The 114,875-nt window shown below is 62.1% G+C and carries 98 protein-coding genes and 1 pseudogene (2 of these 99 running past the window's edge); 52 read left to right on the top strand and 47 right to left on the bottom strand.

Features of this window, described 5'->3' with window-relative positions; genetic code table 11:
* On the bottom strand, positions 1-1,103 hold the 5' portion of the coding sequence (gene dibA, locus Q8M42_RS04025) for a phosphodiesterase DibA (RefSeq protein ID WP_304870405.1). 817 nt of this gene lie to the left of the window's left edge; only the first 1,103 of its 1,920 coding nucleotides appear in the window; its start codon is at positions 1,101-1,103; its stop codon lies beyond the left edge, outside the window.
* Between the two features lie 168 nt (positions 1,104-1,271).
* On the opposite strand from dibA, the gene desA reads away from it, so the two are divergent.
* The 10 genes and pseudogenes from desA (at position 1,272) to Q8M42_RS20875 (ending at position 10,733) form a co-directional block, all read left to right on the top strand.
* Positions 1,272-2,459 carry a delta-9 fatty acid desaturase DesA gene (gene desA / locus Q8M42_RS04020; RefSeq protein ID WP_305283448.1) on the top strand — a complete coding sequence of 396 codons (1,188 nt, stop codon included), beginning with the start codon at positions 1,272-1,274 and terminating at the stop codon, positions 2,457-2,459.
* Positions 2,460-2,632: 173 nt separating this feature from the next.
* On the top strand, positions 2,633-3,604 hold the full coding sequence (locus tag Q8M42_RS04015; protein ID WP_304870401.1) for a sensor domain-containing diguanylate cyclase: 972 nt from the start codon (positions 2,633-2,635) through the stop codon (positions 3,602-3,604).
* 473 nt (positions 3,605-4,077) lie between these two features.
* Positions 4,078-5,340 carry an OprD family porin gene (locus tag Q8M42_RS04010; RefSeq protein ID WP_304870399.1) on the top strand — a complete coding sequence of 421 codons (1,263 nt, stop codon included), beginning with the start codon at positions 4,078-4,080 and terminating at the stop codon, positions 5,338-5,340.
* Positions 5,341-5,513: 173 nt separating this feature from the next.
* The gene (locus Q8M42_RS04005; protein WP_304870396.1) at positions 5,514-5,840 is read left to right on the top strand and encodes a helix-turn-helix transcriptional regulator; all 327 of its coding nucleotides are present in this window, start codon (positions 5,514-5,516) and stop codon (positions 5,838-5,840) included.
* Entirely contained in the window at positions 5,837-6,268 is a 432-nt protein-coding gene (locus tag Q8M42_RS04000; RefSeq protein ID WP_304870394.1) for a YeeE/YedE family protein, read from the top strand. The genes Q8M42_RS04005 and Q8M42_RS04000 overlap by 4 nt, the downstream gene beginning before the upstream one ends.
* A gap of 2 nt (positions 6,269-6,270) precedes the next feature.
* On the top strand, positions 6,271-6,705 hold the full coding sequence (locus Q8M42_RS03995) for a DUF6691 family protein (RefSeq protein WP_304870392.1): 435 nt from the start codon (positions 6,271-6,273) through the stop codon (positions 6,703-6,705).
* Positions 6,702-7,598, top strand: a complete 897-nt coding sequence (locus tag Q8M42_RS03990) for an MBL fold metallo-hydrolase (protein ID WP_370870311.1) — start codon at positions 6,702-6,704, stop codon at positions 7,596-7,598. Before Q8M42_RS03995 ends, Q8M42_RS03990 begins: the two co-directional genes overlap by 4 nt.
* Complete coding sequence (locus Q8M42_RS03985) at positions 7,588-9,309, top strand: SulP family inorganic anion transporter (protein ID WP_304870388.1); 1,722 nt, start codon at positions 7,588-7,590, stop codon at positions 9,307-9,309. Before Q8M42_RS03990 ends, Q8M42_RS03985 begins: the two co-directional genes overlap by 11 nt.
* Positions 9,310-9,320: 11 nt before the next feature.
* Positions 9,321-10,193, top strand: a pseudogene (locus Q8M42_RS20880) (PAS domain-containing protein); the annotation flags it as partial.
* A complete protein-coding gene (locus Q8M42_RS20875) occupies positions 10,188-10,733 on the top strand; it encodes a methyl-accepting chemotaxis protein (protein WP_370692755.1) in 546 nt (181 codons plus the stop codon). The pseudogene Q8M42_RS20880 and the gene Q8M42_RS20875, both read left to right, overlap by 6 nt.
* Before the next feature lie 39 nt (positions 10,734-10,772).
* On the opposite strand, the gene aguA is transcribed toward Q8M42_RS20875, so the two are convergent.
* From aguA to Q8M42_RS03955, 5 genes are all read right to left on the bottom strand, one after another.
* Positions 10,773-11,879, bottom strand: a complete 1,107-nt coding sequence (aguA, locus tag Q8M42_RS03975) for an agmatine deiminase (RefSeq protein ID WP_304870384.1) — start codon at positions 11,877-11,879, stop codon at positions 10,773-10,775.
* Positions 11,880-11,953: 74 nt separating this feature from the next.
* Positions 11,954-12,835, bottom strand: a complete 882-nt coding sequence (gene aguB / locus Q8M42_RS03970; protein WP_304870382.1) for an N-carbamoylputrescine amidase — start codon at positions 12,833-12,835, stop codon at positions 11,954-11,956.
* Between the two features lie 302 nt (positions 12,836-13,137).
* Positions 13,138-13,347 carry a ribosome modulation factor gene (gene rmf / locus Q8M42_RS03965; protein ID WP_304870380.1) on the bottom strand — a complete coding sequence of 70 codons (210 nt, stop codon included), beginning with the start codon at positions 13,345-13,347 and terminating at the stop codon, positions 13,138-13,140.
* 157 nt (positions 13,348-13,504) lie between these two features.
* Entirely contained in the window at positions 13,505-15,085 is a 1,581-nt protein-coding gene (gshA, locus tag Q8M42_RS03960) for a glutamate--cysteine ligase (protein WP_304870378.1), read from the bottom strand.
* 232 nt (positions 15,086-15,317) lie between these two features.
* Positions 15,318-17,645 (bottom strand): Tex family protein, encoded by a 2,328-nt coding sequence (locus Q8M42_RS03955; RefSeq protein ID WP_304870376.1) that lies wholly within the window; start codon positions 17,643-17,645, stop codon positions 15,318-15,320.
* Between the two features lie 225 nt (positions 17,646-17,870).
* On the opposite strand from Q8M42_RS03955, the gene ompR reads away from it, so the two are divergent.
* From ompR to Q8M42_RS03940, 3 genes are all read left to right on the top strand, one after another.
* Positions 17,871-18,605 carry a two-component system response regulator OmpR gene (gene ompR, locus Q8M42_RS03950; protein WP_304870374.1) on the top strand — a complete coding sequence of 245 codons (735 nt, stop codon included), beginning with the start codon at positions 17,871-17,873 and terminating at the stop codon, positions 18,603-18,605.
* 96 nt (positions 18,606-18,701) lie between these two features.
* Complete coding sequence (locus Q8M42_RS03945) at positions 18,702-20,015, top strand: ATP-binding protein (RefSeq protein ID WP_304870372.1); 1,314 nt, start codon at positions 18,702-18,704, stop codon at positions 20,013-20,015.
* Between the two features lie 67 nt (positions 20,016-20,082).
* On the top strand, positions 20,083-23,868 hold the full coding sequence (locus tag Q8M42_RS03940) for an EAL domain-containing protein (RefSeq protein ID WP_304870370.1): 3,786 nt from the start codon (positions 20,083-20,085) through the stop codon (positions 23,866-23,868).
* A gap of 3 nt (positions 23,869-23,871) precedes the next feature.
* Here the strand turns inward: Q8M42_RS03940 and rimK are convergent, their stop codons facing one another.
* Together rimK and Q8M42_RS03930 are read right to left on the bottom strand one after the other, a co-directional pair.
* Positions 23,872-24,777, bottom strand: coding sequence for a 30S ribosomal protein S6--L-glutamate ligase (gene rimK, locus Q8M42_RS03935; protein WP_275960268.1), 906 nt, complete (start codon positions 24,775-24,777; stop codon positions 23,872-23,874).
* Positions 24,774-25,241 (bottom strand): ATP-dependent zinc protease, encoded by a 468-nt coding sequence (locus tag Q8M42_RS03930; protein ID WP_304870367.1) that lies wholly within the window; start codon positions 25,239-25,241, stop codon positions 24,774-24,776. Before Q8M42_RS03930 ends, rimK begins: the two co-directional genes overlap by 4 nt.
* A 98-nt stretch (positions 25,242-25,339) precedes the next feature.
* Between Q8M42_RS03930 and Q8M42_RS03925 the strand changes: the two genes are divergently transcribed.
* Positions 25,340-25,735 carry an RNA-binding S4 domain-containing protein gene (locus tag Q8M42_RS03925; RefSeq protein WP_304870365.1) on the top strand — a complete coding sequence of 132 codons (396 nt, stop codon included), beginning with the start codon at positions 25,340-25,342 and terminating at the stop codon, positions 25,733-25,735.
* A gap of 42 nt (positions 25,736-25,777) precedes the next feature.
* On the opposite strand, the gene Q8M42_RS03920 is transcribed toward Q8M42_RS03925, so the two are convergent.
* Positions 25,778-26,572: a phosphatase PAP2 family protein gene (locus tag Q8M42_RS03920; RefSeq protein ID WP_304870363.1), complete on the bottom strand. Its 795-nt coding sequence runs from the start codon at positions 26,570-26,572 to the stop codon at positions 25,778-25,780.
* Positions 26,573-26,788: 216 nt separating this feature from the next.
* On the opposite strand from Q8M42_RS03920, the gene hslO reads away from it, so the two are divergent.
* From hslO to Q8M42_RS03905, 3 genes are all read left to right on the top strand, one after another.
* Positions 26,789-27,676, top strand: coding sequence for an Hsp33 family molecular chaperone HslO (hslO, locus tag Q8M42_RS03915; protein ID WP_304870361.1), 888 nt, complete (start codon positions 26,789-26,791; stop codon positions 27,674-27,676).
* 179 nt (positions 27,677-27,855) lie between these two features.
* A complete protein-coding gene (locus Q8M42_RS03910) occupies positions 27,856-29,397 on the top strand; it encodes a phosphoenolpyruvate carboxykinase (RefSeq protein ID WP_304870359.1) in 1,542 nt (513 codons plus the stop codon).
* A 756-nt stretch (positions 29,398-30,153) separates the two neighbouring features.
* On the top strand, positions 30,154-32,082 hold the full coding sequence (locus tag Q8M42_RS03905) for an ATP-dependent DNA helicase RecQ (protein ID WP_304870358.1): 1,929 nt from the start codon (positions 30,154-30,156) through the stop codon (positions 32,080-32,082).
* Between the two features lie 3 nt (positions 32,083-32,085).
* On the opposite strand, the gene Q8M42_RS03900 is transcribed toward Q8M42_RS03905, so the two are convergent.
* From Q8M42_RS03900 to Q8M42_RS03875, 6 genes are read right to left on the bottom strand one after another with little or no spacing between them, the layout of a single operon-like run.
* Positions 32,086-32,523 (bottom strand): nucleoside deaminase, encoded by a 438-nt coding sequence (locus tag Q8M42_RS03900; protein WP_304870356.1) that lies wholly within the window; start codon positions 32,521-32,523, stop codon positions 32,086-32,088.
* 28 nt (positions 32,524-32,551) lie between these two features.
* A complete protein-coding gene (locus Q8M42_RS03895; protein WP_304870354.1) occupies positions 32,552-33,163 on the bottom strand; it encodes an ABC-type transport auxiliary lipoprotein family protein in 612 nt (203 codons plus the stop codon).
* Complete coding sequence (locus Q8M42_RS03890; RefSeq protein WP_304870352.1) at positions 33,160-34,077, bottom strand: MlaD family protein; 918 nt, start codon at positions 34,075-34,077, stop codon at positions 33,160-33,162. Before Q8M42_RS03890 ends, Q8M42_RS03895 begins: the two co-directional genes overlap by 4 nt.
* Positions 34,078-34,866, bottom strand: a complete 789-nt coding sequence (locus Q8M42_RS03885) for an ABC transporter ATP-binding protein (protein ID WP_304870350.1) — start codon at positions 34,864-34,866, stop codon at positions 34,078-34,080.
* Positions 34,863-36,008 (bottom strand): ABC transporter permease, encoded by a 1,146-nt coding sequence (locus Q8M42_RS03880; RefSeq protein ID WP_304870348.1) that lies wholly within the window; start codon positions 36,006-36,008, stop codon positions 34,863-34,865. The genes Q8M42_RS03885 and Q8M42_RS03880 overlap by 4 nt, the downstream gene beginning before the upstream one ends.
* 51 nt (positions 36,009-36,059) lie before the next feature.
* Positions 36,060-36,986 carry an exopolyphosphatase gene (locus tag Q8M42_RS03875; protein ID WP_304870346.1) on the bottom strand — a complete coding sequence of 309 codons (927 nt, stop codon included), beginning with the start codon at positions 36,984-36,986 and terminating at the stop codon, positions 36,060-36,062.
* A 191-nt stretch (positions 36,987-37,177) separates the two neighbouring features.
* Between Q8M42_RS03875 and Q8M42_RS03870 the strand changes: the two genes are divergently transcribed.
* On the top strand, positions 37,178-37,519 hold the full coding sequence (locus Q8M42_RS03870) for a cupin domain-containing protein (RefSeq protein WP_090250378.1): 342 nt from the start codon (positions 37,178-37,180) through the stop codon (positions 37,517-37,519).
* Between the two features lie 11 nt (positions 37,520-37,530).
* Here the strand turns inward: Q8M42_RS03870 and Q8M42_RS03865 are convergent, their stop codons facing one another.
* Positions 37,531-38,184 (bottom strand): DUF3313 domain-containing protein, encoded by a 654-nt coding sequence (locus Q8M42_RS03865; protein ID WP_304870343.1) that lies wholly within the window; start codon positions 38,182-38,184, stop codon positions 37,531-37,533.
* Positions 38,185-38,261: 77 nt separating this feature from the next.
* Positions 38,262-39,221, bottom strand: a complete 960-nt coding sequence (locus Q8M42_RS03860; protein ID WP_304870340.1) for a class I SAM-dependent methyltransferase — start codon at positions 39,219-39,221, stop codon at positions 38,262-38,264.
* Between the two features lie 149 nt (positions 39,222-39,370).
* On the opposite strand from Q8M42_RS03860, the gene Q8M42_RS03855 reads away from it, so the two are divergent.
* The 3 genes from Q8M42_RS03855 to Q8M42_RS03845 all read left to right on the top strand — a co-directional run bounded on the left by Q8M42_RS03855 (position 39,371) and on the right by Q8M42_RS03845 (position 41,990).
* A complete protein-coding gene (locus Q8M42_RS03855) occupies positions 39,371-39,973 on the top strand; it encodes a nitroreductase family protein (protein WP_304870338.1) in 603 nt (200 codons plus the stop codon).
* Between the two features lie 175 nt (positions 39,974-40,148).
* Complete coding sequence (locus Q8M42_RS03850; protein ID WP_304870336.1) at positions 40,149-41,639, top strand: NAD(P)/FAD-dependent oxidoreductase; 1,491 nt, start codon at positions 40,149-40,151, stop codon at positions 41,637-41,639.
* A 180-nt stretch (positions 41,640-41,819) separates the two neighbouring features.
* A complete protein-coding gene (locus Q8M42_RS03845; protein WP_304870334.1) occupies positions 41,820-41,990 on the top strand; it encodes a hypothetical protein in 171 nt (56 codons plus the stop codon).
* A 70-nt stretch (positions 41,991-42,060) separates the two neighbouring features.
* On the opposite strand, the gene Q8M42_RS03840 is transcribed toward Q8M42_RS03845, so the two are convergent.
* Complete coding sequence (locus Q8M42_RS03840; protein WP_304870332.1) at positions 42,061-44,427, bottom strand: bifunctional diguanylate cyclase/phosphodiesterase; 2,367 nt, start codon at positions 44,425-44,427, stop codon at positions 42,061-42,063.
* Between the two features lie 162 nt (positions 44,428-44,589).
* On the opposite strand from Q8M42_RS03840, the gene Q8M42_RS03835 reads away from it, so the two are divergent.
* The 5 genes from Q8M42_RS03835 to Q8M42_RS03815 are packed head-to-tail and all read left to right on the top strand — an operon-like array spanning position 44,590 to position 50,129.
* Entirely contained in the window at positions 44,590-46,497 is a 1,908-nt protein-coding gene (locus Q8M42_RS03835; RefSeq protein WP_304870330.1) for an adenylate/guanylate cyclase domain-containing protein, read from the top strand.
* A 28-nt stretch (positions 46,498-46,525) separates the two neighbouring features.
* Positions 46,526-47,143, top strand: coding sequence for a hypothetical protein (locus Q8M42_RS03830; protein ID WP_304870328.1), 618 nt, complete (start codon positions 46,526-46,528; stop codon positions 47,141-47,143).
* A 36-nt stretch (positions 47,144-47,179) separates the two neighbouring features.
* Complete coding sequence (locus Q8M42_RS03825) at positions 47,180-48,289, top strand: autotransporter outer membrane beta-barrel domain-containing protein (RefSeq protein ID WP_304870326.1); 1,110 nt, start codon at positions 47,180-47,182, stop codon at positions 48,287-48,289.
* Between the two features lie 50 nt (positions 48,290-48,339).
* Entirely contained in the window at positions 48,340-49,128 is a 789-nt protein-coding gene (locus Q8M42_RS03820) for an alpha/beta hydrolase (RefSeq protein ID WP_304870324.1), read from the top strand.
* Positions 49,125-50,129, top strand: a complete 1,005-nt coding sequence (locus tag Q8M42_RS03815; protein ID WP_304870320.1) for a caspase family protein — start codon at positions 49,125-49,127, stop codon at positions 50,127-50,129. Before Q8M42_RS03820 ends, Q8M42_RS03815 begins: the two co-directional genes overlap by 4 nt.
* A gap of 47 nt (positions 50,130-50,176) precedes the next feature.
* On the opposite strand, the gene Q8M42_RS03810 is transcribed toward Q8M42_RS03815, so the two are convergent.
* Positions 50,177-50,821 (bottom strand): methylamine utilization protein, encoded by a 645-nt coding sequence (locus Q8M42_RS03810; protein WP_304870318.1) that lies wholly within the window; start codon positions 50,819-50,821, stop codon positions 50,177-50,179.
* Between the two features lie 68 nt (positions 50,822-50,889).
* A complete protein-coding gene (locus Q8M42_RS03805; RefSeq protein WP_304870316.1) occupies positions 50,890-51,789 on the bottom strand; it encodes a LysR family transcriptional regulator in 900 nt (299 codons plus the stop codon).
* A gap of 221 nt (positions 51,790-52,010) precedes the next feature.
* Between Q8M42_RS03805 and Q8M42_RS03800 the strand changes: the two genes are divergently transcribed.
* From Q8M42_RS03800 to Q8M42_RS03785, 4 genes are all read left to right on the top strand, one after another.
* The gene (locus Q8M42_RS03800) at positions 52,011-53,267 is read left to right on the top strand and encodes a 3-hydroxyacyl-CoA dehydrogenase (protein WP_304870314.1); all 1,257 of its coding nucleotides are present in this window, start codon (positions 52,011-52,013) and stop codon (positions 53,265-53,267) included.
* Positions 53,264-55,054 (top strand): acyl-CoA dehydrogenase C-terminal domain-containing protein, encoded by a 1,791-nt coding sequence (locus Q8M42_RS03795; protein ID WP_304870312.1) that lies wholly within the window; start codon positions 53,264-53,266, stop codon positions 55,052-55,054. Before Q8M42_RS03800 ends, Q8M42_RS03795 begins: the two co-directional genes overlap by 4 nt.
* Before the next feature lie 108 nt (positions 55,055-55,162).
* Complete coding sequence (locus Q8M42_RS03790) at positions 55,163-56,326, top strand: iron-containing alcohol dehydrogenase (protein WP_304870310.1); 1,164 nt, start codon at positions 55,163-55,165, stop codon at positions 56,324-56,326.
* 102 nt (positions 56,327-56,428) lie between these two features.
* Entirely contained in the window at positions 56,429-56,872 is a 444-nt protein-coding gene (locus Q8M42_RS03785; protein WP_304870307.1) for a thioesterase family protein, read from the top strand.
* Between the two features lie 128 nt (positions 56,873-57,000).
* Here Q8M42_RS03785 and Q8M42_RS03780 read toward each other — a convergent pair whose 3' ends face one another.
* From Q8M42_RS03780 to Q8M42_RS03755, 6 genes are all read right to left on the bottom strand, one after another.
* Positions 57,001-57,426: a hypothetical protein gene (locus Q8M42_RS03780; RefSeq protein ID WP_304870305.1), complete on the bottom strand. Its 426-nt coding sequence runs from the start codon at positions 57,424-57,426 to the stop codon at positions 57,001-57,003.
* Between the two features lie 144 nt (positions 57,427-57,570).
* Positions 57,571-59,892 (bottom strand): FdhF/YdeP family oxidoreductase, encoded by a 2,322-nt coding sequence (locus Q8M42_RS03775; protein WP_304870303.1) that lies wholly within the window; start codon positions 59,890-59,892, stop codon positions 57,571-57,573.
* The gene (fdhD, locus tag Q8M42_RS03770; RefSeq protein WP_370692754.1) at positions 59,889-60,740 is read right to left on the bottom strand and encodes a formate dehydrogenase accessory sulfurtransferase FdhD; all 852 of its coding nucleotides are present in this window, start codon (positions 60,738-60,740) and stop codon (positions 59,889-59,891) included. The genes Q8M42_RS03775 and fdhD overlap by 4 nt, the downstream gene beginning before the upstream one ends.
* A gap of 322 nt (positions 60,741-61,062) precedes the next feature.
* The gene (locus Q8M42_RS03765) at positions 61,063-61,770 is read right to left on the bottom strand and encodes a hypothetical protein (RefSeq protein ID WP_304870299.1); all 708 of its coding nucleotides are present in this window, start codon (positions 61,768-61,770) and stop codon (positions 61,063-61,065) included.
* A 16-nt stretch (positions 61,771-61,786) separates the two neighbouring features.
* Positions 61,787-62,593 carry an autotransporter outer membrane beta-barrel domain-containing protein gene (locus tag Q8M42_RS03760; protein ID WP_304870297.1) on the bottom strand — a complete coding sequence of 269 codons (807 nt, stop codon included), beginning with the start codon at positions 62,591-62,593 and terminating at the stop codon, positions 61,787-61,789.
* Between the two features lie 258 nt (positions 62,594-62,851).
* Entirely contained in the window at positions 62,852-63,739 is an 888-nt protein-coding gene (locus Q8M42_RS03755) for a LysR family transcriptional regulator (RefSeq protein ID WP_304870295.1), read from the bottom strand.
* 193 nt (positions 63,740-63,932) lie between these two features.
* Here Q8M42_RS03755 and lysM point away from each other — a divergent pair, with 193 nt between their 5' ends.
* Positions 63,933-64,370 (top strand): peptidoglycan-binding protein LysM, encoded by a 438-nt coding sequence (gene lysM / locus Q8M42_RS03750; protein ID WP_304870293.1) that lies wholly within the window; start codon positions 63,933-63,935, stop codon positions 64,368-64,370.
* Positions 64,371-64,432: 62 nt separating this feature from the next.
* On the opposite strand, the gene yrfG is transcribed toward lysM, so the two are convergent.
* Entirely contained in the window at positions 64,433-65,107 is a 675-nt protein-coding gene (gene yrfG / locus Q8M42_RS03745; protein ID WP_304870291.1) for a GMP/IMP nucleotidase, read from the bottom strand.
* A gap of 133 nt (positions 65,108-65,240) precedes the next feature.
* Between yrfG and nudE the strand changes: the two genes are divergently transcribed.
* The gene (gene nudE / locus Q8M42_RS03740) at positions 65,241-65,807 is read left to right on the top strand and encodes an ADP compounds hydrolase NudE (protein WP_304870289.1); all 567 of its coding nucleotides are present in this window, start codon (positions 65,241-65,243) and stop codon (positions 65,805-65,807) included.
* Positions 65,808-65,815: 8 nt separating this feature from the next.
* The gene (cysQ, locus tag Q8M42_RS03735; protein ID WP_304870287.1) at positions 65,816-66,637 is read left to right on the top strand and encodes a 3'(2'),5'-bisphosphate nucleotidase CysQ; all 822 of its coding nucleotides are present in this window, start codon (positions 65,816-65,818) and stop codon (positions 66,635-66,637) included.
* 163 nt (positions 66,638-66,800) lie between these two features.
* Here the strand turns inward: cysQ and Q8M42_RS03730 are convergent, their stop codons facing one another.
* On the bottom strand, positions 66,801-68,711 hold the full coding sequence (locus Q8M42_RS03730) for a beta-ketoacyl synthase (protein WP_304870286.1): 1,911 nt from the start codon (positions 68,709-68,711) through the stop codon (positions 66,801-66,803).
* 243 nt (positions 68,712-68,954) lie between these two features.
* Here Q8M42_RS03730 and Q8M42_RS03725 point away from each other — a divergent pair, with 243 nt between their 5' ends.
* The 5 genes from Q8M42_RS03725 to gcvH all read left to right on the top strand — a co-directional run bounded on the left by Q8M42_RS03725 (position 68,955) and on the right by gcvH (position 75,309).
* Positions 68,955-70,604 (top strand): acyl-CoA synthetase, encoded by a 1,650-nt coding sequence (locus Q8M42_RS03725; protein WP_304870284.1) that lies wholly within the window; start codon positions 68,955-68,957, stop codon positions 70,602-70,604.
* Between the two features lie 110 nt (positions 70,605-70,714).
* On the top strand, positions 70,715-71,716 hold the full coding sequence (locus tag Q8M42_RS03720; RefSeq protein ID WP_304870282.1) for an extracellular solute-binding protein: 1,002 nt from the start codon (positions 70,715-70,717) through the stop codon (positions 71,714-71,716).
* A 165-nt stretch (positions 71,717-71,881) separates the two neighbouring features.
* The gene (locus tag Q8M42_RS03715) at positions 71,882-73,498 is read left to right on the top strand and encodes an iron ABC transporter permease (RefSeq protein ID WP_304870280.1); all 1,617 of its coding nucleotides are present in this window, start codon (positions 71,882-71,884) and stop codon (positions 73,496-73,498) included.
* Positions 73,499-73,693: 195 nt separating this feature from the next.
* Positions 73,694-74,776 carry a glycine cleavage system aminomethyltransferase GcvT gene (gene gcvT, locus Q8M42_RS03710; protein ID WP_304870278.1) on the top strand — a complete coding sequence of 361 codons (1,083 nt, stop codon included), beginning with the start codon at positions 73,694-73,696 and terminating at the stop codon, positions 74,774-74,776.
* Positions 74,777-74,919: 143 nt separating this feature from the next.
* Positions 74,920-75,309 carry a glycine cleavage system protein GcvH gene (gcvH, locus tag Q8M42_RS03705; RefSeq protein ID WP_304870276.1) on the top strand — a complete coding sequence of 130 codons (390 nt, stop codon included), beginning with the start codon at positions 74,920-74,922 and terminating at the stop codon, positions 75,307-75,309.
* Positions 75,310-75,370: 61 nt separating this feature from the next.
* Here the strand turns inward: gcvH and Q8M42_RS03700 are convergent, their stop codons facing one another.
* The 3 genes from Q8M42_RS03700 to Q8M42_RS03690 all read right to left on the bottom strand — a co-directional run bounded on the left by Q8M42_RS03700 (position 75,371) and on the right by Q8M42_RS03690 (position 78,437).
* Positions 75,371-75,826, bottom strand: a complete 456-nt coding sequence (locus Q8M42_RS03700; protein WP_304870274.1) for an NfeD family protein — start codon at positions 75,824-75,826, stop codon at positions 75,371-75,373.
* Between the two features lie 3 nt (positions 75,827-75,829).
* Positions 75,830-76,750, bottom strand: coding sequence for an SPFH domain-containing protein (locus Q8M42_RS03695; RefSeq protein WP_304870272.1), 921 nt, complete (start codon positions 76,748-76,750; stop codon positions 75,830-75,832).
* Between the two features lie 124 nt (positions 76,751-76,874).
* On the bottom strand, positions 76,875-78,437 hold the full coding sequence (locus Q8M42_RS03690; RefSeq protein ID WP_304870270.1) for a murein L,D-transpeptidase: 1,563 nt from the start codon (positions 78,435-78,437) through the stop codon (positions 76,875-76,877).
* A gap of 133 nt (positions 78,438-78,570) precedes the next feature.
* Between Q8M42_RS03690 and Q8M42_RS03685 the strand changes: the two genes are divergently transcribed.
* The gene (locus tag Q8M42_RS03685; protein WP_370692753.1) at positions 78,571-79,290 is read left to right on the top strand and encodes a murein L,D-transpeptidase catalytic domain family protein; all 720 of its coding nucleotides are present in this window, start codon (positions 78,571-78,573) and stop codon (positions 79,288-79,290) included.
* 16 nt (positions 79,291-79,306) lie between these two features.
* Here the strand turns inward: Q8M42_RS03685 and Q8M42_RS03680 are convergent, their stop codons facing one another.
* Together Q8M42_RS03680 and rpiA are read right to left on the bottom strand one after the other, a co-directional pair.
* Positions 79,307-81,091, bottom strand: a complete 1,785-nt coding sequence (locus Q8M42_RS03680; protein ID WP_304870266.1) for a GspE/PulE family protein — start codon at positions 81,089-81,091, stop codon at positions 79,307-79,309.
* 132 nt (positions 81,092-81,223) lie between these two features.
* Positions 81,224-81,898 carry a ribose-5-phosphate isomerase RpiA gene (gene rpiA, locus Q8M42_RS03675; protein WP_304870429.1) on the bottom strand — a complete coding sequence of 225 codons (675 nt, stop codon included), beginning with the start codon at positions 81,896-81,898 and terminating at the stop codon, positions 81,224-81,226.
* Between the two features lie 158 nt (positions 81,899-82,056).
* Between rpiA and ilvA the strand changes: the two genes are divergently transcribed.
* Positions 82,057-83,571, top strand: a complete 1,515-nt coding sequence (gene ilvA, locus Q8M42_RS03670; RefSeq protein WP_304870265.1) for a threonine ammonia-lyase, biosynthetic — start codon at positions 82,057-82,059, stop codon at positions 83,569-83,571.
* 18 nt (positions 83,572-83,589) lie between these two features.
* Positions 83,590-84,030 carry a DUF2269 family protein gene (locus tag Q8M42_RS03665; protein ID WP_304870263.1) on the top strand — a complete coding sequence of 147 codons (441 nt, stop codon included), beginning with the start codon at positions 83,590-83,592 and terminating at the stop codon, positions 84,028-84,030.
* Positions 84,031-84,253: 223 nt separating this feature from the next.
* On the opposite strand, the gene Q8M42_RS03660 is transcribed toward Q8M42_RS03665, so the two are convergent.
* On the bottom strand, positions 84,254-84,907 hold the full coding sequence (locus Q8M42_RS03660) for an HAD family phosphatase (RefSeq protein WP_305283415.1): 654 nt from the start codon (positions 84,905-84,907) through the stop codon (positions 84,254-84,256).
* A 154-nt stretch (positions 84,908-85,061) separates the two neighbouring features.
* Here Q8M42_RS03660 and Q8M42_RS03655 point away from each other — a divergent pair, with 154 nt between their 5' ends.
* From Q8M42_RS03655 to Q8M42_RS03645, 3 genes are read left to right on the top strand one after another with little or no spacing between them, the layout of a single operon-like run.
* Positions 85,062-85,541: an RNA pyrophosphohydrolase gene (locus tag Q8M42_RS03655; RefSeq protein WP_090251327.1), complete on the top strand. Its 480-nt coding sequence runs from the start codon at positions 85,062-85,064 to the stop codon at positions 85,539-85,541.
* Positions 85,542-85,559: 18 nt separating this feature from the next.
* Entirely contained in the window at positions 85,560-87,839 is a 2,280-nt protein-coding gene (ptsP, locus tag Q8M42_RS03650; RefSeq protein ID WP_304870258.1) for a phosphoenolpyruvate--protein phosphotransferase, read from the top strand.
* 12 nt (positions 87,840-87,851) lie between these two features.
* Positions 87,852-88,721, top strand: coding sequence for a hypothetical protein (locus tag Q8M42_RS03645; RefSeq protein ID WP_304870256.1), 870 nt, complete (start codon positions 87,852-87,854; stop codon positions 88,719-88,721).
* A 149-nt stretch (positions 88,722-88,870) separates the two neighbouring features.
* Here Q8M42_RS03645 and Q8M42_RS03640 read toward each other — a convergent pair whose 3' ends face one another.
* Positions 88,871-89,617 (bottom strand): NRDE family protein, encoded by a 747-nt coding sequence (locus Q8M42_RS03640; protein WP_304870254.1) that lies wholly within the window; start codon positions 89,615-89,617, stop codon positions 88,871-88,873.
* A 3-nt stretch (positions 89,618-89,620) separates the two neighbouring features.
* Positions 89,621-89,989 (bottom strand): hypothetical protein, encoded by a 369-nt coding sequence (locus Q8M42_RS03635; protein ID WP_304870252.1) that lies wholly within the window; start codon positions 89,987-89,989, stop codon positions 89,621-89,623.
* A gap of 121 nt (positions 89,990-90,110) precedes the next feature.
* Between Q8M42_RS03635 and Q8M42_RS03630 the strand changes: the two genes are divergently transcribed.
* Genes Q8M42_RS03630 through Q8M42_RS03620 form a run of 3 tightly spaced genes read left to right on the top strand, consistent with a single transcriptional unit; the run spans position 90,111 to position 92,498 of the window.
* Complete coding sequence (locus Q8M42_RS03630) at positions 90,111-90,893, top strand: sulfite exporter TauE/SafE family protein (protein WP_304870250.1); 783 nt, start codon at positions 90,111-90,113, stop codon at positions 90,891-90,893.
* 10 nt (positions 90,894-90,903) lie between these two features.
* Complete coding sequence (gene lgt / locus Q8M42_RS03625) at positions 90,904-91,704, top strand: prolipoprotein diacylglyceryl transferase (RefSeq protein WP_304870248.1); 801 nt, start codon at positions 90,904-90,906, stop codon at positions 91,702-91,704.
* Positions 91,704-92,498 carry a thymidylate synthase gene (locus Q8M42_RS03620; RefSeq protein ID WP_304870246.1) on the top strand — a complete coding sequence of 265 codons (795 nt, stop codon included), beginning with the start codon at positions 91,704-91,706 and terminating at the stop codon, positions 92,496-92,498. Before lgt ends, Q8M42_RS03620 begins: the two co-directional genes overlap by 1 nt.
* A gap of 73 nt (positions 92,499-92,571) precedes the next feature.
* Here the strand turns inward: Q8M42_RS03620 and Q8M42_RS03615 are convergent, their stop codons facing one another.
* Both Q8M42_RS03615 and Q8M42_RS03610 read right to left on the bottom strand, forming a co-directional pair.
* Positions 92,572-93,939 carry a DUF3482 domain-containing protein gene (locus tag Q8M42_RS03615; RefSeq protein WP_304870244.1) on the bottom strand — a complete coding sequence of 456 codons (1,368 nt, stop codon included), beginning with the start codon at positions 93,937-93,939 and terminating at the stop codon, positions 92,572-92,574.
* Entirely contained in the window at positions 93,932-95,326 is a 1,395-nt protein-coding gene (locus tag Q8M42_RS03610; protein ID WP_304870242.1) for a DUF2868 domain-containing protein, read from the bottom strand. Before Q8M42_RS03610 ends, Q8M42_RS03615 begins: the two co-directional genes overlap by 8 nt.
* Positions 95,327-95,497: 171 nt before the next feature.
* On the opposite strand from Q8M42_RS03610, the gene Q8M42_RS03605 reads away from it, so the two are divergent.
* The 3 genes from Q8M42_RS03605 (at position 95,498) to Q8M42_RS03595 (ending at position 98,061) form a co-directional block, all read left to right on the top strand.
* Positions 95,498-96,673: a diguanylate cyclase gene (locus Q8M42_RS03605; protein ID WP_304870240.1), complete on the top strand. Its 1,176-nt coding sequence runs from the start codon at positions 95,498-95,500 to the stop codon at positions 96,671-96,673.
* Positions 96,674-96,744: 71 nt separating this feature from the next.
* Positions 96,745-97,257, top strand: coding sequence for a dihydrofolate reductase (locus Q8M42_RS03600; RefSeq protein WP_304870238.1), 513 nt, complete (start codon positions 96,745-96,747; stop codon positions 97,255-97,257).
* 156 nt (positions 97,258-97,413) lie between these two features.
* Positions 97,414-98,061: a YitT family protein gene (locus tag Q8M42_RS03595; RefSeq protein WP_304870236.1), complete on the top strand. Its 648-nt coding sequence runs from the start codon at positions 97,414-97,416 to the stop codon at positions 98,059-98,061.
* A gap of 7 nt (positions 98,062-98,068) precedes the next feature.
* On the opposite strand, the gene Q8M42_RS03590 is transcribed toward Q8M42_RS03595, so the two are convergent.
* The 9 genes from Q8M42_RS03590 to Q8M42_RS03550 form a co-directional block, all read right to left on the bottom strand.
* On the bottom strand, positions 98,069-102,082 hold the full coding sequence (locus Q8M42_RS03590; protein WP_304870234.1) for a hypothetical protein: 4,014 nt from the start codon (positions 102,080-102,082) through the stop codon (positions 98,069-98,071).
* Positions 102,079-103,326 (bottom strand): ATP-binding protein, encoded by a 1,248-nt coding sequence (locus Q8M42_RS03585; protein WP_304870232.1) that lies wholly within the window; start codon positions 103,324-103,326, stop codon positions 102,079-102,081. Before Q8M42_RS03585 ends, Q8M42_RS03590 begins: the two co-directional genes overlap by 4 nt.
* A gap of 237 nt (positions 103,327-103,563) precedes the next feature.
* Positions 103,564-105,411, bottom strand: a complete 1,848-nt coding sequence (ilvD, locus tag Q8M42_RS03580; protein WP_304870230.1) for a dihydroxy-acid dehydratase — start codon at positions 105,409-105,411, stop codon at positions 103,564-103,566.
* Between the two features lie 532 nt (positions 105,412-105,943).
* On the bottom strand, positions 105,944-107,290 hold the full coding sequence (gene mgtE, locus Q8M42_RS03575) for a magnesium transporter (RefSeq protein WP_304870228.1): 1,347 nt from the start codon (positions 107,288-107,290) through the stop codon (positions 105,944-105,946).
* A 277-nt stretch (positions 107,291-107,567) separates the two neighbouring features.
* Positions 107,568-108,422: an ABC transporter permease gene (locus Q8M42_RS03570; protein WP_275960340.1), complete on the bottom strand. Its 855-nt coding sequence runs from the start codon at positions 108,420-108,422 to the stop codon at positions 107,568-107,570.
* Positions 108,423-108,555: 133 nt separating this feature from the next.
* Entirely contained in the window at positions 108,556-109,788 is a 1,233-nt protein-coding gene (locus Q8M42_RS03565; protein ID WP_304870225.1) for an ABC transporter permease, read from the bottom strand.
* A 54-nt stretch (positions 109,789-109,842) separates the two neighbouring features.
* Positions 109,843-110,916, bottom strand: coding sequence for an ABC transporter substrate-binding protein (locus Q8M42_RS03560; RefSeq protein WP_304870222.1), 1,074 nt, complete (start codon positions 110,914-110,916; stop codon positions 109,843-109,845).
* A 26-nt stretch (positions 110,917-110,942) separates the two neighbouring features.
* Entirely contained in the window at positions 110,943-112,055 is a 1,113-nt protein-coding gene (locus tag Q8M42_RS03555) for an ABC transporter ATP-binding protein (protein ID WP_304870220.1), read from the bottom strand.
* A 275-nt stretch (positions 112,056-112,330) separates the two neighbouring features.
* Positions 112,331-113,527, bottom strand: coding sequence for a class I SAM-dependent rRNA methyltransferase (locus Q8M42_RS03550; RefSeq protein WP_304870218.1), 1,197 nt, complete (start codon positions 113,525-113,527; stop codon positions 112,331-112,333).
* Between the two features lie 185 nt (positions 113,528-113,712).
* On the opposite strand from Q8M42_RS03550, the gene Q8M42_RS03545 reads away from it, so the two are divergent.
* Together Q8M42_RS03545 and mutM are read left to right on the top strand one after the other, a co-directional pair.
* A complete protein-coding gene (locus tag Q8M42_RS03545; RefSeq protein WP_304870427.1) occupies positions 113,713-114,525 on the top strand; it encodes an HDOD domain-containing protein in 813 nt (270 codons plus the stop codon).
* Positions 114,526-114,599: 74 nt separating this feature from the next.
* Positions 114,600-114,875: the 5' portion of a bifunctional DNA-formamidopyrimidine glycosylase/DNA-(apurinic or apyrimidinic site) lyase gene (mutM, locus tag Q8M42_RS03540; RefSeq protein WP_304870216.1), read on the top strand. Its footprint extends 537 nt past the window's final position; only the first 276 of its 813 coding nucleotides appear in the window; the start codon lies at positions 114,600-114,602; its stop codon lies beyond the right edge, outside the window.

The raw sequence follows: 114,875 nt of genomic DNA, 5'->3' as shown, positions 1-114,875 counted from the left end.
GCATAGCTCTCGCGGCCGCTGTTCTTGGCCTTGAACAGCGCCGAGTCGGCATTGCGCAGCACCTGGCCAACATCACTGGCCTCGACGGGGTAGAAGCTGATGCCAATGCTGGCGGTGACGAACAGCTCTTGCTGGTTGATGTTGAAGGCCCGGGTCAGGCAGGCCTGCAGGCGCTGCGCCATTACCGCAGCCTGTTCGGCGCTGCTGCAGCGTTCATCGAGCAGGCCGAACTCATCGCCGCCCAGGCGCGCCAGGGTCATGCGTTTGCCGAGTTGCTGGCTGAGGCGCTCGCCGACGTCCTTGAGCAGCAGGTCACCAATGTTGTGGCCGAGGCTTTCGTTGATGTGCTTGAAATGGTCGAGGTCGATCAACAGCACCGCGCCGCCTTGCTCATCAATTTTTGCGCGTTCCAGGGCACGCTCGACGCGCTCGGTAAACAGCAGGCGGTTGGGCAGGTTGCTCAGCGGGTCGTGGTGAGCCAGGTAATCCAGCTCGCGTTGCGAGCGTTTCAGCGCGCTGATGTCGGAGAACACCGCAACGTAATGGCTGATCTCGCCCAGCTCATCGTGAATCACCCGGATGCATTGCCACTGCGGATAGATTTCGCCGCCCTTGCGCCGGTTCCACACCTCGCCGCTCCAGGCGCCGCGTGTGTGCAGGGCATGCCAGAGGCTGTCATAGAAGCTTTTGTCGTGCCGCCCGGATTTCAGCATGCTCGGTGACTGGCCGAGGATTTCCGCCTGGCTGTAGCCGGTGATGCGGCTAAAGGCCGGGTTGCAGTGCACGACATGCTGCTGCGCATCGGTGACCAGTACGCCTTCCTGGGTGGCATCAAATACCGCTGCGGCCTGGCGCAGGCGTTTCTCGTTACGTTGCAGAGCCTGATGGGCGAGGGTGTGCTGCCGGCTGTGAGCGCGCAGCACGACATGCAGCAAACCTGCGCTGAGCAATACAAAGCCCAGCCCCTTGAGCAGTTGCGCACGTTCCAGTTGCGCCAGCGACAGCCCCAAGGCGATCAGCAGGCCGTCGCTGAACAGCACCCACAGGGCGGCGGCGAGCATATAGCTGAGAGTCAGGCGCCAGGCGCCTTGTGGAGCATTCATGGGATAGAAGCCAGTCCTTTGCCTGAGTGCGGCAGTATAGATGTTGATAAGGGCACGGCATTCTTATGCAAAAGACCAACTGGTTTTCTGATCAAGGTCAGGGATAATGTGTACACATGTGCGCTAGAAAGCGGCCATGTCTTTCCTTTTCCATGAGGCACGTGATCCATGTGGTACAACGGTTTTCTTGACTTGTCGGTCTGGCAGTTGATCGCAGTCACCCTGCTGATGACGCATGTGACCATCGTCAGCGTCACGGTTTATCTGCATCGTTACTCGGCGCACCGCGCGCTCGAATTGCACCCGGCGCTGAAGCACTTCTTCCGTTTTTGGCTGTGGCTGACCACGGCGCAAAACACCCGTGAGTGGACCGCGATCCACCGCAAGCACCACGCCAAATGCGAAACCGTCGATGATCCGCACAGCCCGGTGATCAAGGGCCTGAGCACCGTGCTGCGTACCGGTGCCGAGCTGTATCGCGAAGAGGCGAAGAACCCGGAAACCCTGCGTATCTACGGCAAGAACTGCCCGGAAGACTGGATCGAGCGCAACCTCTATTCGCGCTTCCCGGTTGGCGGTGTGGCACTGATGGGTGCCATTGACCTGGCGCTGTTCGGCGCCGCTGGCATTACCATCTGGGCGATCCAGATGATGTGGATTCCGGTCTGGGCTGCGGGCGTGATCAATGGCCTTGGCCATGCCGTTGGCTATCGCAACTTCGAATGCCGCGATGCGGCGACCAACCTGGTGCCTTGGGGCATCCTGATCGGTGGCGAAGAGTTGCATAACAACCACCACACCTACCCCAACAGCGCCAAGCTGTCGGTGAAGAAGTGGGAATTCGACATGGGCTGGTTCTGGATCAAGCTGTTCAGCTTGTTTGGCCTGGCTCAGGTGCAGCGTGTTGCGCCCATCGCCCATCGGGTTGCAGGCAAGCGCAGCCTGGACATGGACACCGCCATGGCCATCCTCAACAACCGTTTTCAGATCATGGCGCAGTACCGCAAGCTGGTGATCGCGCCGCTGGTGCAGCAGGAGTTGGCCAAGGCCGACGCCTCGGTTCGCCATCACTTCCATCGCGCCAAGCGCCTGCTCTCGCGTGAACCGAGCCTGCTCGATGGAACCCACCAGGCGCGTATCCAGCGCATGCTGGAACAGAGCCAGGCACTCAAGGTGATCTACGAAAAGCGCCTTGCCCTGCAGCAAATCTGGGTAAAAACCAGCGCCAATGGCCACGACATGCTTGAAGCCATCAAGCACTGGGTCAGTGATGCCGAGGCCAGCGGTATTCAGTCGCTGCGCGAGTTCGCCGAACAGCTGAAAACCTACTCGCTGCGTCCGGCTGGGGCCGTCTAACGCCGCCGATGTTGCTCAAGCCCGCCGCTCGGCGGGCTCGTTATGGCCTGCCATCCGTGGCGGTGCACCCTCCAGGTCGTCGCTGCGCGACGTTAAAAATGCCTCCCGACCGTTTTTTATTTCTGGCGTATGCTTCAACCATTGCCTAGCAACTGAGTGCAGTGGCGGTCGTTATGGATGAAGTCAGTAGAGAGCAGCTCGAACAGGAAGAGTTGACCCTGGCGCTGTTGCATACCCGCGCCGAGGTGGCGCGCCTGCAGGAACGCGAGCAGCTGTTCAGCACCTTGTTGGGCAGTGTCAACGCGGTGCTCTGGGCATTTGACTGGGGCGCTCAGCGGGTGATCTACGTCAGTCCTGCCTATGAGCGGATCTTCGGTCGCTCAACCGCGCTGCTGCTGGCTGGCTATGATGAGTGGCGCAACAGCATCTACCCGGATGACCTGGAATACGCCGCCGAAAGCCTTGCCCAGGTGCTGGAAACCGGTGCGGTCGAGGCCCGCGAGTACCGCATCATCCGCGCTGACGGCCAGTTGCGCTGGCTCAGCGACAAGTGCTTTGTCAGCCGTGAAAGTTCGCCGGGCAAGCCGCATATCATCGTCGGCATCGCCGAAGACATCACCGAGAAGAAGCAGCTGGAAGGCGAGTTGCACCGCCTGGCCACCACCGATGTGCTGACCCAGAGCAGCAACCGTCGGCACTTCTTCGAGTGCGCCCAGCGTGAGTTTGAGCAGGCTCGCGAATACGGCAGCCCACTGGCCTTTCTGCTGCTCGATCTCGATGACTTCAAGCAGATCAACGACCGCTATGGCCATCAGATGGGCGATCAGGTACTACAGCGTCTGGCCTACAGCGGCGCCACTACATTGCGCCGTGGCGATCTGTTCGGGCGTATCGGGGGTGAGGAGTTTGCCGCGCTGTTTCCACGTTGCGAGCCGGAGCTGGCCGAGCAGATAGCCGAGCGTTTGCAGCGCGAGGTGCGCCGTCTGAGCTTTAACCATGAGGGCGCGACTTTCGGTGTGACCATGAGTCTGGGCCTGACCAGCCTGCGACCTGAAGACACCAGCCTGGATGCCCTGTATGCGCGCGCCGATGCCGCGATGTACCAGGCCAAACGCCAGGGCAAAAATCAGGTTGTGGCTGACTAACCACGCGCGCTGGCATACGGCTGGCTCGGCCTGTTGGCGATAACCCGCCTTTTTACGTTTTGCCATAGGCAAAAAACCGCTTATTGCCTCTTCCTTAGGCCTACAAAAATCCTCCTATAACCCTGGGAAGCCTTGTAATAGAGGCGTTGGCGGGCTGCTTTTGGCCGCTGGCACAGTATCTGCGTAGGGCTCAGCGTATAACGGCCAGGTTTATTGGCCGACAATAAAAATGAAGAGACCTGCGCCATGATGTTCACCTGTCCGCTGCTACGTCCTCATTCCCCAGCTCGCGCTGACTGCCTTCACGCGCTCACCTGATTTCGGTTGTTGCACGGCCCCTGGCTGGGGCAGCTGTTCGCCTGCCCAGCGTCTGGCCCTGCAATAACCCCCGAATTCGGTGCGCGCCTGCCGCTTCATAGGCTGAAGACAGTACCCGCGCCGATGTGCAACCACACACAACTGGAGAACACATAATGAGAAAGACCTCCCTGGCCCTGGCCGTCGCTGCCAGCACCCTGGGCTTGTCCCTGAGCCAAGCCGCCCATGCTGACTTTATTGGCGACAGCACTGCCACCCTCGAGGCACGCAACTTCTACTTCAATCGCGATTTCCGTGAAGACGCTGGGCAGAACAAGCGTGAAGAGTGGGCGCAGGGTTTTATCTTGCGGGCAAACTCCGGCTTCACTGATGGCACCGTCGGTTTCGGCGCCGATGCTATAGGCATGTTCGGCTTCAAGCTGGATTCCGGCGATGGCACCGCCGGCAGTGACCTGCTGGTGCCGGATCGTTCCGGTGGCTCGCAAGATAACTACTCAGGTCTGGCTGTAGCGGCCAAGGCCAAGGTCTCCAACAGCACCCTGCGCGTTGGCCAGATGCAGTTCAAGAACCAGGCGATTGCCTCCAGCGACGGTCGTTTGCTGCCGCAAATCTTCCGCGGCGGTAACCTGGTCTCCCAGGAAATTGACGGCCTGACCCTGGATGCCGGTTACCTCGACGAGGTCAACAACCGCAACTCGCAAGACTATGAAGACATGACCCTGAACACCTATACCCACAGCGGTATCAGCTTCAAGGGTGGCAACAGTGCTAACAATGCCAACGAGTTTGTCTTTGCCGGTGGTAGCTACAAGCTGACCAAGGACCTGACGGCGGGCTATTACTATTCCAATCTGGAAGACCTGTACAAGCAGCACTCCTTCAACCTGGTGCATGTCCTGCCGCTGGGCGACAAGCAGAGCCTGAAGACCGACGTGCGTTATGCCCGTTCCACCGATGATGGTCTGAGCAATGTCGATAACAAGGCCTTCGGCGCGATGGTTACCTACAGCCTGAGTGCGCATAAATTTGGCCTGGGCTACCAGAAAATGAGCGGTGACACCGGTTTCGCCTATGTCGGTGGTACGGACCCGTTCCTGGTCAACTATGTGCAGATCGGCAACTTCGCTGCCAAGGACGAGAAGTCCTACCAAGCACGTTATGACTTCGACTTTGCTTCTGTTGGCGTGCCTGGTTTGACCTTTATGACGCGCTTCCTGACGGGCGACAACATCGACCGTGGTCGCAACGTTTCTGAGGGTAAAGAGCGTGAGCGCAACACTGAACTGATGTATGTATTCCAAGAAGGCGCCCTGAAGAACCTGGGTGTGCGCTGGCGCAATGCGACCGTGCGCAACAACTTCAGCCGCGACATCGACGAAAACCGTCTGATCGTCAGCTACACCCTGCCACTGCTCTGATTGTGGTAGTTGCAGGCTGAGCTGTTGCATCCAGCCCAGCCTGAGCAGCACAGGAAACCCGGACTCTGTTCCGGGTTTTTTTATGTCTGCCGATTATGCGGGTGTCAGTTGCAGGGCTTGCTAATCAATATATAAAAGAATAGATTGTTTTTATCTTAATTGAGCTTGCCACCATGACACCAGAACAACCCTCGTTCGATATCCAGCAGCTGCGCGCTAATGCTGACGCCGCTGGACAGCTGCTTAAGGCCCTGGGCAATCCGGATCGACTGCTATTGCTGTGTCAATTGTCCCAGGGTGAGCGCAATGTCAGTGAGCTCGAGGCGCTCTTGGGCATTCAGCAGCCGACCCTGTCGCAGCAGTTGGCGGTGCTGCGCCGTGAAGGGCTGGTGGCGACCCGCCGCGAGGGCAAGCAGGTCTATTACTGCATCAGCAGCCCGGCTGCGCTGGCGGTGATCAATACCCTGTATCAACTTTTTTGCGCAGGTGATGAATCATGAGCATCGACTGGTACAACTTCACGCCCTGGAGCGCTTTAGTCGGCGGTGCGCTGATCGGCCTGGCCGCCAGCCTGTTCGTCGTGATGAATGGCCGGGTTGCCGGCATCAGCGGCCTGCTCGGCAGTCTGCTGGAGCGTGGTGAGGGCATGGGCGAGAAGGCTCTGTTTCTCCTCGGTGTGTTGCTTGCCCCGCTGCTCTGGCAGCTGTTTGCCCGCCTGCCAGAGATTGAACTTCACAGCAGCTGGCTGGCGTTGACCGTTGCCGGATTGTTGGTCGGTATTGGCACCCGTTATGGCGCGGGTTGCACCAGCGGGCATGGCGTCTGTGGTTTAGCGCGGCTGTCACCGCGCTCACTGGCCGCCACCTTGAGCTTTATGGCCGCCGGTTTCGTCACGGTGTTTGTCCTGCGTCATCTGCTGGGGGCTTGAACATGCGCAAACTGATGGCGTTTCTTGCCGGGCTGATTTTTGGCATCGGCCTGCTTAGCGCAGGCATGGCCAACCCGGCCAAGGTGCTGGCGTTTCTCGACCTGGCAGGCGCCTGGGACCCATCGCTGGCTCTGGTGATGGTGGCGGCGATTGGCGTGGCGTTTCTGCCGTTCAGTTGGGCGCGCGCGCAGCGCAGCAGTCTGCTCGGTGCACCGATGCAGTTGCCGGGTAAGCGTGAGCTGGATCGCCGGTTGATCGGCGGCAGCCTGTTGTTCGGTATCGGCTGGGGGATTGCCGGTATTTGTCCGGGGCCAGCCGTGGCGATTCTGCTTACCGGGCGCTGGCAAGTGCTGCTGTTTGTGGCGGCGATGCTCGTCGGCATGCTGCTATTTGCTCTGCTGGAGCGTCGTACTGCTACGCTGGGGCGGACTTTATGAGCCTTGCATCAACAACTTCTGGTGGGCCTTTGCCCGCGAATATCCAGGCTTTTTTCGACCCCGCCACCTCGACCTACAGCTATGTAGTCAGTGATCCGGCCACCGCGCAGTGCGCCATTATCGATTCGGTGCTGGATTACGACGCGGCTGCCGGGCGCACCGCGACGGCCAGCGCCGACCGGCTGATCGCCTACGTGCGCGAGCAGGGCCTGCGCGTGCAGTGGCTGCTGGAAACCCACGTGCATGCCGATCACCTGTCTGCCGCGCCCTATCTCAAGGCTGCTCTGGGTGGCCAGTTGGCCATTGGCGAGCAGATCCGTGTGGTGCAGAACACCTTCGGCAAGCTGTTCAATGCCGGCGGCGAGTTCGCTGTCGATGGCCGTCAGTTTGATCTGCTGTTTAAGGACGATCAGGTGTTTCAGATCGGTTCGCTAAACGCCCGCGCCTTGCACACGCCAGGGCATACCCCGGCCTGCATGACCTACCTGATCGGCGCTGCGGCGTTTGTTGGCGACACCCTGTTTATGCCGGATTACGGCACCGCGCGCTGCGACTTTCCCGGTGGCGATGCGCGCGCCCTGTATCGCTCGATTGCCCGGCTGTTTGCCCTGCCAGGCAGCACCCAGCTATTCATGTGCCACGATTACCTGGCGCCCGGGCGCGCGCAGCACCGCTACCAGACCACGGTGGCCGAGCAGCGCGCGCATAACGTGCATGTGCACCAGGGCATCGATGAAGAGGCCTTTGTCGCCATGCGTCAGGCCCGCGATGCCAGCCTGGGCATGCCCGCGCTGATGCTGCCTGCGGTACAGGTGAATATGCGTGGCGGCCATCTGCCTCCGGCTGAAGATAATGGCGTGCGTTACCTCAAGGTGCCGTTGAATGTTCTCTAAGTGGCCATTGCTGAATACCTTGCGCGGTTATGACCGCGACCAGGCCGGTCGCGATCTGCTGGCTGCCTGCCTGGTCTGCCTGTTGCTGGTGCCACAAGCGCTGGCCTATGCGCAGCTGGCCGGTTTGCCGGCAGTGGCGGGGTTGTACGCGAGCATTCTGCCGTTGGTTGTGTATGCCTTGATCGGCGCCAGCCCAGGGGTGGCGCTGTCGTTCGGGCCGGTGGCGGTGCTGTCGTTGATGACCGCTGCGGCCTTGGCCCCAGTGGCTGCCGCCGGTAGCGCGGCTTATCTGGTGGCGGCCACCACCCTGACCCTACTGGTCGGCGTGTTGCTGTTGCTGATGGGTCTGCTGCGCATGGGCTTTGTAGCCAACTTCCTCAGTCATCCGGTGATTTCCGGTTTTGTCAGCGGTTCGGCGCTGTTGATTGCGGTCAGCCAGTTCAAGTACTTGCTGGGCATTTCGGTCGATGGCCTGACGCTGTTGCAGGTGCTGCCCGGGCTGTATGCGCAGTTGCCGGCGCTGCACCTGCCGACGCTGCTGCTGGGTTTGGGCAGCCTGGCGTTGCTGGTGCTGCTGCGTAATCTCGGTCTGTTCGGCTTGCCTGAAACCCTGGCGCTGCGCATCAGGCAGCTGAGTGCATTGTTGTTAATGCTGCTGGCGATGGCCCTTGGCGCGCTGCTGCAACTGGAGGCCTCTGGCGTGCGCGTGGTCGGCACGGTGGCGGCGGGTCTACCGCCGCTGGCGCTGCCGAGCCTGGAGTTGGGCTTGCTGCGCGAGTTACTGCCGGCGGCCGTGTTGATTGCCTTGGTGGGCTTTGTCGAGTCGGTGTCCATCGCCCAGAGCCTGGCGATGCGCAAACGTCAGTCGGTCAATCCGGATCTGGAATTGCTTGGCCAGGGCGCGGCGAACGTGGCCGCTGCCTGCAGTGGTGGCATGCCGGTGGCGGCGAGCTTCTCGCGTTCGGCGCTGGCGTTGCAAAGTAACGTGGCCACGCCGTTGGTCGGCGTGTTTGCCGCCGGCCTGATGCTGGCGGCGGTGTTGGGCCTGGCGCCGTTGCTGCAGCACCTGCCGCAGACGGTGTTGGCGGCGAGCATTATCGTCGCGGTGCTGGGGCTGATTGACCTGCCCAGCATCCGCCGCACCTGGCGTTATTCGCGGCAGGAAGGCGCCGCACAACTGGCCACGCTGCTGGGGGTGCTGTTGCACGGCGTCGAGGCGGGCATTGTGCTTGGCGTCGGCTTGTCGCTGCTGCTGTTTCTCTGGCGCACCAGCCGCCCGCATATGGCGGTGGTCGGCCAGGTGCCGGGCAGCGAGCATTTCCGCAATGTTGAGCGCTACAAGGTGGTGGAAAGCCCCAGCGTGCTGTCGCTGCGCGTCGATGAAAGCCTGTACTTCCCCAATGCGCGCTACCTGGAAGAGCGTATCGCTGCACTGATCGCCACGCGCTCTGGCGTGCGTCATCTGGTGCTGATGTGCTCCGGGGTCAACCTGATTGATGCCAGTGCCCTGGATACCCTGGAGGCGATCAGCGAACGCCTGTACAGCGCCGGCGTACAGTTGCACCTGGCAGAGGTGAAGGGGCCAGTGATGGATCGCTTGCGCCGCTCGGACTTTTTTGAGCGCTTTACTGGGCAGGTATTTGTCAGCCAATACCAGGCCCTGCGCACCCTGGATGCGGAAAGTACAGCGCGAGCCATGCGCCCGCAGTGAAACTGGGCTAAATGTTAACCACAGTGTGTCGATACGCTGGTTGGATCAGGGATGAATCACCGTGCCGCGTGCCCTGCGCAAATCTTGCCCATCTTGAGGCGCTTCGCATGTTCGGATCACAGCTTCGCAGTGAGTTGCAGCAATGCCAGTTGCAACTGGCAACCAGTCAGCAGGTTATCGGGGCCATCCGGCAAACCTTCGCCATGATCGAGTTCACCGCCCAGGGCGAGATTCTCGATGCCAACCCGCCGTTTCTCGCCACCATGGGCTACCGCCTGGAAGAACTTCGCGGCCAGCAGCACCGACTGTTCTGCACTAAAGAGCAGGTGGCGAGCCCGGCTTATGCGCAGTTCTGGCGGCGTTTGGCCGATGGCGAGAGCTTCAGTGACCGCTATATGCGCATTGCCAAGGGCGGCCGTGAGATCTGGCTGGAGGCCAGCTACCTGCCGGTGCGCGATGCCCAGGGCAAGGTTATCAAGGTGATCAAGCTGGCCGCCGACATCACTGCGCGCATGCATACCGAGCATCAGCACGAGAGCTATCTGAAGGCGATCAACCGCTCCACCGCGGTGATCGAATTCAATCTGGCTGGCGAGGTGCAGGATGCCAATGAGAATTTCCTCAGCACCATGGGTTATCGGCTGGAGGAGGTGCGCGGCGTGCATCACCGCCAGTTTTGCACCCATGATGAGGCTGCAAGTGATGGTTATCGGCGGTTCTGGCAGCGCCTGAACCAGGGCGAGTTTATTGCCGACCGCTTCAAGCGCGTGGCCAAAAGCGGCCGTGTGGTGTGGTTGCGCGCCACCTATAACCCGCTGTATGACGCCAGCGGCCGTTTGTATGGGGTGGTCAAGTTTGCCAGTGATATTACCAATCAGGTGGAGCGTCGCGAGGCCGAGTCTGCTGCCGCCCAACTGGCCTTTGATATCGCTCGAGAGACGGATGCCAGTGCGGTCAAGGGCGCGCAAACAGTAGAAGAAACCGTACAGGTGGTGCGCGGTATTGCCGATGAACTGGTAAAGGTTGCCAGCAATATCGAGGCTTTGAGTGCGCAGTCAGAGCGCATCAGCAGCATCGTCCAGGTAATCCGCGGGATTGCCGAGCAAACCAACCTGCTGGCCCTTAACGCGGCCATCGAAGCGGCGCGTGCCGGCGAGCAAGGGCGCGGCTTTGCCGTGGTGGCCGATGAGGTGCGCAACCTCGCCGCGCGTACCAGCCAGGCCACGGTGGAAATCAATGAAGTGGTGCGCCTCAACCATGATCTGGCCTTGCAGGCCGTTGGTGGCATGGATGGCAGTAAGCAGAGGGCGGAGCAGGGCGTGCTGCTGGCGAGCAAAGCCGGTGAGGTGATGCTGGAAATTCGTGATGAAGCGCAGCGCGTAGTGGATGCGATAGGGCAGTTCACCCAGGCCATGCAGGACTAAGAACGCCTGACCAGTCTCTAACTGGCCAGGCGTTAGTCATCAGCGCTGTTGCGGCGCGGGCTGCTGCTGGGTGATGCAGTGGATATTGCCACCGCCCAGCAGTATTTCCCGACCCGGCACCATGACCACACGGTGCTCGGGGAACAGGCGACGCAGAATCGCCTCGGCTTCGGCATCCTTGGGGTCGTCGAACTTGGGCGCGATGATGCCGCCGTTGACGATCAGAAAGTTGACGTAGGAACCTGCCAGGCGGATCGACGGATCACGCTCCTGGGTGCCGGCCGCCAGATCGACCCCGGCGCATTCTTCATCTGTCGCATACAGCGGGCCGGGAATTGGCATCTTGTGCACGATCAGTTGACGGCCCTTGGCATCACGGGCGCTTTCCAGCACGCGCATGGCCGCCTGACAGCGCGGGTAGTTGGGGTCGGTGGCGTCGTCGGTCCAGGCCAGCAGCACTTCACCGGGGCGCACGTAGCAGCAGAAGTTGTCGACGTGGCCGTCGGTTTCGTCATTGAACAGGCCGTCCGGCAGCCAGATCACGCGGTCGATGGCCAGGTGCTCGGCCAGGTACTGCTCGATCTGCTCGCGGTTCAGGTGCGGGTTGCGGTTGGGGTTGAGCAGGCATTCTTCGGTGGTGATCAGGGTGCCTTCGCCGTCGACATGGATCGAGCCGCCTTCGAGGATCAGCTCATCGGTGCGGTAACGCGCGCAGCCTTCGATCTGCAGAATCTTGCGGGCTACCTGATTGTCACGTACCCAGTTGGCATAAAGGCCGCCATTCAGGCCGCCCCAGGCGTTGAACGCCCAGTCCACGCCGCGCACTTCGCCGCTGTTGTTGGTGACGAAGGTCGGCCCGGTGTCGCGCACCCAGGCGTCGTCGGTGGTGATTTCCACCACGCGGATATTGGCGTGGGCCAGGCGCTCGCAGGCGTTCTCGTACTGGCCGGCAGACACGCACACGGTCACTGGTTCGAACTCGGCAATCGCCCTGGCCACGGCGGTGAACGCAGCTTGCGCAGGCTTACCGCCCAAGCGCCAGTTGTCCGGGCGCTCGGGCCAGACCATCCAGGTTTGGCTATGGCTTTCCCATTCGGCGGGCATGCGGAAGCCGTCGGCGCGTGGGGTAGTCGTCAGGGTTGTCATAAATTCACCAAAACATTGAGCGGGGACGGATGGGTATCAACGCTGCGCGTCGCAACCCATCCTACGAGGCGTTTTTACTCGGAGGCCAGGTGGCCGTCGAGGGTTTTTAGCGGGCCGTAGAGGTTCGGACGGCGGTCACGGAAGCTGCCCCAGGCGCTGCGGATATGCTCCAGCTGATCCAGATCGAAGCTGTGCATCAGCACCGCCTCGTCGGTTTCGTTGGCTTCCTGCACCTTGGCGCCGAACTGGTCGGCGATAAACGACGAGCCATAGAAATTGATGTGGTAATCGCCCTGGTCTTCACGGCCGATGCGGTTGCTGGCGATCAGCGGCATCAGGTTGGCGCCGGCGTGGCCCTGCTGCACGCGCTGCCAATGGTCGCGCGAGCTGATGCTTGGGTCATGCGGCTCGCTGCCGATGGCGGTCGGGTAGAACAGAATTTCGGCACCGAGCAGCGCCATGCTGCGCGCGCACTCGGGGAACCACTGGTCCCAGCAGATGCCCACTCCGATCTTGGCGTAGCGGGTATTCCACACCTTGAAGCCGGTATCGCCAGGGTTGAAGTAGTACTTCTCGTGGTAGCCCGGGCCGTCCGGGATATGGCTTTTCCGATAAATCCCGAGGTTGCTGCCGTCGGCGTCGATGATTGCGATGCTGTTGAAACGCGCGCGGCCGGCCAGTTCGTAGAAGCTGATCGGCAGGACCACTTGCAGCTCCTTGGCGATTTTCTGGAAGTGCAGGATTGCCGGGTTGCTCTCGGTCGGGGTGGCCAGTTGCAGATAGTCCGGGTTGGGCTTCTGGCAGAAGTACGGCGCCTCGAACAGCTCTTGCAGCAGGATAATCTGCGCGCCCTTGCCGGCGGCCTGACGCACCAAGCGCTCGGCGTTGGCGAGATTCGCGGCGGTGTCCCAGGAACAGGTCATCTGGGTGGCGGCGACGGTAACGATACGGAGCATGGTTTGGCACCTCAAGAGCAGTTGGGGCGGTCATCTGACACTAGCAGAGGCCGGCGACTGTGCCATGCCTCGCGGGTGAGTCATGGCAGTGGATGGCCTATTTATATCCGATAAAAATCGGCTTTAAAAGCAAAATATAAGACAGATAACGAGTTTTTATCGATTTATATCGAATAAAAATCGAATTAAGTCACTGCGACAAAGCGAGCGTCGATCAAAGGCCAGGCGATACGCAGCCGCGCAGGCTGACGTGCTGCGGGCGTGGGCGGTGTGTGCAGGTGAGGAGTGGGTAAAGCGAGGGATCAAGCGCTGTAGCGTTTGTGCAGCTCGAATTGCTCGTGGCCGTCGTCCCAGCCGGCTTCCCAGGCGGCGATCAGCACATCGGCGGCGAGCCCGCGCGGGGTGTTGGTTTGCCCGGTCATGCCTGCCATGTAGCCCTGTTGGTAAGCCTTGTTGAGGCTTTCCAGGCTCCAGTGCTGGTCATCTTCCGTGTTGAGGTCGGCGCAGGCCATGGTGGCAGCTCGCAGTGGATTTACCTGTGCAATGCTAGCCGCATCGCCTGGGCAGGGCTGCGCCGCTGATCCCGCTTTTGCCACCGCTGGCAGTTTATGTGATGCAGTTGGCGAAATGCCGGCCTGCTTCAGGCCGGCGTGCTCCGCGAACCGCGGCTTAGACCGCGAGGGCCAGAATGCTGGCCTGATAGGCGGCGGCAAAGCTGTCGAAGTCGCCATCCTCGTGCACTTCCAGCTCGGCCTGTTGCTGCAGCGATTGAGCGGTGCTGGCTTCGAAGGCTGCTTGCTGTTCAGTGCTCAGTGGCTGGCTGCGGAAGTATTCGGCGTGCAGTTTGCTCTGACGCAGGGCGAATTCGGTAAAGCTCAAACCCTGTTGCAGCTCTGCGAGTACTTGCGCGGACGGCGTCAGGCTCGGATCGGCGACCTTGGCTTGTTGTGCCTGCAAGGCTTGCTTGTGGGCATTGCTGCCCAGATTCTGGTCGAGCAGTTCGGCCAGTGGCAGGATCTGCTCAAGCAGCTCGCTGGCCCAGGATTGCAGCACCACTGGTTGGCCGTTGCGCTGCAAGTGCAGGCCTGGCCGGCGACCTTCCTTGACCACGGCCAGGAAGTTGTCGGTGCAGGCATGGCATTCACCGCTTTCCAGCAGCGGGCTGTCGGCCAGCGCGCAGAACAACAGGAAGGCATCGAGGAAGCGCGATTCGCTCAGATCAATACCCAACGGCAGGAAGGGGTTGATGTCCAGGCAGCGCACTTCAACGTACTGCACGCCACGGGCCATCAGCGCCTGGATCGGCCGCTCACCGCTGTAGGTCACGCGCTTGGGGCGGATATTGGAGTAGTACTCGTTTTCGATCTGCAGGATGTTGGTATTGAGCTGCAGCCACTCACCGTCCTTCTTCGCGCCGATTTCCACGTAGGGCGGATAGGGCGTGCCGACCGCCTGGCGCAAGCTGTCGGTGTAGCTGGTCAGATCGTTGTAGCAAGGCGTCAGGCCGGATTGCGCGGTGCTCTGGTAGCCCAGATCGCTCATGCGCAAGCTGGTGGCGTAGGGTAGATAGAGGGTTTCTGCGTCCAGTTCCTGCAGTTGATGCGGACGACCGCGCATAAAGCCCTTGTGCAACGCCGGTGAGGCGCCGAACAGGTACATCAGCAGCCAGCTGTAGCGGCGGAAGTTACGGATCAGGGCGATATAACGTGCCGACTGATAGTCCCGCGCGCTGCGCGTATCGCCTTCGGCTTGCTGCTGCAGTTGCCACAGCGTTTCTGGTAGCGAGAAGTTGTAATGGATGCCAGCGATGCACTGCATGGTTTTGCCATAACGCAGGGCCAGGCCCTTGCGGTAGACGTACTTGAGTTCGCCGATATGTGAGCTGCCGTAGCGGGCGATCGGGATCGTTTCTTCGTCCGGCAGGGCACAGGGCATCGACGGGCTCCACAGGTATTCGCCATCCAGCTTGCTGTAGGCGAAACGGTGGACCTGCTCCAGATCGGCCAGGGTGGCCGCCGGGTCGGGTAAGGCTGGGGTGATAAATTCCAGCAGCGACTCGGAGTAGTCGGTGGTGATCTGCGCGTGGGTCAGCGCCGAGCCGAGGGCGGCCGGGTGCGGGGTCAGCGCCAGCTGGCCGTCGCCATCGACGCGCAGGCATTCGCGCTCGATACCGTGCAGGCACTGGGAAAGCAGGGAGAGGTTGGCGCGCTCGCCAAGCTGGGCCAGGCGGCGGGGTAACAGGTCGCTCAAGATTGCATTCCTTCACGCATCGGTCGCCTCAATATGGGGACGACAAGCGTGCTCTACAAGGGGGCGAGAAAACCGCGTTCAGCGGCCGATAGCGCTTTATAACCCGAGGCGGGTGAAGAAGGTTATAGCTGGGCGCTGTGCTTTTGCGTCAGGGCGACGCGCAAGGGCGGGCGCGCGGCCCAGCGGGAAACACGGACATACGGCGTATGTCCGTGTACCAGCGGGTGTTGACTTATTTCTTCAACTGCTTGGCATTGGCAAACAGCGCCGCCATGCCGCCGTTGGTCGGTGCTGGTTTTTCCTGGCTGGAATGGCGTTCGCTGCGCGGCGCATTGCCGGCGGGCTTGCCGCCACGGGATTGCCCGCCACGCGTTCCTTCGATTTTCTCACCTGGGGTGTCGCCCATGCGCATCGACAGGGCGATGCGGTTACGCGGAATGTCGACTTCCATGACCTTGACCTTGACCACGTCGCCGGCCTTGACCGCCTCGTGCGGGTCTTTGATGAACTTCTCCGACAGCGCCGAGATATGCACCAAACCGTCCTGGTGCACGCCGATATCGACGAAGGCGCCGAAGTTGGTCACGTTGGTCACCACGCCTTCGAGCATCATCCCCAGCTTGAGGTCGTTTAGGGTTTCCACGCCGTCCTGGAACTCGGCAGTCTTGAACTCCGGGCGCGGGTCGCGGCCGGGTTTTTCCAGCTCGCTGAGGATGTCGCCGATGGTCACCAGGCCGAATTTGTCGTCGGTGAACTGTTTCGGGTCGAGGCGTTTGAGGAAGCCCGAGTCGCCGATCAGCGAGCGGATATCGCGGCCAGTGTCGGCAGCGATGCGCTGCACCAGCGGGTAGGTTTCCGGGTGCACGGCGGAGGCGTCCAGCGGGTTGCTGCCGTTCATTACACGCAGGAAGCCAGCGGCCTGTTCATAGGTCTTGTCGCCCAGGCGCGGCACCTTGAGCAGGTCGGCGCGGCTGTTGAACGCGCCGTTGGCGTCGCGGAAGGCGACGATGTTCTGCGCCAGGGTGGTGTTCAGCCCGGAGATGCGCGCCAGCAGCGCGGCGGAAGCGGTGTTCACATCGACGCCGACGGCGTTTACGCAGTCCTCGACCACCGCATCCAGCGAGCGCGCCAGCTTGAGCTGCGACACGTCGTGCTGGTACTGGCCGACACCAATGGATTTCGGGTCGATTTTCACCAGTTCGGCCAGCGGGTCCTGCAGGCGACGGGCGATGGACACGGCGCCACGCAGCGACACGTCCATGTCCGGGAATTCCTTGGCGGCCAGTTCCGAGGCGGAATACACCGAGGCACCGGCTTCACTGACCATGACTTTGGTCAGATTCAGGCCCGGCAGCTTCTTGATCAGGTCAGCGGCCAGCTTGTCAGTCTCACGGCTGGCGGTGCCGTTGCCGATGGAGATCAGGTCGACTGCGTGCTTGGCGCACAGCTTGGCGAGGATCGCCAGGGTGCCGTCCCAGTCGTTGCGCGGCGCATGCGGGTAAACGGTGGAGGTTTCCAGCACCTTGCCGGTGGCATCGACCACCGCGACTTTGCAGCCGGTACGTAGGCCCGGGTCCAGCGCCAGGGTGGCGCGCGGGCCGGCCGGGGCGGCCAGCAGCAGGTCGTGCAGGTTGCGGGCGAACACGTTAATCGCCTCGTCCTCGGCGGCTTCGCGCAGTTCGCCGAACAGGTCGGTTTCCAGGTGGGTGTAAAGCTTGACCTTCCAGGTCCAGCGCACCACTTCGCCCAGCCATTTATCGGCGGCGCGGCCACGGGCGCTGATGCCGAAACGCTCGCCGATCATGCCTTCGCACGGGTGCATGGCCCCTGGGGTTTCGTCGCCGACTTTCAGGCTGGCGCTGAGGATGCCCTCGTTACGCCCACGGAAAATCGCCAATGCGCGGTGCGACGGTGCGCCCTTGAGCTTTTCGTCGTGCTCGAAGTAATCGCGGAACTTGGCGCCTTCGCTCTCTTTACCGGCGACTACGCGGGCGCTGAGGATGGCGTTGTCCTTGAGGTAGCTGCGCAGGCTGGCCAGCAGGTTGGCGTCTTCGGCGAAGCGCTCCATGAGGATGTACTTGGCGCCTTCGAGCACGGCCTTGATGTCGGCAAAGCCTTTTTCCACATCGATAAAACGCTCGGCTTCGCTCTCGGGATTCAGGGTTGGATCATTGAACAGCGCGTCGGCCAGCTCGCCGAGGCCGGCTTCCAGGGCGATTTGGCCCTTGGTGCGGCGCTTCTGTTTGAACGGCAGGTACAGGTCTTCCAGGCGGGTCTTGGTTTCGGCCAGGTTGATCTCGCGGGTCAGCTCAGGGGTCAGTTTGCCCTGTTCCTCAATACTGGCGAGGATGCTGGCGCGGCGCTCGTCGAGTTCGCGCAGGTAGCGCAGGCGCTCTTCCAGGTTGCGCAGCTGGGTGTCATCCAGGCTGCCGGTGACCTCTTTGCGGTAGCGCGCGATAAACGGCACGGTGGAGCCTTCATCGAGCAGCGCCACGGCGGCGGCGACCTGTTGCGGGCGTACGCCCAGTTCTTCGGCGATGCGGTTGTTGATGCTGAGCATAGAAAAAGCTACCCACACTGAAACGAAAAACCAGCCACGCAGACCACGGGCCAGACACGAAAGCCGCGCATTATAAACACTGCCTGGCAGTGCGCCGGGAACCAGTCGGGGAAAAATCTGCTAACAATGGGCTGCACGTCGGCTGCGACTCCTGAGCCATAATGCCGGTCATTGCACACTGCCAGCGCGTCCGCGCCCGGCGGATGCCCGGACAAGGAGCCCTGAATGAGCAGCACTGCACTTCCCGCTGAAGGCGAAAAAATCCTTATCGTCGATGACGATGCCCGTCTGCGTCGCCTGCTTGAGCGCTTCTTCGAGGAGCAGGGCTACCGCGTGCGCGCGGTGGAAAACGTCGAGCAGATGGACCGCCTGCTGGCCCGCGAGCTGTTCAACCTGGTGGTCCTCGACCTGATGCTGCCGGGCGAGGACGGCCTGTCCGCCTGCCGTCGCCTGCGTGAGGCGAACAATCAGGTGCCGATCATCATGCTCACCGCCAAGGGCGACGAGGCCAGTCGTATTCAGGGCCTGGAGCTGGGCGCCGACGACTACCTGGCCAAGCCATTCAACCCGCGCGAGCTGTTGGCGCGGATCAAGGCTGTGCTGCGTCGCCAGGCCCCGGTAGTACCGGGCGCGCCGGGCAGCGAAGATGAAAGCGTGAGTTTCGGCGAGTACGAACTGTCCCTGGCCACCCGCGAGCTGAAGAAGGGTGACGAGGTGCATATGCTCACCACCGGCGAATTCGCCGTGCTCAAGGCCCTGGTGCAGCACGCCCGCGAGCCACTGACCCGCGACAAGCTGATGAACTTGGCCCGTGGCCGCGAGTGGGACGCCCTGGAGCGCTCCATCGACGTGCAGATTTCCCGCTTGCGCCGGCTGATTGAGCCGGACCCGTCCAAGCCGCGTTATATCCAGACGGTCTGGGGCGTGGGTTATGTGTTTGTGCCAGACGGCAATAAGTGACCCCGGCGCAATGATCCATCGTAGGAGCGGGCCATGCCCGCGATCCGCAATCCATTCGCGGGCATGGCCCGCTCCTACAAAACCCTGTAAGTGCCTATGAAAACCCCTCTCTGGTTTCCGCAAAGTTTTTTCGCCCGCACCTTGTGGCTGGTGCTGATCGTGGTGCTGTTCTCCAAGGCGCTGACCCTGGTTTATCTGATGATGAACGAGGATGTGCTGGTCGATCGCCAGTACAGTCATGGCGCCGCGCTGACCCTGCGCGCCTATTGGGCGGCGGACCCGGAAGACCGCGCCACCATCGCCGAGGCCGCCGGGCTTAAGCGTGTGCCGCACGAGCAGGTGCCTGTCACCGAGCAGCACTGGCCCTACAGCGAGATTTTTGAGCGGCAGATGCGCACCGAACTGGGCCCGGACACCGAAGTGCGGGTGCGCGCCAAGAGCCCGCCGGCGCTCTGGGTACATGCGCCGGCGCTGGGCGATGACTGGCTGCGGGTGCCGCTGTATCCGCATCCGCTGCGCGGCCAGCGGATCTGGAGTGTGCTGGGCTGGTTCCTGGCCATTGGTCTGCTGTCGACCGCGGCGGCGTGGATTTTTGTGCGTCAGCTCAGCGCGCCACTTAAGCGCCTGGTGTTTGCTGCCCGGCAGATCGGTCAGGGGCGCAGCGTGCGTCTGCCGATCAGTGACACGCCCAGTGAAATGACTGAGGTGTACCGCGCTTTCAATCAGATGGCTGAAGACGTCGAGCAGGCGGCCCGCGAGCGTGAGCTGATGCTCGCTGGGGTGTCGCATGACTTGCGTACGCCGTTGACCCGCCTGCGCCTGTCCATGGAATTTCTGCACACCGACTCGGAGCTGACCGAGGACATGGTGCGCGATATTGAAGACATGGACGCGATCCTCGACCAGTTCCTGGCCTTTATCCGCGATGGGCGTGACGAGCCGCTGGAGCAGCTCGACCTGCTGGAGCTGATTCGTGAAGTGGTCGCGCCCTACAATCAGAAGCAGGAAATGGTGCGCCTGTGTCTGGAAGCCGTACCGGCCTTCCCGCTGCGTCGGGTGTCGCTCAAGCGGCTGCTGGTCAACCTGATCGAAAACGCCTTGCGCTACGGCGGCAATGCGGTGGAAGTGGCGGTTTCCCTGTCTGGCGACCACAGCGCGCCTTATGTGGTACTGAGTGTGCTGGATCGCGGTACGGGCATCGATCCGGCCGAGCTGGGTAGTATCTTCAACCCCTTTATCCGCGGCGACCGTGCCCGTGGCGGCCAGGGTGCCGGGTTGGGGCTGGCCATTGTCAAGCGCATTGCCGCCTTGCACGGTGGCAGCGTCGAGTTGCGCAATCGCTCAGGTGGCGGACTGGAAGCGCGGGTGTGTCTGCCGTTGGGGCTGTTGTTACCGCGCGACGCCGTCTAGAACGCACTGGCATACTGTCATCACTGCGCTGAACTATGCTCTATCAGCGCGATGACATGAGGTCAGCATGCCTGCAGTTCCCCACCGCCTCTATCCATGGACCTGGTTGCTGCCGCTGCCATTGCTCCATCTGGCCACCTGGCTGTCCCTGGCGACCCAGTTCACCGACGGGGCGGCGCTCTGGTATCCACCGTTTGCCCTGGCGCTGGTGTTTGCCCTGTGGTGGGGGCCGCGGGTGCTGCTGGCGGTGTTCCTCAATTCCATGTTGTCGATCCCGCTCTGGGGGCTGGAGTGGCAATGGGCCCCGCTCTATGCGCTGCCGGAAACCCTCGGTGTCGCGCTGGCCTGGCTGTTGTTGCGGTTGCGTCCGTTTGATCCGGCGCTACCCGACCTCAGTCATTTGCTGCGCTTTATGCTGCTTGGTGTGCTGTTGCCGATTATTCCCATGGCGCTGGGGGTGCAGGGCAATCTCTGGCTGATCGGCCATGCGCCGCTGGAGGACCTGCTCTCGGGCAGCATGACCCTGTGGCTGGCCGATAGCCTCACCGCCCTGGCCATCGCCATCCCCTTGTTGGCTTACCTGACGCCCTGGCTGCGTCGGCGCGGTTGGCTGGCTGGGCCCGTGCGCAGCGGCTGCGAGCAGGTGCCCGAGGTGTTGCGCCAGTTGCCGCCCTGGCCACTGCTGGTGCTGCTGTTAATTGGCATGCCGTGGCTGCTCGGGGTGTTGCCATTGACCCTGAATTTGCCGCTGATTGGCGTGATGATGCTCGGCCTGGCGCTGGTTTGGGGCTTTGCCGGCGGCCTCTGTGGCGCGGTGCTCAGCGTGTTGATGGTGCTGATCCTGCCGCTGTTGCGCGGCCTGGTGAATAGTGCGGCCTGGCTTGACCCGCAGCGCCTGGAACTGCACTTCAGTGTGCTGCTGTTTATGCTCGCCACCCTGCTGGTGGGGCGCAGCCTGAGTGATCTGCGTCAGGCGCTGGCGCGCAGTGCGCAGATGCAGCAGCAACTGGCACTGGCCAACCTGGCACTGGAGGCCAGCCCGTTAGGCGTGATCATTGCCGATGCCCGCCAGCCGGCGTTGCCGCTGATCTACTGCAACCCGGCGTTCGAGCAGATTACCGGCTACAGCCGTGAGGAAACCCTGGGCAACAACTGGAACTTCCTGCTGCGTGATGATCATCAGCAACAGGGCTTGAGCCGCTTGCAGCAGGCCGTGCGCGAGGGCATGGGCTGTGATGTGGTGCTGCGTAACTACCGCAAGAACGGCCAGCAATTCTGGAACGAATTTACCCTGGCGCCGATGCGCGACGACCAGGGCATCAGCCATTTCGTCGCCCTGCAGAGCGATGTCACCGCCCGCGAGCAATTGGCCAGCCAGGTGCGCTCGCAGAGTGACGAGCTGCTCAAGCAGAGTTACCTGTTTAGCCAGACCGAGCACATCGCCAATCTCGGTGGCTGGGTGCTGAACATGCCAGCGCAGGACATGGACTGGAGCGCCGGCTGCTTTCGCATCTATGAGCTGGACCCGAAGAACGGCACGCCTGACCTTAACCAAGCCCTGAGTTACCTGGATGCCAGCGGGCGGGTGCTGGCCGAGCAGGTGTTGCAGCAGCTGATCGATGGGCTGGAGCAATTCGACATCGAAGTGCGTCTGCTCACTGCCAAGGGTAAGACGCGTTGGCTGCGTATCCGCGGCATTACCGAGCGCGACGGGACCGAGCTGGTGCGCGTGTATGGCGCGCTGCAGGATGTCAGTGCGCGTAAATACGCCGAGCAGCAACTGCGCGAGCGGGATGAGCGCCTGCGCCTGTTCTTCGAGGCGCCGCTGATCGGCATGGCCCTGACCAGCCCGAACTTTGCCTGGGAGGAGGTCAACCACAAGCTCTGCAGCATTCTCGGGCGTTCGCGCGAACAGCTGCTGGCGTCGAGCTGGGAAGAGCTGTCGCTGGAAGACGACCTGCACAACGAGCTGCCGCTGCTCGATCAGGTACTCAGCGGCCGCCGTGAAGGTTTTGAGCTGGAAAAACGCTTTCGCCGCGCCGACGACAGCCTGGTGCATACCCGCGTCAGCCTGCGCGCGGTGCGCCACAGCACCGGCCGGGTGCGCATGTTTCTGCTGCTGGTGGAAGACATCAGCGAGCGTCTGCAGGCCGAGGCGCGCTACCGCACCATCGTCGAGAATGCGCCTGAGGCGATCATGCTGTTCGACCTTCACGGCACGCTGGTCGAGTGCAATGACAACGCCTTGCGCCTGCTGCGTTACAGCCGCGAAGAAATCGCCAGCAAGCGTGTGTTTGATCTAAGCCCGAGCAAGCAGGCGGACGGTCAGTTAACCGCCGAGCTGGGCCAGGTCTACCTGCAACGGGCGATGTCCGGCGAGGCGCCGGTATTCGACTGGCTGCACCGTGACAGCAAGGGCCGGCAGATTCCGTGCGAGGTCCGTCTGGTGCGCATGCCGGGTGAGCCGGTGCTGATTCGCGGCAGCGTCACCGATATTTCCGAGCGCCAGCGTTATCAGCGTGAGATCGAACGCCTGGCCTTCAGCGACGAACTCACCGGCCTGCCCAATCGGCGCCTGCTGCTCGACCGTCTGCAGCACGCGATGGACCGCGAGCAGCGCGAAAACACCTTGGGCGCGCTGCTGTTTATCGACCTCGATCACTTCAAAACGGTCAACGACAGCCTTGGCCATCTGGTCGGCGACGGCCTGCTGCGCGAGGTCACCGCGCGGCTGGCCAGCGGCTTGCGCGCCGAAGATACCCTGGCGCGGATGGGCGGCGACGAGTTTGTGGTGCTGCTTGAGGGGCTCGACAGCAACCCGCAACTGGCGGCGGAAGCGGCGGCTATCACTGCGGAAAAACTGCTGAAAAGTCTGGTCGGCACCTGCTGGATCGATGGCCATGAACTGTCGATCAGCGCCAGTATCGGCATTGCCCTGCACCCCTTCGGCAGCCAGGTGGCCGCCGACGTGCTGAAGCAGGCGGACACCGCCATGTACCGGGCCAAACAGGGTGGCCGCAACGCCTTGCACTTCTTCGCCCCGGAGATGCAGGCGGCCATCGACCAGCGGCTGCAGATGCAGAGCGAGCTGCGCCAGGCGGTGCAGCGCAATCAGCTGTATCTGGTGTTTCAGCCGCAACTGGCGCTGGTCACCGAGCGTATTGCCGGCGCGGAAGTGCTACTGCGCTGGGTGCATCCGGAGCGCGGCGAAGTGATGCCCGGCGACTTTATCCCGCTGGCCGAAGAAACCGGCTTGATCGAGGAGCTCGGTGCTTGGGTGCTGGAGCAGGCGTGCGCGGCGCTGGCGCGCTGGTTGCCGCAGTGGCCGCAACTGGTGCTGGCGGTCAACCTCAGCCCGCGCGAGCTGCGCCAGCGCGGCTGCGTGGCGCGCATCAGCGAGTGCCTGCAACGCCATCAGGTGCCGGCAACGGCGTTGGAACTAGAGATTACCGAAGGCGTGCTGCTGGAGGAGGTCGAGCAGTGCATCAGCAATATGCAGGCACTCAAGGCGCTGGGCGTGCGGTTCGCTATTGATGACTTCGGCACCGGCTACTCCTCACTGACCTACCTCAAGCGTTTACCGCTGGACCGCCTGAAGATCGACCGCAGCTTTACCTGGGACATGGACGGTGAAGACGGCAGCGGCCTGATGCTGGTGCAGACCATTCTGGTGATCGCCCGCAACCTGGGCCTGGAGTGCGTGGCCGAAGGCATTGAAAGCCAGTGGCAGCTCGACTGTTTGCGCCAGCATGGCTGCTCACTGGGGCAGGGCTATCACTTCAGTCGGCCGTTGAAGGAGGCGGATTTTCAGGCCTGGATGCAGCAGCATCGAGGCCCTCCGCCGCTTTTGTGAGGCTTAGCCTTTACCTTTGGTGCGGGTCAGATTTGGTCCGCTGTTCTTCTCCAGATGCTGGATCACCAGGCTGGCGACATCCTTGCCGGTGGTGGTTTCGATGCCTTCCAGACCCGGCGAGGAATTCACCTCCATTACCAGCGGGCCGTGATTGGAGCGCAGGATATCCACGCCGGCCACGCTCAATCCCATGACCTTGGCCGCGCGGATGGCGGTCATGCGTTCTTCCGGGGTGATCTTGATCAGGCTGGCGCTGCCGCCACGGTGCAGGTTGGAGCGGAACTCGCCGGGCTTGGCCTGGCGCTTCATCGCCGCAATCACCTTGTCGCCGACCACAAAGCAGCGGATGTCCGCACCGCCGGCTTCCTTGATGTATTCCTGCACCATGATGTCCTGCTTGAGGCCCATAAAGGCTTCGATCACCGACTCGGCGGCGGTGGCGGTTTCACAGAGCACTACACCGATGCCCTGGGTGCCTTCCAGCACCTTGATCACCAATGGCGCGCCGTTAACCATGTCGATCAGGTCGGCGATGTCATCCGGTGAGTGGGCGAAACCCGTCACTGGCAGGCCGATGCCACGGCGTGAGAGTAATTGCAGCGAGCGCAGCTTGTCCCGCGAACGGGCGATGGCCACCGACTCGTTGAGTGGGAACACGCCCATCATCTCGAACTGGCGCAGCACCGCGCAGCCGTAGAAGGTCACCGACGCACCGATGCGAGGGATCACCGCATCAAAGCCTTCCAGCGGCTTGCCCCGGTAGTGGATCTGCGGCTTGTGGCTGGCGATGTTCATATAGGCACGCAGGGTGTCGATCACCACCATCTCGTGGCCCCGCAGCTGTCCGGCTTCGACCAGACGGCGGGTGGAATACAGGCGCGGGTTGCGCGACAGCACGGCGATCTTCATTGGGCACCAGGGGAGTCAGCGAGGGTGGGTTTATTCTGTACGTAGGTCAGTGCCGGATTGACCAGCAGTTGCCCATCAACCAGCGCCTTGGAGCCAAGCAACACGCGGTAGCGCATGGTTTTGCGGCAGGTCAGGGTGAACTCCACCGGCCATTCGCGCTCGCCCAGGGTCAGGTTGGTGCGGATCACATAACGCGACTGTGTGTGGCCGTTGGAGCTTTTGATGGTTTTCAGCGAAACCAGCTGCGCCTCGCAGCGGTGGCGGCGTTGCACCAGGGTACCGAGGTGCGCGGTAAAGCGTACCCAGGGTTCGCCATCGCGGTCGAACGGCTGGATCTCGCTGGCGTGCAGGCTGGAGGTGCTGGCCCCGGTATCAATCTTGGCGCGCAGGCCGACCATGCCTAGTTCCGGCAGGTTGATCCATTCACGCAGGCCGATTACGCCAAGTTGGTCGAAAGTCTTCAAAGGGCGATCCATGGTATTTGCGGGCATTCTAGTTGGCCCTTATGACAACTGCATCAGGCAAAATGTCCGCCTGCACAGTGGGCATCAGTGGGGATCAGATGAGCGATAAAGACGACGACAAGGTACGCCTGGATAAATGGCTGTGGGCCGCGCGCTTTTATAAAACCCGCGCCCTGGCCAAGGCGGCTATCGAGGGCGGCAAGGTGCACCATCGCGGCGAGCGCTGCAAACCTGGCAAGGAGCCGAGAGTCGGCGATGTCTATGTGATCCGCACTGGCTTCGAGGAGCGTAGCGTGGTGGTGCAGGCGCTTTCAGTGGTGCGCCGTGGCGCGCCGGAGGCGCAGGCCTTGTATGCGGAAACAGCAGAAAGCATCGAGCGCCGCGAGCAGGCTGCCGCGCAGCGCAAAGCCGGGGCGTTGGGCATGCAGACCGATGGCCGGCCAAGCAAGAAGCAGCGCCGGCAGTTTCAGCAGTTTCACGGCAATCAGGAATAAAGCGCGGCGCCTGGCTTAAGGCAAACCGCCGCGCAGATCAGCCTAGCGGCCGCTGATTACACTCAGGCGGCCCAGTAGGGGCAGCTTGGCCAGGCTCTTGAGCAGCGGCTGGGTGACGTATTCCAGCCATTCGCTGGTTTTGTAGGCAAAGGGGGTAAAGCAGGCCCAGGCCAGGGCCAGCAGGGCGAGGAATACGCCGCCTACCAGGGCGTCCGAGCCCCAGTGTGCGCCCGCTACCAGGCGCGGCAGCATAAAAATCACCGCCATCGTCCAGACCAGCAGCAGGCGCCAGTTGCGCGCGAAGAAGCTCATAAACATCGCCCAGATCAGCAGCACCGAGGCGTGATCACCGGGGAAACTGCGGGTGGCACTGTCCTTCATGTCCCAGCGCTCTTCCCAGGTCGGGAACATCTCAGTCAGCCGCGCGGCGCCTTCAACTACCAAGGACGCGCTCGGGCGCTGCCAGCCCATCAGCTTGACCAGCTCGGCGAAGCCGACGCGAAACAGCAGCAACACGATCAGCGCCGCGAGAAAGGCATACAGCGCTTTGCGCACCTGGGCGCCGCTGAACACTAGGTCGGCCTTGAGCATCACCGCCAGCATCAGCACGCCAACACCCATGTCCACCGGGCGCATGCTGCCGATCGCCCAGGTCTGCGCCCACAGGCCGGCGCTATGCACGGGTTCGTTGAGCAGGGCAAACAGTTGCAGATCAAACTGGTCCCACAGCGCGCGGCTGGGCGCCCACAGCCAACTGGCGAGCAGCAGCAGGGCGACGATATGGCAGGCAACCAGCGGGCGGATACGCCATTGGTCGTTAAGAAAAGAAGGGCTCATGCAGTGGCATCCTTGTCATCTGTAAGGGATTAAGGCGGCGGGCATGCTAGATATTCTGTCTTCTGATTGCAAAGATTCGGCCTGCCTTTTGTCGGTAACTGTGACCCGGGTTGGTATCGATAGCTTCCGCCCGCAGCGCTGATAGATAAGAGGCGCTTGGTCGGATGGGCGTTTGCGCCTAAAATCGCGGGCCGAGTCACATTCAGTGAAGTTGGCATGTCTGATTTTTCCCAACGCTTCTTGTTCGACGACAGCGATATCCGTGGTGAGTTGGTCGGCTTGACCGACAGCTACAGCCATGTGCTGGCCAAACACACCTACCCGCAACCGGTCGCCCAATTGCTGGGTGAACTGCTGGCTGCTGCCTCTTTGCTGATCGGCACACTGAAATTCGAAGGCCTGCTGATTCTGCAAGCGCGCTCCTCCGGTGCCGTGCCCTTGCTGATGGTCGAGTGCTCCAGCGAAGGCGAACTGCGCGGTATCGCCCGTTATCACGCCGAGCAGATCACTGCCGATGCCAACCTGCGTGAACTGATGCCCGACGGCGTGCTGGCCATGACCGTCGACCCGAAATCAGGGCAGCGTTATCAGGGCATTGTCGATCTGGAAGGGGATACCCTGGCCGATTGCCTGACCAATTACTTCGCCACCTCCGAGCAGTTGCCGACGCGTTTCTGGCTCAGTGCCGATGGCCAACGTGCCCGCGGCCTGCTGTTGCAGCAGCTGCCGGCCGACCGTTTGAAGGAAGCCGATGAGCGTGAAGCCAGCTGGCAGCACGCCATGGCCCTGGCCGATACGCTGAAGGCCGAGGAGCTGCTGGGTTTGGATAACGAAACCCTGCTGCACCGTCTGTATCACCAGGAAGCGCTGCGCCTGTTTGACCCGCGCGCCCTGCAGTTCCGTTGCAGCTGCTCGCGTGAGCGCTCCAGCCGCGCGCTGATCAGCCTCGGCCAGGCCGATGCCGAAGCGCTGGTGCAGGAGCATGGCGGCAGCGTGGAAATCGATTGCCAGTTCTGCAACGAGCGCTACCTGTTCGATGCAGCGGATGTACTGCAACTGTTTATCGATGGCAGCATCGAAGCTCCATCGGATACGCGCCACTAAATCCTAAGCAGGTTCTGTGGCAAATAGCCGCAAATCGCACCGGCATGATCTGATCAGAGGCTGCACCCGCAGCTGGCTTTTTCTGGCATAATCCGGCGCACTTTTTTCGCTGTAGTAGTGCTTGATTTTCTACTACAAAACGTTCGGAAGACTCGGCCACGTGGCCGACGGGGACCCACATGACGCAAGCCAACAACGCCGTGTACACCGACATCAGCGCTGCCCAACTGGTCGAAGAAGCCCTTCGTCGCGGTGAAGGCGAGCTGGCCGCCAACGGCTCCCTGGTTGTACGCACAGGCCATCGCACGGGTCGTTCGCCGGCTGATCGCTTCATCGTGCAAGAGCCGAGCACCGAGGCGAAAATCGCCTGGGGCGCGATCAACCGTCCGTTCCCGGCTGACAAGTTCGATGCCCTGTGGGACCGCGTGCAGGCGTTCTCCGACGCCCAGGACAGCTTCGTTTCCTACGTTCATGTAGGTTCTGCCGACGCGCACTACCTGCCGGTCAAGATGACCACTGCCACCGCCTGGCAGAACCTGTTCGGCCGTTGCCTGTTTATCAACCCGGAGCAGTACAACCCGGCTGGCAAAGGTGAGTGGCAAGTGCTCAACGTCGCCAACTTCGAGTGCGTACCGGAGCGTGACGGCACCAATTCCGATGGCTGCGTGATCCTCAACTTCGCCGCCAAGAAAGTCCTGATCGCCGGCATGCGTTACGCCGGTGAAATGAAGAAAGCCATGTTCAGCGTGCAGAACTTCCTGCTGCCGGACGCCGACGTGCTGCCAATGCACTGCGCCGCCAACATCGGTGAAGAAGGCGACGTGACCCTGTTCTTCGGCCTGTCCGGTACCGGCAAGACCACCCTGTCGGCCGACGAAAGCCGCTACCTGATCGGCGACGACGAGCACGGCTGGGGCGTGGGCGTGGTGTTCAACATCGAAGGCGGTTGCTATGCCAAGTGCATCGACCTGTCCGAGAAGAACGAGCCGGTGATCTGGAAAGCCATCCAGTTTGGCGCCGTGCTGGAAAACGTGGTGCTCGATGAAAACCGCGTACCGAACTACGCCGACGACAGCCTGACCCAGAACAGCCGTGCGGCCTACCCGCTGGAGCTGGTTGAGAAGCGCAGCGAGAAGAACCTCGGCGGCGAGCCGAACGCGGTGATTTTCCTGACCTGCGACCTGACGGGCGTACTGCCGCCGGTATCGATCCTCAACGAAGAGCAAGCGGCTTACCACTTCCTCTCCGGTTACACCGCGCTGGTGGGTTCCACCGAAATGGGTTCGGGCGGCGGCATCAAGTCGACCTTCTCCACCTGCTTCGGCGCGCCATTCTTCCCGCGTCCGGCTGGCGAATACGCTGAACTGCTGATCAAGCGTATCCGCGGCTTCGGCTCCAAGGTTTACCTGGTCAACACCGGCTGGACTGGTGGCGGCTACGGCGTTGGCAAACGCTTCAATATCCCGACCACCCGTGGCGTGATCGCAGCGATCCAGAGCGGCGCGCTGATCGGTACCGAAACCGAGCTGCTGCCGATCATCAACCTGAGCGTGCCGAAGTCGGTACCGGGCGTTGAAACCAATCTGCTCAACCCGCGCAACACCTGGGAAGACAAAAACGCCTACGACGAAGCCGCCAAAGGCCTGGCCAAGCTGTTTATCGAGAACTTCCAGAAGTTCGATGTCAGCGACGCCATCAAAAACGCCGGCCCGCAGCTCTAAGTTGTAAGCGCCGTACTGAAAAAACCGCCTTAATCGGCGGTTTTTTTATGCACGGGAAATCACAGCGATAACCGGTGGGAGGCGCTTTAGCGGCGAGCTTTTAATAAGTTGTCGCGGCTAAAGCCCCTCCCACAATGCATCTGTGATGCAGTAAGAAACGGAAAAGCCGCCCGGAGGCGGCTTTGGGTGCGTATCTGCTAGCAGATCAGGCACGTTTGCGGGTGTTGCGTGTTGCGCTCTTGCTCAGGTGGCCGCTCTGCACGGCCTCAGGTGTTGCTATATGGCTGTCTCGGGCCACAGCGCTAACGGGGTTGGCAACTCAGGCGATTTCCAGGGCCTTTGTCTGCGGCTGTCGACTTCAGCATGACTGGCTAGTGCCAGGTAGGTGTCGATATGTCGCGGGTGGCCGCTGGCGCTTTCGAGTTGTATGGCGGCGTTAGGTCTATGGTTTGGCATAACTCACGGCGAACCTGAGTTTTCCCGCCAGACTGCGCATCGGCCTGTGGTTCGCATCAGCTACTCCGGTTCCGCCGGGGTCTATGCTGCGCGGCCATCTGGCCTGGGTGGTGAGCGATCTAGTGGGTAACCGGCAAGCTGCCGCTGAAACCAGATACCTGCATACTCATCTCCTTTTTTATTTGCATGGTTTGAATGTACGCCTGTGTGGCCCGTGGTGTTAGTTGGATTGGCAATAGCAGCGCGGCTTGTAGGAATTAATCAGTGTTTGCCGCCAGTGCGGTCAATGGAGTGACAGCTATGAGTACCCTTGAGCGTGTGTTTGGCTTTCAGCAATTGCGGCCCGGTCAGGAACGCGTGGTGACGGCCGTGCTGGCGGGCCGTTCGGCGGCGGCGATCTTCCCCACCGGTTCGGGCAAGTCGCTGTGCTACCAGCTGCCGGCGCTGCATCTGCCGCACCTGACGCTGGTGGTCTCGCCCTTGCTGGCGCTGATGCAGGATCAGTTGGCGTTTCTGCATAGCCGTGGTATCAGCGCCGCGAGTATCGATTCGGCGCAAAGCCGCGAGGATGCTAGTGCGGTGATGACGCGGGCGAAGTCCGGCGAGCTGAAGATTCTGATGATCTCGGTCGAACGCCTGAAGAATGAGCGCTTTCGCAACTTTATCGCCCAGGTACCGATCTCGTTGCTGGTGATCGACGAGGCTCACTGCATCTCCGAGTGGGGGCATAACTTCCGCCCGGATTACCTCAAGCTGCCGGATTACCAGCGCCAGTTAGGCATCCCGCAGGTGCTGCTGCTCACCGCCACGGCTACGCCGCCGGTGATTGCCGATATGCAGCAGAAGTTTGCCATCGCCGCCGATGACGTGGTCACCACCGGTTTCTACCGCGCCAACCTCAATCTGCTGGTCGAGCCGGTCAGTGGTGCTGACAAACAGCGCCGTCTGGAGCAGTGGTTAGGAGCCAAGGCCGGGCAGCCAAGCATCGTCTACGTGACCCAGCAGAAGACCGCCGAGCAGGTGGCTGCGCGCCTGAGCCAGCGCGGCATTGCTGCCAGTGCCTACCACGCCGGTATGCCGCATGAGGCCCGCGAGGCGATTCAGCGCCAGTTTATGGCAGGGCAGATCAACTGCATCGTCGCCACCATCGCCTTCGGCATGGGCATCGACAAGGCTGATATCCGCAATGTGCTGCACTTCGACCTGCCGAAATCCATCGAGAATTACAGCCAGGAAATCGGCCGCGCCGGCCGTGATGGCCAGCCCTCCGACTGCCTGGTGCTGGCCAATCGCGACAGCCTCAACGTGCTGGAAAACTTCGTCTATGGCGATACGCCGGAGCTGGACGGCATTCGCTGTGTGCTCGACGAACTGCTGAATAGCAGCCAGAGCGGCGAATGGGAGCTGATGCTTAACCAGCTCTCCGAGCAGAGCAATATCCGTCAGCTGCCGCTGAAAACCCTGCTGGTGCAGTTGGAGCTACGCGGCATCATCGCCCCGCGTTACGCCTATTTCGCCGAATATCGCTTCAAATTCCTCTTGGGGCCCGAAGCGCTGCTGGAGAAGTTCGAGGGTGAGCGGCGGCAGTTTGTCGAGGCGCTGGTCGCTACCTCGCAGCGCGCACGCACCTGGTGCACGGTGGACTTCGACCAGCTCTACCAGCAGCACCAGGCTGAGCGCGGCCGGGTGATCAAGGCCCTGGATTACTTCCAGGAAAAGGGCTGGATTGAGCTGGAAAGCAAGCAGATGACCGAGGTCTACGCGCTGCTCGACCCAGGCTTCGACCCAGTTGCCCTGAGCGGCGAATTACACGGCTATTTCAGCCAGCAGGAAGCCAGCGAAATCCGCCGGATTCACGCCATGCTCGCGCTGTTTGCCAGCGAACAGTGCCTGAGCCAGCGCTTGGCCGCCTATTTCGGCGACGCCAACGCGCCGCAGCAGTGTGGGCATTGTTCGGTATGCCGTGGGCAAGTGGCTCAGTTACCTGCGCCACCGGCCTTGCCGCCTCTGAGGCAGCAGGATGTGCACAGCTTATGCGACGGCTTTGTGCGCAAACACCAGGAACTCAAAGGCAGCGCACCAAGCGCCGAATGCCTGACGCGCTTTCTCTGCGGTATCAGCGTGCCGCTGTTTACCAAGCTCAAGGCGCGCCAGCTCGGCGGGTTTGCCGCGTTGGAAGATTATCCCTACGCCGAGGTGCGCAGTTGGTTGGCGGGGCAGCAGGGATAGCAGCTACTCGCCGATATCCTCGTTCCACAGCGTCGGCTGGGCGGCGATAAAGGCCTGCATCAGGTGCAGGCATTCGCTGTTGTGCAGCACATCGAGCTGCACGCCACGCTCGCGCAGCAGCGCTTCTTCGCCGAGGAAGGTCTGGTTCTCGCCGATGATCACCTTGGGGATGCCATACAGCAGGATCGCCCCGCTGCACATCGCGCAGGGCGAGAGGGTGGTGTAGAGCAGCGACTCGCGGTAGGTCTGCGCGCTCTGCCGGCCGGCATTTTCCAGGGCGTCCATTTCACCATGACGGATGGCGCTGCCCTGTTGTACGCGGCGGTTGTGGCCGCGACCAATAATCTGGCCGTTGTGCACCAGTACCGAGCCGATCGGGATGCCGCCTTCGGCCAGGCCCTGGCGGGCTTCATCGATGGCCGCTTGCATAAATTTGTCCATGGTTCGCCCCTTGCTGGAACAACTCAGTTTATTTTTGCTGCGCGCTCTGTCCTTGGTTCAGGGTCCATTCCAGCACCTCGCGGGCCAGTTGGTCGCCGGCCTGGCCGAAGGCGTTGACCACCGCGGGCACCGAGGTGTCGCTGGCCGCCTGGCTGACTTCGAAACGCCGGCTGGCGAGGATGCGCAGGCTGCCGCTCTGCACCAGGCGCGCCTCGAACAGGATGCGCGCGGCCGGGCGGCCGTTCTGGTATTCGCTGTGGAAGGCGCGTAGGTCGCCGTCTAGTTCCAGATCGGCCTGCAGGCGGCTTTCATCGCTGCTGACGGCCTTGAGGCGGCCGTCGTCGAGGAAGGCATCGATCAGCCGGTCACGCAGCAGTAGCGGCGCGCGGTCGCTCCAGCGTACGCCCTGGTAGGCGCTGATCTGGTCGCCGGGCGGCAACACGGCAATCCGTGTGCTGTCGAGCAGCTGGCTGCTGTAGGGCTTGTTCACCCGCAGCGCCCAATCGGCGCTGGCGTCATGGCTGGGCAGGCTGCTGGCCGGCAGGCGGTAGATGCTCAGCACCTGGCTTTTCGGCAAGACCGAGCAGGCGGCCAGGCTGCCGATCAGCAGCAGGGCGGTGAGCAGGCGAAGACGACTCATGGTTGAAACTCCTTGATGGTGTCGCTGCGCAGCAGGTAGCCGGCCGGGTCTTCCTCCAGGCGGCGGGCGAAGGAGCGCAGGGCGCTGAGGGTTTCGCGCAGTTCGATAATGGTCGGGCCCAGCTCGCCGATGCCCTGCATGCCGCCGTCGAGGGCGGCGCGGTTGTCGCTGAGCAGGCGCTCGACGTTGTTGCTGCTGCGCTCCAGTGAGGCCATCAGGCGGCTGGCGCTGTCCAGCGCTTCGCGGCCCTGGCCGCTGAGCAGCTGGTTGGCGTTGCGCATCAGGTCAGCGGCTTCCTGGCTGGCGCTGCTCATCTGCTGCAGGGCGGTGCGCAGTTCATCGCGCTGCTCGGCGACGCTGGCGCTGGTCTGTTCGATGTTCTCCAGGGTGCGCGAGATGCGCCCGATATTGTCGCGGGAGAACAGCTGGTTGGCGCGGTTGAGCAGGCGTGTGACGTTGAGTACCAGGTCTTCGCTGTTTGCCATCAGGCGTGACAGCGGTGATGGGTCGGCGATGATTTCCGCACGCTGATCGTCTTTGCTGAGCAGCACCGGGCTTTCCGGCGAGCCGCTGTATAGCTGGATCAGCGCTGCGCCAGTGATCCCGGTGATCGACAGGCGGGCACGGGTGTCTTGCTTGATCGGCGTGTTGGCGTTGACGCGAATGTGCGCACGCACCTTGCGCGGGTCATTGGGGTCGAGGCGTAGGTTGATCACGTCACCGACCGTGATCCCGCTGTATTGCACAGCACTGCCTTTGGACAAACCGCTGACCGCTTCGTTGAAAATCACGTCATAGTCGCGCAGCTCTTGGTCCGAGCTGGCGTTGCTCAGCCACAGGGCAAAGCCCAGTGCGGCGGCGACCATCAGCACGGTAAACAGGCCAATCAATACGTGGTGGGCACGCGGTTCCATTCAGTTGCTCCCTGGCGCGCGGTTGGCGGCCTGTTCGGCTGCGCGTCCACGCGGGCCGTGAAAATACTCATGAATCCAAGGGTTGTCGGTGGCGGCCACAACGTCCAGGCGGTCGGCCACCAGTACGCGTTTTTCTGCGAGCACGGCCACCCGGTCACAGATGGTGTAGAGGGTGTCCAGGTCATGGGTGACCAAAAAAACGCTGAGGCCCAGAGCATCGCGCAGGGTCAGAATCAATTGGTCGAAGGCTGCCGCGCCAATCGGATCGAGGCCGGCGGTGGGTTCGTCGAGAAACAGAATGTCCGGCTCCAGCGCCAGCGCTCGGCCCAGCGCGGCGCGTTTGATCATGCCGCCGGACAGCTCGGTCGGGTATTTGTCGCCGGCTTCGCGCGGCAGACCGACCAGTGCCAGTTTGACTTGCGCCAGGCGCTCGGCGGCAGCGCGCGTGAGGCCGGCATGTTCGATAAGCGGCAGGGCGATGTTTTCGGTCACGGTCAGTGAGGAAAACAGCGCGCCGCGTTGATAGAGCACACCGAAACGTCGCTCCAGCTGCGAGCGACGCTCGGGCGGCAGGCTCAGCAGTTCTTCGCCGAATACTCGCACGGTGCCGGAGTTGGCGCGGCGCAGGCCAAGAATGCTGCGCAGCAGCACCGACTTGCCGGTGCCCGAGCCGCCGACCACGCCGAGCACTTCGCCGCGATACAGATCCAGCGCCAGGTCCTGGTGTACGGTCTGCGCGCCGAAGCGGTTGACCAGGTTGCGTACCTCGATAATCGCTTCGCCCGTCACCAGCCCATCTCCATCAGAAACAGCGCGGCCAGGGCGTCGAGCACGATTACCACGAAAATCGACTGGACCACGCTGGAGGTGGTGCGCTCGCCCACCGACTGCGCGCTGCCAGTGACTTTGAAGCCTTCCAGGCAGCCGATCACGGCGATCAGGAAGGCAAATACCGGCGCCTTGGCCATGCCCACGACAAAGTGTTTGAGTGCGATATTTTCCTGCAGCATGGCCAGGTACATGGCCGGTGAGATGTCCAGGCTCAGGGCGCAGACCACTGCGCCGCCGAGGATGCCGCTGAGCATGGCGATAAAGGTCAGAATCGGCAGGGCAATCAGCAGGGCGAACACCCGTGGCAGCACCAGCAACTCCAGCGGATTGAGGCCGAGGGTGCGAATGGCGTCGATTTCCTCGTTGGCCTTCATCGAGCCAATCTGCGCGGTAAAGGCGCTGGCGGTGCGCCCGGCCATCAGAATGGCGGTCAGCAGCACGCCAAATTCACGCAGGAAGGAGAACGCCACCAGGTCGACCGTGTAGATGCTCGCGCCAAAGTCGGCGAGCACCGTGGCGCCGAGAAAGGCCACCACCGCGCCGACCAGAAAGGTCAGCAGGGCCACAATCGGCACGGCATTCAGGCCGCTCTGCTGCAGATGCGCGACCAGTGAGGTGATGCGCCAGCGGCCGGGGCGCAGGAGGATGGCGAACATCGCTGCCAGGGTCATGCCGATAAAGCCGAGCAGCGCCACACCTTGCTGCCAGAGTTCTTCCACAGCCTGACCAATCTGCCCGAAGAATTCGCGCCAGGCCGGGATACGCTTGGCTGGCAGCGCGTCACCGGCATCGGCGATGGCATTGCCCACTGCCTGCAACAACGCGCGGCGTTCGCTGGCCAGGCCTGGTGCATCGTTGGCCAGTTGCGCCAGGCGCTGGCTGCCAAGCAACTCCACCAATAGCGCCGCGCCGGCGGTGTCCAGCGCGCCAAGGTCTTGCAGGTCGATGCTGGCGGCGCTGTTTAGCGTGCCGCGCAGTGCCAGCACCTCGGCTTCCAGGCTGGCGTAGTGAGGCAGCGTCCAGTCGCCACCGATACGCAAGCCCGAAGGCGCATCCGTGCGACTGGATTCAAGCGGCGTAATAAAGGGCGCTGTACTCATGGGCCACAGCTTAACCTTCTAGCCGAGGCTACGCCCAGCCTGCCGCAGGGCTTAACCGTCAGCAGTGATTTCAGCGATCAGTTTACGCAGCGCCGCTTCGGCATCCTCGTTGGCCACCTGGCAGGTGCCGGCATTGGCGTGGCCGCCGCCGTTGTAGCTCAGGCACAGCTCGCCGACATTGGTGTTGGAGCTGCGATCGAGGATCGATTTACCGATGGCGAATACGGTGTTCTGCTGTTTGACGCCCCACATCACGTGGATCGAGATATTGCACTGCGGATACAGGGCATAGATGACGAAGCGGTTGACCGCGTAGATCGTCTCCTCGTTGCGCAGGTCGAGCACCACCAGGTTGTGGTAGACCGTGGCGCAGCGCTGGATCTGCGCTTTGGCTTCGCGTTGGTGCTCCAGATACAGCGCCACGCGCTCATCGACATCCGGCAGTTCGAGGATTTCCGCAATGCCGTGGGTCTGGCAGAAGTCGATCAGCTGCATCATCAGTTGGTAGTTGGAGATGCGGAAATCGCGGAAGCGCCCGAGGCCGGTGCGTGCATCCATGATAAAGCTCAGCAGTTCCCAGCCCTGCGGGTCGAGGATGTCGTCGCGGCTGAATTGTGCGGCATCGGCCTTGTCCACGGCCTCCATCATTTCGTCCCAGTCCCGTGGGAAGGCGTCGTGGCCACCGTAGTGCTTCCACACCACCCTGGCTGCAGACGGCGCATCGGCATCAATCAGGTGATTGCTCGCAGGCTGGTTGCGGATGGTCTCGCTGAGGTGGTGGTCAAAGGCCAGGTAACAGCCGGGCACGTAGGGCAGGTTGGTGGTGATGTCGTTGCTGGTGATCGCCACTTTGCCGTCCTGCATGTCCTTGGGGTGGACGAAGAGGATGTCGTCGATCAGGTTGAGGTGTTTGAGCAGGGCGGCGCACACCAAGCCGTCAAAATCACTGCGGGTGACCAAGCGGTAAAGACTGGACATAAAGCATCTCCGGATCGGGCAAGCGGCGGGAATAAAGCAACAGGCCCCCTTCAAGGTAGCACGCGGTTTGCGCATCAGCCTGGGCGAAGGGGCAGCGCTTCCAGGCAGTTGCAGGTCGACCTCAGGACAGTCGCGGCAGGATGGCGGCCCTAGGCTGGCGCCTGTTGTTCTACCGACCTCAGGAGCCACCCATGTCACCGATTACCGTACTGCGTGATACCCAGCCGATTCCACTGCTGGATGCCTGCAAATGGACGCGCATCGCCGGCGAGCCGCACACCGTCAACCTGAACGCCTACACCTCGGCGGACGGCAGCAAGATCATGGGCACCTGGATCTGCACACCCGGCAAATGGCAGGTGGCCTATGAGAAATGGGAGTACTGCCACTTTCAGGAGGGCTACTGCATCATCACCCCAGAGGGGCAGGCGCCGATTCATCTGCGTGCCGGCGATATCTTTATCGTCGAACCCGGGATGAAGGGCACCTGGGAGGTGGTCGAGACGGTGCGCAAATACTTTGTCTTTGCCTGAACCGTCAGGCCCTAGGGATTGAAGTTACGCGCATCCTTGGCCCACACATCCAGCGCTGGCTTGATGTCTTTTAGGCTCAGTTGGGTGCTGTCGTTTTCCAGCTGCAGGCCGTGGCCTTTGCGCACGACGCGGGTCATCGGCTGGCTGGTGCGGCCGTCGATGGCTTCCAGTTCGACATAAATACTGCTGTTGAGGTCGCGGGTGCCGGCAGCGGTGCTGGCGGCCGCAGCAACCAGAGCAATCGGTACCACTTCATAGACCTTGAGCCCTTCCGGTGACAGGTTGACCGCCGTGATGGCCGAGCGCAGCACCAGGGTGTCGCGATCGGCATATTCGACAACCTTTAGTCGTCCGGCCAGCTCCAGGCGTATGGCTTGCTGCAGATAGAGGGCGATTTCGTCCAGGGTCTGCTGGCTAACTTGCGCATTCGGGGTGGGTGCGGGGTAAAACACCGGCCTTTCCACCAGCACCGAACGGTAGTTTTCCGGTTTGAAATCCGCTGATACCCAGCGCATTACTGGTGCGCCGCTGGCCGACTGCGCGGGCTGCAGCTGTGAGTAATCGCTGAGGAAGCCCGAATACTGCGATGGGGTGGGGGTTTGGCTGGCGCAGGCGGCCAGTAACAGGGTGGCGGACAAGGCCAGACCAAGGGTTTTCAGCGTCATTGCGGTGATCTCGCGAGGGGTGGTCGGCTAACTGTAGACCAGTTTTCAATAGGCAATGCTCTGCCCTGGCGAGCCCTCTAAGTCGGGGTTTGCGGGCCTTGTTCGCGGCGAAACACCAGCGCCTTGAGGGCGCTGTCCGGCTGGCTGTCGGGGAACTCCGGCGGGTTGGCCAGACGCTGGCTAAAGCGCAGGCTCGGTGCTTCATCGGTCATGGCCTGAATCAGATAATCCGGGCCGATTTCCGGCTCGTTGCTGCAGGCCAGCACCGCTCCGTCCGCGCTTAAGAGTTCGGGCAGGCGGCGCAGCACCTTGGGGTAATCCTTGCTCAGCACAAAGCTGCCGCGCTGGAAGGAGGGTGGGTCGATGATGATCAGGTCATAGGGGCCGTACTTGCCCACCTTGCCCCAGGACTTGAACAGGTCGTGGCCGAGAAACACCACCTGGCTGAGATCGTGCTGGTTCAGCCGATGATTATCGCGACCTCGGCTGAGCGCGGCCCTGGCCATATCCAGATTGACCACCTGGCGCGCACCGCCGGCCAGCGCCGCAACCGAAAAGCCGCAGGTGTAGGCGAACAGGTTGAGCACGCGCTTGCCGGCCGCTTGCGCCTGCACCCATTGGCGGCCATAACGCATATCGAGGAATAGCCCGCTGTTCTGCTTTTTGCCCAGGTCGAGGCGGTAGTGCAGGCCGTGCTCGCAGATATCCCAGTGCTCCACCGGCTCGCCGAGCAGCCATTGCGTGGGACTTTCTGGCAGGTAGCGCTGTTGCAGCAGCAGACTGTGCGCGCCGCTCTGCTGCCAGGCGGCGGATTGCCCGAGGTCGAGCAGCATCTGCTGCAGCGCGGCCAGGTCGGCATCGCTCAGGGGCTTGAACAGCGCCACCAGCAGCACACCTTGCAGCCAATCCACGGTGATCTGCTCCAGCCCCGGCCAGCAGCGGCCACGGCCGTGAAACAGGCGACGGGTTTCACTCGGCGCGCTATTCAGGGCGTCGAGCAGGTGCTGCTGCAGGGTGACAAGGACGGTTGCTTGCATGGTCGGGACCTGTTTGCGGGGTGCGGATTTTAACAGGCGGGCCACTCCCATCGTCTGTTTCGATAGTTTCTATCGTTAATGGCGTTTGGCATTCGCACTGCCGAGTGCCTAGCATTGCTCACTCGTTAACCCACATTTAAGGAACGCCCATGCACATCGACGAAGCCATCCGCAGCCGCCGCGCCGTCAAAGGTTATGACCCGGCATTTACCCTGAGTGATGCTGAGAAGGATGAACTGCTGCAACTGGCGCTGCTCGCACCGTCGGCGTTCAATTTGCAGCATGTGCGTTTGGTCGAAGTCAGCGATCCGGCGCAGCGTCAGCAACTGCGCGAAGTGGCTTGGGGCCAGGCGCAGGTGACCGATGCGTCGATGCTGGTGGTGGTGTGCGCCAAGCTCGACAGCTGGCAGGAGGATGTCGGCCGCGTTTGGGACGGTGCGCCCGCGGAAGTGCAGGCCTATATGGCCGGCGCCATCGACACCTATTACCGCGACAAACCACAGGTGCAGCGCGACGAAACCATGCGCAGCTGCGGCCTGATGGCGCAGACCCTGATGCTCGCCGCGCGCGGCAAGGGCCTGGATTCCTGCCCGATGGATGGTTTTGATTTCGATGCCGTGGCCAAGCTGATCAAGCTGCCAGAAAACCATGTGATTGCCTTGATGGTCGCGGTCGGCAAGAAAACCATCGAACCCAAGCCGCGCATCGGCAAGCTGCCGTTCAACGAAGTGGTGTTGCGCAACAGCTTCTAATCGCTGGGCAGGTTTCTGAGCGTTCTGGTCATTGTTCAGCCATAACTGTGGTCAGTCTGCGGCTGATCACACCACTAAAGGTTGGATGACAAAAGCGCTGTTGGAGGTGAATCTGGCGGGTATTGCGGGTTGATATAGCGACCTGCAGCCATAACAAGAAGCCTGAGGAGCCCCCATGTCTGCCGAACATCTGGATGTCTTGATCATTGGTGCCGGCCTGTCCGGCATCGGTGCGGCTTATCACCTGATGAAGCACTGCCCCAGCAAGCGCTTCGCCATCCTCGAAGGCCGTGCGGCCCTCGGCGGCACCTGGGACCTGTTCCGTTATCCGGGCATCCGCTCCGATTCGGACATGTTCACCCTCGGCTACAACTTCAAACCCTGGACCAACCCGCTGGCGATTGCCGACGGCCCGTCGATCCGCAGCTATATCGAAGAAACCGCGCAGGAAAACGGCATTCAGGAAAACATCCGCTTTCAGCACAAGGTGCTCAAGGCCGACTGGTGCAGTGAGCGCGCCACCTGGACCCTGCAGGTGCAGCGCGGCGATGAGCCTGAGCCGATCAAACTCAGCTGCCAGCACCTGCTGATGTGTACCGGCTATTACCGTTATGAAGCGGGCTACACCCCGGAATTCAAAGGCCGCGAACAGTTCCAGGGCGAATTTATCCACCCGCAACTGTGGCCGGACAACTTCGATTACAGCGGCAAGAATGTGGTGGTGATCGGCAGCGGCGCCACGGCCGTGACCCTGGTGCCGGCGATGACCGACAAGGCCAAGCACGTGACCATGCTGCAACGCTCGCCGACCTATGTGGTGAGCCTGCCGCAGGGCGATCCGATTTCCGCCTTCTTGCGCCGTTTTCTGCCGGAAACCTGGGTCTATCGCCTGGCCCGCACCCGTCAGGTGGCGATACAGCTGGGCTTTTACAAGCTTGCCAAGGCGTTCCCCAACCTGGTGCGCAAGGCGTTGCTCGGGCTGGCCCGGCATCAGTTGGGCAAGGACTTCGACATGCGCCACTTCAGCCCGCGCTACAAACCCTGGGATGAACGGGTGTGCGCGGTGCCCAATGGCGATCTGTTCAAGGTGCTGCGCGAGGGCAAAGCCACGGTGGTCACCGAACATATCGACGGCCTGACTGCCAAGGGCATTCGTTTGAAGTCCGGTGAAGAGCTGCCGGCGGATGTGATCATCAGCGCCACCGGCCTGGAGCTGCAGCTGTTTGGTGGCATGCAGGTGGCGGTGGACGGAGTGCCCTTCGATGCGGCCAAGAGCATGGGCTATCGCGGCATTATGCTGCGTGATCTGCCCAATGCTGCGGTGGTACTGGGTTACACCAATGCCAGCTGGACGCTCAAGGCGGACCTTTCCAGCGAATACTTCTGCCGCTTGATCAACCATATGGATGCCAACGGCATGCGCCAGTGCACCCCGCGCGACACGGCGCGGCAGGTCAAGAATGCGCCGTTCCTCGATTTGGCCAGCGGCTATATCAAACGCGCGGCTGACAAGATCCCCAGCCAGGGGGATCGCGCGCCGTGGAAGCTCTACCAGAACTACCTGCTGGACCTGGCGCTGTTGCGCTACGGCAAGGTTGAGGACGGTTATCTGGAGTTCAGCTCACCGCATGTCGGCGAATCCGCCGCCACAGCCACAGCGGTCTAAACTGAAAAACAATGTAAGCCAAACGCTATAGCTGCTTGGCGCGTTATGCCTACAGAGATGTGGCCATTTGCCGCTTTAGAAGCAGGCACAGGGCCACTATGCTTTTGTGACAGCTTTCACGGATGAACGGCCGGTATACCTGGCTGCTGTCGCAAAGGAGTCCTCTAGAGGATGAGCAGAATGGAATCGCTTCACCAAGAGCAACGCTACCTGCCAGAGCTGCGGGCGCACATCGACAAACTGCTGGCCAAAGGCTGGGTGATTGCCGAGCGCAGCCCGCTGACCCTGCAGTCCGGGCGCAAGACCTATATGGTTGTGCACGGCATGTTGATTGGCGATAACGCGTTTTAACCTTTGCCCCAGCGTTTCCCGGGCCGCTGCTGATCAAAATGATCGGCAGCGGCCTTTTTTCTGGCTTGGATCAGCCTATATGGCGCGGCAGCTGCCAGTGGGTCGCCGCCAGCCAGTCGGCAAAGGCCGGCGGTGGTAGCGGTTTGCTCAACAGGTAACCCTGGGCGATATCGCAGCCGAGCTGATCCAGGCGTTCGAGGATGGCCTCGGTTTCTACACCTTCGGCCACGATCTTCAGGCCCATGTTGTGCCCCAGTTCGATGGTTGAGCGGACGATGATGTCGTCATCGGGATTGCTCAGCAGGTCCAGAACAAAGGACTTGTCGATCTTCAGTTCATGCACCGGCAGGCGTTTGAGCTGGGCCATGCTCGAATAGCCGGTGCCGTAATCGTCGATTGATAGGTGCACGCCCAATTCGCACAGCTGCTGCAATTGCCCCATGGCCAGTTCCGGGTCGGCCATCACTGCGCTTTCGGTGATTTCCACAATCAGGGTGGATGGCGGCACGCCATGCTCGGCCAGCTGCGCGGCGATAAAGCCAGCGAAGCCGGGGTCGGCCAGATCCAGTGCGGAGATATTGATTGCGGTCTTCAGCGCCAACCCCTGTGCCTGCCACGCGCGGCTCTGCGCCACGGCAGTGCGCACCACCCAGCGGGTTAGGGCGCAGACGTTGCCGGTCTGCTCGGCCAGGGGAATAAATTCGTCCGGCGGGATAAAGCCGTGTACCGGGTGAATCCAGCGCACCAGGCATTCCACGCCATACAGGCTGCGCGCGCGGATATTCAGTTTCGGCTGGAAGTACAGGCTGAGCTGGCCGCCTTCCACCGCACCTTTCAGCTCGCTCATCAACGCCAGGCGTAGCAGGCTGTGGCGGTCCAGCTCCGGGCGGTAGAGGGCGTAGGGTGAGCGCTGCTGTTTGCCCAGGTACATCGCTACTTCGGCATGCTGCAGCAGGCTGCCGGCGCTTTCACCGTGATCCGGATACAGAGCGATACCGATTGTGGCGTTGAGCGTCATGCTGATGCCGCGCACGGCGAATGGCTCGTGCAGGGCGGCGCGGTAATGCTCGGCGGCGGGGATCAGCCAGCCGGGTTGGCAGGGGCTGATCAGCAGGGCAAATTCATCACCACCGAGGCGCGCCAGTTGCTCGCCAGGACGCAGCAGCGCCTGCAGGCGTGCGGCAAGCTGGCAGAGCAACTGGTCGCCAGCCTCATGGCCGAGGGTGTCGTTGAGGTCCTTGAAATTGTCCAGGTCCATCAGCAGCACCGCCACACCTTCGCCCGGCGGGCAGTGCGCCAGGGCCTGTTGTAGCTCGGCGACAAAGCGGTTGCGGTTGGCCAGTTCGGTCAGCGGGTCGCGGTAGGCGAGAAAGCTGATGGTGGTTTCGCGTTCGGCAATGCCTTGCTGCATGGCGACGAACTCGCGGGCCAGCAAGCCGATTTCACCGCTGGCCTGAGTGGCCGGCACCTGCATAGCCACCTGATAGTCGCCGCTGGCGATACGCCGCACATTGTCGACCATCTGGCTTAGCGGGCGGCTGACGGTATTGGCGATCCACAGGGCGCCGAGGCCAGCCAGCAGCAGGGCCATGGCGAAGATGGCTGCCAGTTGCCATTGCAGCGGCTGGTAATCGGCCAGTTCGGCGGACAGCGAGCGCATCAGCAGCACTTGTAATTCGCTGCTGGTGCCGATTAGCGGTGCACGCAGGGCCACCTGTTCCAGGCCCTGTAGCTCGAAGCGAAATACCCCAGCGGCATTTGGCAGCAACTGGCTGGCCAGTTCGGCCCGTGGCAGTGCCTGCAGATTGCTGGCCAGCACCCGGTATTGGCCGGGGCTGCCGTCGAGTAGGGCGACATCGGCACCACTGAGACGGGCCAGATGTGCAGTGGCCCGATCGTCCAGCTCGAAGGCCATCAGCAGCCAACCCATCAGGTTGGGCCGTGGCGCGAAGATTGGCGTGGCGTTGATATGCAGCACCCGCCCGCCAAACACCACCAGTCGGTCGGCGCTTCGCGGGTCGTCTTCATCCAGCAGGTCATCCCACGGCAGTGGCGCACCGGGCAGTAGTTCGCCACTGGTGCCGGCCAGAATCAGCCCCTGCGGCGCGCTGACCAGGGCGAAGCTGGCCTGGCTGCGCGAGGCGAAAGACTCCAGCGCGGCGGACAGCGACTGCGCTTCCTGCTGCGGGCTGGCGATCAGGTCGGCGATTTCGCCGAGCAGGGTGAAATCCTTGGCGATTAGGTCGGCCATGGCGCTTTGCGCCTGACGGCGGCTCTGCAGCTCGTTGCTCAGCACCGCATGGGCGAAATTCAACTGCCCGGCCACCTGGCTCAGGGTGTGCTGGTAGGTGGAGCGATAGACCAGCGCCAGCAGTAGCACCATTACCGCCAGCAACAGCAGCAGAAAGAAGCCGAGAATCTTGCCGCGCAGGGTCATGGCATGTGCCTATGCTTGTGGATAATCGGGCTTGTGGATAATCGGTCGTATGGATAGTCGGCTCGCCGATGGCGAAATGCCTTGAGTATAGAAAGACCTCTGGCGGGCGCAGCACCTGGTATGCACAAGGGGGCGTGGATGCGAATAGCGCGGGCATGGCGCATGCCCTTGAAGTTGCTGGCGCTGGTGTTGCTCAGTGTCGTGCTGGTCGAATGGCTGGCGCGCGCCGGCCTGCTCGACGGCAGCGAGCGGCGTTTGCTGGATCTGCAATTCCAGTTGCAGGGCCAGCGTGATGCACCGCAGCAGGTGACCATCGTGGCCATCGATGAAGACAGCCTGGCCCGCTACCCGGATGATCCCATGCTGTTCTGGACCGACCGGCTCGCCGTGGCGGTCGAGCGTTTGCGTCAGGTCGGGGTGCCGCTGGTGGGCCTGGATATGCTCTACAGCATCAGCCCCGAACGCTGGCTGAGCACGCTGGGCGATGGTCAGTTTCCGGGTGCCAGGGACTATGACCGGGCTTTCCGCGAGCAACTGGCCAGCGGTCAATTGCTGCTGGTGGCCAGTCGTTCCGGCAGCGGGGCGGCGGTGAGCGACTACCTGCTGCCGAGCCCTGATTATCTGCTGGCGCTGCCTGATTATGACCTGCAGGCGCATGTTGGCCTGGCTGATCTGCTGGTCGAGGGTGATGGTCTGGTACGGCGTTTTCGCCTGGCGCCAGTGGATGCGGCGGAGCGAGCGCAGTTGCAGGATGAATTGCCGCAGCTGAGTCTGCCTGCGCTGCTGGCTGTACGCGCTGCGGGACAGGATGTGCGCGCTGCCGCTTGGCAATTGGGCGGGCGCGCCGTGCAGCTGGATCAGCCGGCTGCGGTCATCCCATACCTGGGGCCGCCCGGTACCTTCCACAGCCTGCCCCTGCACCGGCTGCTAGCGGACGACGCCTTGAGTGATCCCGAAGTACTGGCCTTGCGCGGCAAGCTGGTGCTGCTCGGCGCCACCGCCGCTGGGCTTAACGATGCCCACTTCACCCCGTTTAATAGCGATTGGCTGGGCGGGCGTAGCCTGCTGATGAGTGGGGTTGAGGTGCATGCCAATGTGCTGCAGGCATTGCTCGACGGTCGTCAGTTGCGTAACCCCGAGGCTATCTGGCGAGCCGGCGGCCTGCTGGCTCTGAGCCTGCTGCTGGTGTGCGTTCTGCTGCGCCTGCCGGTGTGGGCAACGCTACTGGCCTGGTTACTGGGGCTGGCGCTGTTGCTGGTGCTGGGTCAGTGGCTGTTCCGGCTGGGCTGGTTGTTGCCGCAGAGCGCGGCGGGGCTGACCTTGTCGCTGAGCTTTCTGGGTGTGCTGGGGCTGCGTCTGACGGGGGAAGAGCGTGAGCGCAATCGCTTGCGGCAGATGTTCGGCCGCTATGTTTCGGAGCAGGTGGTTGAAGCCCTGCTCAGCTCGGGCGAGCGGCCGGAGCTGGGCGGTCAGGCGCAGCGGGTGACCGTGCTGTTCTCCGATATCCGCAACTTCACCAGTATCAGCGAGCGGCTCACGGCCAAAGAGGTGGTGGAGATGCTCAATGCCTATTTCGCCCGCGCCTGTGAACCCTTGCTGGCCGAGGGCGGCAGTATCGATAAGTTTATTGGCGATGCGGTGATGGTCGAGTTTGGCTCCCCCGTACCGTTGGGCGACCACGCACAACGTGCCATTCGCGCTGCGCTAGCCTTGAAGAACGTCGCCGAGGAATTCGCCGGCTGGATGCAGCAGCGCTTCCCCGGCCGCGACCTGCCGGCCTTTGCCGTAGGCATCGGTTTACACAGCGGTGAGGTGGTGTTGGGCAATATCGGCTCGCCGGTGCGCATGGAGTTTACTGCCATCGGCGATACGGTGAACCTGGCTTCGCGTCTGGAAGGCATGACCAAGGAGCTTGGCTGCGCGATTCTGGCCAGTGCCGAGTGTATTACCGCAGCGGGCGAGCTGGTGCGTTGCGGGCGCAGCGAGGTGATTCGGGTCAAGGGCCGCGAAGCGCCGATTCGCGTCTTTGAGGTCATCGGGCTACATCAGGGAGACCATGAAAATGCTTAGACAGTGGTGTCGCTTGGGACTGTGTTCTTTGCTGTGGCTGCCCGGTCTGGCGTTGGCGCTTGAGGTCGGCTTGGTCACCGGTCTGAGCGGCACGGTGGCCTTGAATGTGCCGGCGCAGGCGCAGAACAGGACGCTGCAGGTGTTTAGCAAACTGCATGACGGCGATCAACTGAGCCTGCCGGCGAAAACCAGTCTGCAACTGGTGCTCTTCGACAGTGGCGAAGAGCAGGTTTGGCAAGGGCCGGGCGAGTTGCAGGTGCACCGCAGCGGCATCAGTGCCAAGAACGCGGCATTACAGCCGCAGGTACGTCAGCTGCCGAAGTTATTGGTCAAGCAACTGGCCAAGACCCCGGCCCCGGATGCCCAGGTCAAAGCAGGGATGGTGCGGCTGCGCAGTATGCCGAGTGGCGGCACCCTGGAGTCGCTGGAAAAAAATTATGCGCAGCTGCGTAAAGCCGCAATGGCGACAGATAGAAATCCAGAGCTATACCTGTTGGCAGGGTATTTCGAATTGCGTGAGTTTGAATTGTTGCAGCAGGTGCTGACGCAGATGGATAAGAAATCCCCGGGTGATAAGGAAGTGGCGCTGCTCCGCTCCCTTTATGCGCGCGCTGTGAATAACGCCAAGATGGCAGCCGAGCCGTAGCCAGAACAAGAAGACCGCACTTGTAGGAGATTCTTAATGAAAGCCACCTTCAGGCTGGCGCTGGCCGGCATCTGTCTAATATTGCCCTTCTCTGCTTCAGCCAACTGTCTGTACGCATATTCAAACTATCTGTCTGGCGGCATATTTGCCGCAGAGGCGTTATCCAACTATCCAGAGTGTTTTGGCGGCGGGGCGACGACCTCCCAAGTGTTGTTCAATGCCACTGCAGGCCAGCAATCTTTCGCTATCTCGGACAACCTAGCGCGGCGCTGGATTGCCCCTGGCGCGCCTGCGATGGCCGGCAGTGCAGCAGGCCGCGGGATGGCTGCCGGCGATGCGCTACCGGGCTTGAATCTGTGGGCCAGTGCCGCGGATGAAGATACTGACCAGCGTTATGGCAATATTTCTGGTAATACCACGAAGAACGATTTTGATATTCAGAATTACATTGTCGGCGCCGACTTTGGCCTTTCTCCAGCATTAGTTTTGGGCATTTCCCTGGCGATTGATCGCGGAGATATCTCCGGGATCAATACCGCTATTGGTGCAGAAGAAAACGAGCTGACTAGTCGCGGTTTTATGCTCGCGCCTTATCTCGGCTGGCAGTTGAATGAGTATTGGGCACTGGATGCCAGTGTGGGTATTGGTGAAGGCGAGTTGGATGCCAGTAGCAGCAGCCGACAGGAGGTTGACCGCTGGTATGCCGGACTAAACCTCAATTACCAGCGCTGGTTAGGCAGTTGGCAGTTCAGTGGGCGGGCCAGTTACCTGCATGCCGAAGAGTCGTATGACGATATTCGCCTGCGTGGTGAGACCCAGCAGCAGTTGGGTGGGCTGCAGAAGCTGCAGAACTCTGATGCCACCAACAAGCTTGACCGTATTCAGTTGGGTGGTCAGGTCGGTTACTGGTGGAATGGTTGGCTGCCCTACGCCGGGCTGCGCTACATGGACGATGTACATCGTTCGACCACACAGAACTTTGCGCCTTCTGATCCTATAGGTCGGGAGGCCTGGGTCTGGATTTTGGGGGTCAACTACCTCTCCCTGGCTCATGGGATCAGCGCCGGGCTGGCCTACGAGCAAGAGGAAGGCCGTAGCAATCAGAATATGAATACCTGGATGGCCAACCTTAACCTGCGTTTCTGACTATTGTGACGGGCGCAGTGCGCTGGTGCTTGGTGCTGCTGAGTGCATGTATGTGCTGGCTGAGTGGTTGCACTCAGCCAATGCACTTACAGGGTTCGCGGCTACAGACTGAAGCCTGGGTGATGGCCCGGGGCTGGTCGCCAGTGGCACTGGAGGTGCAGCCGTTCAACCTGTTGGGTTTGCTGCGCCAGACTGCTGCCTCGCAAACCCTCACCCTCTATATTGAGGGCGATGGCGCACCTTGGCCTTCCGTCTATAGGCCGCCACAAGATCCCACGCCCATTCGTCCGTTGGCGCTGCTGCTTGCCGAGCGCGACACGGCAGTGGCCGTTGCCTATCTGGGGCGCCCTTGCCAGTACCTGAACAGCAGCGAGTTGCGCCAGTGCTCTCCCTTGTACTGGAGCGAACGGCGTTTCTCCGCCGAGGTATTGCAGGCTATGGACCGGGCGCTAAGCGAGCTCAAGCAACAGGCGGGCGCCGAGCGGCTGCGCTTGGTTGGTTACTCCGGTGGTGGCGTGTTGGCGACCCTGCTGGCGCAGCGGCGTGATGATGTTGAACTCTTGGTAACGCTGGCCGCGCCGCTTGCGCTGAACGAGTGGACCAGGCGCCTGCAGCTGTCACCCTTGCATGGTTCGCTGGACCCGCTGGATGGGCCGCGTCAGCGCGCGCGGGCGCTGCATTTCAGTGGCGCGATGGATCAGGTGGTGCCCACAGCGGTGGTCGAGTATTACGTCGCCCGCCATGGTGGGCGTTTGGAGCAGCTTCCCGGCTTCGACCATGCATGTTGTTGGCTGCACCACTGGCCGGAACTGTTGACGGGTTTGGAGGGCAGGCAATGAAAACAACTTCTTGGTTAGCCTTGGCGCTGCTGGTACTGGTCGAGCCGGTGCTGGCCGATTTTCGCCCGCCGGCTTTTGCCGGCGGTATACCCGGGCGCGTACAGATGCAGGCCATTGATCTGCAGCGGCATCAAGCACGCACGCTGCTGTATCGCGAGGCCCTGGAAGAGTTGCGCCGCAATCCGCGGGTGGTGGATGTGCGTGAGTGCACTGCCGCCGATGATGATCAGGCTTACTGCTTGCCCAAGGCTGCGCTGGGCGGCGTGCCGGCAGCGATAGCCGGGCGGCCGATTGAGCGGCGTGTGGCACTGCTGATTGGTAATAACCGGTATCAGTCGCCAATCCCCGCGTTGCGCACCCCCATCCATGATGTGGAGCGCGTTGCCGCCACTCTCAAGCAGGTGTTGGGGTTTGAGTTGCGCGTGCTGAACAACGCCAGTAAGGCCGATATTGTCCGCGCGGTGGCCGCCTTGGCGCGGGAAATGACGCCGGCCGATGCGGTGTTTGTCTACTACGCCGGGCATGGTTACCTGATGGATGACACCGAGATGGGCTATTGGATACCCAGCGATGGCTCAGTAAAAACGGCGGCGCAATGGATCTCCAATCAGGACATCGCCGCCTTGCTGCGGGCGATCCCCGCGCGTCAGGTATTGCTGGTTTCGGACAGCTGTTTTTCCGGCACCCTGGTGCGCGGCCAGACCTACCAGGGCGGGCGGCTTGCGCCTGGCGAGGTGCTGCGCAAACGCAGCGTGCTGGTACTGTCTTCCGGCGGCGAGGAGCCGGTGTCCGATGAGGGTAAAGACGGCCACTCGATATTTGCCTGGCATTTGCTGCGCAGTTTGCAGGGGCTGGATGCCACAGTGCCGGGCTTTAATCTGTATCAGGTGGTGCGCCGTGGGGTCAGCCAGGACTACCCACAACAGCCGCAGTACGGTGCCGTAGCGATTGCCGGGCATGAGGCGGGTGGCGAGTATCTATTCGAGCGTTTGCCGAATTAGTTGCAGCACTGCTCAGAGGCTCATCGGCTTATTGTTTTGATCCGAGATCAAGGCACGTAGCCGCCTTTACCCTGTGGGCGCATGGCGGGCGCCTTTGGCCGTGGGTCGCGTTTTAGTGCGCCGGTGAGTTGCCAGGTCAGCGTTCCGTCGCTGGGTACGGCGCGGCTTATGGCTTCCTGCGGGTCGGCGATGCGCGGGTGCCAGAGGTGCAGGGTTTGCCCGGCGGCGGCATCGAAGTCCAGGCGGGCTTTGCCCTGTTTGTCGGTCTGAGCGAACCAGGGTGTGTCGAGTACCAGGATAAAACCGAGCATCCAGTCATGGATATTGCAGCCCAGAGTCACCAGGCCTGGCTGGTCGAAACGCATCTCCTGTGGCGCGGCTTTCTGCTGGTGCAGGCGCAGTTCGAAGCGCTTGGCCGGCGAGAAGGAGTAGACGTGGTGGTTGATCGGGTCGGAATTGGGGAAGCTCACCGTGGTGCCGACCTGCACCGGCAGGATATAGGGGCTGAACTGGCGCTTCTGCTGGTCCATCAGCGCCGTCGCAGGCTGGCTTTGCGCCGGCCCCGGCTCGATCCACAGCACCGCATCGCTAAGTGGTTTGCCCTGGTTGTCGAGGAGCACGATCTGCAGATTCGTGGCCTGCGCCAGCGTGCCCAGTAGCGCCAGCAGCAGCGCCAAAGCCGATTTCAGCATGATCGAATCCCCAAGACGGCACGACAGTAACCGTCAGTATAGGAAGGCTTTGCTCGGCTGCCGGGTGATCAGCGCTGGGCGATCTGCTGGATCTGTGCGATCAGCCAGTGCAGCGCCGGGTCGCGCTGGCGCTGGGCCAGGCTGACGATTTCCAGGTGAAACGGGCCGAGGGCAAACGGCAGCTCGAACAACTGCAACGGCAGCAGGCTGGCAAAGTGGCGCGCCAGTTGAGTTGGCAGTACGGCGGCCAGTTCACTGCTGGCGACGATATGCGCGGCCTGCAGGTAGTTGGGTGTGGTGTAGAGGATTTCCCGACACAGGCCCTGTTCGCCCAGCCATTGGTCGACCATGCCGCGGGTCTGGCCGCCATGCACCCACAGGTGGCGCAGCTGCAGAAAGGTCGGCAGATCCATCGGCGTGCTGGCCAGAGGGTGGTCGCGGCGCAGCGCCAGCTGCAGGGTTTCACTCATCCAGTGCTGGCGGGCAAAGCGTGCAGGGATGTCCTCGAAGCGCCCCAGCACCAGATCCAGCTCGCCCTTGTCCAGCGCCTCTGCCGGCAGGCTGGGGCTCAGGTGGCGGATGTCGATGCGCATGCCGGGCGCCTGCTGGCTGAGTTGCTTGAGCAGACCTGGCATGCAGATCAGCTCGACATAGTCGGTGACGGCGATGCTGAAGTGCTGACGGCTGCTGGCCGGATCGAACACTTCACCGGCGCTGAGGCTCTGCTCGATCTGCTGCAGCGCGGCGCGGATCGGCGTCTCCAGTGACTGGGCGCGCGGCGTCGGCTGCATGCTGCGGCCAACCCGCACCAGCAGTGGGTCGTCGAGCAGTTCGCGCAGGCGACTCAGGGCATTACTTACCGCTGGCTGACTGAGCGACAGGCGTTCGGCGGCGCGTGAGACATTCTGCTCGCGCATCAACGCATCGAACACGCGCAGCAGGTTGAGGTCGAAGGTTGAGATATTCATTGGCTGAATACGACTTATCACAAGACTAAATTTCAAAAATAGTAACGCCTTGCTTAAGGTGGTGGGCGATTTTCTATATGCCAGCAGGTGCCCGTGCCGGATGACGCACGCACTGCATCCTGTAGGAGCGGGCCATGCCCGCGATTCGCGGCCATGGGCCGCTCCTACGGGAATCACATCCAAGCGACATAGCCATTTATTCTCCAGCCAGAGGACCCTCGATGAGCCACTCCGCTTTTACCGTTCAGCAGGCCGCCGTGATCGGCGCGGGCACCATGGGCCGCGGTATCGTGATGAGCCTGGCCAACGCCGGCATTCAGGTGCTGTGGTTGGACAACAACCCACAGATGCTTGATCAGGCCATGACCGTAGTGGCGCAAACCAACGCGCATAACGTCAAACTGGGCCGCATCAGCGAAGAACAGTCGGCTGCGCGCCTGGCCTGCGTCACCCCGGTGGGCGACTACACAGCGCTGGCCGATGCCGATCTGGTGATCGAGGCGGTGTACGAGAATCTCGAGCTCAAGCAGCAGATCTTCCGCACGCTCGACGCCACCCTGAAGCCGGGCGCGATTCTCGCCAGCAACACCTCGGCGCTGGATATCGACGCGATTGCCGCCGTGACCAAACGCCCCGAACAGGTGCTGGGCCTGCACTTCTTCAGCCCGGCGCACATCATGAAACTGCTGGAAATCGTTCGCGGCGCCAAGACTGCCCCGTCTGTATTAGACGCGGCTGTGGCCTTGGGCCAGCGCATCGGCAAGGTCAGCGTGGTGGCCGGCAACTGCGACGGTTTTATCGGCAACCGCATGCTGCACACCTATGTGCGTGAGGCGCGCATGCTGCTGCTCGAAGGCGCCTATCCGCATCAGGTGGATGCCGCGTTGCAGGGCTTCGGCTTCGCCATGGGGCCGTTGCGCATGTATGACGTGGTCGGCATCGATCTGGAATGGCGCGCCCGCGAGCTGGCCGGCAAAGGCCAGGATGATCCGACTGTGCAGGTGGATAACCGTCTGTGTGGCCTCGGCCGTTTCGGCCAGAAGGTACGCATGGGTTATTACCGCTACGCCGAAGGCAGCCGCCAGGCCGAGCACGACCCCGAGGTGGATGCGCTGGTGCTGCAGGTGTCCGAGCAGCTGGGTTTTGTCCGCCGCGAGATTGGCCCTGAGGAAATCCTCGAACGCTGCCTGCTGGCGCTGGTCAACGAGGGCGCGAAAATCCTCGAAGAAAATATCGCCGCCAATAGCCACGACATCGACCTGGTCTATCTCAACGGTTACGGCTTCCCGGCCGACAAGGGCGGGCCGATGACGTGGGCCGACAGTCAGGGTATGGCGGCGATTCATGACCGTTTGAAGGCGCTGCAGGCGGCGTTCGGTGAGCACTGGCTGCCGGCACGCCTGATTGAAAAACTGGCCAACAGCGGCCAGCGCTTCGTTGACGTGCGGGTATCCGATGTGCAGGAGGGCCGGGTATGAGCTATCAGGCCCCGCTGCGTGATATGCGCTTTGTGTTGCATGAACTGTTCGATGTCAGCAGTCACTGCGAGCTGCTCGGTAACGGTCTCGACCGCGAGCTGATCGACGGCGTGCTGGAAGAGGGTGCGCGCTACACCGCCGAGGTGGTGGCGCCGTTGAATCGCAACAGTGATGAACAGGGTTGTCAGCTGAGTGACGGCCAGGTGAGCACGCCGGACGGCTTTGCCGAGGCCTATCAGCAATACGTTGATAACGGTTGGGCGAGCATGACCGGGCCGAGCGAGTACGGTGGCCAGGCGCTGCCGCAGATGCTCGCGTGCAACTTCCACGAGATGCTGATGGGCGCTTCGCTGTCGTTCCGCGTGTATTCCGGGCTGACCGAGGGTGCGGTGCTGGCGCTGTACAAACATGGCAGCGAAACGCTGAAAGACAGCTACCTGCACAAACTGGTCAGCGGCCAATGGGCCGGCACCATGTGCCTGACTGAACCCCAGGCCGGCACCGACCTGGCTTTGCTGCGCACCAAGGCCGAGGCGCAGGCGGATGGCAGCTATAAGGTGAGCGGCAGCAAGATCTTTATCAGCGGCGGCGAGCAGGACCTTTCGGAAAACATCATTCATCTGGTGCTGGCGCGTCTGCCGGATGCGCCAGCCGGGGTGAAGGGCATCAGCCTGCTGCTGGTGCCGAAATTTATCGCCGCTGTCGACGGTACGCCGGGCGCGCGCAACGCGCTGTCCTGCGGCGCGATTGAGCACAAGATGGGTATCAAGGGCGCGTCCACCTGCGTGATGAACTTCGACGGCGCCACTGGCTGGCTGATTGGCGAAGCCAACCAGGGCCTGGCCTGCATGTTCACCATGATGAACGACGCACGCTTTCAGGTCGGTTTGCAGGGCTTGGGCATTGGCGAAGCGGCCTTCCAGGGCGCGCTGCGTTATGCCCGTGAGCGCCTGCAGTCACGCGCCCTGAGTGGTCCGGTCGAGCCGGGCAAGGCGGCCGACCCGATCATCGTTCACCCTGATGTGCGGCGCATGCTGCTGACGCAGAAGAGCCTGGTCGAAGGCAGCCGTATGCTCGCGGTTTACTGCGCGCGCCAGCTTGATCTGGAACACGCTCACCCGGACGCCGCCGCACGCAAGGCCGCCAGCAAGCGCGCGGCGCTGCTGATCCCGATCGTCAAAGCCTTCTTTACCGACATGGGCCAGGAAGTCGCCAGCCATGCCGTGCAGGTGTACGGCGGGCACGGTTTTATCCGCGAGTGGGGCATCGAGCAACTGATGCGCGATAGCCGTATTACCCAGTTGTATGAGGGCACCAACGGCATTCAGGCGCTGGACTATATCCGCCGCAAGGTACTCGGCGATGGTGGTGCCGAACTGTCGGTGCTGCAGGCTGAATTCAGCGAGTTGTGCGACGCCCAGGCCGACCGACCGCCGCTGGCGGCGTTGGCCAAAAGCGTGCAGGCGCGTCTGGGCGAATGGCGCGAGCTGAGCAGCGAAGTGATTGCCGCCAGCCAGCGCGATGTGCAGGAGATTGGCGCGGTGTCGGTGGATTTCCTCCAGTATTCGGCCTATGTGTTGCTGGCCGGCTTCTGGCTGCAGGCGGCGGCACGTGCGCAGGATGCGTTGGAGGCGGGCAGTGGCGAGGCCGCGTTCTACCAGGCCAAGCTGCAGTCTGCCGACTTCTACCTGCGCCGGGTGTTGCCGCGGGCCAGCGCTCATCGCGAGTCCCTGCTGGGTGGCGCGGCGTGCCTAATGGCCATGGATGAGGCGAGTTTCGCGTTTTAACCGCGAATCTCTGTAGGAGCCAGCTTGCTGGCGACGCTTTTGACCTGCCGGGATCGCCAGCAAGCTGGCTCCTACATGAACGTTACATAACAACAAGAGGATCACCCCATGCTGCCCTTTAGCTTTGCCACCACCGCGCAGATTCTCTGCGAGATCGGCGCGTCGCGGCGCTTGGCTGAACTGTGCCGCGAGCGCGGCGCGCAACGGGTGCTGATTGTCACCGATCCGGGCATCAGCAAGCTTGGCCTGTTGGCGGATGTGCTGCCAGGGTTTGCCCGCGCCGAGCTGACGGTCGAGGTGTTCGATCAGGTCGTGGCCGACCCGCCCGAAGCCATTCTGCTGGCGGCGGTCGAGCAGGCCAAGGCACTCCAGGCGCAGCTGATCGTTGGCTTTGGTGGCGGCAGCTCGATGGATGTGGCCAAGCTGGTGGCGCTGCTGGCGCACCCCGAGTGCGGCCAGCAGTTGGCGCAGATGTATGGCGTCGGCAATGCCCGGGGCCAGCGCCTGCCGCTGATCCTAGTGCCGACCACCGCCGGCACCGGTTCGGAAGTCACGCAGATTTCCATTATCACCACCGGCGCAACCACCAAGATGGGCGTTGTATCGCCGTTGCTGCTGCCGGACCTGGCGCTGCTGGATGCCGAGCTAACCCTCGGCTTGCCGCCGGCAGTTACCGCTGCCACCGGTATCGACGCCATGGTGCATGCCATTGAGGCCTATACCAGTGCGCTGAAAAAGAATCCGCTGTCCGACCTGTTGGCGCGCGAGGCACTGCGCTTGTTGGCGGCCAATCTGGATGAGGTGGTGCACAACGGCGCTAACCGCGAGGCGCGCCAGGCCATGCTGCTCGGTTCTTGTCTGGCGGGGCAGGCGTTTGCTAACGCGCCCTGTGCGGCGGTGCATGCGCTGGCCTATCCGCTGGGCGGGCATTTGCATATTCCTCACGGTCTGTCGAACGCCCTGGTGCTGCCGCATGTGCTGGGCTTCAACGCCAGTGCGGCGGCGCCGCTGTATGCCGAGCTGGCACCACTGGTGCTGGGCGATCAGCTGCGCGCGGGCAGCGTGTTGCAGCAGACCGAACAGTTTATCGGCGCACTGGCCGATTTCAGCGTGCGCAGCGGCCTACCGACGCGTCTGCGTGATGCCGGTGTGCCGCAGGAGATGCTGCCGACCCTGGCCCGCGATGCCATGCAGCAACAGCGCCTGCTGGTAAATAACCCGCGTGAAATGACCGAGGCTCATGCCTTGGCCATCTACCAGGTGGCCTATTAAGGCTGTTTCGCGGCTAAAGCCCCTCCCACGGGAGCGCGCTGTACCGTGGGAGGGGCTTTAGCCGCGACGCTTCCAGATTGCCGTCCATTACAAGGATTCCCGATGAGCCAACCCCAACATCTGCGCAGCGATTACCGGCACTTTCAGCCAATCACCACGCGCTGGCATGACAACGATGTCTACGGTCACGTTAACAACGTTACCTACTACAGCTTCTTCGACAGTGCGGTGAACACCTACCTGATCGAGGTCGGCGGCCTGGATATTCATAACGGCGACGTGGTGGGCTTTGTAGTCAGCTCCAGCTGCGATTATTTCGCCTCCATCGCTTTTCCCGAGCGTATCGAGATCGGCCTGCGGGTCGGCAAACTGGGCAACAGCTCGGTGCAGTACGAACTGGCGGTGTTCAAGGAGGGAGAGGATGAAGCCTGCGCAGCCGGGCGCTTTGTGCATGTCTTCGTCGACCGCAGCAGCAACCGCCCGGTGAGCATTCCCGAGAATCTGCGCGCGGCGCTGACGGTGCTGCTGATGGGGCCAGCGACATAGCTGAGTAGGATGGGTGATAACCCATCAACTGGCTGATGGGTTATCACCTAGGCGGTCCCCCATCCTACGTTCTGTGCCATACGCAAAAAGCCGCTGTTAGGCGGCTTTTGGCTGTCAGCACTCGGCACTTAGTTATGTTTGTGCTTTTTATGCTTCTTGTGTTTTTTACGGTTGTCGTGGCCGCGATCCCGCTCGCTGCCGCCAGCGTATTCATTGGCCAGCGCGCCACCCGCGGCGCCGCCCAGGCCAGCCCCAATGGTCGAACCGGTGCTGCCGCCAACCTTGTTGCCCAGTACCGAACCACCGGCAGCACCCAGGCCGCCGCCCAGTGCGGCCTCGGTCTTGTTGCCGTCGCGTGCGGTAATCACCCCGCCAGCCGCGCCACCCAGGCCCGCGCCAATCGCCGCGCCGGTGCTGCCGCCGACCTGTTGGCCGATCACATTGCCCAGGGCGCCACCCACACCGCCGCCAATGGCAACCTTGCCGGTATCGCCCGCCACGGCGAGGGGCGAGACCAGAGTGCTGAACAGCAACGCAGAAAATAATGTACGCATACGGCAGACCTTCTCGACTAAATGGGTGTGCGAACCTAGGCCTTTGTTTTTAAAGGACGAATGATCCGCGCATAGTCTTAGAGCGCGTTTCGCCGAAAAATTCCCTGCCGCCGGTCGCCAGTGTGATCGCCGCCACAGATCCGCTCAAAGGATGCGCGCTTCGGCCTGATGCGCCTGCAGACGAATGGCCACGTACTTCGAGGTTGGGGTAAAGCTGCCCGCGCCAAAGCTCTGCAGCGGCACCAGCGGGTTGGCTTCCGGGTAATAGGCCGCAGCCTGGCCAGCGGGAATATCGAAGGCCAGCAGGGTGAATCCAGCTACCTTGCGTTCGATGCCGTCATCCCAGATGGACTGAATGTCGACCTGCTGCCCTGGCTGAAAGCCCAGGCGCAGGATGTCCGCTTCGTTGACGAACAGCACCTGACGCTGGCCTTTGACGCCACGGTAGCGGTCATCCAGGCCATAAATGGTGGTGTTGTATTGGTCATGGGAGCGCAGCGTTTGCAGGATCAGGTCCGGCGTCTGCCCGGTGCTGCGTACCTGCGGTGGCAGCAGGTCGGCGGGCAGCGGGTTGGCCTTGAAATTGGCCTTTTGGCTGGCGGTGAGCCAGCGCCGTTCGGCAGCAGCGTTGCCCAGGTAGAAGCCACCGGGGTGTTGCAGGCGCTGGTTGAAGTCGCTGAAGCCGGCAATAGTGTCGGCAATCAGCTCGCGGATGCGCCGGTAATTGGCAATCAGCGCATCCCAGTCGACCGGATGATTACCCAAGGTGGCTTTGGCGATACCGGCAATGATCGCCGGCTCAGAGCGCATCTGCGCCGACAGCGGCTCAAGCTGGCCGTAGGACGCGTGGATCATGCTGAACGAGTCTTCCACGGTCACCGCCTGCGGACCGTCGGCCTGGTGGTCGATGTCGGTACGCCCGAGGCACGGCAGAATCAGCGCATCCGTGCCGGTGGTCAGGTGGCTGCGGTTGAGCTTGGTGCTGATCTGCACGGTCAGTGCGCAGCGGCTCAGCGCGGCGTGGCTGCGCGGACTGTCCGGGGTGGCCTGGGCGAAGTTGCCACCCAGACCGATAAACACCTTGGCCTGACCGTCGAGCATGGCGTTGATCGCCTCGACGGTGTTGTGGCCCTGGGCGCGCGGCACCTGAAATTTAAAACGTTGTTCCAGCGCATCAAGAAAGGCCGCTGGAGGGCGCTCATTGATGCCCATGGTGCGGTCGCCCTGCACGTTGCTATGGCCGCGCACCGGGCACAGGCCGGCACCGGGCCGGCCGAGGTTGCCGCGCAGCAGTTGCAGGTTGACGATTTCCTGAATGGTCGCCACCGAGTTGTGGTGCTGGGTGATGCCCATGGCCCAGCAGATGATCACCCGCTCGGCGCGGCGGTAGAGCAGGGCGGCGTGTTGCAGCTCATCCAGGCTTAGGCCGGATTGCTCGACCAGCGACTCCCAGCTGCTGGCATCCAGCAGCGCTAAATAGTCGTCCACGCCGTTGGTGTGTTCCGCGATAAAGGCCAGATCGAACACCGCCGGTTCGCCCTTGGCCAGCGCTTCGCGGTGCCACTGCAGGAGGAACTTGGCCATACCGCGCAGGGCGGCTAAATCACCACCCAGGGCTGGGCGGAAGAACGCCGTGTTCAACGGTTCAGAGCCGTTGGTGAGCATTTCCAGGGCGTGCTGCGGATGCTGGAAGCGTTCCAGGCCGCGCTCTTTTAGTGGGTTAAAGCACACCACCTGTGCGCCGCGTTTGACCGCCTCACGCAGCGGTTCGAGCATGCGCGGGTGGTTGGTGCCGGGGTTCTGCCCGAGTACGAAGATCGCGTCGCTGTGCTCGAAATCGTCGAAGGTCACGCTGCCCTTGCCGACACCGACGCTCTGGCCGAGGGCCACGCCGCTGGCTTCGTGGCACATGTTTGAGCAGTCAGGGAAGTTGTTGCTGCCAAAGGCGCGGACGAACAGCTGATACAGGTAGGCCGCCTCATTGCTGGCACGGCCGGAGGTGTAGAACTCGGCCTGATTGGGGCTTTCCAGTGCCTTTAAATGCTCGGCGATCAGGGCGAAGGCGGCGTCCCAGCTGATCGGCTGGTAGTGATCGCTGGCGGCGTCATAGCGCATTGGCTCGGTCAGGCGGCCCTGATATTCAAGCCAGTAATCGCTCTGCTCACGCAGCTGACTGACGCTGTAACGGGCAAAGAAGGCGGCATCCACGCGGCGTTTGGTGGCTTCCCAATTGACCGCTTTGGCGCCGTTCTCGCAGAACTTGATGTGGCCGTCTTCCGGCGAGTCGCCCCAGGCGCAGCCGGGGCAGTCAAAACCGCCGTGCTGATTGGTTTTGAGCAGGGCGCGGAGGTTTTTGAACGGCTGCTTACTGTCCAGCCAGAAGTGCGTGACGCTGCGCAGCGCGCCCCAGCCAGCGGCGGCCCCTTTGTAGGGTTGATAGCGTGGGTTGATCGGTTGCAGGCTCATGAACGGGCGACTCCGGGCGCGGCTGCTGGGCTGTACACCCGTGGCGCGCTCTGCTGGGGAATATGGATCAGATTGAGGTTGTGCTGGCGTGCCCATTGCACGCTCAGGCTGGTCGGTGCCGACAGGCTGACCAGGGTGCCGATACCGGCGCGCAGTGCCTTGTGGATTAGTTCCAGGCTGCAGCGGCTGGTGACCACGGCAAAGCCCTGACGCAGGTCTTCTCCTTCGCGATGAAGCGCGCCGAGCAGCTTGTCGAGGGCGTTATGCCGGCCGATGTCTTCGCGGCACAGGCGAATCTGCCCTTGAGCATCGACAAACAGCGCCGCGTGCACCGCGCCGCTATGGCGGGCCATGGTTTGTACGCTTTGAATACGTTGGCGCAGGCCCTGCAAGTGGGCAGGTGCGGGCAGTGGGCTGGACGGCAGATTTTGCAGGTGCGGCAGCGCCTGTTCCAGCGCTTCGACCCCGCACAGACCGCAGCCGCTATTACCGGCTAAGGTGCGGCGCTGCTGCTTGAGCGCCCAGAACGCGCGGTTGCTGACCTGCACCTCGGCACTGATGGCGCTGTCATGCTGCTGCAGGCGAATGTCGTAGATCTCATCGAAGCTATCGATCAGACCGGCACTCAGGCTGAAACCGTAGATAAAGTCTTCAAGGTCGCTGGGCGAGACCATCATCACGCTGTGGCTGATGCCGTTGTAGCTGATCGCCAGGGCGGTTTCGCTGGCCAGCGCGGCGGCGCCATCCAGCTGCGCCTCTGCCAGTTCGACATAGCTGTAGGTGGGCGCCGGCAGTAATGCCGGTGAGCTGGGTGGCGGGCTGGTGGGCGCGTGGCGTGGCATGGGCAAGGCTTCCCGGCGACGGAGTGACTTTCGCCAGCCTAGGCCGCTGTGCCGGGTGCGTCTAATCGCTGTTACTGATCTGCTGATCGACGCTGTCTATCAAGGTTTCAAGCCCGGGCCTTTTAGCCGGTTTTGCCAGGTAACAGTTTGTGCGCTTTTGCGCATGGCCCAGTCATGTTCGACGTTACCATCGGCCTGTAATCGTCGTCATTTCCCTATGTATAAGGCGAGAGCAGCAGCGTTTAGGCGAGAGGTGGGTCGGCGCAAATAAAAAAGGCACTCCCAGAGAAGTGCCTTTTCAGGAAGTCGTTGCGCTGGCTGGCCGAACCTACCAGGGATACTTGCCACCTGCTGCTTCGAACTGCTTCTGCATATGCTCCTGATAGGCGGACAGGCCGAGCGGTCCCCATCCAGTCGAAGATAGAGGCACACCCAAGGTCCGCATCATCTGATCCAGCGCATGGGACGGGGATGGTAATGACCACGAAATCCAGTAACGTTTTCCGCGATTGTCCGACTTGATCGACTGCATCCTATCTTCGGCGCGAGCAACATCTCGTGGAGTCATGCCCGAGTTCCACAAGGCCGCATCCGTTTTTAGCATTCCTTTGTTCGTATTCCAGGTGTTCGCGTCGCAACCGCACATCTTTTTGACCAGTTCCGAGTCGGCGGGCAGATTCAGGAAATAGTCGATATTGGCAAAAAAATCATCCAGCGACCTAACCGTTGGTTGTGCCGCCGGAGTGGGGGTGTCGGCTGGAGGAGCGGGTTCCTCGATAACAGCATTCTTGACGGCTTCATTCGCCGCATCGGCAGCACTCTGTACTGCTGCGTCAACCGCTTGCTGTGTCGTGTTGCGCACCGAGTCCTCGACTGCGGCAGCTACTGAATCATCGACCACCGAGCCGCCGCACGGCACCATCGAATGAGTGCCGGGGTCGTAACAGAGACCGGCGGCACTCGCCGACAATGGCACCAATCCGAGCAGCAGCGTGGCAAGAAGGGTTCTCGTGGCAACGTGATGTTTGACTTTCATAAGTGGAGCCCTCGAATTAGAACGACGTGCTGATCGATGTCAGGAGGCTGTTTTCCCGGCTTTGCGATTTTCCGGCGACGCCGGCATAGCCAAGGTTCAAGCGGGTCTTGGGCGTGAGCGCGTAGGCCACGCCAAGATTGACGGTGAAATAGTCCTTGTCGTCGACATTGCGAGTCAGGTTCTGATTGGCGCGGTTATAGGCAATCCCGGCCGATGGTGACCATGCGCCCAGTCGCCAGTTCAAGCCACCACCAAATGAGGCTTGGGTTCGTGCTGAACTGTCCGAACCATGCCGGGTCGGCGTACTGTCCCGATAGGCGTCGCTGTTGCTACGTGAATGGCTGAGGCGACCGTTCAAGGTTGCTGACAGCGTTGGAGACAGCAAAAAGGCCTGGGTGATACCTACGCCGACTGTCCAGAAATTGGTGTCGGTGTCGAAGTCGACGGGCACTCCAGCGTTGCGGTAATCACCATCGAGCATCACTTTGCCGTAACCAAGCGACAGGTCGAGAAAACGCAGTGAGCCGATCTCACGCACGCCGAACACGGCCACCGACGTTGCATCGTTGGAGAAGCGGCCGCGGTTGAGATCAGCATTGGTTTTGCTTTCTCCAAGGCTGATGCTGCCGCCAAGCTGCGTTTTCGCATCAAGCCGTCGAGTGAGCGACGCATTGAGGTAGGTCGAGCGCCCGTCACTCGGATTCGAGTCCAGGGTCGATTTGGTTTCGGAAAACTTCAGGCCGACATTCGCCGACCAGTCGTCCGCATGAACGTGTGCGCTCCCCGCCGCGCACGCTACAGCCAGGCAGATCTTGAGTCTCATCAAGGCAGATTCCTAATTATTGTCAGGCCAGGTTCTTGTGCAACACCGCAAGGCCGGTCCGGAGAAACGCTCAGGCTGGAAGCCCACCATCGTTTTTTCGGTAATCGGTAAGCCATCCTAGGCAGTTTTCTGTTGCAGGCAAAGTGCCACCTCGAAAGACGTTGGGGCGGCTCTGGAAAAGTCGATCTGCCTTTTCAGGCGATGTGTTCACCCCTCAAAGAAAAGACAGTCCAGGGCCTGCGCCTAGAGCGGTAGCGGCTATCGCCCCGCGAGAAACTGCTGGGCTTCGGCAAAGCAGGCTTCGGCCAGGGCCGAGCGCGGCGCACTGCGGCGCAGGATCAGGCCAAGCGGGGCGAGTGTGTGTGCGTCCTCGATGGGCGTCAGCGCCAGGTGCTCGGTGAATTCCGCCAGGCCGCTGTTGAGCGGCATGATCGCGCAACACAAACCGGCGCTGACCGCTTGCAGCAATTGATGCACGGCATCGGTTTCCAGGCGTGGGCTGGGCGTTAAGCCACGCGAGCGGAAGCTGTGGTCAATCGATTGACGGAAATGCATGCCAGCCGAGAGCAGGCCCAACGGCAGATCGATCAGGCTTTCCCAACGCAGAGCCGGGCGGGTGAACTGGAAGTGCCGGCGGTCATACAGCAGGCCCATGCGGGTTTCGGCCAGCTCCAGGCTGTCGAAATGCTCAGGGTTAAGGCGGTCGAGGTAGGACAGGCCAAGGTCGAGCTGATTGCGCCCCAGGCGTTCGAGAATCTCCTCGCTGCTCAGGGCAAACAGCTGAAAGCGCAGCCCGGCATGCTGCTCGGCGAAAAACTGCACCAGGCGCATTGGATCGAAGCCAGCCAGCGGCACCACACCCAGGCGCAGGGTGCCGACCAGCTGGCCACGGCAGGCGGCCGCTTCCGCATACAGACCGTCGTGCGCGGCCATCAGGCTGCGGGCCCAGGCCAGAATACGCTCGCCCTCGGCACTGAACCCCTCGAAGCGCTGACCGCGATGCACCAGTTCCAGGCCTAGCTCGTCTTCCAGCTGGCGCAGGCGCATCGACAGGGTCGGCTGGGTGATATGGCAACGCGCGGCGGCCTGGCCGAAGTGGCGGGTTTCATCCAGGGCGATAAGGAACTTCAGCTGCTTGATGTCCATGATGATCCTTCAACGCCCTGGTTTTTGCCGATTCTAGCAGGCAGTGGAGTGCTTTCTTGAGCCGAATACGGCCTATGACGCGGCCTGCAGCGACAGCGCCGGGCCTGGCACCTTTGTCACGAATCAGGGTCTAGACTTCTGGCTCCGAGCGGCGTCGCTCGGCCCCCTTTCCAAGGAATCAAGAGGAAGCCTTATGAGTCTGTTTGCCTTTGTTAAAGAAGCCGGTACCAAGCTCTGGGAATCACTGGTCGGCCAGGAGGTCCAAGCGGCCGAGTCATTGACCGCGCATGTCGCCAAGGTGGGCTTGGGTAACCCGGCTATTCAGGTGAGTGTTGAGGGTGAAAAAGTCATCGTCCGTGGCGAGGTGGCCAGCCAGGAAGAGAAGGAGAAAATCCTCCTGGCCCTGGGTAACGTCGCTGGCGTGGCCGAAGTGGAAGACCATATCAGCGTGACTACGCCGGCCCCGGCGGCGCGCTTTGTCACGGTGAAGAAAGGCGACACCCTGAGCGCGATTGCCAAGGCCGAATACGGCAACGCCAATGCCTACCCGAAAATCTTTGAAGCCAACAAGCCGATGCTCAGCCATCCGGACAAGATCTATCCGGGCCAGGTGCTGCGTATTCCCGAGTAGGTGACACCTGTGGGAGGCGCTTCAGCGGCGACCGTCGCGGCTAAAGCCCCTCCCACAAATCATCAGTCGTTCCCCTTAAGGTCGCGCAGCAACTCCCGGTAATCCTCCACCGCAGCAAACTCCTCGGTGTCCTTCGGCCCCGCCTGGCTGTCTGGCTGGCGTACGGCGAGCAGGTGGCCGATGCCAAAACGTCCGGCGCTGCGCAGGATTGGCAGGCTGTCATCAATAAACAGGCTGCGCGCAGGCATGAAGCTGATGTCCTGCTGCAGGGCATGCCAGAACTGCTGGTCTTCCTTGGGGAAGCCATAGTCGTGGGAGCTGATCAGTCTGTCGAAGTAGGGCGCCAGCTCGATGCGTTCCAGCTTCAATGACAGCGAGTCGCGGTGCGCGTTGGTGATCAGCACCACCTGCTTGCCGGCTTGGCGCAGGGCCTGGATAAAGGTGTCGGCGTCCGGGCGCAGGGCGATCAGATGCGCCACTTCACGCTTGAGGTCGCGGATCGACAGCTTCAGTTCGCGGCTCCAGAAATCCGTGCAGTACCAGTTGAGGGTGCCGGCGTGCTCGCGAAACAGCGGCAGCAGTTCAGCTTCGGCCAGCGCGCGGCTGACGCCGTGATGCTCGGCGTAGCGCTGCGGCAGGTGCTGCAACCAGAAGTGGTTGTCGAAGTGCAGGTCGAGCAGAGTGCCGTCCATATCCAGCAGGACGGTGTCGATGGCGTTCCAGGGCAAGGAGGGCATGCGCAGTTCTTCGGGCTGATGCGCAGGGCGTCGCGATTTGCGCCACCGGCGTCGTGATCGCGCAATCTCCTACGCAGATAATAGGAAAAGCCGCGTTATGATAACCCGCTATGTCCTGCCCAGGAGCCGTCCCATGCGTCAGAAACCCAGCGTACTCGCCCGCGAAATCGTCGCCAGCAGCCGCCTGTTCCGTGTCGAGGAGCTGCAGCTGCGCTTCAGCAATGGCGTGGAGCGCACCTATGAGCGGCTGGTGGGCAAGGGCGCAGGTTATGGCGCAGTGATGGTGGTGGCGATGGTCGATGACGAGCACGCGCTGCTGGTCGAGGAATATTGCGGCGGCACCGATGATTACCAGCTATCGCTACCCAAAGGGCTGATCGAGCCGGGTGAGGACGTGCTGGACGCGGCCAATCGTGAGCTGAAAGAAGAGGCCGGCTTTGGCGCGCGCAAGCTTGAACTGTTGGCCGAGCTGAGCCTGTCGCCGGGCTATATGAGCCAGAAGATTCAGGTGGTGCTGGCCTCGGATTTATATGAAGAACGCCTGCCGGGCGATGAGCCGGAGCCAATGCGCGTCGATCAGACCAGCCTGCGCGAGCTGTCGAGCCTGATTCAGCATCCGCAATTTACCGAAGGTCGCGCCCTGGCGGCGTTGTACCTGGCCCGTGATGTGCTGACTCAGCGTGGGGTTTTCAAGGTATGAGCCAAACCATGAGCCATCCGCTGATTCCTGCAGTCATCGAACTGGTGCGTCAGGCCGGCGCGGCGACTCTGCCGTACTGGCGCGCCGATGTGACGGTGAATGAAAAAGCCGATGCCTCGCCGGTGACCGCCGCCGATATGGCCGCGCACCACATTCTTAATGACGGCCTGCTGGCCCTCGTCCCAGATATCCCGGTGCTTTCTGAAGAGGCGGCCGATATTGCCCTGAGCGAGCGCGGGCAGTGGAGCCGCTGGTGGCTGGTCGATCCGCTGGATGGCACCAAGGAATTTATCGCCGGCAGCGAGGAGTTCACCGTCAACGTCGCGCTGATCGAGCAAGGCCGCGTGGTATTTGGCGTGGTCGGTATTCCGGCCACCGGCCTGTGCTATTACGGCGGCGCAGGGCTGGGTGCCTGGCGCGCCGATGCGGCGGGTGTCAGCGAGGAAATCAGTGTGCGCCTGGCTCCGCAGGAGGCTTTTACCCTGGTCGCCAGTCGTCGCCATTCCAGCCCGGCGCAGGAGGCGTTGCTGGCCGGGTTGAGCGAGCGCTTTGGTGATCTGCAGCTGGCCAATGTTGGCAGTTCGCTGAAGTTCTGTCAGCTGGCCGAGGGCAATGCCGATTGCTACCCGCGTTTGGCTCCGACCTCGCAGTGGGACACCGCAGCGGCGCAGGGCGTATTGGAAGGGGCGGGCGGCGAGGTGCTGACGCTCAAGGGCGAGGCGCTGACCTATGAAGCGCGTGAGTCGTTGCTTAATCCGTATTTTCTGGCGCTGCCAGCGGCGGCCGCATGGCGCACCGAGCTGATTCAGCTGGCCCGCGCGCTGGATTAAGCGACGAGTCTAGCGTTGTGGGCAGGCACAATCGCGGCTAAAGCCCCTCCCACAAATCGCGGCGCTATAGCAGCCCGTAGCCCGGATGTAATCCGGGGATAAAGCCACAGAAGCCCCGGATTGCATCCGGGCTACGTCGCGGAGTATTCGGCGATGGCTTGGCTTACTCGAGCATATCGCCGTAGCGCTCATCCTTCTTGAACACCAGCGGTTGGGCAAAGCCCGGCACCTTGATCTGCTCGCAGTTGATCTCGATCTGCTGGTCGTCGATCAGGTCGTTGCCGAAGTTGTAGATAATCCCCAGATCACCCAGCAGCGCTTGCGCGTCGTAGGCCTGAGCAGCAGTGCGGGTGGCTTCGCGGCGTTGCAGGTAGGCAGCAAAGGCCGCTTCGCCATGGCGCTTGCGCAGCATGCGTTCGGCCACATGCGGGGCCAGCAGCAGGGCGCTGGCGTTGTTGCCGCCAAAGCCCTTGGAGTTGATCACGCACAGGTCCAGTTGTTCGGGTGCGCGGGTGCGGTCGGCGGTGGCAAAGCTTAGGTGCTGCTGGTGCACGTCTTCGGCCACTGCATCAATGGTTTTGATCCCCGGAATGATGCCGTACTTGAAGCTGCCCAGAGCGGAGATCAGCTGATCACCACTGGCGGTGGCCAGGGAGTGGCCGACAAAGGCTTTCACTGCTGTGACCGGCCACTGCTTGATGGCGAAGGCGCTGGCGATGCGGTCGAGAATTTCCGACTCGGTCACCCGGTTGGCTGGCGTGCTGGAGCCGTGGGCATGCACAAAGCTGCGCTCACGCACTGAGTCGATGCCCAACAGTTGCACGGCGCTGGCCACGGCCTTGGCCACGGTCAGGTAGTTGCCAGGGCCGGGGGCGGAAATGGATTTCTTGAAGCCGTCGGCGTTGATAAACACATCCGGCACCGCGCCGTGGATATCCGCGCCCAGTTCCAGGGCCAGCTCGTCGTCCATCAGCACCACGAACTGGCAGGCTTCGGCCAGGGTAAAGCCACAGTTCTCGCCAAACGGGCGGCTGGCGCGGCGGAAGTCGACGGTCTCTTTCCCTTCTATCTGCCGCAGGCCATCTTCGGTGGCCAGGGCGCCCATGGCGCCGTAACCCTCGATGCATTCCTGATTGATCGGCGCTTCGCTGTTGCCGACGATGGCCACCCGCGCCTTGCCCGAATTGATCAGCTCGATGCCTTTCTGCAGGTTGTAGAGGAAGGTGGCGCAGGCGCCGGTGACGCTGCCGGTGGTGCCGACGCTGCCCAGCACATAGGCGTTGATAAAGTCCGCCGGCATGGTGTTGAGGCCCAGGGCCAGCTGCTTGGCGGTGACGCGCCCACCTTTGAGGCGTGACTGCATCAGTCCGCCGAAGCCGTTTTCGTCGAGCTGGCTCATGATGCTGCCAGCAAACACCGCGACTTCATCCGGTGCCACGTGCTGCATGATGGTCTGCCACTCAATACCGGTGGCACGCAGCGCATCGGTGACGCCGACAATGGTCATGGCCAGGCCACGCGGGTGGAAGCGCGCGTTGTACAGCTCGCTCGGCTCGAAGCCAGTAGGCAGCTGCCCGGCGGATTTCACCGGCAGGGCGCGGTAGCTGTCGACCTTGAATTCGCAGTTGTCGTGCAGGGTCACCAGCACTTCGCTGGCGTTCAGCTCGTCCACCGTCCAGTCAGATGGCAGCGGTTCGGGCAGGTGTTTACGCAGGGTAATAAAACTCAGCGGCTGGCCGGCGGTGGCGCTGATGTCGATGGTCTTCTGCCAGTGTGCGGCGTCGACATCCAGGTGCTGTTTTCCGATGCGGCGCACCAGGGTCGAGGCAAGAATCTGCTCGGCGAAGCGAGCGTCGATCTCGGCCAGGCTCAAGGCATTGCCGGCGTCATCCTGATAGCCGCCGTCGACTACCTTGATCAGCTTCATCATCACCGCCAGGCCGGCCAGGGTCTGCTGGCGCGCGGGGGTGTCCATGGACTCGATAACGGTACGGCGGAAACCATGGTGGAAGGAGCTGCGCCCAGCCGCGTTATAGCCACCAAAACCAACGATCACAGGTAAGCGTGAGGTCACTCGATAACTCCTTGAAAAGATAACGCCAGACAAGCCGAGATAAAGCTATGGAGGCTTGTCACACAGGCCGAATCGCTCTGCGGCGGTTACTACGCCGCGATCAAGCGACCAGCATGGCTGTTCGGATGCCTATGCTGACGTGATTGCTGACTTGCAAGTCACGGTTTCGACCAAGGTCGCGCATCGCTAAAACCACACGGCTGTTATGGTTTCTGCGCACAACGGCCCAGCTGGAGAACAACAATGTACAGCGTCAATCCCTACGAATATGGCATGCCCCGCGATGCGGCAAATTTTCAGGCGCTCAGCCCGCTGAGCTTTCTCGAGCGCGCCGCCAGCGTCTATCCGCAGCGCCTGGCGCTAATTAACGGCAGCCTGCGCCAGACCTGGGGCGAAACCTATAGCCGCAGTATTCGTCTGGCCTCGGCGCTGGCCCAGCGCGGCATTGGCCTGGGCGACACGGTGGCGGTGATCGCGCCCAACGGCCCGGCGATGTTCGAGGCGCATTTTGGCGTGCCGATGTGCGGCGCGGTGCTGAATGCCATCAACACCCGTCTGGATGCCGAAGCCATCGCCTTTATCCTGCAGCACGGTGAAGCCAAGGTGCTGCTGGTGGACAAGGAATTCGGTGAGTTGGCGCAGCGCGTGGTCGGCCATTTGCCGCAACCGCCGCTGGTGATTGGCATCGATGATACGGAATATGCCGAGGGACTGCTGATCGGCCAGCTGGATTACGAGGCGCTGCTGGCCGAAGGCGACCCGGACTATGCCTGGCAGTTGCCCGCCGACGAATGGCAGGCGATCTCGCTCAATTACACCTCCGGCACCACCGGCAACCCCAAGGGCGTGGTTTACCACCATCGCGGCGCGCACCTGAATGCGCTGTCCAATGCCATGTGCTGGGACATGGGCCGCTTCCCGGTGTACCTGTGGACGCTGCCGATGTTCCACTGCAACGGCTGGTGCTTCCCCTGGGCGCTGGCCGCCTATGTCGGGGTCAACGTGTGCCTGCGCCATGTGCGTGCCGAAGCCATCTACCCGGCGCTTGCCGAGCATGGCGTCGACCATTTCTGCGGCGCGCCCATCGTGCTGAATATGCTGGCCAACGCCGATGAGGCGCTAAAAGCCCTGAAAACCCGGCCGGTAAAAGTATTGACCGCCGGCGCCGCACCACCCGCTGCGGTAATCGAAGCCATGGAAGCCCTGGCGTTTCGCGTGACCCACGTCTATGGCCTGACCGAAACCTACGGCCCCAGCGTGGCCTGCGAGTGGAAGAGTGAGTGGGACAGCGAAAGCCCGGAACAGCGTGCGCGCCTGAAATCCCGCCAGGGCGTGCGTGCGCCGCTGCTCGACGGCCTGATGGTGGCCGACCCCGATACCCTGCAGCCGGTGCCGAAAGACGGCCAGACCATCGGCGAAATCATGATGCGCGGCAATGTGGTGATGAAGGGCTATCTGAAGAACCCGTCGGCCACCGCCGAAGCTTTTGCCGGTGGCTGGTTCCACTCCGGCGACCTGGCGGTGTGGCATGCCGACGGTTATGTGGAAATCAAGGACCGCAGCAAGGACATCATCATTTCCGGCGGTGAGAACATCTCCTCCATTGAGGTGGAAGACGTGCTGTACCGTCACCCGCAGATCCTCGAAGCCGCCGTGGTGGCCATGGCCCATGCCAAATGGGGCGAAACGCCGTGCGCCTTTATCACCCTTAAACCGGGTGCCGAGCTGACGGCCGAGGAGGTTATCGCCTTCTGTCAGCAGCGCATGGCGCGTTTCAAAGTGCCGGGCTGCGTGGTGTTCACCAGCCTGCCGAAAACCAGCACTGGCAAGGTGCAGAAGTTTGTGTTGCGTGAGCAGGCCAAACAGTTGGCCGCGCAGCAGGCGGTGGCATAAGGAGTGTGAAGGCGCTTGTTACAGGTTTAAATGGATAACGAGTTGAGAAGCTAAATGTCATTCACTACTATTTGGCACCTTAACTCGTCTATACCAAGAGGCACTACACCATGCAGGTAAGCAAAGGCTTGTTCGCCGCACTCTCTCTCACCGCGCTGGCCAGCACTGCGCAGGCCGCCGATGAAGTGGTGGTGTATTCCTCGCGTATCGACGAGCTGATCAAGCCGGTGTTCGATGCTTACACCGCCAAGACCGGGGTCAAGGTCAAGTTCATCACCGACAAGGAAGCGCCGCTTATCGCCCGTCTGAAAGCCGAAGGTGCCAACACCCCGGCCGACCTGCTGATCACCGTAGACGCCGGCAACCTCTGGCAGGCCGAGCAGGAAGGCGTGCTGCAGCCGACCCAATCCGAGCTGATTGCCGCCAATATCCCGGCCCAGTACCGTTCCAGCACCGACAGCTGGACTGGCCTGTCACTGCGCGCGCGGACCATTTTCTACTCCACCGAGCGGGTTAAGCCGAGCGAGCTGAGCACCTACGAAGCCCTGGCTGACAAGAATTGGGAAGGCCGCCTGTGCCTGCGTACCAGCAAGAAGGTCTACAACCAGTCCCTGACCGCCACCCTGATCGAAACCCATGGCGCGGCCAAGACCGAAGAAATCGTCAAGGGCTGGGTCAACAACCTGGCCACCGACGTGTTCGCCGATGACACCGCGCTGCTGCAAGCCATCGACGCCGGTCAGTGTGACGTCGGCATCACCAACACCTACTACTACGGCCGCCTGCACCAGCAGCAGCCTGATCTGAAAGTGAAGCCGTACTGGCCGAACCAGAACGACCGTGGCGTGCACGTCAACCTGGCCGGTGCCGGTGTCACCAAACACGCGCCGCATGCCGAAGCCGCGCGCAAGCTGCTGGAGTGGATGACCACCGAAGAAGCGCAGACCATCTTCGCCGGCGTTAACCAGGAGTTCCCGGCTAACCCGGCGGTTGCACCGTCCAAGGAAGTCGCCGCGTGGGGCACCTTCAAGGCTGATTCGATCGCCACCGAAGTGGCTGGCAAGCGCCAGGCCGAAGCGACCATGCTGATGGATCGTGCTGGCTGGAACTAAGCGCAGATCGTCAGCAGCTAGTGCGTAGGATGGGTTGAGCGCAGCGATACCCATCGCATCCAACACGATGGGTATCGCCGCTACGCGCCTCAACCCATCCTACGCCGTTATACTCGACGCCCCGGCTTAGCCCGGGGCGTTGTGTTTTTGTCTTGAGGATTTTGCGTGGCCCATCCTGCTCAGCGCCGCTGGTACCCCATCGCCTTTGCCGTTGCCTTGCTGGTGCTGCTGCCGCTGAGCGTGCTGATGTTCAGCTGGCATGAGGTCGACCAGCAGATCTGGGCGCACCTGTGGCAAACCCAGTTGCCGCGTCTGCTCGGCAATACCCTGGTGTTGGTGTTGGGTGTCGGTGTGGGCGTGACGCTGCTTGGCGTCAGCCTGGCCTGGCTCACCAGCCTCTGTGAGTTTCCCGGTCGGCGCTGGTTGGATTGGGCGCTGATGCTGCCGTTTGCCATTCCCGCCTATGTGCTGGCATTTGTATTTGTCGGCCTGCTGGATTTCGCCGGCCCGCTGCAGACCCTGCTGCGCGAGTGGTTCGGCAGCGGTGTGCGCTTCCCCCGCGTGCGTTCCACTGGCGGGGTGATCATCGTCCTGGTGCTGGTGTTCTACCCCTACGTTTACCTGCTTGCGCGCAATGCCTTTCTGGCCCAGGGCAAGGGATTGATGGAAGCGGCGCGGGTGCTTGGTCTGAGCCCGTGGCGAGCGTTCTGGCGCGTTGCCCTGCCAATGGCGCGCCCGGCGATTGGCGCCGGCCTGGCCCTGGCGATCATGGAAACCCTGGCGGATTTCGGCGCGGTCTCGGTGTTCAACTTCGACACCTTTACCACCGCCATTTATAAGACCTGGTACAGCTTCTACAGCCTGACCAGTGCTACTCAACTGGCCAGCCTGCTGCTGCTGGCGGTGATGCTGGTGCTCTACGGCGAGCGCCGCGCCCGCGGTGCGGTGCGCCCGGTAAATGAACGGCCACGCGGCAAGGCGCTGTATCACCTTAAAGGCGGCCAGGCGTTGGCGGCCAGCGCTTGGTGCGGCCTGGTATTCGCCTGTGGTTTTGTCATCCCGGTACTGCAGCTGATCGTCTGGTTCTGGCAGCGCGGTCGTTTCGATCTGGATGAGCGCTACAGCGCCTTGATTCTGCATACCCTCTACCTGGGCGCGATGGCGGCGCTGATCACCGTCAGCGTGGCTTTGCTGCTGGCCTTCGCTCGGCGTCTGGCGCCGACTCGGCTGATGCGTTCAACCGTTGGCTTGGCCAATCTCGGGTATGCCTTGCCGGGTTCGATGCTGGCGGTGGCGATCATGCTGGCGTTCAGTTACCTGGATCGTGAACTGGTTATTCCGCTGTCCAGCTGGCTGGGCGGCGCAGGCAAGCCGGTGCTGCTCGGCAGCCTGTCGGCGCTGCTGCTGGCCTATATGATCCGCTTTCTGGCGGTGGCCTACGGGCCGCTGGAAAACAGCCTGGCGCGCATTCGTCCGTCCTTGCCGGAAGCCTCGCGCAGCCTCGGCGTCGGCGGCGTCGGATTGTTCTTCAAGGTCTACCTGCCGCTGCTGGTGCCGGGGGCGCTGTCGGCAGCGCTGCTGGTATTTGTCGATGTGCTCAAGGAAATGCCCGCCACCCTGCTGATGCGCCCCTTTGGTTGGGACACGTTGTCGGTGCGGGTGTTTGAAATGACCAGCGAAGGCGAGTGGGCGCGCGCTGCGCTGCCGGCCCTGACCCTGGTGCTGGTCGGGCTGTTGCCGGTGATTCTGCTGATCCGCCGTTCGGCGCGTCGTCACGGGTAGGGTGGGTTAGCCGCGTAGCGGCGTAACCCGCCAGGCTTGTTCAGTACAGGCAAGACCAAGATGACCGCCCCCGGTGTTGCGGCTACAATGCGCGCCATTCGCAGCGGCCGATCACCTTGATAGCCCGTGCCAGTGCCCGATTGTGTGGGCTCAGCCAGGTTGCCGCTGCACTGCCCAGCCCGCAAGGAGACACTTATGGGACAGCGCACACCGCTCTATGACCTGCACCTCGCCTTGGGTGCCAAGATGGTCGACTTCGGCGGTTGGGACATGCCGTTGCACTATGGCTCGCAGGTCGAGGAGCACCATCAGGTGCGTCGCGACTGCGGGGTGTTCGATGTGTCGCACATGACCGTGGTGGATGTCAGCGGCAGCCAGGCCAAGGCTTATCTGCAGCACCTGCTGGCCAACGACATCGAGCGTCTGCAGAGCATCGGCAAAGCCCTCTATAGCGGTATGCTCAACGAGCAGGGTGGGGTGGTGGATGACTTGATCGTCTACCTCACCGACTTCGGTTACCGCGTGGTGGTGAATGCCTCGACCCGCGACAAGGACCTGGCCTGGATGCACCTGCAAAGCGTCGATTTCGACGTGCAGCTGCACGAGCGCGCCGAGCTGGCGATGCTGGCCATTCAAGGCCCGCAGGCGCGCAGCAAGACCGCCGAGCTGGTCAGCCAGTCGCGCGCCAACCTGATTCAGAGCCTCAAGCCCTTTGAAGGCCAGCCCGATGGCGAGTGGTTTATTGCTCGCACCGGTTATACCGGCGAAGACGGCCTGGAAATCATGCTGCCAGCCAGCGAAGTGTTGGCCTTCCTTAATGAGCTGGTCGGTGCCGGTATTTCCCCGATCGGTCTTGGCGCGCGCGACACCCTGCGCCTTGAAGCCGGGATGAACCTATACGGCCAGGACATGGACGAAAGTGTGACCCCGCTGGCCGCTAATATGGCCTGGACCATCGCCTGGGAGCCGGCCAGCCGTGGTTTTGTTGGTCGCGCCGCGCTGCAGAAGCAGAAGGCCGAAGGCGTTGCCTCCAAGCTGGTCGGCCTGGTGCTGGAAGAGCGCGGCGTGCTGCGTGCGCATCAGGTAGTGCGAGTTGAAGGGGTGGGCGAAGGCGAGATCACCAGCGGCAGCTTCTCGCCGACCCTGGGTAAATCCATCGCCCTGGCCCGCGTGCCGGCGGCTACCAGCGAGCGTGCTGAAGTAGAGATTCGCGGCAAGTGGTACCCGGTGCGAGTGGTCAAACCGACGTTTGTGCGTAACGGCAAGGCGCTTATCTAAGCCTTGAACTGGCCATGGATGGTCGAGAACGCCCCGGTTTGTAACGGTGCGTCAGGTTTTTAAAGACTTTCTTTCGGTATGGCCAAGGCCTGCTAAATTTCCATGACGGCGTGGTCGCCGTCATGTCAGATGAGGAACGACACATGAGCACTATCCCCGCCGATCTGCGTTACGCCGCCAGCCACGAGTGGGCGCGCCTGGAAGCCGATGGCAGCGTTACCGTAGGCATTTCCGATCACGCTCAGGAAGCCCTGGGTGATGTGGTGTTCATCGAGCTGCCAGAAGTCGGCAAGACCCTGAATGCCGGCCAGGAAGCTGGGGTGGTGGAGTCGGTCAAGGCCGCGTCCGACATCTATGCACCGGTTTCCGGTGAAGTGATCGCGATCAACGACGGCTTGGCCGACAGCCCGGAAAGCGTCAACAGCGACCCGTACGGCAGCTGGTTCTTCAAGCTCAAGCCAAGCGACGCCAGCGAGTTGGACAAGCTGCTCGACGCGGCCGCCTACAAGGCCAGCGCTGACAGCGACGCCTAAGCGCCATGCGTAAACGACAACGCCCCGCAATGCGGGGCGTTGTCGTTTACAGCCTTGGCCATCAGTCCGACTGCGCGGCTACAACCCGCAGCAGCACACCATCCTGGCCCACCACCCGTACTGGCGTGCCGGCCGGCAGGTCAGCGCCGATTACCAGCCACAGGCTGTCGCCGGCCTTGATCTTGCCGCGTCCGCCGTTGATGGCTTCGTGCAGGACAAAGGTGCGGCCGACGAATTCACTGCCGCGCTGGTTCAGTCCTGGTTGGTCGGAAGGCTTGGCCGCGCTGCGCTGGCGTTGCCACCAGAACACCGCCGTGAGGATCGAGAGCAGGCCGAACAGGATGAACTGCGCTGCCCACGGCAGGCCCGGGAAGACAAAGGTCAACAGGCCGACGCTGGCGGCGGCCAGGCCGATCCACAGCAAATAACCGCCGGCACCGAACACTTCGAGAATCAGCAGCAGCGTGCCGAAAGCCAGCCAGTTCCAGTACGACAGGTGCTGTAAAAAGTCCCACATGGCTTAACCCTTCTTCTCACCGAAGGTGGCTTTGACAATTTCGCTGATGCCGCCGACGGCGCCGATGACCTGGCTGGCTTCCAGCGGCATGAGGATGACCTTGCTGTTGTTGGCGCTGGCCAGTTGGCCGAGGGCTTCGATGTATTTCTGTGCAACGAAGTAGTTGACCGCCTGCACGTTACCCTTGGCGATGGCTTCGGAAACCATACGCGTGGCTTCGGCTTCTGCCTGGGCGGCACGTTCGCGCGCTTCGGCTTCGAGGAAAGCGGCTTGGCGTTGACCTTCGGCCTTGAGGATGTCGCCCTGCTTCTGCCCTTCGGCGGTGAGAATGGCAGCGGCACGCAGACCTTCGGCTTCGAGAATTTGTGCGCGTTTGATCCGTTCGGCTTTCATCTGCCCGGACATGGCGGCCATCAGGTCGGCGGGCGGGCTGATGTCCTTGATCTCGATACGGGTGATCTTGATGCCCCAGGGTGCGGTGGCTTCATCGACAGTGCGCAGCAGTTTTTCGTTGATCGCATCGCGCTGGCCGAGCATGGCGTCCAGCTCCATCGAGCCGAGCACGGTACGGATATTGGTCATCACCAGGTTGCGGATGGCGTGTTCGAGGTTGTTTACCTCGTAAGCCGCTTGGGCCGAGTTGATGATCTGGAAGAAGCAGATGGCGTCGATCTGCACCGTGGCGTTATCGGCGGTGATCACTTCCTGCGGCGGAATATCCAGCACGTTTTCCATCACGTTGAGCTTGCGGCCGACCCTGTCCATGATCGGTACGATGATGTTCAGGCCCGGCTTGAGGGTGTTGGTGTAGCGGCCGAAGCGCTCCACTGTCCATTCGTAGCCCTGTGGCACAACCTTGAAACCCATAAAGACGATGGCGACGGCGAGGCCGACAAAGAGAAAAATGACACTGCCGATTTCCATGTGGTGTAGCTCCTTAGCGAGTTGAGGTCTGCTGATTAGCGGTTCAGGTATCTAAGCACAGTTGGCGTTGGCGCAGCTGTCGATGGTGTTGCAAGGTGCGCCGATCAGCGGTCATGGCTGCGGCTCAGTGCGCGTTTGGCGCCAGGGCGTTGACCAGGCGTGCGTCACGGGCGTAGATGTCCGGGTAGTAGCGCAGGGCTCCATCCTTGGTGGCGTCGGCGGTCCAGTAGGCAATCAGTAGTGGTACCGGATGTTGCAGCCGGTACTGCTGGGTGTCGCCACTGGCGATGCGCGTCTGCACGCTGCTCAGCTCATCCGGGCTGAGCAGCCAGGCGAGCAGGGTGTCGACGGCCTCGACCCGCACGCAGCCCGAGCTGAACGCACGCGGGGCCTTGTTGAACAGTTGCTGGCTGGGCGTGTCGTGCAGATAGACCGCGAATGGGTTAGCGAAACGTACGGCGACGCGGCCAAGCGGGTTATGGCTGCCGGCCGACTGACGCAGACGGATCGCCCCGGGGTTGTCCCAGTCGATGCTGTGTGGGTCGAGCAGCGTGCCGTCGCGGTCGAGCACGCTCATCTGCTGGCGTTCCAGGTAGTCGATGTCGTCGCGAATGGCCGGCAGTTTGTCTTCGCGCAGGATGGTCGGCGGCACGGTCCAGGTCGGATTGAGGGTCAGCCGCACGATGCTTGAGGCAAGCAGCGGCGTTTGCCGTTCGGCGCGACCAACCTGGGTACGGGTGCGCCAAAGCAGCTGGTTATTGCGCCGCACCTGTAGTTCGGCGGCCGCGACATTGATCAGCACCTCGGCCTCGCCCATGGAGTCTGCCAGCCAGCGCAGGCGTTCGAGATTGGCGCGCAGTTGCTCGCGGCGCAGCGGTGCGCTGATATTCAGTTCGGTCAGGCTGGCGGGGCCGAGAATGCCATCCGGGTTGAGGCCGTGGTCGCGCTGGAAACTCTCCAGGGCGCTTTGCGTGGCCAGATCATAAGCGCTGCCCAGTTCTTCTAGCGGTACAGCCAGGTAGCTCTGGGCGATCAGCCGTGCGCGCAATGCTGGCAGCCGCGCATCCTTGCCGCCGGGTTTGAGTTGTGCACCGCTGGCCAGCGTCGTCCACGCCTGTAGCGGCTGTAGGCGTTGTTGTGCATAAGCGCTACGCAGCCGCTGATAGTGCACGGTGGCCGGCCGTGCGCTGGCAAAGGCCAGGGGCGGCGTGTACAGGTGCAGCAGGGCCAGGGAGAGGGTCGCCAGTTGCGGATCTGGATTGGTTTGCCCTGGTGCCTGCCACAGCGGTTCCAGGCGCTGTTGCAGCAAGCGGCCACGGCGCAGGTGCAGCAGCGCCTGCAGGTAGCTGTGGCTGGTCAGCAGTTCCGCGCAGTCGCGTTGTTCGGCGAAGCTTTCCGCAACCAGGCTGGGCAGCAGATAGTCGCTGGGCTGCAGGCCGTCATCGGCCAATTGCGCCAGCTGCTCGCGCAATTGCAGCAGCTGTTCGCCGCTCTGCCAGGCCGGTTGGCCGTCACGTTGTGCATAAAAAGCCTGCAGCAGACGCTGAGCATTCTCGTCTAGGCTTGTCGGTAATGGGCTGCAGTGCTGCGTCAGCTGGGCCAGCAATGGGCGCAGATCGGCGCTGGTGGCAAAGGGCGCATCGGTGGCGTTGGCGACCAATGGCAGGGTGAGCAGGGCAGCGCTCATGTAGAGTGTGCGTTTTTTGAACAATCTACTGCTCCAGTCCATGGGCTAAGAACAACTTGGCCGCAGCCAGTATAGGCGGGCGATGGTTGGATCTTGTGACAGGACGTCCGAAGGTACTAGAGGTATTTGCGCAATGTTTGGACGTCTTGGCAGGTTCTGCCTGATTGGATTTTGGCTTTCGTGGATGCCCTTGTCGGCAACCGCCGCCGAGCAGGATGGGCTGCTCAGGGATCTGGCGCTGATTGCGCCTGGTCTTAATCAGCAGGCGCTGCAGCATGCCCTGGCGGCCATGCAGTGCGCGGTCAATCATGGTGCTGAGCCTGCGCGGCGCCTGGCGGTGATCGATTATTCGCGGCCTTCTACCGAACGGCGTTTGTGGATCTTCGATCTGCAGCGCAAGCGTTTACTGCTGCGTGATTTTGTCGCCCACGGCCGCAAGTCCGGGGAGAACTTCGCCGAGGTGTTTTCCAATCGTCTGGACAGTAATCAGACCAGCCTGGGTTTGTTCCGCACCGCTGAAAGCTACAGCGGCAAGCACGGTTATTCCCTGCGTATGGATGGTTTGGAACCTGGGCTGAATGATCTGGCCCGTGAGCGTGCAATCGTTATTCACGGTGCTTCATATGTCAGCTCGAGCCTGGTGCAAAGCCAGGGGCGGATTGGCCGCAGCCTGGGTTGTCCGGCGGTGCGTCCGGAAGTGGCGCGGATGGTGGTCGACCAGCTTAAGGGCGGGCAGTTTCTCTTCGCTTGGCATTCCAATCAACGCTGGTTGCAGGCTTCCGCCTACCTGGATTGCAAGCCGCAGCGGGTGGCGAGCATCCTCGCCCGCCAGCAGCGTTTGCCTCGCAGCTGAAATTCGCGGGCTATGGTTATTTCTGCTCGCTCTGCGGAGTCACCCGCAGCACTTCCTCAATGGTGGTCAGGCCAGCGGCGACTTTCTGCGCGCCGGACAGGCGCAGGCTGCGCATACCTTCCTTGAAGGCGTGGCGGCGCAGGGCGACCAGGTCGGTGTCGGCGGTGATCAAGGGCTTCATCGCATCATTGATCAGCATGATTTCATACACGCCAGCGCGGCCGCGGTAACCGGTGTCGCGGCATTCCAGACATCCGACGGCGCTGCAGGCCTGGGTCGGCAGCGGTGCACTCCAGGGTTTGGTCAGGCTCTGCCAGCCGTCTTCATCCAGTGTCTGCGGTGCCTTGCAATGCGGGCACAGGGTGCGTACTAGACGCTGGGCCATCACGCCGAGCAGGGTGGACTTGAGCAGATAGTGCGGTACGCCCAGCTCCAGCAGGCGAGTGATGGCGCTCGGTGCGTCGTTGGTGTGCAGGGTCGACAGCACCAAGTGACCGGTGAGCGCCGCCTGGATCGCCATCTCGGCGGTTTCCAGGTCGCGGATTTCGCCGACCATGATGATGTCCGGGTCCTGGCGCATCAGCGCGCGCACGCCGCTGGCGAAGGTTAGGTCGATATTGTGTTGCACTTGCATCTGGTTGAAGGCCGGCTCGACCATCTCGATTGGGTCTTCAATAGTGCAGAGGTTCACTTCCGGCGTGGCCAGTTGCTTGAGCGTGGTGTACAGCGTGGTGGTCTTGCCTGAGCCGGTCGGGCCGGTGACCAGGATGATGCCGTTGGGCTGGCTGGTCATGCTCTGCCAGCGTTTCAAGTCATCGGCGGAGAAACCCAGCTGATCGAAACTTTTCAGCAGCACTTCGGGGTCGAAAATCCGCATCACCATCTTTTCGCCAAACGCGGTGGGCAGGGTCGACAGGCGCAGTTCCACTTCGCCGCCGTCCGGGGTCTTGGTCTTGACCCGGCCATCCTGCGGTTTGCGCTTTTCGGCGACGTTCATCCGGCCCAGACTTTTCAGGCGGCTGACGATGGCCATGGTCACCTGGGGTGGGAATTGGTAGACGGTGTGCAGCACGCCGTCGATGCGAAAGCGCACGGTGCCCTGCTCGCGGCGTGGTTCGATATGGATATCACTGGCGCGCTGGGTGAAGGCGTACTGGAACAGCCAGTCGACGATATTGACGATATGCGCATCGTTGGCGTCGGGCTCCTGATCCTGGGAGCCGAGGTTGAGCAACTGCTCGAAGTTGCCCACGCCGCTGATCTTCGTGTCACCGGCCGAGGCGCCGCTGACCGATTTGGCCAGGCGGTAGAACTCCACGGTAAAACGCTGAATATCCACCGGGCTGGCCACCACACGCTTGATCGGGCGTTTGAGCACATGGGTCAGGTTGGCCTCCCAGCTGTTGACCAGCGGCTGGCTGCTGGCAATGGTCACGCTGTCGCTGTCCACTGCCACGGCAAGAATCTTGTGGCGCTGGGCGAAGGCGTAGGACATCAACGGGGTGATGGCGGCGACGTTGATTTTCAGCGGATCAATGCGCAGGAAGGGCTGGCCGCATTGCTCCGCCAGCCAACTGGTCAGTCCTTCCAGCTCAAGCTTCTTGCCCGGGTTTTTCAGGTCGTCGAGTTGCTGGGCCGCGAGAAATTCCAGCGGGTGTTGCTGGTTGCTGACGGCGCTGCGGCGGATCGCCAGGCATTGCTCGGCATTGTCCTGATGGGTCCGACCCTGGGCGACCAGCTCGCGCAGTAGATCGGCGAGCTCCAACTGGCGATCATGGGCGGACGAGACGAATGCGGACATAAAACTCCCTGACGATCCTGATTACGTTTTAACGGCCTGCTAAGCACTGCCGGCAGCATGACGCCAAGGGCGCGTGCTGTCTGCCGACTTGATCCATTTTTGCACAGCCGCCAGCTATTGCTGCTCTAAGCGTCAGGCGCGCTTAAGGGTTTTCACGCCTTCTGCGGTGCCGAGCAGCAGCAGGTCAGCTGGACGGGCAGCGAACAGGCCATTGGTGACCACGCCGACGATGGCGTTGATCTGGCTTTCCAGCTCCACCGGGTTGGTGATCGACAGGTTGAATACATCGAGGATGATATTGCCGTTATCGGTCACCACGCCCTCGCGGTACACCGGATCGCCGCCAAGCTTGACCAACTGGCGGGCGACATGGCTGCGCGCCATCGGGATCACTTCCACCGGCAGCGGGAAGGCGCCGAGCACCGGCACCAGCTTGCTGGCGTCGGCGATGCAGATAAAGGTCTGCGCCACGGCGGCAACGATTTTCTCGCGGGTCAGGGCCGCGCCGCCGCCCTTGATCAAGTTGAGGTGCTCGTCGCTCTCGTCGGCGCCGTCGACATAGAACTCCAAGTCGTTGACCGTATTCAGCTCATACACTGGAATGCCATGGCCTTTAAGGCGCGCGGCGGTGGCTTCGGAGCTGGCGACGGCGCCGTCGAATTCCATCTTGTGCTTGGCCAGGGCGTCGATAAAGCAGTTGGCGGTGGAGCCGGTGCCGACCCCGATCACACTCTTGGCGTCGAGTTTGGGAAGAATAAAGTCGACGGCAGCCTGGGCGACGGCTTGCTTGAGTTGATCCTGGTTCATCATGGGGCCTGGTGTGGGAGTGAGGAAAGGCGCGAATTATAGCGCGGCTGGGCGGCCAGGTGGCCTGAGGCGGGAAAACCCTGCGCGTTATGTGGTCGATCGGCGCGGGGCTGGGGTAGACTCGCGGACTCCCTGAAAAGCCGCCTGCGATGCCCGCCATGCTCGAACAGTACGTCAAGAAGATCCTCACCTCGCGCGTCTATGACGTGGCGGTGGAAACCCCGCTGCAAGCCGCCAACCAGCTTTCCGAGCGGTTGGGCAACCAGATTCTGCTCAAGCGTGAAGACCTGCAGGCGGTGTACTCGTTCAAGATTCGTGGCGCCTACAACAAGCTGGCGCAACTCTCCGCTGAAGAACAGGCGCGTGGCGTGGTCACTGCATCGGCCGGCAACCATGCCCAGGGTCTGGCGCTGGCGGCCAAGGTGCTGGGGGTCAAAGCCACCATCGTGATGCCCAAGACCACCCCGGAGATCAAGGTGCAGGGCGTGCGCTCGCGTGGCGGCAAGGTGGTGTTGCATGGCGACAGCTTTCCCGAGGCGCTGGCCTATTCACTGAAGCTGGTCGACGAGAAGGGCTACATCTATATCCACCCCTACGATGACCCGCACACCATTGCTGGCCAGGGCACCGTGGCGATGGAAATTCTCCGTCAGCAGCCGGGTCAACTCGACGCGATCTTCGTGCCGGTCGGCGGCGGCGGGCTGATCGCAGGGATCGCCGCTTATGTGAAATACCTGCGCCCGGAAATCAAGATCATCGGCGTCGAGCCGGACGACTCCAACTGCCTGCAGGCCGCCATGGCGGCCGGCGAGCGCGTGGTGTTGCCGCAGGTTGGGCTGTTTGCCGATGGCGTGGCGGTGGCGCAGATCGGTCAGCACACCTTTGACGTGTGCAAGGACCATGTCGACGAGGTGATCACCGTCAGCACCGACGAGATCTGTGCAGCGATCAAGGACATCTACGACGACACCCGTTCGATCACCGAACCGGCTGGCGCCCTCAGCGTGGCCGGGATCAAGAAGTACGTGGAGCGCGAAGGCTGCAGCGGCCAGGTGCTGGTGGGTATCGACTCGGGTGCCAACGTCAACTTCGACCGCCTGCGCCACGTCGCTGAGCGTGCCGAACTGGGCGAGAAGCGCGAAGCCATCATTGCCGTGACCATCCCCGAGCAACCGGGCAGCTTCAAGGCGTTCTGCGAGGCCATCGGCAAGCGGCAGATCACCGAGTTCAACTACCGCTACCACGAGGATAAAGAAGCGCACATCTTCGTTGGCGTGCAGACCCACCCTGAAAGCGATCCGCGCGCCGCGCTGGTGCAGGGCCTGCGCGAGCAGGGCTTCCCGGTACTGGACCTGACCGAAAACGAGCTGGCCAAGTTGCATATCCGCCATATGGTCGGCGGTCATGCCGCAGCGGTGCCGGATGAATGCGTGTATCGCTTCGAGTTTCCCGAGCGGCCGGGCGCGCTGTTTAATTTCTTACAGAAATTGGGTGGGCGCTGGAATATTTCGATGTTCCACTACCGCAATCATGGCGCTGCCGATGGTCGCGTGGTGGCGGGCCTGCAAGTGCCACAAGCCGAGCGCCATCTGGTGCCGGCGGCGCTGGAAGCCATCGGCTACCCCTATTGGGACGAGAGCGATAATCCGGCGTACAAACTCTTTTTAGGCTAATCGGCAGGAGCTGAATCGATGGAACATTACCCACTGCTGAAAATGTTGCACATGTTGCCCGGCATCCTCTTGCTGGTTGGGGTGGCGGTGCATCTGTTTATGTTATGGAAAGCCTCACGTGGCGCTGATGCAGCCGTTTTGCAACGCAAGTTGAAACGCACCCGTCTGATTAGCATGCCGGTTCTCGGACTGCTGGCCCTAAGCCTGCCGGTAACCGGCTGGTTGCTGGTTGACCTGATCGGTTGGCCGTTGAGCCAGACCTGGCTGCTGCTCAGCAGTGTGCTGTTTGCTGTGTTGATGGTGGTCGGTTTGTTGCTGGCGGGCCGCCTGAGCGCCTGGCAAGCCTTGAACGGCACTCCGGCACCCAAGCGCCTACTGGGCTTCTGTGCGGCCTATGCCGGGCTGATCGTGCTGCTGTTACTAGTGATCATGGGGCTGATGGGCGCCAAGCCGGCCTGACCAACACCCAAACAAAAACGCCGCCTGATCAGGCGGCGTTTTTATTGGGTGGCTGTCAGCCTCGTAGCCCGGATGCAATCCGGGGGAACAATGTCGGCTGCACAACCGATCCCCGGATTGCGCCGGAGCTTATCCGGGCTACGGGCCTATGCCCGAGTGTCCACGGGAAACGCCATAGCATGGGCCGAGTCGCGCAGGTTGAGCGCAGCGATACCCATCAATCTCAGCGCAGCGAAATCACCGGCCAGCCGCGTTTTTCCGCTTCGGCGCGCAGCTTTGGATCGGGGTCGACGGCGAAGGGGTGGGTGACCTGTTCCAGCAGTGGCAGGTCATTCAGCGAGTCGCTGTAGAAGCTGCTGTCAGCCAGGTTCAGGCCGCTTTCCGCCAGCCAGCGGTTGAGGCGGGTGACCTTGCCTTCCTTGAAACAGGGCACGTCGGTGGTACGCCCGGTATAGCGGCCGTCCTGCATTTCACATTCGGTGGCCAGCAAGGTGTCGACACCCAAGCGCGCGGCAATCGGCGCGGTGACGAAGCGGTTGGTGGCGGTGATGATCAGCAACTTGTCGCCGGCTTCGCGGTGCTCGGCCAGCAGTGCTTCGCCTTTGGCGAGGATGATCGGCTCGACGCAATCGCGCATAAAGTCGCGGTGCCATTGCTCCAGTTGGGCCATTTCCGTACGGCCGAGGATTTCCAGGCTGAAGTTCAGGTAATCGGTGATGTTCAGGCGGCCGGCCAGGTAGTCCTGATAGAACGCATCGTTGCGCGCCTTGTAGGCGATGCCGTCGAGGATGCCGCGCTCACACAGGTAGTCGCCCCAGGCGTGATCGCTGTCGCCGCCGAGCAGGGTGTTGTCGAGATCGAATAAAGCCAAACGCACGGGGCACCTATCATCGCAAGGGTCTGAGGGCGCTGAGGATAGCGGCTTTTAGAGGTCATTCCTATTACGCGGGACGCTCGCGTTGCTGCTGCCGCGGCCTTTGTGGAACAATGCCCGCATGTCTTAAATTCAGGCGTTTACGAGGTTGTGTGCCGTGATCGATTCCGATGGTTTTCGCCCGAATGTCGGCATCATTCTGACCAATGATGTCGGCCAGGTGCTGTGGGCGCGTCGGATAAACCAGGACGCTTGGCAGTTCCCGCAGGGCGGGATCAATGACCATGAGTCGCCGGAAGAAGCGCTGTACCGCGAATTGAATGAAGAAGTAGGCCTTGAACAGCAGGATGTGAAAATTCTCGCCTGCACCCGGGGCTGGTTGCGTTATCGTTTGCCTCAGCGCCTGGTGCGCACGCACAGCCAACCGCTGTGCATCGGGCAGAAACAGAAGTGGTTCCTCCTGCGTTTAACAGGTGCAGAGGATCGGGTACGCATGGACCTGACCGGTAAGCCGGAGTTCGACGGCTGGCGCTGGGTCAGTTATTGGTACCCGCTGGGCCAGGTGGTGACATTCAAGCGCGAGGTGTACCGTCGCGCCCTCAAGGAACTCGCTCCGCGCCTCTTGGCGCGGGACTGACACAGGCTAGAGCCAAGCATGCTCAATACGCTGCGCAAGATTGTCCAGGAAGTAAATGCCGCCAAGGACCTCAAGGCGGCGCTGGGCATTATCGTGCAGCGGGTGCGCGAGGCCATGGGCAGCCAGGTCTGCTCGGTCTATCTGCTGGACCCGGAAAGCAATCGCTTCGTGCTGATGGCCACCGAGGGCTTGAACAAGAAAGCCATCGGCAAGGTCAGCATGGCGCCCAACGAGGGCTTGGTCGGCCTGGTGGGTACCCGCGAAGAGCCGCTCAACCTCGAACACGCCTCCGAACACCCGCGCTATCGCTACTTTGCCGAGACCGGTGAGGAGCGTTACGCCTCCTTCCTTGGTGCGCCGATCATTCACCACCGCAAGGTGATGGGTGTATTGGTCATCCAGCAGAAAGAACAGCGCCAGTTCGATGAGGGTGAAGAAGCCTTCCTCGTCACCATGAGCGCGCAGCTCGCCGGGGTTATCGCCCACGCTGAGGCCACGGGCTCGATCCGCGGTCTGGGTCGGCAGGGCAAGGGCATTCAGGAAGCCAAGTTCGTCGGCGTGCCAGGCTCGCCCGGTGCGGCCGTGGGCACGGCGGTGGTGGTATTGCCGCCGGCCGATCTGGAAGTGGTGCCGGATAAAACTGTCGATGACATCGCCGCCGAGCTGACCCTGTTCAATAACGCCCTGGAAGGTGTGCGCAGCGATATGCGCGCGCTGTCGGCGAAGATGGCCACTCAGCTGCGCCCCGAAGAGCGCGCGCTGTTCGATGTATATCTGATGATGCTGGAAGACGCCGCCCTAGGTAACGAGGTGGTCAAGGTCATCCGCACTGGCCAGTGGGCCCAGGGCGCACTGCGCCAGGTGATTGGCGAGCACATCAATCGTTTTGAACTGATGGACGACGCCTACCTGCGCGAACGCGCCAGCGACGTCAAAGACCTTGGCCGGCGCCTGCTCGCCTATCTGCAGCAGGCGCGTCAGCAAACCCTGGTCTATCCGGACAACTGCATTCTGGTCAGCGAAGAACTGTCGCCGGCGATGCTCGGCGAAGTGCCGGAAGGCAAGCTGGTCGGTCTGGTGTCGGTGCAGGGTTCGGGCAACTCGCATGTGGCGATCTTTGCCCGGGCCATGGGTATTCCCACGGTAATGGGTGTGGTTGACCTGCCGTACTCGAAGATCGACGGCATTCAGCTGATCGTCGACGGTTACCACGGCGAGGTGTTCACCAACCCCAGCGAAGTGTTGCGCAAGCAATACGCCGAAGTGGTCGAGGAAGAGCGCCAGCTGGCCCAGGGCCTCGATGCGCTGCGTGCCTTGCCGTGCGAAACCCTCGATGGCCACCGCATGCCGCTGTGGGTCAACACCGGCCTGCTCGCTGATGTAAAGCGCGCTCAGGAGCGCGGTGCTGAAGGTGTTGGTCTGTATCGCACCGAAGTGCCGTTTATGATCAAGGAACGCTTCCCCAGCGAGAAGGAACAGCTGGCGATCTATCGCGAGCAGCTGGCCGCCTTCCACCCGCTGCCGGTGACCATGCGCAGCCTGGATATCGGCGGTGACAAGGCGCTGAGCTACTTCCCGATCAAGGAAGACAACCCCTTCCTCGGCTGGCGCGGCATCCGCGTCACCCTCGACCACCCGGAAATCTTCCTGGTGCAGACCCGCGCCATGCTTAAAGCCAGCGAAGGCTTGAACAACCTGCGCATTCTGCTGCCGATGATTTCCGGCATTCAGGAGCTGGAAGAGGCGCTGCACCTGATTCACCGTGCCTGGGGCGAAGTGCGCGACGAAGGCACCGATGTGCCGCTGCCACCGGTTGGGGTGATGATCGAGATTCCGGCGGCGGTCTATCAGGTGCGCGAGCTGGCACGCCAAGTCGACTTCCTCTCGGTCGGCTCGAATGACCTGACCCAATACCTGTTGGCCGTAGACCGTAACAACCCGCGCGTAGCCGACCTCTACGACTTCCTCCACCCGGCGGTGCTGCAGGCGCTGCGCCTGGTGGTGGCCGGTGCCCATGCCGAAGGCAAACCGGTGAGCATCTGCGGTGAGATGGCCGGTGACCCGGCGTGCGCGGTGTTGCTGATGGCCATGGGCTTCGATGGCCTGTCGATGAACGCCACCAACCTGCCCAAGGTGAAATGGCTGTTACGCCAGATCAGCATGGGCAAGGCCCAGGAATTGCTGGGTCAGGTGATGAGCATCGACAATCCGCAGGTGATCCACAGCACCCTGCAACTGGCCCTGCGCAACCTCGGCTTGGGCCGCATGATCAATCCGGCGTCGGATATCCAGGCGTGAGCGCCCCCGCTCGTGCTGAACCCTGCAGATAAGCGCCTGGCGCTGCGCCAACTGGCAACCCTGTGCCTGTCGGCGGCCAGCGCACTGGTGCGTCAGGGCCAGAGCCTGTGGGTGCTGGCCGACGATGCGCTGGTGCTGCAACGCTACAGCCTGAGGGGCGACTGGCAGGCCGAGTTGACCCTGCTGCCCGGCGAGTTGCCCGAGGATGCCAAGCAGCGCAAACGTCTTAAACCTGACTTCGAAGCGTTGCTGTCATTACCAGGCGACTGCCTGCTGGCTCTCGGTTCGGGTTCGACCAAGCGCCGCTGCCGCGGCTGTCTGGTTGAGGCCGGCAGCGTGCGCGCTATCGACCTCAGCCCCTTGTACCAGGCGCTTGCCGAGCACTTTCAGGACCTGAATATCGAAGGCAGCGTGGTCTATCGCGAGCAGTTGCTGCTGGCGCAACGTGGCAACGGTCGTGGTCGGGAGAATGCCCTGGTGCTGCTCGATTTACCCCAGGTGCTGCGCGATCTGCAGGATGGGCAGCTGAGCGCCGCCGCGCTGCAGCGGATTGTGCCGCTGCCATTGCCTGAGCTGGACGGCGTACCGTTGAGCCTGACCGACCTCAGCGTGGCGCCCAGTGGCGCGCTGTATTTCACCGCGACGGCGGAGGCTACCGACTCCAGCTACCTCGACGGTGCCTGCGTTGGCAGTGTGCTCGGGCGGCTGGATGCACAGCTGAGCATCGTCGAGCTGAACCACCTGACGCCGGTGGTGAAGATCGAGGGGCTGACCTTTCAGGCCGATGGGCGGCCGTTGCTGGTGGCCGATGCCGACGATCCGACGATTGCCTCGCCGCTGTTTACCCTTGATAAATTCAGCGAACCTGCCCACAGCAACTAGCATGCCGTTGAAAAACTACCTGCGTTGCCATTGCGGCGTTAAAAACAGGCTCAAAATGCTCATTTACAGCTCGTAAACTCCGCTTTTTCGCCTGTTTTTGCCTTGCACTGGCTGCCTCGCCAACGTTTTCAACAGCCTGCTAAGCGGCTTCAGCAGTGCACAACCACCTCACCTAAACAGCTGCCATTGCTGCCGAACGTACGCTCGGCCAGCACGCGGCTGCCGTCGGCATTGACGATCAACGCAGTACTGGCGCGGGTGCCGTAGGTGACGCTGGCAATAAACACGCTTGACAGCAGGCGTTCGCCGGTCAGGCCGATACCGGTTTGCGGCAGGTCAGCGTCTGCCGCGCGGGTGGGGTCGGCCAACAGCTTGAGCAGCATCTGCGGATGCGGCTCATGCAAGCCGTTGTGCAGCGCCTGCTTGGCCCGCTGCAGCTTGGGCCAGGGCGTGTCCAGATCGGCATTCGACAGGCCGTGCACGCCTTCCGCCAATGGTGTGGCGCGCCCGGTTAGGGAGTTGAAGTGCCAGAGTTGCTGGCGGTCGCCGAGCAGCAGGTTGAAGCCGCTGTAGTGGCGGCGCCGCTCGTGCAGGTCATGCAGAAAATCTTCGACGCTAAGGCTGCCGGCGAGAAAGGCTACCGGCAGCTCGCCCCGTGAGCGGCTGCCCTGCGCCTGGCCAGGGTCGCGAATATTAGTCAGGGCGGCAAAGCGCCCGCCGGGGCCGACGCCTAGCCAGGTGCCGCCGGCCTGCAGATCGCGTCCGGCAAACACTCCCGGCACATCGGGCCATTCGGCCAGAGGCTGGCTGGGCCGTTCATAGAATTCATCGCGGTTGGCGGCCAGCAGTAGCGGCTGGGCATGACCCGGTCGCCAGGCCAGGACGATCAGGCACATGAGTTAGCTCCTTAACTTCGCCAGCACGCCGGCGTTGTCCAGTTCGTTGCCCAGGTGCAGGCGTACCTTGCGCGCGCCGCAGCCCAGGCCGAGTTCCAGCAGAATGCGCTCCTCGACCTGCGACAGACCGCCTTCCAGGCGCTCCAGTGGCTGGATCAGCAACTGCGGTGAGCGGTTCAGACGCAGCAAACGCTTGGGCAGGATTTCCTCGACGCCGCGCTGCAACAGTTGCTGCGCCGCCGCAAAATCCGCCACCAGCAGGCGCTGATTGCTGAATGCCGGGTCGGCCTGCAGGTGCAGCGCGCGGCCACTTTGCAGGTGCGTCAGGTGCATCTGGTTACAGCTCAGCTTCAGGTACAGGGTCGGGCGCATGCTGGTCTATTCCACAGGCGATGCGGGCACTTTACGCAAAGCCTAAGCGGACATCCATCGCCCAAAGTAGAGTCCGGCCCTGTGCATCCGTTACCATGCCGGATTGTTTGTGGGGGTGCTGATGGAACTGCTGCTGTATTTGGGGTTAGGGGCTGCAGCTGGAACGCTTGCCGGGTTATTTGGCGTAGGCGGCGGCATTATCATCGTGCCGGTGCTGGTGCTGAGTTTTGCTGCGCAGGGCTTTGATCCGATGATTTTGACGCACCTGGCGGTAGGCACGTCGTTGGCGACCATCATCTTCACCTCGATCAACTCGGTGATTGAACATCAGCGTAAAGGCGCCGTGCTGTGGCCGGTATTTGCCTGGATGACCCTGGGGATTCTGCTCGGCGCAGGGCTTGGCGCGATGACTGCCGCCGCCATTCAGGGGCCGCTGCTGCAGAAAATCATCGGCGTATTTGCGATTATTATCGCCGTACAAATGGCCCTGGAACTGAAACCCAAAGCCAGCCGCACTGTCCCAGGCAAGCCAGGGTTGACGGTGGCGGGTGTGGTGATTGGCTGGGCCTCGGCGATTTTCGGCATCGGCGGCGGTTCGCTGACCGTGCCGTTCCTGACCTGGCGCAGCGTAGCGATGCAGCAGGCGGTGGCCACCTCTTCTGCTTGTGGCCTGCCGATTGCGATAGCCAGTGCCCTGAGTTTTATCTGGCTGGGTTGGGATAAGCCCGCGCTGCCGGAATGGAGCCTGGGCTTTGTCTACCTGCCGGCGCTGGTCGGTATTGCCATCCCCAGCATGTACTTTGCCCGCGTCGGTGCACGCCTGGCGCACAAGCTGTCGCCGCGTCTGCTCAAACGCCTGTTTGCCCTGCTGCTGTTTAGCGTGGGATTAAGTTTCCTGATCTAAGGAGTTTTTGATGCTGCCTTACCCGCAGATCGACCCGGTTGCACTGGCCCTTGGCCCGCTGAAAATCCATTGGTACGGCCTGATGTACCTGATCGGCATCGGCGGCGCCTGGTGGCTGGCCTCGCGCCGGGTCAACGCCTTCGCACCGAGCTGGAACAAGGAGAAACTCTCCGACCTGGTGTTCTGGGTCGCAATGGGTGTAATCCTCGGTGGCCGTCTGGGGTACGTGCTGTTTTACGACCTGGCGGCCTATATCGCCGAACCGGTGCGCATGCTGCGCATCTGGGAAGGCGGCATGTCGTTCCACGGCGGGTTGATCGGCGTAATGCTGGCCACCTGGTGGTTCGGCAAGCGCAACAACAAGAGCTTCTTCGAGCTGATGGACTTTATCGCGCCGCTGGTGCCGATCGGCCTGGGTGCCGGGCGCATCGGCAACTTTATCAATGCCGAGCTGTGGGGCAAGGCCACCGACGTGCCCTGGGCGATGATCTTCCCCACCGACCCGCAGCAACTGGCGCGCCATCCCTCGCAGCTGTACCAGTTCGCCCTGGAAGGCGTGGCGCTGTTCACCATCCTCTGGTTCTACTCGCGCAAGCCGCGACCGACCATGGCGGTGTCCGGCATGTTTGCCCTGTGCTACGGGATCTTCCGCTTTATCGTCGAATTCGTCCGCGTGCCGGATGCCCAGCTCGGTTACCTGGCGGGCGGCTGGCTGACCATGGGTCAGGTACTCTGCCTGCCGATGATCCTCGGCGGCCTGGGCCTGATCGCCTATGCCTACAAACGTCAGGCTGCACAGGAGGCCGTGTAATGCAGCAGTACCTCGACCTGATGCGCCTGGTGCGTGAGACCGGCACCTTCAAGAGTGACCGCACGGGCACTGGCACCTACAGTATTTTTGCCCATCAGATGCGCTTCAACCTGGCCGACGGCTTCCCGCTGGTGACCACCAAAAAGTGCCACCTGAAATCGATCATCCACGAACTGCTGTGGTTCCTTGCGGGCGACACCAACATCAAGTACCTGAAGGACAACGGCGTACGCATCTGGGACGAGTGGGCCGACGAGAACGGCGACCTCGGCCCGGTGTACGGCTACCAGTGGCGCAGCTGGCCCGCGCCGAACGGCGAGTCGATTGACCAGATCAGCAAGCTGATCGAGATGATCAAAAAGAATCCGGATTCGCGCCGCCTGATCGTCTCCGCCTGGAACCCGGCGCTGGTCGAGCAGATGGCCCTGCCGCCGTGCCACGCGCTGTTCCAGTTCTATGTGGCCGACGGCAAGCTGAGCTGCCAGCTGTACCAGCGCTCGGCGGACATATTTTTGGGCGTGCCCTTCAATATCGCCAGCTATGCGCTGCTGACCTTGATGGTGGCCCAGGTCTGTGGGCTGCAACCGGGCGACTTTATCTGGACTGGCGGCGACTGCCACCTCTACGCCAACCATATCGAGCAGACCGACCTGCAGCTAAGCCGCGAGCCGTTGCCGCTGCCGGTGATGAAGCTCAACCCCAAAGTGAAGGACCTGCTGGCGTTCAAGTTCGAGGACTTCGAGCTGGTTGGCTACCAGGCGCATCCGCATATCAGCGCGCCCGTCGCGGTCTGATCGTTAATCGCGGCCATGGGCTCCTACAACGGTGGTTTCCGTAGGAAGTACCATGGCCGCGAAGCCTTTAAAGCTAGAGCAGCTCCGCCGCCAACTGCTGCACCTGTTCCTGGCGTTCGCCATCCTCAAGCCGGGCATTAGGATTCAGCGATGACCATTCCGGGTGGGCGCGGGCCTTGTGCAGGGCGTCCGGCAGTTTGCCTTCACGCCAGCTGGCGTCCTGCGGCGTACTCAGGCTGATGGCCTCGACGGCGGCATGGCCACGGGCTTCCAGTGCTTGCAGCAGCCGCTGCTGGCGCAGGGCAAGCAGGCGCAGCACGGCGTCGTCCACGGTCAGCTCGCGCTGGCCCTTGAGTTTGCCTTTCAGCCGCGCGCCATAGCCGCGTAGGGTCTGCGCGCTGCCGCCGAGCAGGGCGCCGATCAGCGCCGCCGCGCCGAGGGTAATCCCGCCCACCAACAGATCGACGCCGACGCCGGTGGCCGCGCCTGCTGCCATGCCGCCACCGATATTGATGCCGAGCTGCTTGAGGGTTTCCGGGTTGAACAGATCGTCGCCCCAGCGCCCGTCGAGCAAGGGCAGGTCGCTGGCCTTGGCGTCGTCCTGGCGGAAGGCGTACAGGCGCAGCAGGGCTTCCACGCAGCGTTGTTCGCGTTGCCGGATGGTCTGGTGCAGATCGCGGATGGCGCCTTGTTCCAGCACGGCTTGCGCGGCCACGCTACGGCGGCAGGCGGCGCAGTCCAGCAGCAGTTCGGCGATCAGCCGCGCGCCGCTGCTTTTGCGCAGTTGGCGCTGCGCCAGGTGATCGTCGATCAGCCGTTGTAATTGCGGGCGGGCTTTTTCCTGCAGCAACGCCAGGCTGTCGTATAGGCGGCGTTCGCCATCCAGCGGCGGCGCCACGCTGTCGAAGCACACCAGGGCATGCAGGCCGAGGCGGGCCAGGGCGTCGCGCCAGTCCTGCTCGCGGTGCTGGCTGCTGCTGACGAAGTTCAGTACCGGTAGCAAGGGCCGGCCGCACATGCTCAGCACCGCCAGCTCATCGCGGTATTTGGCCAGCACCGGTTCGCGGGCGTCGATCACATAGAGGCCGGCATCCGAGGCCAGCAGTTGGCGCAGCACTTTGGCCTCCTGCTCGAAACGCTGCCGCGCTTCACTGCCATCGAGAAAGCGCGCCAGCCGCGCCGGTCCATCCAGGCGTTCGCCGGGGCGATCCAGACGTTCCAGGTAATCCAGCAGGGCGATGGCGTCTTCCAGGCCGGGGGTGTCGTACAGCTCCAGCAGCGCCTCGCCGTCCACCGACAGCCGTGCGCCTTCGACGTGGCGGGTGGTGCTGGGGCGATGGGACACCTCGCCGAAGCCGACATCGCGGGTCAGGGTGCGCAGTAGCGAGGTCTTGCCGACATTGGTATGGCCAACCACGGCCAGCTTGAGGGCTTTAGTCATGGCCATGCTCCAGCCAACTGAACGGCGCGCTGTCGCTGTAGCTCAGCTGCAATTGCTCCAGCGCGCGGTGCCAGTCGCCCAGGCGCGCGCTGTCTAGTGCTTCGCCGGGTGGCGGTGGCAGCAGCCAGATCCGCGTGGCGGCTGCGCTGCGCGCCAGTTCGCCGAGCAGTGCCAGGCTGCCGCGATCCGGCGAGCGGCGGGGATCGCAGGCAATCAGCAGGCGTGCCGGCGGAAAGCGGTTGAGCTGGTCGAGCAGTTGGTTGCGCTGCTCGCGGCTGTCGATCACCCCGGCATCGCCGATGCCCTTGGGTAAAACGGGTGGCCAGTTGCGCTGTGGGTCCAGTTCGACTGCCACCAGCAGCGCGCCCTGGCTGTCTTCGCTGTGCTTGCCGGCTTGCGGTTGATGCAGCTGCGTGGGTGCGGCATCGCACACGCCGAGGCGTTCGCTGCTCGGTTGCAGACGTTCGCGTAGTAGGCTGTAGCCAGGCAGGCTGAGATCCAGGCTCAGCACCGCACAACCGCTGCGCCAGCGCCACAGGCAGAGCAGCAGCAGGCCCAGGCGCGGCAGTATGCCGTAGACCACCAGCACACCCACCAGCCAGCCGGCCCAGCTCAGCCGCGCGCTTTCGTTGGCCAGGGCGCTGTCGCCGCTGGCGCGGATCAGCTCGGCATCCGGCAGGCTGAAGCCGAGCAGCGCCGGCAGGCTGCCGATGGCCTGGGTCATGGCGATAAAGCTGTCGCCACCGAGCAGGGTGCTTTCCCAGACAAAGCCATAGCGGCGGGTCGTCAGCAGGGCCAGTAGAGCCAGCAGTGCGGTAAGCAGGGTCAGCAGCCAGAAGCCCTGCACCAGTACGCCCAGGCCCCAGCGACTCAGACGCTGGCGTTGCAACATCAACAGCAGGGCGGGGGCCAGTTGGGCGGCCTGGGCATCGCGGGCCAGTTTGGCGCTTAGCCATAACCACAGATGGCCGAGGGCCCCTGTGCTGTCACGGCTGAGCAGCAGGCCCAGCGCCCAGCCCAGCAGCAGAAGCAGGTTCAGCCCGAGCAGGCTGCCCAGGGCCCAGAACACATTGACCGGGTGTAAACCATCGCCCAGTGCCGCCACTGCCAAGCCGCTGCCGCTAAGAATGGCCAGCAACAGGAGAAACAGCCCGGCGAGGCGCGCGCCCTGTAACCAATGCTGCAGCGCCTGCACCTGGCCATCGCGTTCGGCAAGCAACCAGGCACGGGTCTGGATGCGTTCGTCGAGTGCGCCGCCCTGGGCCTGGGCGCTACGGTTGGCTGCACTGTCCTCCAGCGGGCCGGCATGTTCCTCGCGCAGGCGGATGGTTTCGCTGAGCCAGAGGCGCTGCAGTCGGCTGGGCGTGGGTTTATCGAGTGGGCTCACGCGGTGTTCCATAAACGGGTGGAAGCCAGAGCATAACCGCAGCGGCTGGCACATGGCACAGTTGCGCTCGCGTGTACTCCGCTGGCCAGTCCAGCTAGGCTGCTGGTAGTGGGCGGCCGAATGCCTCGGTCAGCAGCCGCTGGACGCATAACAAGAAAAGCGAGTGCCATCGTGAAGTTACCGCATCTGGAGTGGGTCAATCAGGATTCGCCGTACCTGCGTCAGCATCAGCAGGGCTTTCGCGCGCTGAGTTTTGACGATGAACTGGAGCAGGCGTTCAAGCGCTATCACGCCAACGTGTTCCTGCGGCGTATGCGCTGGTCATTGCTGGTGGCCACGCTGCTGGCGTTGCTGTTCGTGCTGCTGGATGCGATCAACCTGCCGGACCCACTGCGCGGCCGGATACTCGCCCTGCGCCTGGGGGTAATCCAGCCGATGCTGCTGCTGGCCTGGTTGGCCACCTATCGACCGGGCTTGCGTGATCACCTGCAGCTGATCGGCGGCATTGTGGCGTTGCTCTCCGGGCTGGCCGTGGCGGGCATTATCGGTCTGGCCCGCTATCACAGCTTTGCGCTGCCTTATGAGGGCATCATCCTGGTTACCGTGTTCTTCTACTTTCTCACCGGGCTGCGCTTTGCCACCGCCGTGCTGTGCGGCTGGCTGACTTTTGTGGCGTATCTGGTCGTGGAAGTGAGTATTGGACTATCGGGCGAGATGCTACTGAACAATGCCTTGTTTCTGGCCCTGGCCAATGTCATCGGCTCGGTGGGCTGCTATTCCCTGGAATATGCCACGCGGCAGAACTTCCTTGCCCATGGCCTGCTACAGGACCTGGCCGAGAAGGACTTTCTCACCGGGCTGCTCAATCGCCGCGCCTTTACCGAGCGTGCCGAACGCAGCTGGCGCCAGGCGCAACGGGAAAAGCAGGCCCTGGGCGTGGTGATGATGGATGTCGACTTCTTCAAGCGCTACAACGACCACTATGGCCATGCGGCCGGTGACGAGGCGTTGCGCCAGGTCGCGCGGGTGATTGGCGAGCATGCCCGGCGGCCGCTGGATTGCGCGGCGCGTTATGGTGGTGAGGAGTTTGTCGGTGTCTGGTATGGCCTGGATGAAGCGCAACTGCTGGCGATTCTGCAGGACATCCGCAGCGCCATCGAAGCCCTGGGCCTGACGCATGCCCATTCGGATGCTGCCGGTGTGGTTACGCTGAGCATCGGCATGGCCTACCTCACGCCACAGCCGCATCAGAGCCTGGTCGATGCCCTACGCCTGGCGGATGTCGCGCTCTACCTGGCCAAGGAGCAGGGGCGCAACCGCGTGGTGGGCAAACGCCAGGATGGTTAAGACAACTGAACGGAGAACCGGCGCGGAGGGAAGGCTTCAATGATCGCCGCGCAGGCGGTATTCTCGCGCCTATGAAAAATTCCCTGCCTCTCTGCCTGATCGCCGCCCTCGCGGAAAACCGCGTGATCGGCCGCGATAATCAACTGCCCTGGCACTTGCCGGCGGACCTCAAGCACTTCAAGGCGCTGACTCTGGGCAAGCCGATCATCATGGGGCGCAAGACCTGGGATTCCCTCGGCCGGCCCTTGCCGGGTCGGCTCAATCTGGTGGTCAGTCGCCAGCCTGGCTTGCAGCTGGCGGGCGCGGAAGTGTTCGCCAGCCTCGACGCCGCGCTCGAACGTGCCGAGGCCTGGGCGCGCGAGGAAGATGCCGAAGAGCTGATGCTGATCGGCGGCGCGCAACTCTACGAGCTGGGCCTGGCCCAGGCCGAACGCCTGTACCTGACTCGCGTCGGCATCAGCCCTCAGGGTGATGCCTACTTCCCCGAAGTGGCCGAGGCTGACTGGCACCTGTCTTCCGCCATCGAACACCCGGAAGGGCTTGAGACCCCCGGCTATGTGTTTGAGGTGTGGGATCGCAAATAGCCCGTTCGGGCTGAGTTTTTCCGCGCTGCATTGATTTCCGCCAGGGTGGCCGCCGGTAGGGCGTGCCACCCTTTGGCTCGTGTTGCGTAGCGTTAACGCATGTCTTGCTGGCCGCTACGCTGTCTATTGCCGTTTGCCCTCTACAGGTTGTTCCCCATGCATGACGCTGATGCCGATCACGCCGAGCCGGATCGTATTGCCGCGATCTTTATTCGCCATCCACTCTGGGAAGACGGCCTGGCGCTGCTGCTGGGTACGGCCATGGTGGCGCTGGGGATCACCCTCTACAGCCAGGCTGGTTTGCTGACCGGCGGCACCGTGGGTTTGGCCTTTCTGATGAAGTACTTGCTTGGCTGGCCGTTCGGTCTGGTGTTCTTTCTGATCAACCTGCCGTTCTACGCCCTGGCCATCTGGCGCATGGGCTGGCCGTTCACCCTGCGCACCTTCTGCGCGGTGGGGATGGTTTCGCTGTTGGCTGAATTGACGCCGCAGTGGATTGGCTTCACCCACCTGAACGTGGTGTATGCCGCGCTGTTCGGTGGTTTCGCCATGGGCCTGGGCTTACTGATGCTGTTCCGCCACCGCGCCAGCCTCGGCGGGGTGAATATCCTTGCACTGTACCTGCAGGAGCGCTTCGGCCTGCGCGCCGGCAATGTGCAGATGGCCATCGATGTGCTGATCGTGCTTGGCGCGGTAATGGTTGTGCCGCTGGACAAGGTGGCGCTGTCGATCCTCGGCGCGCTAGCGCTGAATATGGTGCTGGCGATCAACCACCGCGCCGGGCGCTATATGGGGGTTAGCTAAAAGGGCGTCAGGTCGGCCAGCTCACATCCAACACCCTTACAAATACACGCTGACGCTCCTCCTCGTTCAGTAAGGCTTCAAGCCTGGCTTGCAACTCTTGCGCAGACTTGGGCTTCTTGCCTCCGTCCAGAGTGGCGGGCATGGGCTTTTTCGGATCGCCAAACCAGAGCACCAAATAAATGCCATGGCCTTGGGTTTTCGGTGCATTTACGTACTGTGCCATCAACTGGTTGCGCAGGGCTTTCCAGAGGTCAGGATGGCTGTCGCGCTTGATCTCGATGGGCAGGGTGGACTGGTTGCGGTAGTCCAGTTGCAGATCGGCACGTTTATCTGCGGCATGGTCGGCTTCTGGTGCGATACCCACCCCTTGTGCGCTTAATCGTGGTCGTAGGCGTTGTAGCAACGCATCCCTGCACAGGTTTTCGTCTCGCTGGCTGGGCGGTGTGCCTTGAGTAATGTTCCAGAAACTGCGGTAGCCGTCATCGTTTTCATGGCGCAGCTCATGGGCAATTTCGTCGAGATGGTCGATGGCCAGGGCCGTCAGGTCGTCGACGTTGGCCGGCGCTCTATTGAACAGCACCTGGGCCACTGCCTCGGGAGTGAGAAAACTGAATTGGGCTTCGCGGCGTTTAGTGCGTTGCTGATCCAGCGTGCGCTGGAGGGTATAGCGCAGCTTGCTCAGGTCTGGTTTCGCCAGCAGCCGTTGCAGCTCCTGCTCGGCTTCTTCGCTGATGGAGGCACCGAGCTGGTCAACCATGGCGCGAATCAGATCGCCACGCTCCCAGGCTTCAGTTCTAGAGCGTCTGCCCAGTTCCATCTCGGCATGCGGCGCAATCAACTCGATTAGCCGCCCCAGCGTGTGTGCAGGCATGGACGCTCGCGAGGCCCTATTGTCGAAGCCTTGGCAAATAAACTCGGTCAGCAAGGATGCGCGGGTCGGTGATGTGCCGATATGGCGCCATAGCGCCTGCGCCTGCTCCTGGTGCTCGGGGTTGAGCAGCAGTGCGACGGCGAACCACAGCGTTTTCTGTGCAGCATCCACGCCCTTGAGTGAAAGTTTGTGCCGCGCCAATTCTTCCAGAGCGCTTGGCGCTGCTGCCAAGGCGGTATTGAGTAGCCGTTTAAGGCTGTGCAGTTGATCTTTCTTGGCGCGCAATGGGAAATTACGCAAGAGCTGGGGTGCTGCCAGCGCGCTGACTTGGGCGTAGTCGTCGTTCTTGCCGAGTAAATGGATCAACTCTACCGAGGTTTCGCCGGCCTTGAACGCGGCACCGGCATAGCGCACCAACAGGTCGGCAAACAGTTCCGGGCGCTGCCGCGCCGTCTGTGCCAGCCACGCGTCGATCTCTACGAGTGGCATGTTCAGGCGAAAGGCCAGAAGCCGCTCTACAAGATTGTCCGGCAGGGGCTGCACTTGCTTGGGATCGTTCTCCCATAACAGCTGCAAGCCCAACAGACAGGGCTTGCTGATCCAGTGGCGTCGTTTCTTCAAGCCGAGCGCAATAATTTCGTCGGCACTGGGCAAATCGTCGCGCTGCAGACTGAGTTTGAATCCAGATTCTGCCGCCTGCATCAGTTCGTCGCCAAACTCGCTGTAGTTGGCGAAACGGTCGCTCGGCGTCTCGCCGTGGATGTCGGAGAAATGGTTAAGCCATACCCCCGCTAATTGATCGAGCAGGTGTGGTGCGGCCGTTCCGGCGGTAATGGCTGGTAGATAAGGGGCGGTATTAAGGGTGCGCGTATGGCGTGCTTCCTGGCGTTTGTGCCGGTACTCCCTGGTGCGGGCTGCATCCTGCAATCGCCACTCTTCTACTGGCCAGACAAGAAGCTCTTCTACCCAAGCAGCTCGACCGGGATTGAGCTGTATCCACTCAGCCAGTGTTTCCAGTGTTAAACCTTGATCGCCGCGCTTCAGGTTGATCGCTTCAATTGCCTCACGCAGGTGGATTCTCGCCACTACCTCTGTTGCATGGGTTGCCTGTTGTAGGTGCCAGAGACCCAGGTCAGCGGGTGGGGACATATGGGGCAGATTAATGCGATAGCGGTTCCGGCCTTGGTCTGCTGACTGAATAGCTATCCCCAGCACGGCTTTGTAACGTTCAGGCCTCCTCTCAAGCCATTTCTGGATAACTGCCTGTGCTTTCTGTTCTCGACGAGTGCGGCCATATTCGTCGGCTCCTGAGCCAAGCCAAGTAGTTATTTGCTCGTCGGTGGCATCGTCCCCCAGCGCCTCCAGGGCTCGGGCAACCAATTGACCAGTTGCACGGGAGAGATCTCCGTCGTATTGGGTATCCCTGAACATGTCCCTGCGTTGGCTTAGCCCTATCAGCAACGCTGAAAGATGATGGTCGGGGACCCGTTCAGGTAGTTGGTACTCCCAGAATATGGAGCCGCCAACCTGGCGGGAGTCTTTTTTTGGATGCAGGCATTGCAGTAGTTCATCTGGCTCTAGATAGGCCGGGTATAGATGTTCGAGGAGTTTCTCCAAAAGCCTATTGTCGTCATCCTCTACCTGACCGCTGTTGATAGTCATCAGATACGCTTTGGCTTCAAGCGGCGTGGTTAGTGTGAGCAAGGAATCCAGAGCGCTGTTGCGAAGTTTGAACCACAGCGTTGCATCCTTGACCACGGCCAGCAGCGGCTCTGTCAAGGCAGGTATGGCACCGCCGTACCGCAGAATATCAAGCACGCAGTCCATCAGGGCCTGCGTGGCCTCATCACGTTGAGGATCTTGCAGGATTTGCCGGAAATCCTCGGTCAGCGCCTGGTCAGCCAGCGCACCGAACGCCTCCTGATCATGGTGTAGATACCAGCGAAAGCCTGGGAAGTGTTCCGCTTGTTGGCGCAGTGCCTGCAGCAGGTGGCGTTTATCGGCTGTGCTCAAGGGGCGGGCGTCGCCATAGAGCACGATACCGAGCGGGTCGATATCGATCAGTCTGGGTCTGGCCAGGGCGCTGCATTGAGCGAGCCAGGCGAACAGGCCGCGCAGGTCGGCCACCACGCCGCCATCACAGCCCAGCAGCAAGTTGAGCAGGCGACCAAGAGGGAGCTCATTACTGTCCAGACGTTTACCCAGCCAGTCGGCAGCCAAATGTTCGGCCACGCTGCGGTGGCAGGGGAGCAGGCGTTCATCGTGGTTCGCGGCGGGAATAAAGAGCGCGCTTTGCAGAGCCTTGGTCGCCGTTGCCGTATCCGCCGGTAGCAGTTGCTGCAGGGTGGGGAATTCGCTGTTACTGGCATCTTGGTCGAGGGCGATGCCGCTTTTGCCCGCCAATAGCAGCACGGAGAAGAGCTGTCCCGCTGCTTGCAGGATGGCTAAGGTCTCGGTAGGGGCGTTGCGTTGTGCGTTTCTGTGCCGCCGATTGGTTTCTTGAGCGAGTGTCTCGCAGGCGAGGCGGTAGACGTCTGCTCGGTTATCGGGCCATTGCTCTTCGCGAATGGCCTTGGCGATCAGGCTTAGGGTCTGCGGGTTGCGTAGCAATGGTGCTATGCCGTGGCGTTTGGTCCGCTCGGCAAAACCCTCGGCGTCGGCTATGCCGTGATTGCTGCGCAGTATGTGGCGGATGTCTTCGTCGTTCAGTGGGCAGAGTTGCAGGGTAATCAGTTTGCCGTCTGGGCTGAGGTGTTGCAGGTCCGTTCTGTCGCTTGGTCCGTACCAGTCTGCGGCTCGGCAGGCGAGGCGAAACGCTGGGCAGTCAAGGTTACGCAGCTGGTTGCTGATACGCAGCGTCAGGCTGTCCACACCCTCCGCGCGCGATTCATCCAGGGCATCGATAAACAGTGTTTTGCCGCGCCATTGCCCCGGTATAGGGTTTGCAGTGATCAGTTCGCGCGCGGTCAGGTAGTGGCCGCCCGTTGCTTCGGCTTCGATATTAAGTGCTTCACTTTTGCCGGCACCCGGTTCGCCCAGCAGTACCCAAGCAGGCGTGTCGCGGAAGTCGCTGAGCGGCTGTTCTGTCAGCCGCTTCTCGCCATCTTGCGATTGCTCGAGTGGCTGTACGCGTCGGGCTACCAGGCTCATGTTCGCTCCAGCCAATAGCGAGCGGGCTGGGTGAGAAACTCGGCCAAGGCAACGCCCCCTTCGCCGACGATCAAGGTGCGTGCGTGCGGGTAGTGGCTGGAGAAGCGTTCCAGTCCTTTGGGTTTGGCGAAGGTTTTGCCGCTCTTGACCTCGATGGCCAGCAGGCCTTTGCCGTCGTGCAGCACGAAGTCGACTTCATCCGGGCTTTCTCGCCAGTACTGCACCTGGCAGTTGTCGTTGGCGCTGTTGCACAAGTGAGCACCTACGGCGCTTTCCACCAGTCTGCCCCAATGCGAGCGGTCTGCTCGGGCCTCGGTGAAGCTGTAGCCGCTCAGCGCGGAAATCAGGGAAGTATTCAGCGCGTTGAGCTTGGGGCTGGAGCTGCGTTGGCGGTGTTGTTCTCCGGCATATTTGCTGAGGCCCCGCAGCAGGCCGGCCTGTCCCAGCAGGTTGAGGTAGTGAGCCAATGTCACGGTATTACCTGCATCCTGCAATTGGCCCATGAGCTTGGTGTAGGAAATGATCTGGCCGGAGTAGTTGCAGCCAAGCTCGAACAGGTTCTTCAGCAGGGCCGGTTTATCCACGCGGTTCATCTGCAGGATGTCCCGCTCGATGTTCGGGTGGATCAGGGTGCCGCGAATGTAGTTGCGCCAGCGCGGTTCATCGCCAATGAGTTGGGCGCTGCCGGGGTAGCCGCCAAAGTACAGGTATTCCTCCAGGGACAGGTCGAAGGCTTCCTGCATTTCAGGATAGGACCAGTGGCTCATGGCGATGGTCTCGAAGCGTCCGGCCAGACTCTCGGTCAGGCCTTTTTGCATCAGCCAGGGCGATGAGCCCAGCAGGATTACATGCAGATTGAGTCCGACCGCGCGGTCGGCGTCCCATAGGCCTTTGACGACCTCTGACCAGCGGGGGATCTTCTGAATTTCGTCCATGGCCAGAATGTAGGTCTGATCCTCGGGTAAAGCCTTGGCTTCGGCGCGGGCGCGCAGCCAGTGCTGGACGATCCATTCGCTTGCGGGGGCTTCACCCGGAATACCATAGGAGCTGCTGGCATCTCCCCCAAAGGTCTGCCAATCGAACGGGTGATCCGTGGCCACGAAGCTGTGTGGGTAGCGGCGCAGAACATTTCTGACTAGGGTGCTTTTCCCCACTTGGCGAGGGCCAGCGACCACGGTAATGAAACGCGTGGATTCGCCAAGCCGCTGGTGCAGAAGGTTCGATTCAGCGCGTTCGAAAGGCATATTTAATCTACTGAGTAAATTTACTCATAGATTTAAGTCTTGTGTCGCGTTAATGGCAAGTCAATGTTCAAAGCCGGGCAGTCTAGTTCCTGTCGTGCCTTTTTTCAGGCACAGAGGATGAGCCTGGAACATTTAGGCTGTGTAGTGCCTCAAGCTATCTGCACTGCAGGTGTCATTGATCCTTTCTATAAAAGCAAAAACCCGGCATTGAGCCGGGTTTTGTTTACAGCGACTGACTTACGGCACCAGCTTGTCCAGCAGGGCCTTGTCACGCACTGCACCTTTGTCGGCGCTGGTGGCGAGCAGGGCGTAGGCCTTGAGCGCTGTGGTGACTTTGCGCGGGCGCACTTCCACCGGCTTCCAGCCTTTCTTGTCCTGTTCCACGCGGCGTGCGGCCAGCTCTTCATCACTTACCAGCAGGTTGATCGAGCGCTCGTGGATATTGATCAGGATCTTGTCGCCTTCGCGCACCAGGCCGATGGCGCCGCCTGCTGCGGCTTCCGGCGAGGCGTGGCCGATGGACAGGCCCGAGGTGCCGCCGGAGAAGCGGCCGTCGGTGAGCAGGGCGCAGGCTTTGCCAAGGCCTTTGGACTTCAGATAGGAAGTCGGATAGAGCATTTCCTGCATGCCCGGGCCGCCTTTCGGGCCTTCGTAGCGGATGATGACAATGTCACCCGCTTGCACTTCGTCGGCGAGGATGCCGCGTACGGCGCTGTCCTGGCTTTCAAAGATCTTCGCGTTACCTTCGAAGACATGGATCGACTCATCCACGCCGGCGGTTTTCACTACACAGCCGTCGACGGCGATATTGCCGTAGAGCACGGCCAGGCCGCCTTCTTGCGAGTACGCATGCTCGACGCTGCGGATGCAGCCGTTTTCGCGGTCATCATCCACGGTGTCCCAGCGGGTGCTCTGGCTGAACGCGGTCTGCGTCGGGATGCCGGCTGGGCCGGCGCGGAAGAAGGTGTGCACGGCTTCATCGTCGGTCTGGGTGATGTCCCATTTGGCGATGGCCTCACTCATGGTCTTGCTGTGTACGGTCGGCAGGTCGGTGTGCAGCAGGCCGCCTCTAGCCAGCGAGCCGAGGATGGAGAAGATGCCGCCGGCGCGGTGCACGTCTTCCATGTGGTACTTCTGGATGTTCGGCGCCACTTTGCACAGTTGCGGCACTTTGCGCGACAGGCGGTCGATATCGCGCAGGTCGAAATCGACTTCGCCTTCCTGGGCGGCCGCCAGCAGGTGCAGGATGGTGTTGGTCGAGCCCCCCATGGCGATGTCCAGGGTCATGGCGTTCTCGAACGCCTTGAAGTTGGCGATGTTGCGCGGCAGCACCGACTCATCGTTCTCGCCGTAGTAGCGTTTGCACAGCTCGACGGCAGTGCGCCCGGCTTGCAGGAACAGCTGCTCGCGGTCGCTGTGGGTGGCCAGAGTGGAACCGTTGCCCGGCAGGGCGAGCCCTAAGGCTTCCATCAGGCAGTTCATCGAGTTGGCGGTGAACATGCCGGAGCAGCTGCCGCAGGTCGGGCAGGCGCTACGCTCGTATTCGGCGACTTTTTCGTCACTGGCCGAATCGTCGGCGGCGATCACCATGGCGTCGACCAGGTCCAGGCCGTGGCTGGCCAGCTTGGTCTTGCCCGCTTCCATCGGCCCGCCGGAAACGAAGATCACCGGGATATTCAGGCGCAGGGAGGCCAGCAGCATGCCGGGGGTGATCTTGTCGCAGTTGCTGATGCAGACGATGGCGTCGGCGCAGTGGGCGTTGACCATATACTCCACGGAGTCGGCGATGATCTCGCGGCTCGGCAGCGAATAGAGCATGCCGTCGTGGCCCATGGCGATGCCGTCATCGACCGCGATGGTGTTGAACTCTTTAGCCACGCCGCCGTGTTTCTCGATCTCGCGGGCAACCAGCTGGCCCATGTCCTTCAGGTGCACGTGGCCGGGCACGAACTGGGTAAAGGAGTTGGCGATGGCGATGATCGGCTTCTTGAAGTCTTCGTCCTTCATCCCGGTGGCACGCCACAGGGCACGGGCGCCGGCCATATTGCGGCCGTGGGTGGAGGTCTTCGAGCGGTAATCAGGCATGGCGATAAATCCTGCAAAGGCTATTCAGGTCACGCGTGCACGGCGAAGGCGCTGTGCGGGCAACGGGCTGTTGCTGCGTATGTTGAGCCGGGTTCAGGCCCAAGGCAAACGCAAGTGCGCATTTACCGGGCCGGGGCGCTGCCTGGCGCGGGGTGGGCGCTGGCGTGGCTGGGCTACAAGGTCCGCCTGGATAGGGCAGGAGAGCGCCGATTCTAGCAGGCCGTTGAAAAACTACCTACGTTGGCAATGCGGCGTTAAAAACAGGCTCGGAATGCTCATTTACAGCTCGTAAACTCGCGTGCGAGCCCAGTCCGTCCTCGCCTGTTTTTGCCTTGCCTTGCCTTGCCTGCCTCGCCTACGTTTTTCAACGGCCTGCTTTTTCGGCGCGCTCGCAAGGAAGGCCGGTATGCCCAGTGGTGCGGGTTCTGTCAGTCGCTGGCGACTATCAATAGGTTGTTCATCTCGTTCTCCCGCACGCCGCAAGGCATGCCAAGGCAGGCGGCTGGCCGATTGCGGCCAGCTACCTGTGGGCTCAGTTCAGGCTCAGTACCTGGCTGGCGATGGCGAAGTACACCAGTACGCCGGAGGCGTCGGCGATTGAGGTGATCAGCGGGGCGCTGGCGGTGGCGGGATCGAGGCCCAGGCGGTGCAGCACGAAGGGCAGGCTCATGCCGATCAGGCTGCCGACTATGACAATCACCACCATGCTACTGGCGACCACCAGGGCGATCTCCGGGCCGCCGCGCAGCAGGCCGAGCAGCGATACGGCAACAGCCATGGTGATGCCCAGCGCCAACGCCACCACACATTCGCGGCGCAGCAAGCCGAGCCAGTCACGCAGCACCACCTCGCCAGTGGCCAGGGCGCGGACCATCAGGGTGGCCGATTGCGAACCGGCGTTGCCGCCACTGTCGACCAGCAGCGGGAGGAAGAACACCAGGGCAATATTGGCCGCGATCACGTCTTCAAAGGCGGCGATACCGGCTCCGGAAAACAGGTTGCCGAACACCAGCAATACCAGCCAGAACACCCGCTTGCGGTAGAGCAGGCTGATGCTGGCGTCCTTCAGGTTACCGATCAGGGTGCTGACGCCCGCGCCTTTGTGGAAGTCCACCGTGGCTTCTGCGGTGACCACATCCATTGCGTCGTCGTAGGTGACGATACCCACCAGTTGCGCGCCGCCATTAGTGATCGGTAGCGCCAGCAGGTCATAGCGCTCGATCAGTTTGGCCACCTGCTCCTGGGACGTGTTGACCTGGGCGCTGATCATCTCGCGCACCATCAGCTGGCTGATCGGTGTGTCGGCCGGTGCGAGGATCAGCTGGCGCAGTGATACGGTGCCGAGCAGGCGTCGCTGTTCATCCACCACATAGCTCTGGTACAGGGTTTCGGCGTCCGGGGCGGCATGGCGCAGGCTGTCGATGGCCTGTGCGGCGTTCAGGCCGACTGCCAGAGTGGCGTAGGCCGATGTCATCAGTGCGCCGGCGCAGCCTTCGGGGTATTCGGCCAGCTTGCACAGGTCTTCGCGTTCGGCCTGGGCCAAGGCGGGCAGCAAGGTGGCGCGCAATCCGTCATCCATCTGATTGAACAGGTCGGCACGTTCGTCGGCAGACATGGCGGCGACCAGCTCTACCAGCTCAGCACGTTGCAGGTGGTGACTAAGCGCCAATTGTTGCGGTGTGGCGCAGTAGCCGAAGACTTCGGCGCGGCGTTTGCCTGGCAATTGCTCGAGCACTTGCCAGGCCTGGTGGGTTTCCAGCAGGTCGAGGGTGTCGGCGAGGTCGGCCGGGCGCAGGCTGTGCACGGCTGCCAGGGCGCTGCCTGGGTCGTTCTGTTGCAGGGCGAAGCGCAGGTTTTGCGCAAGGGTGAAGACATTCATTGTTGCTCTCCTGGGCACGCGCCATGGGCGCCTGGAGAGCCGTAATCAGACCGTGCTGATACGGGCCCGCAGACGTGCCGCTGACGGGTACGCCGGTTGCCAAGTTGTAGCCGCTAAGGGGCAATAACTGGGAAGGTCCATTAAGGTCTGATCTCTGATACCGCTTATGCGGCGGCGCGATGGTAGGCAGCGAGGGGTGGCCGGTCAACCGGTTGTAGAGGCTTTGCCGCAGTCGTTCAGGTCAGGTTCAGCAAGCCTGAACGATGCGGGGCAGGGATTACTCGATCAGCTCAATCCCACGCATGCGCTCGGCGCGGCGGCGCAGCAGTTCGATGGTCACCAGCAGGGCGATGGACACCAGAATCAGCAGGGTGGCGATGGCCAAGATGCTCGGGTTGATCTGCTCGCGCAGGCCCGAGAACATCTGCCGGGGGATGGTGCGTTGCTGTGGGCCGGCCATAAACAGGATTACCACCACCTCATCGAACGAGGTGATAAAGGCGAACAGTGCGCCGGAAATCACCCCGGGGCGGATCAGCGGCATGATGATGTCGAAGAACACCCGCAGCGGTGTGGCCCCCAGGTTCAGCGCGGCGCGGGCCAGGCTGTAGTCGAAGCCGGTGAGGGTAGCGGTGACGGTGATGATCACAAACGGCGTACCCAGCGCGGCGTGGGCGATGATCACCCCGAGGTAGTTGCCAGCCAGGCCGAGATCCGAATAGAAGAAGAACATCCCGGCGGCGGTGATGATCAGCGGCACGATCATCGGCGACAGCAGCAGCGCGGTGATCAGCCGGCGCATCGGCATATCGTCGCGCGCCAGCCCCACTGCCGCACAGGTGCCAAGCACGGTGGCGATCAGGGTGGCGAAGATGCCGATCAGAAAGCTGTTCTTGATCGCCAGCAACCACTTGTCGTCGTTGAAGATGGCCGTGTACCAGCGCAGCGAATAGGCCTCGGGCTGCAGGGTGAGCATGCCTTCGGTAAAGCTGAAGAACGGCTCGACATTGAATGACAGCGGGATGATCACCAGGATCGGCAGGATCAGAAACAACAGCACCAGCCAGGAGCTAGTCTTCAGCAGCCAGGCGCCGAGGTGGTGCCAGAAACCGTAGTAGGCGGGAATCTTCATAGGCAAGCGTCCAGTGTCAAACAGTCGGACGAAGGGGTAGCCCGGATGCAATCCGGGGGCGGTGTCGTGGCGAGGTGCGCGTCCCGGATTTCATCCGGGCTACGGTGCGCGCGGCAAAAGAATCTAAGCATGTTCATCCCAGCTTGATATTGCTGGCGCCGACAAAGCGGTCGTACAGCCAGTACAGCAGCAGGATCAGACCGAGCAGCAAGGAGCCCAGCGCAGCGGCCAGTTCCCAGTTGTTCGAGCGCTGCATATGGAAGGCGATGATGTTGCTGATCATCTGCCCATCGGTGCCGCCGACCAGTGCCGGGGTGATGTAGTAGCCAACCGAGATGATGAATACCAGCAGTGCGCCGGCGCTCAGGCCCGGCAGAGTCATTGGAAAGTAGATGCGCAAGAACGCCGGGATCGGCCGTGCGCCCAGAGACAGCGCCGCGCGCAGGTAGCTGGGGTCAATCCCGCGCATCACGCTGTACAGCGGCAGGATCATAAACGGCAAGAGGATATGGGTCATCGCCACCACGGTGGCAAACGAGGTGTAGAGCATCTCGATGGGTTGACCAATCACGCCGATGCCGAGCAGGAAGGAGTTGATCACCCCGTTGGTCTGCAGCAGGGCGATCCAGGCCGTGGTGCGCACCAGCAGCGAGGTCCAGAACGGCAGCAGCACCAGCACCAGCAGCAGATTGGCGCGGTTCTCCGGCAGGCCGGCCAGGTAGTAGGCCAGTGGGTAGCCAAGCAGCGCGCAGAAAATGGTGATGACCAGGGCCATGCTCAGGGTCTTGCTGTACAGCTGCAGGTAGATCTGCGTGTCTTCGCGTACCTGAATGCCCTGCTCGGGGTGCAGTTCCAGGTCGAGCGCGGTCAGGTAGTAGTCATAGGTATAGGGTTTGCCCGCGCGCTGGATGGCGTACCAGATTTCCGGCTTGCTCCAGTTGCGGTGAGACTTGAGCAAGGTGTCGGCGCCCTCTTGCTGCAGTTGCGCATCGTGCAGTCGGCTGAGCTTACGTGCGCTGGCCTTGACCACGCTGGACATGCCCGCCGAGGCGCGGTTGAACTCTTCGGCCAGTTTGCCGGACTGGCGCTCTTTGGCCAGGCTGTGCAGCTCCTGGGCGAATACGCTCAGGGTTTTCTCATCAGGAATCGTTTTGCCGTCCCAGCGTTGCAGCTCGCTCAGGGTCAGCGGAATCAGGGCGGCCACCGTCGGATGGTGGACACTGCGCCAGAGCATGCTGGCAATCGGTGCGACAAAGCTCAGCAGGATAAACACCAGCAGCGGCACGACAAACAGAAAGGCGGTGAGGCGTTTCTTGTTGCGGGCGCTGGAGGCTTGGCTGGCTTCGGTAGACGTGAGGGAGGACAAGGCGTTACTCCGAAAATCCTGACCCCTCTCCTGCTGGAGAGGGGTCATAGCGGGTTACTTCAATAGCCACTCGTTGAATTTCTCACCGAGGGATTCGCCATAGTCAGCCCAGAAGTCCGAACCGGCCTGGATGCCTTTGCTCAGGTGAGCGGTCGGCAGGTGCGGTGCGGCGCTTTGGTCGGCCAGCGGCATGGAGGATTTGCGGGTGGGGCCGTAGGCCACGTCCGGCATGCCGGCCAGTGGGGTGGAGCCGGTGGCGTAGGCAATGAATTTCAGTGCCAGGTCTTTCTTCGGCGAGCCTTTGACGATGGCCCAGGCGTCGAGGTCGTAGACGTGGCCGTCCCAGACGATAACGAAAGGTTTGTTTTCCTGGCGGATGGCGTCATAGAAGCGGCCGTTAGCCGATTGCACCAGCACCGCGCCACCATCGTTGAGCAGTTGTGGCGCCTGCGACCAGGAGTCGAACCAGACGATGTCCTTCTTGAGGGTGTCCAGCTTGGCGAAGGCGCGGGCCTGGCCTTCCGGGGTAGACAGCACGTCATAGACTTCGGCCGGCGGCACGCCGTCAGCCAGCAGCGCCCATTCCATATTCACCTGTGGGCGTTTGCGCAGGGCGCGCTTGCCAGGGATTTTGCTGGTGTCGAAGAAATCGCTGATGCTCGCAGCCTTGGTGCCGCCGATGGTTTTCTCGTTGTAGGCGAACACCACCGACCAGACGATATTGCCGACCGCGCACTCACTGGCCAGGGCTTCGGGGATAAAGTCCTTCTCGGCCGGCACGCCGTCTACACCTGGCGGCAGGATGTCGCGTGGGATGCTTTCCAGCAGGCCTTCGGAGCAGGCGCGTTCAAGGTCGATCACCTCGAAGTCGACCACGTCCCACTGAATATTGCCGGACTCGACCTGTGCTTTGATCTCGGCCACGCCGCCGGTGTAGTCCTCGAACAGCACCTTGTTGCCGGTGTCTTTCATAAACGGGTCGATCACGTGTTTCTGTTGGGCCGCGCCGTAGGCACCGCCCCATGACACCACGGTCAGAGTCTCCTGCGCGCTGGCGGCGAAACTTGCCGTGCCTAGCGCGGCAGCTAAAGCGAAGGTGGAAAAGCGGGTGGTCAGTGTTCTAGCCATTGCTGTGCTCCATTGCTTCTTATAGGTCAGGGGGTTGTTACGGGGCGATCCAGGGCCTGGCTATCTTGCGGCAGCCAGGCCAGGGCGACTTCTTCCTTGGCACTGAGTTGCGGGGCGCTGCTGTCATTCATGTTTTTCACCACCAACTCGGTGCCATCGGCGGTTTCGAAGTGGTAGCGAATGTATTCGCCGACATAGTGGCGGGTGACGAAACGCGCCATGACCTGGTTGCCGGCGGCGCCCAGACGGTCGGTAAAACTGAGTTTTTCCGGGCGGATCGACACCGTAGTGGGCAGGCCGACTTCCGTGCAGTTGGCCTTCAGCGAGCTGACCATGGCGCCGTCGTCCAGGCGCACCTGCACGCTGTCCTCGCCGACGCTTTGGATCACGCCCTTGAGCTTGTTGCTCTCGCCGATAAAGTCAGCGACGAACAGGTTGGCCGGACGCTCGTAGAGCACATGGGGCGGCGCGCACTGCTGAACGATGCCGTTATTGAATACGGCGATGCGGTCGCTCATGGTCAGCGCTTCGGTCTGGTCGTGGGTCACGTAGATCACGGTAAAGCCGAGCTGCTCGTGCAGGCGCTTGATCTCGAACTGCATCTGCTCGCGCAGCTTCTTGTCGAGCGCGCCCAGCGGTTCGTCCATCAGCACGATGTCGGGGGCGAAGATCAGCGCGCGGGCCAGGGCCACGCGCTGGCGCTGGCCGCCGGAGAGTTGTCCGGGAAAACGGTTACCGAAATCCAGCAGCTCGACCAGCGACAGGTACTCATCGACCTTGGCGCGGATCACCTCTTTGGGCTGCTTGCGGATCTTCAGCGGGTAGGCGAGGTTTTCACGCAGGGTCATGTGCGGGAACAGCGCGTACTGCTGGAACACCATGCCGATATTGCGCTGGTAGGGTGCGATGCTGGTGACCGAACGGCCGTTGATCAGGATCTCGCCGCTGGTTACGTCCTCGAACCCGGCGAGCATCATCAGGCAGGTGGTTTTACCCGAGCCGGAAGGGCCGAGCAGGGTGATAAATTCGCCCTTGGCCACATCCAGATTGAAATCCTTGACCACCAGATTCTTGTGGTCGTACGTCTTCTTGACGTTGGTGAATTGCAGGAACGGTTTGTCCCCAGCCAGGTCAGCCATACCCCTCCCCAAATGTGCTCTGAACAGACAGCAGCTTGTGACCGTTATCTGCATGCTTGAATTCGCAGCCCCGCCTCGATGGTGCAGCGGGAACTTGTTTGAATGTTCAAGTTACGCAAGCACTGTGCCAGACCGCTGCGGTACATCGCGGGCGCTGCAGTGCTGGGGGGTAAGCCTAGCCCAGGCGCGGGGTTGCGCCAGGTAGGTGTGGGGAGTGGTAACAGCGCGGGAGAGAAAGAAGCACCTGCCGACACGCACTCGGCAGGTGCAGGTGCTCAGCTATTGGGCAGCAGGCGCACGGTCAGGCTCTTGATATAGCGGGTCTCGTTGATGGCCGGGTGGACTGGGTGATCCGGGCCTTGGGCGCCGCGTTCGAGCAGCTGGATATTGCGGTCCAGGTGACGCGCGCTGGTCAGCAGGATGTTCTGCAGGTTGTCTTCTTCCAGGTGCATGGAGCAGCTGGCGCTGATCAGGATGCCGTCCTTGTTGAGCAGGCGCATCGCCTGTTCATTAAGACGGCGATACGCGCCTTCACCGTTCTTCTGGTCTTTCTTGCGTTTGATAAAGGCGGGCGGGTCGGCGACGATCACGTCGAAGCGCTCTTCCGAGGCCTTGAGCTGTTTCAGCGCCTCGAATACATCGCCTTCCACACAGGCGACCTGGTCGGTCAAACCGTTCAGTGCGGCGTTGCGCTCCACGCCGTCGAGGGCGAAGCCGGAGGCATCCACGCACATCACGTCGCTGGCGCCGAAGGCTGCAGCCTGCACGCCCCAGCCGCCGATATAGCTGAACAGATCGAGTACGCGTTTGCCTTTGACGTAGGGCGCCAGGCGCGCGCGGTTCATGCGGTGGTCATAGAACCAGCCGGTTTTCTGCCCTTCGATCACTGGCGCTTCAAACTTCACGCCGTTCTCTTCCAGGGCGACCCACTCCGGCACCACGCCAAACGGGGTTTCCACATAGCGCGCCAGCCCCTCGGCATCGCGGGCGGCGGAGTCGTTCTTGAGCAGGATGCCGCTGGGTTTGCACACCTGAATCAGCGCGGCGAGCACGTCATCCTTGTGCCGCTCCATGGTGGCGGAAGCCAGCTGTACCACCAGAATGTCGAAGAAGCGGTCGACCACCAGGCCCGGCAGCAGGTCGGAGTCGCCGTACACCAGGCGATAGCAGGGCTTGTCGAAGAGTCGCTCGCGCAGGCTCATGGCGACGTTGATGCGGTGCACCAGCAGGGATTTGTCCAGCACGTGTTTGACGTCACGCGACAGCAGGCGCGCGCAGATCAGGTTGTTCGGGCTCATCGCGACGACGCCTAACGGCTTACCGCCGGTCGCCTCGAGAATGGCCTGATCGCCAGCCTGGAAACCGCTCAGCGGGGTGGCGGCGACGTCGATTTCGTTGCTGTAGACCCACAGATGGCCGGCGCGCAGGCGTCGATCGGCGTTGGCTTTCAGGCGCAGGCTGGGCAGGGACATGCTGGGGACTCCGAAAAAAGAGCGGAATTATAGCTGGTTCGCTGGCCTTACGGCGGTTACAAAAGTCGCCTGTGGAAGTGCTGGGGGTTTAGCTAGACTGTTCATCACTTCTCATTCCGGTTGTTCCTGTCATGTCCCAAGAGCTTTCCGCCGAATATATCCAGCAAGTGCTGCAGGGCATCAGCGTGCCGCCGCAGCCGCAGATCATGGTGGATTTGCAGATGGAGCAGGTGATGCCGAGCCCTGATCTGCGCGCCATCGCCAAGCTGATCGGGCAGGACCCCGGCCTGTCCGGCGCACTGCTGAAATTGGTGAACTCGCCGTTTTTCGGCCTGGCCAATCGCATCGCCTCGATCCAGCAGGCGGTCAACCTGCTGGGCTGCAACACGGTGATCAATCTGATCAATGCGCAGTCGATCCGTGGCGAATTGACTGATGAGGCCATCGTCACCCTCAACCGTTTCTGGGACACCGCCCAGGATGTGGCCATGACCTGCCTGACCCTGGCCAAGCGCATCGGCTACCACTCGCCGGATGAGGCTTACACCCTCGGCTTGTTCCACAACTGCGGCATTCCGCTGATGATCAAGCGTTTCCCCAATTACATGAACGTGCTCGAGGAGGCCTACGCCAGCGCCACTGGCGAGCGCCGCGTGGTGGATACCGAAAACCGTTTGCTCAACACCAACCACGCGGTGGTCGGCTACTTCACCGCCAAGTCGTGGAACCTCCCGCTGCACCTGTGCGAGGCGATTGCCAGCCACCACAACGCCTTGGCGATTTTCACCGAGGACGCCAGTCGCGATGCGCAGCTGAAAACCCTGCTGGCGATTCTGAAGATGGCCGAGCACATCTGTGAAAGCCATCTGGTGCTGGGCAATCAGCCGGACGACCATGAGTGGCAGAGCATCGAGCAGCTGGTGCTGGAGTATGTCGGCCTGTCCGGTTATGACTTCGAGAACCTGCGCGAGAGCATTCGCGACCTTGGGGCAAGTTAGCAGGCTGCCTCGTCGCTGCGGGGCGATCCTGCTAAGGTAGGTGCCCGCTCGGATTGCTCAGCTGATCACTCGTTATGCCAGAACTTCCTGAAGTAGAAACCACTCGCCGTGGCATCGCGCCGTTCCTTGAAGGCCAGCGCGTCAGCCGGGTGATCGTGCGCGAACGTCGGCTGCGTTGGCCGATCCCCGAAGACCTGGATGTCCAGCTGTCTGGGCAGCGTATCGAGTGCGTCGAGCGGCGCGCCAAGTACCTGTTGATCAAGGCCGAAACCGGCAGTTTAATCAGCCATCTGGGTATGTCCGGCAGTCTACGTTTGGTCGAGGCGGGGCTGCCGGCGGCCAAGCATGAA

Source organism: Pseudomonas sp. (assembly GCF_030684895.1).
In the GTDB taxonomy this organism is placed as follows: Bacteria; Pseudomonadota; Gammaproteobacteria; order Pseudomonadales; family Pseudomonadaceae; genus Aquipseudomonas.
The sequence above is the reverse complement of the archived record's forward strand: the minus strand, read 5'-3'. Positions and strand labels throughout refer to the sequence as shown.

Coding starts and splice junctions, on each gene's coding strand:
- Q8M42_RS03840 (WP_304870332.1), bottom strand. CDS start 44,427: ATGACCCTGCGCGGCAAGATTCTCGGCTTCTTTCTGCTGCTGTTGCTG.
- rpiA (WP_304870429.1), bottom strand. CDS start 81,898: ATGAACCAGGATCAACTCAAGCAAGCCGTCGCCCAGGCTGCCGTCGAC.
- Q8M42_RS04010 (WP_304870399.1), top strand. CDS start 4,078: ATGAGAAAGACCTCCCTGGCCCTGGCCGTCGCTGCCAGCACCCTGGGC.
- Q8M42_RS03765 (WP_304870299.1), bottom strand. CDS start 61,770: ATGAAAGTCAAACATCACGTTGCCACGAGAACCCTTCTTGCCACGCTG.
- Q8M42_RS03620 (WP_304870246.1), top strand. CDS start 91,704: ATGCAGCAGTACCTCGACCTGATGCGCCTGGTGCGTGAGACCGGCACC.
- Q8M42_RS03900 (WP_304870356.1), bottom strand. CDS start 32,523: ATGGACAAATTTATGCAAGCGGCCATCGATGAAGCCCGCCAGGGCCTG.
- lgt (WP_304870248.1), top strand. CDS start 90,904: ATGCTGCCTTACCCGCAGATCGACCCGGTTGCACTGGCCCTTGGCCCG.
- hslO (WP_304870361.1), top strand. CDS start 26,789: ATGTCTGATTTTTCCCAACGCTTCTTGTTCGACGACAGCGATATCCGT.
- aguA (WP_304870384.1), bottom strand. CDS start 11,879: ATGACAACCCTGACGACTACCCCACGCGCCGACGGCTTCCGCATGCCC.
- Q8M42_RS03585 (WP_304870232.1), bottom strand. CDS start 103,326: ATGCCTTTCGAACGCGCTGAATCGAACCTTCTGCACCAGCGGCTTGGC.
- Q8M42_RS03680 (WP_304870266.1), bottom strand. CDS start 81,091: ATGTCCGCATTCGTCTCGTCCGCCCATGATCGCCAGTTGGAGCTCGCC.
- Q8M42_RS03990 (WP_370870311.1), top strand. CDS start 6,702: ATGAGCCTTGCATCAACAACTTCTGGTGGGCCTTTGCCCGCGAATATC.
- Q8M42_RS03985 (WP_304870388.1), top strand. CDS start 7,588: ATGTTCTCTAAGTGGCCATTGCTGAATACCTTGCGCGGTTATGACCGC.
- Q8M42_RS03810 (WP_304870318.1), bottom strand. CDS start 50,821: ATGCTGAAATCGGCTTTGGCGCTGCTGCTGGCGCTACTGGGCACGCTG.
- Q8M42_RS03700 (WP_304870274.1), bottom strand. CDS start 75,826: ATGTGGGACTTTTTACAGCACCTGTCGTACTGGAACTGGCTGGCTTTC.
- Q8M42_RS03635 (WP_304870252.1), bottom strand. CDS start 89,989: ATGCGCCCGACCCTGTACCTGAAGCTGAGCTGTAACCAGATGCACCTG.
- Q8M42_RS03560 (WP_304870222.1), bottom strand. CDS start 110,916: ATGGCTAGAACACTGACCACCCGCTTTTCCACCTTCGCTTTAGCTGCC.
- Q8M42_RS03665 (WP_304870263.1), top strand. CDS start 83,590: ATGGAACATTACCCACTGCTGAAAATGTTGCACATGTTGCCCGGCATC.
- Q8M42_RS03905 (WP_304870358.1), top strand. CDS start 30,154: ATGAGTACCCTTGAGCGTGTGTTTGGCTTTCAGCAATTGCGGCCCGGT.
- Q8M42_RS03780 (WP_304870305.1), bottom strand. CDS start 57,426: ATGCGTACATTATTTTCTGCGTTGCTGTTCAGCACTCTGGTCTCGCCC.
- Q8M42_RS03615 (WP_304870244.1), bottom strand. CDS start 93,939: ATGACTAAAGCCCTCAAGCTGGCCGTGGTTGGCCATACCAATGTCGGC.
- Q8M42_RS03555 (WP_304870220.1), bottom strand. CDS start 112,055: ATGGCTGACCTGGCTGGGGACAAACCGTTCCTGCAATTCACCAACGTC.
- Q8M42_RS03940 (WP_304870370.1), top strand. CDS start 20,083: ATGCCTGCAGTTCCCCACCGCCTCTATCCATGGACCTGGTTGCTGCCG.
- Q8M42_RS04000 (WP_304870394.1), top strand. CDS start 5,837: ATGAGCATCGACTGGTACAACTTCACGCCCTGGAGCGCTTTAGTCGGC.
- Q8M42_RS03850 (WP_304870336.1), top strand. CDS start 40,149: ATGTCTGCCGAACATCTGGATGTCTTGATCATTGGTGCCGGCCTGTCC.
- Q8M42_RS03875 (WP_304870346.1), bottom strand. CDS start 36,986: ATGTCCAGTCTTTACCGCTTGGTCACCCGCAGTGATTTTGACGGCTTG.
- Q8M42_RS03630 (WP_304870250.1), top strand. CDS start 90,111: ATGGAACTGCTGCTGTATTTGGGGTTAGGGGCTGCAGCTGGAACGCTT.
- Q8M42_RS03825 (WP_304870326.1), top strand. CDS start 47,180: ATGAAAGCCACCTTCAGGCTGGCGCTGGCCGGCATCTGTCTAATATTG.
- Q8M42_RS03800 (WP_304870314.1), top strand. CDS start 52,011: ATGAGCCACTCCGCTTTTACCGTTCAGCAGGCCGCCGTGATCGGCGCG.
- ptsP (WP_304870258.1), top strand. CDS start 85,560: ATGCTCAATACGCTGCGCAAGATTGTCCAGGAAGTAAATGCCGCCAAG.
- nudE (WP_304870289.1), top strand. CDS start 65,241: ATGCGTCAGAAACCCAGCGTACTCGCCCGCGAAATCGTCGCCAGCAGC.
- rimK (WP_275960268.1), bottom strand. CDS start 24,777: ATGAAGATCGCCGTGCTGTCGCGCAACCCGCGCCTGTATTCCACCCGC.
- Q8M42_RS04005 (WP_304870396.1), top strand. CDS start 5,514: ATGACACCAGAACAACCCTCGTTCGATATCCAGCAGCTGCGCGCTAAT.
- Q8M42_RS03815 (WP_304870320.1), top strand. CDS start 49,125: ATGAAAACAACTTCTTGGTTAGCCTTGGCGCTGCTGGTACTGGTCGAG.
- Q8M42_RS03755 (WP_304870295.1), bottom strand. CDS start 63,739: ATGGACATCAAGCAGCTGAAGTTCCTTATCGCCCTGGATGAAACCCGC.
- Q8M42_RS03820 (WP_304870324.1), top strand. CDS start 48,340: ATGTGCTGGCTGAGTGGTTGCACTCAGCCAATGCACTTACAGGGTTCG.
- Q8M42_RS03640 (WP_304870254.1), bottom strand. CDS start 89,617: ATGTGCCTGATCGTCCTGGCCTGGCGACCGGGTCATGCCCAGCCGCTA.
- Q8M42_RS03860 (WP_304870340.1), bottom strand. CDS start 39,221: ATGCAAGCAACCGTCCTTGTCACCCTGCAGCAGCACCTGCTCGACGCC.
- Q8M42_RS03855 (WP_304870338.1), top strand. CDS start 39,371: ATGCACATCGACGAAGCCATCCGCAGCCGCCGCGCCGTCAAAGGTTAT.
- Q8M42_RS03845 (WP_304870334.1), top strand. CDS start 41,820: ATGGAATCGCTTCACCAAGAGCAACGCTACCTGCCAGAGCTGCGGGCG.
- ompR (WP_304870374.1), top strand. CDS start 17,871: ATGAGCAGCACTGCACTTCCCGCTGAAGGCGAAAAAATCCTTATCGTC.
- gcvH (WP_304870276.1), top strand. CDS start 74,920: ATGAGCACTATCCCCGCCGATCTGCGTTACGCCGCCAGCCACGAGTGG.
- Q8M42_RS03955 (WP_304870376.1), bottom strand. CDS start 17,645: ATGCTCAGCATCAACAACCGCATCGCCGAAGAACTGGGCGTACGCCCG.
- Q8M42_RS04015 (WP_304870401.1), top strand. CDS start 2,633: ATGGATGAAGTCAGTAGAGAGCAGCTCGAACAGGAAGAGTTGACCCTG.
- Q8M42_RS03570 (WP_275960340.1), bottom strand. CDS start 108,422: ATGAAGATTCCCGCCTACTACGGTTTCTGGCACCACCTCGGCGCCTGG.
- yrfG (WP_304870291.1), bottom strand. CDS start 65,107: ATGCCCTCCTTGCCCTGGAACGCCATCGACACCGTCCTGCTGGATATG.
- Q8M42_RS03795 (WP_304870312.1), top strand. CDS start 53,264: ATGAGCTATCAGGCCCCGCTGCGTGATATGCGCTTTGTGTTGCATGAA.
- Q8M42_RS03790 (WP_304870310.1), top strand. CDS start 55,163: ATGCTGCCCTTTAGCTTTGCCACCACCGCGCAGATTCTCTGCGAGATC.
- mgtE (WP_304870228.1), bottom strand. CDS start 107,290: ATGAATGTCTTCACCCTTGCGCAAAACCTGCGCTTCGCCCTGCAACAG.
- ilvA (WP_304870265.1), top strand. CDS start 82,057: ATGCTCGAACAGTACGTCAAGAAGATCCTCACCTCGCGCGTCTATGAC.
- cysQ (WP_304870287.1), top strand. CDS start 65,816: ATGAGCCATCCGCTGATTCCTGCAGTCATCGAACTGGTGCGTCAGGCC.
- Q8M42_RS03880 (WP_304870348.1), bottom strand. CDS start 36,008: ATGAGTACAGCGCCCTTTATTACGCCGCTTGAATCCAGTCGCACGGAT.
- Q8M42_RS03775 (WP_304870303.1), bottom strand. CDS start 59,892: ATGAGCCTGCAACCGATCAACCCACGCTATCAACCCTACAAAGGGGCC.
- Q8M42_RS03805 (WP_304870316.1), bottom strand. CDS start 51,789: ATGAATATCTCAACCTTCGACCTCAACCTGCTGCGCGTGTTCGATGCG.
- Q8M42_RS03550 (WP_304870218.1), bottom strand. CDS start 113,527: ATGTCCCTGCCCAGCCTGCGCCTGAAAGCCAACGCCGATCGACGCCTG.
- Q8M42_RS03785 (WP_304870307.1), top strand. CDS start 56,429: ATGAGCCAACCCCAACATCTGCGCAGCGATTACCGGCACTTTCAGCCA.
- gcvT (WP_304870278.1), top strand. CDS start 73,694: ATGGGACAGCGCACACCGCTCTATGACCTGCACCTCGCCTTGGGTGCC.
- Q8M42_RS03695 (WP_304870272.1), bottom strand. CDS start 76,750: ATGGAAATCGGCAGTGTCATTTTTCTCTTTGTCGGCCTCGCCGTCGCC.
- Q8M42_RS03725 (WP_304870284.1), top strand. CDS start 68,955: ATGTACAGCGTCAATCCCTACGAATATGGCATGCCCCGCGATGCGGCA.
- Q8M42_RS03895 (WP_304870354.1), bottom strand. CDS start 33,163: ATGAGTCGTCTTCGCCTGCTCACCGCCCTGCTGCTGATCGGCAGCCTG.
- Q8M42_RS03685 (WP_370692753.1), top strand. CDS start 78,571: ATGTTTGGACGTCTTGGCAGGTTCTGCCTGATTGGATTTTGGCTTTCG.
- aguB (WP_304870382.1), bottom strand. CDS start 12,835: ATGCTCCGTATCGTTACCGTCGCCGCCACCCAGATGACCTGTTCCTGG.
- Q8M42_RS03865 (WP_304870343.1), bottom strand. CDS start 38,184: ATGACGCTGAAAACCCTTGGTCTGGCCTTGTCCGCCACCCTGTTACTG.
- desA (WP_305283448.1), top strand. CDS start 1,272: ATGTGGTACAACGGTTTTCTTGACTTGTCGGTCTGGCAGTTGATCGCA.
- Q8M42_RS03595 (WP_304870236.1), top strand. CDS start 97,414: ATGCATGACGCTGATGCCGATCACGCCGAGCCGGATCGTATTGCCGCG.
- Q8M42_RS03760 (WP_304870297.1), bottom strand. CDS start 62,593: ATGAGACTCAAGATCTGCCTGGCTGTAGCGTGCGCGGCGGGGAGCGCA.
- ilvD (WP_304870230.1), bottom strand. CDS start 105,411: ATGCCTGATTACCGCTCGAAGACCTCCACCCACGGCCGCAATATGGCC.
- Q8M42_RS03690 (WP_304870270.1), bottom strand. CDS start 78,437: ATGAGCGCTGCCCTGCTCACCCTGCCATTGGTCGCCAACGCCACCGAT.
- Q8M42_RS03995 (WP_304870392.1), top strand. CDS start 6,271: ATGCGCAAACTGATGGCGTTTCTTGCCGGGCTGATTTTTGGCATCGGC.
- Q8M42_RS03835 (WP_304870330.1), top strand. CDS start 44,590: ATGCCCTTGAAGTTGCTGGCGCTGGTGTTGCTCAGTGTCGTGCTGGTC.
- Q8M42_RS03890 (WP_304870352.1), bottom strand. CDS start 34,077: ATGGAACCGCGTGCCCACCACGTATTGATTGGCCTGTTTACCGTGCTG.
- Q8M42_RS03720 (WP_304870282.1), top strand. CDS start 70,715: ATGCAGGTAAGCAAAGGCTTGTTCGCCGCACTCTCTCTCACCGCGCTG.
- Q8M42_RS03925 (WP_304870365.1), top strand. CDS start 25,340: ATGAGCGATAAAGACGACGACAAGGTACGCCTGGATAAATGGCTGTGG.
- Q8M42_RS03870 (WP_090250378.1), top strand. CDS start 37,178: ATGTCACCGATTACCGTACTGCGTGATACCCAGCCGATTCCACTGCTG.
- Q8M42_RS03600 (WP_304870238.1), top strand. CDS start 96,745: ATGAAAAATTCCCTGCCTCTCTGCCTGATCGCCGCCCTCGCGGAAAAC.
- lysM (WP_304870293.1), top strand. CDS start 63,933: ATGAGTCTGTTTGCCTTTGTTAAAGAAGCCGGTACCAAGCTCTGGGAA.
- rmf (WP_304870380.1), bottom strand. CDS start 13,347: ATGGCCTGCGCCGACCTCAACACGGAAGATGACCAGCACTGGAGCCTG.
- Q8M42_RS03920 (WP_304870363.1), bottom strand. CDS start 26,572: ATGAGCCCTTCTTTTCTTAACGACCAATGGCGTATCCGCCCGCTGGTT.
- Q8M42_RS03910 (WP_304870359.1), top strand. CDS start 27,856: ATGACGCAAGCCAACAACGCCGTGTACACCGACATCAGCGCTGCCCAA.
- Q8M42_RS03945 (WP_304870372.1), top strand. CDS start 18,702: ATGAAAACCCCTCTCTGGTTTCCGCAAAGTTTTTTCGCCCGCACCTTG.
- Q8M42_RS03590 (WP_304870234.1), bottom strand. CDS start 102,082: ATGAGCCTGGTAGCCCGACGCGTACAGCCACTCGAGCAATCGCAAGAT.